Source organism: Janibacter sp. RAF52 (assembly GCF_052114035.1).
GTDB lineage: Bacteria > Actinomycetota > Actinomycetes > Actinomycetales > Dermatophilaceae > Janibacter > Janibacter hoylei.
On record NZ_JBFRDY010000004.1, the window covers coordinates 1 to 110305 of the forward strand.

A 110305-nucleotide genomic window follows, 5' to 3' on the forward strand; every position below is an offset into this window, starting at 1 on the left:
CCCTAGGTGTTGCGGGGCATGAGGTTGGTGACACCAGGTCGGGTGTAGGGCGGGCAGGTCCCTTGGCGACAAGATGAAGGTGTTCGAAGCCTCATGAGTCGGAAGGAACCTGCCCTATGTCCCACGCTAATGCCCCGTGGACTGCGTGTGGTCGCCGCCGTCAGGTCGAGCGGGTCCTGGGCCTGGTGGAAGGGACCGCGCCTCGTCCGATCGCGCATGTCGCGGCCGAGGCCGGGATCTCTCGTCAGTGCCTCTCGAAGTGGGTCGCCCGGTGGCGTGAACACGGCGAGGAAGGTCTTCACGACCGCTCCAGCCGGCCCCGCCGCTCACCGACCGCGACCAGCGAAGCCGTGGTGGAGCGGATCATCCAGCTACGACGTCGCAGGTGGTCCGCACGGCGTATCCACCTGTACCTGGCCCAGGAAGGCACACCCGTGGCGGTGTGCACCATCGCGCGGATCCTGCGCCGTGAGGGCCTCAACCGGCTGCGGCACCTGGACACCGACGGGCAACTGCTGCGCGAGCACCCACCGGGCAAGATCACCGCGAGCTACCCCGGCCACATGATCCACGTGGACGTGAAGAAGGTCGGACGTATCCCCGACGGCGGGGGCTGGCGAGTCCACGGACGCGGTTCCGATGCCGACAGGGCCCGCCACAAAGCCCCCAAGAACCGAGGCACACGAGTCGGGTACACGTTCCTGCACTCGGCCGTGGACGGACACACCCGCTTGGCCTACACCGAGGCACACGAGGACGAGAAAGCCAGCACCGCGATCGGGTTCCTCTTCCGCGCCCGCGTGTTCTTCCGCGCTCACGGCATCACCCGCTTCACCCGGATCGTCACAGACAACGGCCCCTGCTACACCGCCAAAGACTTCACCCGGTCAGTGCACTCCTTCGCGACCCGGCACAAGCGGATCCGGCCCTACACGCCCAAGCACAACGGCAAGGTCGAGCGCTACCAACAGACCATGGCACGCGAAGCCCTCTACGCCGCGCCCTACACCTCAGAACAAGAACGCCGCCAACACCTGCAAACCTGGCTGATCCACTACAACTACCATCGCCCCCACAGCGCCATCGGGGACCAGCCACCCGCAACCCGCGCCAAGACCCGCGTCACCAAGGTCATGCCCAGTTACACCTAGGGAAATCGAGCGGCCGCACCGCGCCCGCGTCGGCAAGCCGGACGAGGTCGGCGTGCGCCTCCTGCACGGCCGCCGGGTCGTGCTGCTGGTAGAGGCTCCAGTGCAGGCCGAGGATCGAGTAGTTCTTGACGAGCGCGTGGTTGAGGCGCGGCTCGGGCACCCTTCCGCTGGCGAAGCCGACGACGACGATCCGCCCCTCGAAGGCGATGCACTTGGTGCTCGCGGTGTACGACGGGCCGCCCACCGGGTCGTAGACGACGTCGGCGCCGTGGCCACCCGTCACCTGGGTGACCGTCTCGACGACGTCCTGCTCCCGTCGGTCGATGACGACGTCGCAGCCGAGCTCGCGGGCGATCGCCACCTTGTCAGCACCACCGACGACGCCGATGACGTGGGCGCCGGCCGCCTTGCCGAGCTGGACGGCGGCGGAGCCGACCCCACCGGAGGCAGCGTGGACGAGCAGGTGCTCGCCGGCCTGCAGCGCAGCCCGGCGGTGCAACGCGAACCAGCCGGTCTGGTAGCTGATCATCAGCGCCGCGGCCCCCGCGTCGTCGAGCCCCTCCGGCGCGATGAAGGTGCTCGCGCCGTCGAGGAGGCACTCCTGCGCGTAGCCGCCGTGGGGCAGGTCGGTGCCGCCGAGCACCCGGTCGCCGACGGCGACGTGGGTGACCCGCTCGCCGACCTCGACGACGTCACCGCAGACCTCGAGCCCCGGGACGAGGGGGGGCGACGGCTTGACCTGGTACTCGCCGCGGCACAGGAGGGTGTCGGCGAAGTTCACGCCCGTCGCCCGAACCCGCACGCGCACCTGGTCGGGGCCGGGGGTGGGGCGCTCGATGTCACCGAGGGTGAGGACGTCGGCGGCGTCGCCGAATGCGTGGACCTGCCAGGCGCGGATGCTCATGGGTCAGGAGGCTACCGACCTCACACATCTGCTCCCGCAGACGTCCATGGGACATGATCGACCTCATGGCGACACGGCACGCGGTCCTCGCGACGCAGCTGGGCGAGCTGACTGCCGTCGTCGACCGAGCCCACGCCACCGGGGAGGGGGCGGTGCTCGTCGGCCTGTACTTCCCCGGCCACTGGACCCTGCCCGAGGGCGCTGATCACGGACCCCGCGTCGACCCCGCCGCCGAGCCGGTCCTCGCGACGCTCGCCACCGAGCTCGAGGAGTACCTCGCGGGCAGGCGGAGAGACTTCACGACGTCCTACGAGCTGCGCGGGGGTGAGCACCACCAGCGGGTCTGGGCGCTGCTCGAGCGCATCCCCTACGGGCAGACCGTCACCTACGGCGACCTCGCCCGCGAGACCGGTGGTGCAGCCCAGGCCGTCGGCCGCGCCGTGGGGGCCAACCCGATCTCGCTCCTCGTGCCCTGCCACCGCGTCGTCGGGGCCGACGGCTCGATCACCGGCTACGCCGGCGGGCTCGACCGCAAGCGCACGCTGCTCGCCCTCGAAGAGCCCCCGGCCCGGGAGCGCGATGCGCTCTTCTGAGGGGCCCGCCCCCTTCGAGCAGGTCGTGCGGCAGCACGGGCCGCGGGTGCTGTCGGTCTGCCGCGGTCTCGTCGACGCCGCCGACGTGGACGATGCGTGGAGCGAGACCTTCGTCGCGGCGCTGCGGGCGTGGCCAGACCTGCCGACCGACCTCGACGTCGAGGCCTGGCTCGTCACCGTCGCGCGACGCAAGTGCATCGACGTCCACCGGGCGCGTGCTCGGCGGGCCACCGACCCCGTCGCGGAGCTGCCCGAGCTGGCCACCTCCGCCGCCGAGCAGGGCGACGAGGGCATCTGGCGGCACGTCGCCGCGCTGCCGGACAAGCAGCGCCACGTCATCACCTATCGCTACCTCGGCGGTCTGAGCTACGCGCAGATCGTCGACCTCGTCGGCGGGTCGCCCGCCGCCGCCCGTCGCGCCGCCAGCGACGGGCTGAAGACCCTGCGGGACAAGGAGATCCGATGACCGCCACCGACATCGACCGCCTGCACGCGCGGCTCGTCACCCGGGCGGCCGACGAGGGCCTGCTCGACGTCGCCTACCGCGTGCTCGACTCGCCCCTCGGTGCCCTGCTGGTCGCGGCGACACCCGAGGGCGTCGTGCGGGTCGGCTTCGAGATCGAGGGTCACGACGCCGTGCTGGCCGACCTCGCCGAGCGGGTCAGCCCCCGGGTGCTGCAGGCCCCGGCGCGCCTCGACGACGTCGCCCGCGGTCTCGACGGCTACTTCAGCGGTGGGCCGGCACCCGAGGTGCCGCTCGACCTGCGTCTGCTCCACGGCTACCGCCGGGAGGTCGTCACGGCGCTGCCGGGCATCCCCTTCGGCCGCACCGCCACCTACGCCGAGGTGGCCGCGATGACCGGCCGGCCCCGCGCGGTCCGGGCCGTCGGTAGCGCCTGCGCTCACAACCCCGTGCCCCTGCTCCTGCCCTGCCACCGGGTCGTGCGCAGCGACGGGAGCGAAGGGGGATACCGCGGCGGCCCCGAGGCGAAGCACGCGCTGCTCGAGCTCGAGGCAGCTCGATGAGCAGCACCCCACCGGCCGGGGCGACCCGCGCCGAGCGACTGGGACGCCTTCCCTTCACCCGCCAGCACCCGAGAGTGCTGCTCGGCTCGGGCGCCGCAACCTCAGGGCGTGGGGTGCGCTCTACGCGATCACGCCCGAGATGCACCCGGCAGCGCTGCGGGGCACCGGTGCCGGCGCCGCGGCCGGATTCGGGCGGATCGCGTCGATCGTCGCGCCGCTCACCGTCCCCTTCGTCCTCGAGCGCGGGGGAGCCTCGGGCGAGGCCGTCGTCTTCTCGCTCTTCACCGTCGCCTTCGTCGTGGCGGAAGCCGCGGCGTGGTCGCTCCCGGAGCCGCGGGGTGCTGCGCTGACCTCCTGCCGCGCCACACTTGAACTTGAGTTCACATTACGCCTAGGCTCGGGCCACCCAACTCGAAGGAGAGTTCGCCATGGTGGCCGTACCGACCGTGACCGGGAGTGTCGACTCCGCTGACCTGGGGCGGGTCCTCGCCCACGAGCACATCTTCGTCGTCGGCGAGGAGTACCGGCAGAACTACCAGTCCGACTGGGACGAGGAGACCAAGGTGGCCGAGGCCGTCGCGGACCTCGGCGAGCTGCCCGGCCTCGGCATCGACACGATCCTCGACCCGACGGTCATCGGTCTCGGCCGCTACCTGCCGCGGGTCCAGCGGGTGGCCGAGCAGGTCGACCTGAACATCGTCGTCGCGACGGGCGTGTACACGTACAACGAGATCCCCTTCCAGTTCCACCACACCGGCCCCGGCCTGCTCTTCGACGTCCCGGAGCCGCTCACCGAGCTCTTCGTCAAGGACCTCACCGAGGGGATCGCGGACACCGGGGTGCGCGCCGGCTTCCTCAAGTGCGCCATCGAGGAGCAGGGACTGACCCCGGGTGTCGAGCGGGTCATGCGGGCGGTGGCCCAGGCCCACGTGCGCACCGGCGCGCCCATCACCGTCCACACCAACCCGCACACGCAGTCCGGGCTCGTCGCCCAGCGCGTGCTCGCGGAGGAGGGCGCCGACCTGGGCAAGGTCGTCGTCGGCCACAGCGGCGACACGACCGACGTCGACTACCTCTGCCGGGTCGCCGACGCCGGCTCATACCTCGGCATGGACCGCTTCGGGCTCGACGTGCTCCTGCCCTTCGAGGACCGGGTCGCGACGGTGCTCGAGCTGCTACGTCGCGGCTACGCCGAGCGCATGGTGCTCGCCCACGACGCCTCGTGCTTCATCGACTGGTTCGACCCCGAGGCCAAGCGCCAGGTCGTCCCGCGGTGGAACTTCCGCCACATCAGCGAGGACGTCATCCCCGCACTACTCGAGGGCGGGGCGGGCCAGGGCGACATCGACACCATGCTCGTCGACAACCCCCGCCGCTACTTCGAGTGAGGCTCAGCCGACTTCGTCGACGAACTCGATGATCCGCCGGGTGAGGATGCGCGCCTCCTCCGGCTGGTACTCCGACGTCAGTGTCGGGTCGTTGAAGAGGTGTCCCTCGCCCTGGTACTCGACGTACGAGTACGCGCCGCCGGCCTGCTCGACGTCGTCCTGGAGCTGCTCGTCGACCATCGGGTCGAACTGCCGGTCCTCCTCGTGGAAGGGGTCGCCGGCGGTGACGTGGACCTGCCCCGGCACCCCGGGCGGCCACGTCGCCTCGAGGTGGCGCATGGGCATCCCGCCGCCGACCATGACGACGCCGCGGGCGTCGGCCGGGCGCTGGGCGGCGACCCACTGGGCCATGGCGGCGCCGTTGGAGAAGCCGACGGCGACGAAGGGGGCGACCCCCTCGGTGGCCCCGCGCGCGTAGGCCATCTGCGCGGGGAAGCCGATCTCCTGCGAGCGGGCTGCGGCGGTCGGGTAGTCGTCGAAGGTGACGCCCTCGAGGTGGTCGACGGTGGTCACGCTGTGGCCGGCGGTGGTGAGTGCCTCGGCGAGGTCGGTGATGCCCTGACGCACACCGAGGACCGACGGGAAGAGCAGTACCTGTGCCATGTCCTGACCGTAGACCCGTGCGCCGACAGCGTCGCGCGGGAGCAGCCCGACCTCGTCAGCGCGCGAAGACCGGCGGCCGCTTCTCGACGAAGGCTCGAGCCGCCTCGACGTGGTCGGCGGTCAGGCCGCACGCCTTGTGCCGCGGCACCTCGGCAGCCATCGACTCCGAGAGCGTCTGAGTCGGTGCCTCGAGGAGGTTGCGCTTGATGCTCGCGAGCGTGCCCGCCGAGCCGGCGGACAGCTGCTCGGCGAGCTCGCGGGTGCGCGCCGCGAGCTCCTCCTCCGGCACGATCCGGTTGAGCAGGCCGAGGTCGCGGCAGGCCTGCCCGTCGAGGCGCGGGTTCAAGAACATCAGCTCGCGGGCCACCGCTGGCCCGACGAGCCGCTCGAGCAGCCAGGCGACACCGAAGTCGCCGGACAGGGCGATGCTCGCGAAGGCCGTCGCGACGACGGTGCGGGGCGTGCCGATGCGCAGGTCGGCGGCGAGGGTCAGCCCGAGGCCGGCGCCGGCTGCCGCGCCCGGCAGGGCGGCGACGACCGGGACGCGCAGGGCGTGGAGGCGCCCCACGGTGCGCTCCTGGTGGCGCAGCTGCTCGGCGACCGCGGCCGGGTCGACCTCGCTGGCGCCGCCCCCTTCGCCGCCGTCCGCGTCGAACTGCTGCACGTCGCCGCCGGAGCAGAAGGCGCGTCCGGCACCGGTGAGGACGACGACCCGCACGGCCGGGTCGGTGTCGGCCCGCTCGAGGAGGTCGCCGAGACGCTCGATCATCTCCGGTGACATCGCATTGCGGCGGTCGGGCCGGTTGAGGGTGATCGTCAGGATGCCGTCGGTGAGGTCGTCGAGGACGTGGTCGGTGGTCATGCGTGCTCCTGGGTGTCGAGGATCGGGTTCGGACGAAGGGGGCGGGCGAAGGCGAGCGCGCCGATCGCCGGGAGGGCGGCGAGCAGGGCGAGGGCGCGTGGCCAGCCGAGGGCGTCGCCGAGGCCGCCGACGGCCGCCGCGCCGAGGCTGCCGCCGAGCAGGAAGCACAGCGTCAGCAGGCCGAGCGCGCCGCCGCGCGTCACCCGCGGGACGGAGTCGGCGACGAGCGTGGTCATCGCCGGCTGCCCGAGGCCGAAGGAGAGCATGAGCGCGAGCGTCGCGGCGACGACGAGCGCCGGCCGCCCGGCAGCGGTGCCCAGCGCGGCCAGCAGGACCGCGGCGGTGACGCCCGTCGTCGCGACGAGCTGGCTGCGCACGGCGCCGAGCCGGATGAGGAGCGGGCCGGTGATGCGCGGGGCGACGACGCCCAGGACCGCAGCCGGCACGAGGAGCAGGCCGACCTGCACGCCGGTCCACCCGCGCCCGGCGAAGCTCGTCGGCACCGCGACGAGCATCCCGAACCACGCGGACGACAGGCTGGCCGCGGTGAGCAGGGAGCGCACCGCGGCGTCGCTGCGCAGCAGCGCGGCCGGCACGATCCCGGTGGGGACCCGGCGGGATCGCAGCACGGCCGTCGGCGTCGCGAGCACGAGCAGCGCGAGGCCGACGAGCGCGACGGGCGGCCCGAGTGTCGCGGCCTGGAGCGAGAGCACGGCGCCGAGCGCGGCGAGCGCGACGAGGAGGGTCCCCACGGGGTCCAGGGTGGCGCCGGCCTGCCGGTCGGAGGGCAGTACCCGCCAGACGAAGGGGGCGAGGGCGAGGGTGGCGACGGGGATGGCCACGACCGGGCGCCAGCCGAAGGGGTCGACGAGCGCCGACCCGATGACCGGGCCGAGCGCGTTGACCGTGCCGCCGATGCCGGCATAGGTCGCGAGGGCACGCGCCCGGGCGTCGCCGGCGAAGAGGGCCTGGACCGCGGCGAGGGTGAGGGCCGGCGCCGCCGAGGCGCCCAGCCCCTGCAGCGTGCGCGTCACGACGAGGGCCGGCAGCGAGTCGACGAGTGCCCCGGCGCTGGCCGCCGTGACCATGATCGCGAGGCCGACGAGCAGGGGCAGGCGGATGCCGAGCAGGTCGCCCAGGCGCCCGCAGACCGCGCTGCCGACGGCGAGGGCGAGCGAGTAGCAGCTGACGACGAGGGCGGCGCGGCCGGTGCTGACCTCGAGGTCGTCGGCGAGCGTGGGCAGCGCGACCGCGACGGCGGCGCTCCCCAGGCCGGTGATGCCGAAGAGCACCGCGATCGCGGTCGCCGTGGCGCTGCGATACGGGGCGGTGGCGGTGGTGATCTCGGCTCCTCGTCAGGCTTGTATCTGAATCCGAGTTCAAGTATACCTGTGAGGGACATCGGTCGACCAGAGCCGATCGACCCGAGGAGCGCACGATGACGACGACGTCACCGACGGCCCAGTGCCGGCAGCCCGCTGCCGCGGCGCTGCTCGTCGACTTCGGGGGAGTGCTCACCGTCCCGCTCGAGCGCGCCTTCGGCGCCCTCTCCGTCGAGTCCGGCCTCGACCCGCGCACCGCCCTGCGCCTCCTCGCGACGCACGAGGGTGCCCGGACCGCGCTCGGCGAGCACGAGGTCGGGCGGCTGGACGACGAGGGCTTCGAGGACGCCTTCGCGGCAGCGATCGCCGAGGTCGGTGGCCGGGTCGAGGCTCGCGGACTGCTCGCCCGGCTCGCGCACCACCTCGACCTCGACGAGCCGATGGTCGACCTCGTCCGCGAGGTCCGCGCGGCCGGCGTGCCCGTCGCGCTCGTCTCCAACTCGCTGGGCCGCGACTGCTACGCACGGGTCGACCTCGACGAGCTCTTCGACGTCACCGTGATCTCCGGGCAGGTCGGCGTGCGCAAGCCCTCGCGACGCATCTACGCCATCGCCGCCGACCGCCTCGGCCTCGCGCCCGAGCAGTGCGTCATGGTCGACGACCTCGAGCACAACCTCGTCGGCGCGGCCCGTCTGGGCATCCGCGGCATCCACCACCGCACCGCCGCCGACACCGTCCGCGCCGTCCGCGAGGTGCTCGGCCTGCCGACGCCGACCCCGGCCTGATCTCCCTTCGACCACCACGACCCCGACCAAAGGACCCCACGATGCTCGACCTCAGCGAACGCGGCCAGGACTACCGCGACCGGATGCTCGCCTTCATGGACGAGCACGTCTACCCGGCCGAGAGCGTCTACCGCGAGCAGATGCGCGCCTCCGGCGACGCCAACCACCACCCGCAGGTCCTCGAGGACCTCAAGGCCGAGGCCCGTCGGCAGGGCCTGTGGAACCTCTTCCACCCGCACCCCGAGTGGGGGCCCGGTCTGACGAACCTCGAGTACGCCCACATCGCCGAGATCACCGGCCGCAGCATCGAGATCGCCCCCGAGGCCATCAACTGCAATGCGCCCGACACCGGCAACATGGAGGTGCTCACGCTCTTCGGCACCGACGAGCACAAGGAGCGCTACCTTGGGCCCCTGCTCGCGGGCGAGATGGCCTCCGCCTTTGCCATGACGGAGCCGGCCGTCGCCAGCTCGGACGCGACCAATGTCGAGACGTCGATGGTCCGCGACGGCGACGAGTACGTCATCAACGGCCGCAAGTGGTGGACCTCCAACGCCCTGCACCAGAACTGCAAGGTCCTCATCGTCATGGGCAAGACCGACCCGTCGGCCCCCACCCACCGCCAGCAGTCGATGATGGTCGTGCCGATCGACACCCCGGGGGTGCGCATCGAGCGCGGCCTGCCCGTCTTCGGCTACATGGACCGCGAGGGGCACGCCGAGGTGACCTTCACCGACGTGCGCGTGCCCCGCGAGGCCCTGCTCGCCGGTGAGGGCGACGGCTTCATGATCAGCCAGGCCCGCCTCGGGCCCGGCCGGATCCACCACTGCATGCGCGCCATCGGGGTCGCCGAGCGGGCCCTCGACCTGATGATCGACCGCGCCCAGTCGCGGGTGACCTTCGGCGAGCCGGTGGCCAACCGGGCCAATGTCATGGACTGGGTCGCCGAGTCGCGCATCGAGATCGAGATGGCCAGGCTGCTGACGCTCAAGGCCGCGCACCTGATGGACACGGTGGGCAACAAGGTGGCGCGCACCGAGATCGCCGCCATCAAGGTCGCCGCGCCCGCCGTCGCGCTCAAGGTGCTCGACCGGGCCATCCAGATCCACGGCGGTGGCGGCGTGAGCGACGACTTCCCGCTCGCCCAGTGGTACGCCCACATGCGTACCCTCCGCCTGGCCGACGGCCCGGACGAGGTGCACAAGATGACCATCGCACGACGGGAGTACCGTCGTCGCAGCCCCCAGTGGGGCAAGGACCAGGGCTGACGGTAAGGACGAAGCATGAGTGATCGCAGTGACGTGACGGAGGGGCTCGACACCGGGGCGACGACCCGGTGGCTGGCGGGTCTGGGCATCGGCATCGAGGAGCCGGTGGACTACGCCCGGGTCGGGCTCGGGCAGTCCAACCTCACCTACCTCGCCACGGACGCCCGTGGGGCCCGCGTCGTGCTGCGCCGGCCACCGCTCGGCGAGCTGCTCGCCTCGGCCCACGACGTGGCCCGCGAGCACCGGATCCTCTCCGCGCTCCAGGGCACGGACGTGCCGGTGCCCGTCGTGTACGGGCTGTGCGAGGACCCGGCCGTCACCGACGTGCCGCTCCTCGCGGTCTCCTTCGTCGAGGGAGCGGTCCTCGACGGGCGCGAGGACGCCGAGCGGCTCGGCCCGGACGCGCGCCACGCGACCGGCCTGGAGCTCGTGGACACCCTCGCCCGCATCCACGCCGTCGACCTCGAGGGCGTCGGCCTGGCGGACCTGGCCAGCCACAAGCCCTACGCGGCCCGCCAGCTGCGGCGCTGGGCCGGGCAGTGGGAGCTCTCCCGCACCCGCGACGTGCCCGAGCTCGAGCGGCTCTCCGAGCGACTCGTCGCCCTCGACCCGGGAGCCCACGAGGTCGTCCTCGTCCACGGCGACAGCCACCTGCGCAATGTCATCATCGACCCGCAGACCGCCCGGGTGCGCGCGATCCTCGACTGGGAGCTGTGCACGCTCGGCGACCCGCTCGCCGACCTCGGCACGCTGCTCGCCTACTGGCCCATGGCCGGCGACCCGCCGACGATGCGCTTCGACGCGTCGACGACCCCGGGCTTCGCCACCCGGGCCGAGCTCGTCGACCGCTACGCACGGGCCACCGGCCGTGACGTCTCCGCCGTGCCCTTCTGGCACGCACTCGGGCTGTGGAAGCTCGCGATCATCCTCGAGGGGGTGCGCCGCCGGCAGCAGGACGACCCGCGCAACCTCACGGCGCTCGGCGCGATCCCCGCCGAGGCGGTCGACCAGCTCGTCCACTTCGCGCACACCGTCCTGGACGGCTCGGCGGACTAGGGTGTCCGCCATGCCCAGCGAGCGCGACACCGCCACCCACGAGGTCCCCGACCTCGTCGACGTCGAGCGGCTGGGGACCCTGCCCCAGACCGCCCGGGGTAAGCGGACCCGTGATGCGCTCATCGCGGCCGCACGCACGGTCTTCGAGCGGGACGGCTACGTCGACTCGCGCCTCGTCGACATCGCCGCCGAGGCGAAGTGCTCGATCGGCAGCTTCTACACGTGGTTCGACAGCAAGGACGAGGTCCTTGCTGTCGTGCTGCACGAGGCGCAGAGCGACATGCTCCACCCGGGCACGGGGCGCATCGAGAGCACGGACGACCCGATTGCGATCATCGCCGCGAGCAACCGGGCCTACTTCGAGGCCTTCCGGCGCAATGCCAAGCTCAACGTCCTGCTCCAGCAGGTCGCTGCCGTCGATCCCCGTTTCCGCGAGCTGCGTCGGGCGCGCAGCGAGGCCTTCGTCGCCCGCAACTCGCGCGCCATCCGCGACCTGCAGGAGCGCGGCCTCGCCGACCGTGACGTCGACCCGGAGCTCGCGGCGATGGCCCTGTCGGGCATGGTGGCCCGCCTGGCCTACGACGTCTTCGTCATCGGTGGCCCCGAGACGGTCGACGACGTCGTCACGACCGCGACCCGGCTGTGGACCAATGCGCTCGGCCTGACCCAGCCGGTCCTGCGCGCCGACTGACGCGCAGGACCCGCCCGCCCTCATCGGGCGATGTTGACCCCGCCGTCGACGGTGAGCGTGCTGCCGACGACGTAGTCGCCGGCGTCGGAGGCCAGGTAGACCGCCGCGGCGGCCATGTCCTCGTCACGCCCGATCCGGCCCGAGGGGATCTGGGCGGCGGTCGCCTCCTCCTCGTCACGGGCCTCCTTGTTCATCGACGACGCGAAGGCGCCCGGCGCGATCGCCGAGACGATGATGCCCTCGGGTGCGAGCCGGACCGCCAGGCGCTTCGTCAGGTGCACGACCCCCGCCTTGCTCGCGTGGTAGCTGTAGGTCTCCAGCGGGTTGAGCGAGAGCCCGTCGATCGAGGCGATGTTGATGACCTTGGCCAGGTGACCGCTTCGCTCGCGGCCAGCGAGCAGCAGCGCCTTGGCCGCCTGGGTGAGGAAGAAGGGCGCCTTGACGTTGAGGTCCATGACCTTGTCCCAGCCGCTCTCGGGGAACTCCTCGAAGCCCGCTCCCCACGCCGCGCCGGCGTTGTTGACGAGGACGTCGAGGTGGTCCTCGTGCTCGCGGAAGGCGTCGAGCAGCGCAGCGATCCCGGCGGTCGTCGAGACGTCGCTGGGGAGGGCGACGCAGCGCCCTTCGCCGTACTGCTGCGACAGGTCGGCCGCGGTGGCCCGGCAGGCCTCCTCCTTGCGGGCGGTGATGTAGACCGTGGCGCCCTGCGCCAGCAGTCCCTCGGTGATCATCCGGCCGATGCCGCGGCTGCCGCCGGTGACGAGGGCGACGCGGCCCTCGAGGGAGAAGAGTGCGGTGAGGTCCATGTCAGTCCTGACGCTCGAAGGGGGGGTGTCCCCTCGACCGTAGCGTGACCTGAATCAGGGTTCAACAGTAGTTGAAGCCAGATTCACATTGTGACAGGCTGGCGCCGCACCGGCACGTCGACCACAGGAGCTCACATGTCCCGGACCTCGCAGGAGATCCGTCTCGCCGCCCGCCCACAGGGCCGCCCCGACGCGAGCACCTGGGAGCTCGCCACGACCGAGGTCGCCGAGCCGGGGCCGGGGGAGTTCCTCGTCCAGCTGCAGCAGATCTCGCTCGACCCGGCGATGCGCGGCTGGCTCAACGACGTGCGCTCCTACCTGCCGCCGGTGCAGATCGGCGCCGTCATGCGCGCCTTCGGCGCCGGCACCGTCGTCGCGTCCCAGCACGACGACTTCGCCGTCGGTGACGTCGTGAGCGGTACCTTCGGGGTGCGTGAGTACGCGATCTCGGACGGGAAGGGGGTCGCCCGCCTCGACCTCGACGTCGCCCCGATGAGCACCTGGCTCGGCGCGCTCGGGATGCCCGGCATGACCGCGTGGTTCGGGCTCGAGGACGTCGGCCGGGCCCAGCCCGGTGACACCGTCCTCGTCTCGGCAGCGGCCGGCGCCGTGGGATCCACCGTCGCCCAGCTGGCCAAGGCCAAGGGGTGCCGGGTCATCGGCGTCGCCGGCGGCCCGGACAAGGTCGCCTGGCTGCGCGACCTCGGTCTCGACGAAGTCATCGACCGGCGCGAGGGCGACCTGCTGCGCCAGGTGCGCCGGGCCGCTCCCGACGGTGTCGACGTCTACTTCGACAACGTCGGCGGCGAGCTGCTCGACGCCGCGCTGGCCAATCTCGCGCACGGCGCGCGCATCGCCGTCTGCGGCGCCATCTCGACCTACAACGACGAGACCCTCGCCGAGGGACCGCGGCGCTACATGGCCCTGCTGGTTTTCCGCGCGAGCATGCAGGGCTTCGTCGTCATGGACTACGAGGACCGCTACGGCGAGGCGATCGCCGGGATCAGCGAGCTCATCGGCGGCGGTCGCTTCGTGGCGACCGAGACGATCCTCGAGGGCGGCGTCCCCGCCTTCCCCGACGCACTCCTCGGCCTCTTCGACGGGGTCAACACCGGCAAGCTCCTCCTCGCGATCTGAAAGGGCCCCACATGCGCGCCATCCACATCTCCTCCCTCGACGGCCCCGAGGCCGTCGAGCTCGTCGACGTCCCTGCACCGGCGGACCCGCGCCAGGTGACGATCGAGGTCAAGGCCGCCGGCGTGGCCTTCCCCGAGCTGCTCCAGACCCGCGGGCTCTACCAGATGAAGCCGGACCTCCCCTTCGTCCCGGGGGCAGAGGTGGCCGGGGTCGTCACGGCCGCGCCCGAGGGCAGCGGCTTCGCCGCCGGTGACCGGGTCGCGGCCCTGACGATGCTCGGGGGCTTTGCCGAGGTCGCCCAGGCGAGCCCGGACCTGACCTTCCGCCTGCCCGACGAGGTCGGCTTCGAGGCGGGTGCCGCCTTCACCTTCAACTACGCGACCGTCTACTTCGCGCTGCTCGAGCGCGGTCACCTCGCCGAGGGCGAGACCGTCCTCGTGCACGGCGCCGCCGGTGGCATCGGCACCGCCGCGATCCAGATGGCCAAGGCCTTCGGTGCCGGCAGGGTCATCGGTGTCGTCTCCACCGAGGCGAAGGGGGAGATCGCCCGGGCCGCAGGTGCCGACGAGGTCGTCCTCGCCGACGGCTTCCTCGACGCCGTGGGCAAGGCGAGCGTCGACGTCGTCGTCGACCCCGTGGGTGGCGACCGCTTCACCGACTCGCTGCGTGCGCTGCGCGAGCACGGTCGCCTGCTCGTCATCGGCTTCACCGCCGGCGACATCCCGCAGGTCAAGGTCAACCGGCTGCTGCTCAACAACATCAGCGTCGTCGGGGTCGGCTGGGGCGCCTACGCGATGCCTCGCCCCGGGCACATCGGCACCGAGTGGGAGGCGATGCTCCCGCACCTGCGCAGCGGCGCCCTCGACCCGGTGCTCGGCACGACCTACCCGCTCGAGGAGGCGGCCGCGGCGATCGGCTCGCTCGAGACCCGGCAGGTCACCGGCAAGGTGCTGCTGCTCCCATGACGACCGCGGCGCCGCCCCCTTCGATCCAGGAGGTCCTCGCCCTCCCGGCGGTGATCGTCGAGACGGCCCCGCCGGAGTGGGAGGACGTCAACGGCCACGTCAACGTCGCCCGCTACTACGACCTGCACCTGCGCGGCGCCGAGGCGGCGCTCACGGCGCTCGGGGTCGACGACGCCTACCGGGCCGAGACCGGCTGGAGCATCTTCAGCGTCGAGCAGCACCTGCGCTTCCTCGGCGAGGTGCACGTCGGCCACGAGGTGAGCGTGCACCTGCGCTGGGTGGCGCGTGGCGACAAGGTCATGCACGCGATCTCCTTCGTCGTCGACCGCACGACCGGGCAGGTGGCCAATTCGCTCGAGGTCCTCGAGGCGCACGTCGACCTGACGACCCGCCGGGCGTGCACGTGGGCCCCCACGATCGCCGAGCGGATCGACGAGCTCGTGGCGGCCCACGCGGCACTGCCCTGGCCGGCCCCGACGTGCGGGGCCATCGGGGTCAGGCGCTGAAGCGGCCGATCGACTCCGCGACGAGGATCGGCTTGTCGATGCCCTCGGCCTCGACGGTGAGGGTCGTGACGACCTTGACCGCCCCCGGGCCGGTCTCCTCGACCGATGCCAGCTCGGCGACGAGGCGGATGCGCGAGTCCACCGGCAGCGGGTGGATGAAGCGCACCTTGTCGTAGCCGTAGTTGAGGCTGTGCGCGAAGCCGTCGAAGGCCATGAGCTCCTCCAGGAAGGCCGGCGTGCGCGAGAGGCTGTAGAGCCCGTGCGCGATCGTCGAGCCGAAGGGGGAGTCGGCCGCCCGCTGCGGGTCGACGTGGATCCACTGGTGGTCGCCGGTGAGGTCGGCGAAGGCGTCGATCTTCGCCTGGTCGACGACGTGCCAGTCGGTCGGCCCGAGCCGGGTGCCGACGAGGTCCTTGAGGTCCTGCACGGAGGTGGGGCGGTGCTGCGCGGTCTGGGTCACGGTGAGCTCCTTCGGTCACGATCTGGTCCCTCGAACCTAGTTGAACTTGAACCCGGCTTCAAGTAGCGTCGAGGTCATCAGGTAGTCGAGACCACAGGAGCTCTCACATGACCACAGACCAGCAGCGCGTCGCCGTCGTCACGGGCGCGGCCCGGGGCATCGGTGCGGGCGTCGCCCGCCGTCTGGCCGCCGACGGGATGGCCGTCGCCGTCCTCGACCTCGACGAGTCGGCCTGCGGGCCCCTCGTCGAGGAGATCACCGCCGCCGGGGGTCGTGCCCTGGCCGTCGGGGCCGACGTCTCCGACGAGGAGCAGGTGGCCGCCGCGGTGCAGCGCATCGTCGACGAACTGGGCCCGCCGACGGTCCTGGTCAACAACGCCGGCATCATCCGCGACAACCTGATCTTCAAGATGTCGGTCGCCGACTGGGACGCGGTCATGGCGGTGCACCTGCGCGGGGCCTTCCTCATGACGCGCGCCTGCCAGACCCACATGACGGCCGAGCGGTACGGCCGCATCGTCAACCTCTCCTCGACCTCCGCCCAGGGCAACCGCGGCCAGGTCAACTACTCGGCCGCCAAGGCCGGCATGCAGGGCTTCACCAAGACCCTGGCCATCGAGCTCGGCAGGTTCGGCGTGACGGCCAATGCCATCGCCCCGGGCTTCATCGAGACCGAGATGACCGCCGAGACGGCCGAGCGCATCGGGATCTCCTTCGAGGACCTCAAGGCGCAGGCGAGCGCTGCCGTACCCGTCGCCCGCACGGGCACCCCGGCCGACATCGCCCACGCGGTGTCCTTCTTCGCGAGCGAGGGGGCCGGCTTCACCACCGGTCAGGTCCTCTACGTCGCCGGCGGGCCGTGCGACTGATGGGCGCTCCGATGCAGGTCCAGGACAAGGTCGCGGTCGTCACCGGCGCCGCCGGCGGCATCGGTGCCGCCATCGCCCAGGCCCTCGTCGACGCGGGTGCGCACGTCATCGTCTCCGACCTCGACGAGGCGCGCGTGGTCGCGACGGCCGAGCGTCTCGACGCGGTCGCCGTCCCCGGCGACGCCTCGAGCGACGAGGTCATCGCCGCGATGATCGCCGCCGCCGAGCAGGCCCACGGCCCGGTCGACCTCTTCTTCGCCAATGCCGGCATCGGCGACGGCCTCGGCCTCTCGGCCAGCGACGCGCAGTGGCAGGCCGCGCTCGACATCAACCTCCTCGCGCACGTGCGCGCCGCCCGTCAGCTCGTGCCCGGCTGGGTGGAGCGCGGCACCGGCTACTTCGTCTCGACCGCCTCTGCCGCAGGGCTGCTCACGCAGATCGGCTCGGCGACCTACTCCGTCTCCAAGCACGGTGCCGTCGCCTTCGCCGAGTGGCTCGCCGTGACCTACGGCGACGACGGCGTCGGGGTCAGCTGCCTGTGCCCGATGGGTGTCGACACCGACATGCTGCGCAGCGGCATGACCTCCGGCGACGACGCAGGTGGCCGGGTCGCCGCGGCCGCGGTCACCGGCGCCGGCGAGGTGCTCACTCCGCGCGACGTTGCCGACCAGGTGCTCGCCGCCGTCGCCGAGGGCCGCTTCCTCATCACCCCGCACGAGGACGTGCGCGAGTTCCTCCGGCGCAAGGTCGACGACCACGACCGGTGGATCGGCGGCATGCAGCGCTACCAGCGCCACCTGAGGGAGAGCACGCGATGAGCGGCACCGCCGAGCTGATGTGGCGCTGGGCCGACACGACGCCGGACGCCCCCGCCCTGCGCGAGGGCGAGCGCTCGTGGACCTTCGCGCAGCTGCGCACCGGCATCCGCGGCGCGATGGAGGAGCTGACCCGTCGGGGCGTGCGCCCCGGTGACCGGGTCCTGCTCGTCGTCCCGACGAGTGCCGAGTTCGTCCTCACCTACCACGCCGTCCTCGCCCTCGGGGCGACCGCGGTGACGGTCAACCCGCTGTGCACCCAGCGCGAGCTGACCCACTTCGTCCAGGACGCCGGCTGCACCTTCGCGATCGGCTGGTACGAGGGGTCGCAGGCGCTCACCGCGACCGCGCAGGAGGGCGGTCTCGCGACCTGGGTCCTCGAGCCGGGGTGCGTCCCGCAGCCCGAGGGGTCGCCCGATCCGGCCTCCGTCGCCACCGACGACCCGGCCGTGCTGCTCTACACCTCGGGCACGACGGGCGCCCCCAAGGGCGCGATCCTCACGCACGGCAACCTGCTCGGCTGCGGTGCCTCGCTCGCCGAGGCGCTCGACCTCGGGCCGCGGGAGAGCATGGGCACGGCCCTGCCGCTCTTCCACGTCTTCGGCCAGTCGTCGGTGATGTTCACCGTCTACACCGCCGGTGGCTGCCTGTCGCTGCAGCGGCCCTTCGACCCGGCGGGCCTGCTGCGCATGGCCGCCGACGAGCAGCTCACCGCCGTCGCCGGGGTCCCGACGATGTGGAATGCGATGCTCCACGCGGACACCGACGTCGCCCCGCAGGACCTGACCTCCCTTCGCCTGGCGTGCTCGGGAGGCGCGGCGCTGCCGCTCGAGGTGGCCAAGGCCTTCCGCGAGCGCTTCGGCGCGGTCGTCCTCGACGGCTACGGCCTGAGTGAGACCGCGGGTGCCGCGACCTTCAACCGGGCCGACCTCCCGCGCAAGGAGATGAGCGTCGGCCGGGCCCTGCCCGGCGGTGCGCTCGCGATCTTCGACGAGGACCGCAACCAGCTGCCGCCCGGCGAGACCGGCGAGGTGGCCATCGCCGGCCCCTACGTCATGAGCGGCTACTGGCAGCGCCCCGACGCGACCGCCGCGGTCTTCGAGGGGGAGTGGTTCCTCACCGGCGACATCGGCCGGATGGACGAGGACGGCGACCTGTGGATCGTCGACCGCAAGAAGGACCTCGTGATCCGCGGCGGCTACAACGTCTACCCCCGCGAGGTCGAGGAGGTCCTCTACGGCCACCCCGACATCCGCGAGGCCGCCGTCATCGGCGTGCCCGACGAGCGGCTCGGCGAGGAGATCGCCGCCGTCGTCACCCCGCAGCCCGGTGCCCACATCGAGCCGGCCGCCCTGCGCTCCTGGCTCGAGGAGCGCCTGGCGGCGTACAAGGTCCCCCGGATCTACCAGCTCGTCGAGGAGCTGCCCAAGGGGGCCACGGGCAAGATCCTCAAGCGGGCCCTCGACCGACCGACCATCGCCACCTCCGGCGAGCGGCCCGCCCGGGCCGCCACACCCACCACCTGACGAAGGGAGCGACCCGTGGACTTCGCGCTGGACGCCCGTACCCTCGAGCTGCGCGAGCAGCTCACCGCCTTCATGGACGAGCACGTCTACCCCATCGAGGCGACCTACCAGGAGCAGCTCGACGCCGCGCCCGACGTGTGGGCGCCACCGCCGATCATCGAGCCGGCGAAGGAGGCCGCCCGCAGCCAGGGGCTGTGGAACCTCTTCCTCCCCGGTGAGGACGGCGCCGGCCTGACCAACCTCCAGTACGCGCCGCTGTGCGAGGTGCTCGGTCGCAGCCTGCACATCGCACCGGTGGCGACCAACTGCGCCGCACCGGACACCGGCAACATGGAGGTGCTGCACATGTTCGGCACCCCCGAGCAGCAGGAGCAGTGGCTCACCCCGCTGCTCGCCGGCGAGATCCGCTCGGCCTTCGCCATGACCGAGCCGCGCGTGGCCAGCTCGGACGCGACCAACATCGAGACCTCGATCGTGCGCGACGGTGACGAGTACGTCATCAACGGTCGCAAGTGGTACATCTCCGGCGCGATGAACCCCAATGCCAAGGTCTTCATCCTCATGGGCAAGACCGACCCGTCGGCGGACCGCCACCGGCAGCAGTCGATGATCCTCGTGCCGCGGGACACCCCCGGGGTCGAGGTGCGTCGCGGCATGAAGGTCCTCGGCTACGACGACCGCGACCACGGCGGTCACGCCGAGATCGACTTCACCGACGTGCGCGTCCCGGCGAGCAACCTCATCGGCGAGGAGGGCGCGGGCTTCGCCATCGCCCAGGCCCGCCTCGGCCCCGGCCGCATCCACCACTGCATGCGCCTCATCGGCATCGCCGAGCGCTCGCTCGAGCTGATGATCGACCGTGCCGCGAGCCGGGTCGCCTTCGGCAAGCCGCTGTCGGACCAGGGCGTCATCCGGGACTGGATCGCCGAGTCCCGGGTGCGCATCGAGCAGCTGCGCCTGCTGACCCTCAAGGCCGCCTGGCTCATGGACACCGTGGGCAACAAGGGGGCGCACACCGAGATCCAGGCGATCAAGATCGCCGCCCCGGCCACCGTGGAGTGGATCGTCGACAAGGCGGTGCAGGTGCACGGCGCCGGCGGCCTGAGCCAGGACTTCCCCGTCGCGGAGTGGTACGCGCAGGTGCGCACGCTGCGCTTCGCCGACGGCCCCGACGAGGTGCACAAGAACGCGCTGGCCCGTCACGAGATCCGCAGGAGGAGCGCCCGTGACTGACCTGCAGCGACGGGTCGAGGAGCTCCTGGCGAGCCACGACCCGCAGACGACGGCTCCCGCCGACTTCCTCGGTGCACAGTTCGACGCCGGCCTGGCGTGGGTCCACTTCCCGCAGGGGCGCGGTGGACTGGGCCTGGCGCGCGGCCGGCAGCTCGAGGTCGACGCCCTGCTCGACGCGGCCGGTGCGCCGCGCCCCGACGTCGGGCGCAACAGCATCGGCCTCGGCATGGCGGCCCCGACGATCCTCGCCTTCGGTACGCAGGAGCTGCAGGAGCGCTACCTGCGGCCCCTCTTCGCGTGCGAGGAGATCTGGTGCCAGCTCTTCAGCGAGCCGGGCGCCGGGTCCGACCTCGCCGGGGTCGCCACGCGCGCGGTGCCCGACGGTGACGAGTGGGTCGTCGACGGGCAGAAGGTGTGGACCTCCGGGGCCCACAACGCCGACTTCGCGATCCTGCTGGCCCGTACGGACACCTCGGTGCCCAAGCACGCCGGCATGACCTACTTCCTCGTCGACATGACCGACCCGGGCGTCGAGGTTCGCCCCCTGCGCCAGATCACCGGCGAGGCGGAGTTCAACGAGGTCTTCCTCTCCGGCGTGCGGGTGCCCGACACGCACCGCGTCGGCAAGGTCGGCGAGGGCTGGCGCGTCGCGACGACGACCCTCAACAACGAGCGGGTGGCCATCGGTGCCGGCAGCGAGCGCGAGGCCGGCCAGATCGGTCTGGTGACGCAGCGCTGGCGGGAGGACCCCGCGGTGCGCACCCCCGGTACCCACGCCGACCTCATGCGGTGGTGGGTCGAGACCGAGGTGACCCGGCTCGCGGGCGAGCGGCTGCGCCAGGGCCTGGAGGCCGGGCAGCCCGGGCCGGAGAGCTCGGCGATGAAGCTCGCCTTCGCCCACCAGGCGCAGCAGGTGAGCGCCTTCGCCCTCGAGCTCGCGCCCGAGGAGGGGCTCGAGTACCACGACTGGACCATGGTTCGCCCCGAGGGCGGCTCCTTCCTCGGCCACGGCCCCGGCTACCGCTACCTGCGCGCCAAGGGCAACTCGATCGAAGGGGGCACGAGCGAGATCATGCGCAATGTCATCGCCGAGCGGGTGCTCGGCCTGCCCCCGGACCACCGCCCTGACAAGGGCATCGCCTTCAAGGACGTGCCGCGATGACCGACCTGCTCTACACCGACGTCGAGGAGTCGCTGCGCGGCAGCGTCCGCTCGACCCTCCAGCGCTCCCTCGACGAGGGACTGCCGGCCCGCCTGGCCGACGAGCCGGACACCGACGTCAGCGCTCTGTGGCGCACCCTCGCCGAGCAGCTCGGCGTCGCCGGCCTGCTCGTGCCGGAGTCGCTCGGCGGGGTCGGCGCGAGCGCCCGCGAGGCCGCCGTCGTGCTCGAGGAGCTCGGCCGGGCGGTCGCGCCCACGCCCTTCCTCACGAGTGCCGTCGTCGCGACGACCACGCTGCTGTCGGCCGGCGACGAGACCCACCTGCCGCGGCTGGCCTCGGGCGAGGTCGTCGCGACCCTCGCCCTGCCGTGGACCGCGCGGCGCGGCGCGTGGTCGCCGGTCGACGGCGTCGTCGCCCCGGTCGCCGGAGCGCTGACCGCCGACCTCTTCCTCGTGCCCGTGACCGACGACGGGGGCGAGACCTCCCTTCGTGCCCTCGGCCGGGACGACGTCGAGCTCGAGCCGATCACCTCGCTCGACATGACCCGACCGCTCGCCCGGGTGACGGTCACGGGGCAGGGCAGCGAGATCGCCACCGGCGACGCGGCGCGTGCCGCGGTCGACGCGGGTCTGGCGGCCGGCGCCGCCCTGCTCGCCTCCGAGCAGCTCGGCCTGGCCCAGTGGTCCCTCGAGACGACGGTGGAGTACGCGAAGACCCGGGTGCAGTTCGCCCGGCCGATCGGCTCCTTCCAGGCGATCAAGCACCGCCTGGCCGACCTCTACCTGCTGCTCGTCGGCACGCAGGCCGCGGCGCGTCAGGCCGCCGGCGTGCTCGCCGACGACCCGCACGGCCCGGAGGCGCAGATCGCGACCGCGACGGCCGCGGCCTACTGCTCCGACGCCGCGGTCCGCGCGACCGAGGAGGCCCTGCAACTGCACGGCGGCATCGGCATGACGTGGGAGGCGCCCGTGCACACCCGGCTCAAGCGGGCTGCCGCCGACCGACTGGCCCTCGGGACCCCCGACCGACACCGCAGCGACCTCGCGGCCCTCGTGGACCTGCCGGTGAGCTGACCGACAGACTCGACCCACCCCCTTCGACCCGACCCACAGACCAGGAGTGACCATGCGCGAAGCCGTCATCGTCTCCACCGCCCGTACCCCGATCGGCCGTGCCTACCGCGGCGCCTTCAACGACACCCAGGCCCAGGAGCTCATCGGCCATGCCGTGCGGCACGCCGTCGAGCGCGCCGGCGTCGAGGGCGAGCAGATCGAGGACGTCGTCATCGGCGCCGCCCTCCAGCAGGGCTCGACCGCGATGAACATCGGTCGTCAGGCCGCCCTGCGGGCCGGCCTGCCCGTGAGCGTGGCCGGCATGTCCGTCGACCGGCAGTGCGCCAGTGGCCTCATGGCCATCGCGACCGCCGCCAAGCAGGTCATCCTCGACGGCCAACAGGTCGCCGTCGGCGGCGGTGTCGACTCGATCTCGCTCGTGCAGAACGAGCACATGAACACCTACCGCGCCCAGGACCCGTGGCTCGTCGAGCACGTGCCGGCGACGTACATGTCGATGCTCGAGACCGCCGAGGTCGTCGCCCGCCGCTACGGCATCAGCCGCGAGGCGCAGGACGAGTACGCCCTGGAGTCGCAGCGCCGCACCGCTGCGGCGCAGGAGGCCGGCGCCTTCGACGACGAGATCGTCCCGCTGCCCTCGACGATGCTCACCAAGGACAAGGCGACCGGCGAGGTCGGCTCGCAGCAGGTGACCCTGACCAAGGACGAGGGCAACCGCCCCGGCACCCAGCTCGCCGACCTGAGCAAGCTCAGCCCGGTCCTCGCGAAGGACGGCACCGAGGGCTTCTCCATCACCGCCGGCAATGCCTCGCAGCTGTCCGACGGCGCGTCCGCCGCGGTCGTCATGGAGGCCGAGGAGGCCTCCCGTCGCGGACTGACCCCGCTCGGCGCCTTCCGCGGGATGGCCGTCGCCGGCTGCGAGCCCGACGAGATGGGCATCGGCCCGGTCTTCGCCGTGCCGAAGCTGCTGAAGCAGCACGGCCTGACCGTCGACGACATCGGCCTGTGGGAGCTCAACGAGGCCTTCGCCGTCCAGGCGCTCTACTGCCGCGACACCCTCGGCATCGACCCCGAGAAGTACAACGTCAACGGCGGCGCGATCTCCATCGGCCACCCCTACGGCATGTCCGGCGCCCGCATGGCCGGCCACGTCCTCATCGAGGGCAAGCGGCGCGGAGCCCGCTACGGCGTCGTGACGATGTGCGTCGGGGGCGGCATGGGCGCGGCCGGCCTCTTCGAGATCTTCTGAGCCGAAGGGAGAGACCATGGGCGTCTTCGTCGCCAACCGCGGTGAGATCGCCGTCCGCATCGTGCGGGCGGCCCGGGAGGCCGGGCTGGAGGCGGTCGTCGCGGTGACGCGTGCCGAGGCCGACGGCCTCGCCGCGCGTCTGGCGAGCGGCGTCCACGTGCTCCCCGGCGAGGGCCCGGCGGCCTACCTCGACGCCGCGGCCCTCGTCGCCGGTGCTCGGGAGCACGGCTGCACCCTGCTCCACCCCGGCTACGGCTTCCTCAGCGAGTCACCGGAGCTGGCGCGGGCCTGCGCGGACGCCGACGTGACCTTCGTCGGCCCCGACGCCGGGCTGCTCGAGCTCTTCGGCGACAAGGGGCGGGCGCGTGCGGCCGCGCAGGAGGCCGGCGTGCCGGTCCTGCCGGCCACCGACGTCGGGGCGAGCGTCGCCGAGGTCGAGGACTTCGCGCGGGCGCAGCTGCCCGGCGGCGTGATGATCAAGGCCGCGGCCGGTGGCGGCGGCCGGGGCATGCGCGCGGTGCCGGCGGGTGAGCCGGTGGCCCCCGCCGTCGAGCGGGCGCGGTCGGAGGCCGAGCGCAGCTTCGGCTCCGGTGACCTCTTCGCCGAGCTCTACGTCGAGCGCGCGCGCCACGTCGAGGTGCAGGTCGCGGCCGACGGCGAAGGGGGAGTCACCCACCTCGGCGAGCGCGACTGCACCCTCCAGCGCCGCTTCCAGAAGGTCGTCGAGGTCGCGCCCGCACCGGACCTGCCCGACGACGTGCGCGCGGCCCTGCACGAGGCCGCCGTGCGGCTGCTCGTCGGTCGTGGGTACCGCGGGCTGGCGACCGTGGAGTTCCTCCTCGACGCCGACGACCCGACCCGCTGGTGGTTCATCGAGGTCAACCCGCGCCTGCAGGTCGAGCACCCCGTGACGGAGCTGGTCACGGGGGTCGACCTCGTCCTCACCCAGCTCGCGCTCGCCACCGGCCGCACCCTCGGCGACCTCGGCCTGGCCGACCCACCCGCCGTGCGAGGGTCTGCGGTCGAGCTGCGCGTCGCGGCCGAGCGGGTCGGCTCCGACGGCGCGCTCCTGCCCGCGCACGGGGTGGCGACCGGCCTGACCTGGCCGAGCGGCCCCGGGGTGCGGGTCGACACCCATCTCGTCGAGGGCTCCCGGGTCGACGGGGCCTTCGACTCCCTCGTCGCCAAGGTCGTCACCCACAGCCACGGCGGTCTCGCCGGCGCGCTCGACAAGGCGCGCCGGGCCGCGCTCGAGTGCTCGATCGACGGGGTCGAGACGACCCTGCCCCTGCTGCGCGAGCTGCTCGCCCACGACGACCTCGCACGCTGGCAGGTGACGACGGGGTGGATCGAGTCCTCAGGGGTGCTGGCGACGGTCGACGCCGGGGCGTCGGCGGACGAGGCGGCTCCGGGCGAGGTGCGCGCTGAGATGACCGGCACCGTGCTCGAGGTCCTCGTCGGGGCCGGTGACGAGGTCACCCTCGGCGCGCCCCTGCTCGTCGTCGAGGCGATGAAGATGGAGCACGTCGTCACCGCCCCGGTCTCCGGCACGGTGACGGAGGTGCGATCCCGGCCGGGGGCCACGACGGCTGCCGGGGACCTGCTCGTGCGGCTGCTCCCTTCGTCCGTGGGCCAGGAGGCCGCTGCCGTCGACGAGGGACCCGACCTCGACACGGAGCGGGCAGACCTGACCCGTCTGCGCGAGCGGCAGGCGCGGCGGCTGGACGCGGCCCGCCCCGAGGCGGTCGCCACACGGCACGCGCGGGGGCAGCGGACGGCGAGGGACAACCTCGCCGACCTGCTCGACGAGGGCAGCCTCGTCGAGTACGGCGGGCTGGCGGTCGCCGCCCAGCGGGCGCGCCGCACGGAGGAGGAGCTCATCGCGACCACGCCGGCCGACGGCATCGTCACCGGCATCGGGCGGGTGACGACGGCTCCCGGGACGAGTCCGCGGGTCGCGGTGCTCGCCTACGACTACACGGTCCTCGCCGGCACCCAGGGCTACCTCAACCACAAGAAGACCGACCGGATGCTCGAGATCGCCGAGCAGCAGCGGCTGCCCGTCGTCCTCTTCGCCGAAGGGGGTGGCGGTCGCCCCGGAGACACCGACACCACCGTCGCCAGCGGGCTCGACGTGCCGACCTTCGCGACGATGGGCCGGCTCAGCGGGCTCGTGCCGACCATCGGCATCGCCGCCGGGCGCTGTTTCGCCGGCAACGCCGCCCTGCTGGGCTGCTGCGACGTCATCATCGCCACCCGTGACTCGACGATCGGCATGGGCGGCCCCGCGATGATCGAAGGGGGCGGCCTCGGCGTCTTCGCCCCCGAGGAGGTCGGCCCGATCGAGGTCCAGGGCGGCAACGGTGTCGTCGACGTCGTCGTCGACGACGAGGCCGAGGCGGTCGCCGTGGCGCAGCGCTACCTCGGCTACTTCCAGGGTCGTCGCGAGGAGTGGAGCGCCCCCGACCAGCGCCACCTCCGTCACGTCGTGCCCGAGAGCAGGGTGCGGGCCTACGACGTGCGCCGGGCGATCGACACCCTCGCCGACGAGGGCTCGGTCCTCGAGCTGCGGGCGGGCTTCGCCCCGGGCGTCATCACCGCGCTCGTACGCATCGAGGGGCGCCCGATGGGTCTCGTCGCCAACAACCCGCGACACCTCGGCGGCGCCATCGACAGCCCCGCGGCCGACAAGCTCGCGCGCTTCCTCCAGCTCTGCGACGCGCACGGGCTTCCGGTCGTGTCGCTCTGCGACACCCCGGGATTCATGGTCGGCCCGGACCACGAGCGCACCGCGACGGTGCGGCACTTCGCGCGGCTCTTCGTCATCGGGGCGCACCTGCGGGTACCGGTCGTCACCGTCGTCCTGCGCAAGGCCTACGGCCTCGGTGCGCAGGCGATGGCGGCCGGCGGCTTCCACCGGCCGGCCGCGACGCTGGCCTGGCCGACCGGCGAGGTCGGCGGCATGGGCCTGGAAGGCGCCGTGCGGCTGGGCTTCCGTCGCGAGCTCGAGGCGGTCGCCGACCCCGCGGAGCGGGCCGAGCTCGAGGCGCAGCTGCTCGCGCAGATGTACGAGCGCGGGCGCGCGGTCAACGCCGCAGCCGTCGTCGAGCTCGACGACGTCATCGACCCGGTCGACACCCGGCAGTGGATCACCACGGCACTGGGCGAGGTCGACCACACCGACGTGCCACGGGGGTACGTCGACACCTGGTGAGCCAAGGAGAGTCCGATGGAGTACACGCAGCACCTCGCAGACGTCCGCGCGCGGCAGGAGCGGGTGCGGCCCGCCGACACGCCCCGCGAGGTCGCCCACCCCTTCGGGGAGCTGACCGTCCCGGAGTACGTCGACCGGTGGGCGGTCGAGCAGCCGGACCACCACGCCGTGGTCATGGGGGAGGAGGTGCTCACCTACGCCGACGTCGCCGCGCAGCACGCGCGCTGGGCCGGGTGGCTCCGGGCGAAGGGGGTGGCCCCCGGTGAGCGCGTCGGCGTGCACCTGGGCAACTCCACGCAGTTCGTCCTCGCCTTCCTCGGCACGTTGCGCGCCGGGTGCGTCCACGTGCCCGTCAACGCGATGTTCCAGCACGCCGAGCTCGTCCACGAGCTCGCCGACAGCGGGGCGAGCGTCGTCGTCACCCACGCGACGCTCGCCGAGCGACTCCTGCCGGCCGCGGCCGAGGCCGGGGTGGCCACGGTGGTCGTCGTGGGAGGTGAGGTCTCCTCCCTTCGGCAGGCTGGGGTCGAGGTCGTGGCCTGGGTCGACGCCCTCACGGCGGACCCGCTGCCCGAGCCGGCCCGCGACCTCGATGCGCTCGCCGCGCTCAACTACACCGGCGGCACCACCGGCCTGCCCAAGGGGTGCGAGCACTCCCAGCGGCACATGGTCTACACGGCGCTGAGCGGGGCGGGGGCCAATGGTCTGGGGCGTGAGGTGGTCTCGCTGTGCTTCGTCCCCGTCTTCTGGATCGCCGGTGAGGACCTGGGCATCCTCATCCCGCTCGTCATGGGTGGCACGAGCGTCCTGCTCTCGCGGTGGGACGCGGCGACGGTCGTCGACCTCGTGGAGCGCCACGGCGTGACGACGACCGCGGCGACGGTCGAGAGCTACCTGGCGATCCTCGACCTGCCCGACATCGCCGATCGTGACCTGTCGAGCTTCACCTCGCCGATGGCGATGTCCTTCATCCGCAAGCTCACGCCGGAGGTGCGCCGCCGGTGGGCGGAGGTCGTCGGTGGGCACTCGGTGCTGCGCGAGGGGTCCTACGGACTCACCGAGAGCCACACCATCGACGTCGTGCCGCACGGCTTCCAGGTCGACGACCACGACCTGACGACGACGCCCGTCTTCTGCGGGCTGCCCGTCCCCGGCACCGACGTCCTCGTCGTCGACCCCGTGACCGCCGAGCCGATGCCGCTCGGGGAGCCGGGCGAGATCATCCTGCGCAGCCCCTCGATCACGACCGGCTACTGGCGCAACCCCGAGGCGACGGCGCGACAGCTGCGCGACGGCTGGCTGCGCACGGGGGACACCGGCTACCTCGACGACGACGGCTGCCTGCACTACCTGGCCCGGGCCAAGGACATGATCAAGGTCAACGGCATGAGCGTCTTCCCGGCGGAGGTCGAGTCGCTCCTCGTGGACCACCCGGCCATCGACACCGTGGCCGTCGTCCCCGCGCCCGACCCGGAGAGCGGCCAGCGTCCCGTGGCCTTCGTGACGACGGTCGGTGAGGTGACCGGCGCCGACGTCGAGCAGTGGGCACGGGACCGGATGGCGGTCTACAAGGTGCCCTTCGTCGAGGTGCTGCCGGCCTTCCCGCTGACGGACACCGGCAAGATCCGCAAGGGCGAGCTGCTCGAGCGGGCCGGCGAGGTCGTCGCGGCCCGGGCCTGACCCCCTTCGTCCCGCGGGTGACCGCTCAACAACGTGACCCTTGACACAAATCTGAATCCGAGTTCAATATGAACTTGAATCATCCTTCAGATACAGGAGTTCACATGACATCACCGACAACGGCGTCGGACGCGGTGCACGCGCGAGCCACACGCAAGGCCTTCGTGCGGTTGGTCCCGCTGCTCATGGCGGCCTACTTCATGGCCTTCGTCGACCGGACCAACGTCGGGCTGGCGAAGTCCTCGCTCGAGGTGGACGCCGGCATCGACGCCGCGGCCTACGGGTTGGGGGCGGGGCTGTTCTTCCTCACCTACGCGGCCCTCGAGGTGCCGAGCAACCTCATCCTCCACAAGATCGGCGCGAAGGTCTGGATTGGGCGGATCGCTGTCACCTGGGGCCTGATCACCATGGCGATGATGTTCATCTCCAGCCCGACGATCTTCTACGTCCTGCGCCTGCTGCTCGGTGCGGCCGAGGCCGGTCTCTACCCGGGGATCATGTACCTCATCACGACGTGGTTCGCGCAGAAGGACCGCGCGACCGCCGTCGGGCTCATCCTCACCGCCTCGTCCGTCGCCTTCATCGTGGCCAACCCGATCGGCGGCGCCCTGATGAAGATGGACGGGGTCGGCGGCCTGCACGGGTGGCAGTGGCTCTTCGTCCTCGAGGGCATCCCGACGGTGCTCCTCGGCGTCATCATCTTCGTCGTCCTGCCCAACTCGCCGGCCGGGGCGAGCTGGCTGACGCGCGACGAGGCCGCCGAGCTGACCCGGCGCGCGGTCGGCGCGGAGGAGCCCGTCGGCAGCCCCGGCGCGATCGTTCGCCAGGCGATCTCCACGCCCTTCCTGCTGACCGTCGCGGCGATCTACTTCATGAACCAGATCGCGACCTACGGCGTGATCTTCTTCGTGCCCTCGATCGTCCAGGCCATGGACGTCACCGACACCTTCGTCATCGGGCTGATCTCCGGCGTCGTCGGCATCGGGGCGGTCATCGGCGTGCTCGTCGTGCCTCGCGTCCTGCGGCGCAACCCCGGCAGCGAGGTGCGGCTGATCGGCATCACGACCGTGGCGGCGATCGTCCTGGCGCTGTGCTTCGTCGCCGTCGAGCAGCCGGTGGCTCGGATGATCATCCTCAGCGCGACGATGCTCTTCATCGTCGGGGTCCAGCCGCTCTACTGGTCGGTGCTCATGGCCCGGCTCGGGGGAGTGGGTGCGGCCGCCGGTCTCGCCTTCGTCAACACCATCGGCCTCACCGGTGGCTTCGTCGGGCCCTACGCCTTCGGCCTCGCCGAGACGGCGACCGGGTCGCCGTCGTCCGGCCTGTGGGTGCTCATCGCCGCGACCTGCATCGGGCTGCTGTGCGTGCCGCTGCTCGGTCGCCTGCTGCGCCGGCACGACGCGGACAACCCCGTCGGCGACCCCGAGGACGACGTCGCCCCCGTGGCGGTCTGACCTCGCAGACGAGACGACCGGCCGTGACCCGAGGGTCGCGGCCGGTCGTCTCGTGCTGCCCGGCGTGCCGAGCGAAGGGAGGCTCAGCGGTAGTTGGTGAACTGCAGCGCGACGTCGAGGTCCTTGCCCTTGAGCAGCGCGATGACCTCCTGCAGCTCGTCACGGGACTTGCCGGTGACCCGCAGCTCGTCGCCCTGGATCTGGGGCTTGATCCCCTTCGGCCCCTCGTCGCGGATGATCTTGGAGATCTTCTTCGCGTTGTCCTGGTCGATGCCCTCCTTGGTGGGGCCGGACAGGACGTACTCCTTGCCGGAGGCCTGCGGCTCCTTGTCGCCGAAGTCGATGTTCTTCAGCGAGACGCCGCGCCGCACGAGCTTGGACTCGAAGACGTCGAGGACGGCGAGCACGCGGTCGGCGCTGTTGGCCTTGATGACCACGTTGTCGCCGCTCCACTCGATCGAGGCGCCGACGCCCTTGAAGTCGTAGCGCTGGGAGACCTCCTTGGCCGCCTGGTTGAGGGCGTTGTCGACCTCCTGGCGGTCGACCTTGCTGACGATGTCGAAGCTGCTCGTGGCCATGCTGGTGGTGACTCCTTCGCCGAGGGTGCGCCCGGATTGCGTTGATGGGCGGTCGGCTTGCTATCCTTCCAGACGCACACGGCAGGTTGTCCGAGCGGCCAATGGAAACGGACTGTAAATCCGTCGGGTTATCCCTACGAAGGTTCGAATCCTTCACCTGCCACCAGCAGTGGAGCGCGAGCCCCGCACCGATCTCGGTGCGGGGCTCGTGTCGTCCCCCGGTGGCACGATGGCCGGCATGGACGTGGTGGTGGGCGAGGACGGGCTGGCGCGGCCGGCGTGGGCGGACGGACACGGTGCCCACGGCGAGCTGCTGAGGCACTACTACGACACCGAGTGGGGCATGCCCGTGCGCGACGAGCGCGGCCTCTTCGAGCGGCTGAGCCTCGAGGCCTTCCAGTCGGGGTTGTCCTGGACGACGATCCTCGCCAAGCGCGAGGCCTTCCGGGCCGCCTTCGCCGGTTTCGACCCGGACGTCGTCGCCGAGTACCGCGACGCCGACGTCGAGCGCCTCATGGCCGACGCCGGGATCGTGCGCAACCGGGCCAAGATCGTGGCGACGATCCGCAACGCGGGGGCGACCCGCTCCCTTCGTGACGAAGGGGGGTTGCCCGCCCTCGTGTGGTCCTTCCGTCCCGACCGCACGCCCAGGCCACGGACGGCCGCCGAGGTCCCGACGGCGTCGGACGAGTCCCGGGCCCTGGCCAAGGCGCTCAAGCGGCGCGGCTTCGCCTTCGTCGGCCCCACGACGGCCTTCGCGCTCATGGAGGCGGTCGGCATCGTCGACACCCACCTGCTCGGCAGCCACCGCCGGGGGGCCTCCGGCCTGTGGCGACCGGACGGGACGCCGGTGCACGATGTCTGACGTGAGGGACCTCGACCGCACCCGCTACCCGCACTGGGCCACCGTGCCCACGCGGTGGAGCGACAACGACCAGTTCGGCCACGTCAACAACGCGGTGCACTACTTCGTCATGGACACGGTCATCAACGACTGGCTCCGGCAGCACGACTTCGACGTGGCGCGCGGTGACGGCACGATCAACCTCATCCCCGAGACGGGCTGCCGCTACCTCGCCGAGATCTCCTACCCCGACGTCTTCGAGGTGGGGCTGCGGGCGCTGGGCGTGGGGCGCACGAGCGTGCGCTGGGAGTGCGCCCTCGTGCGTGGTAGCGACGGGGTGCCCGTCGCCGTCGCGACCTCGGCGCACGTCTTCGTCGACGCGACCACCCGACGGCCCACGCCCGTCCCGGAGGCGCTCAGACCATCTCTGGAAGGACTGGTCGTCGAGGGTTAAGGGGGCGTTCACCCCGTGGTCGACGGTGTGGGGGGTGACCTCCCTAGGTTCCGGCCATGCACACCCCTGTGAAGCGCCCTCGTCGCGCTGCCCTCGCCCTGGCCCTCTCCGCGGCCCTCGTGACCCCCGTGGGGGTCGGCCTCGCCACGGCCGCCCCCGGTGACGACGTCACCCTCACCCCGCTCGGCACCTTTTCGACGGGGGCCTTCGACGAGGGCGCCTCGGAGATCGTCGCCCACGACCCGGCCACCCAGCGGGCCTTCGTCGTCAACGCCAAGGCGGGGACGGTCGACGTCCTCGACATCTCCGACCCGACGACGCCCACCGAGGTCGGCTCGCTCGACACCCCGGGGGCCAACTCGGTCGACGTCCACGACGGCCTGGTCGTCGTCGCCGAGCAGGCCGACGACAAGACCGACGCGGGCAGCGTCTCCTTCTTCGACGCAGAGACGCTCGAGGCCGAGCGCACCCTCACCGTGGGTGCGTTGCCGGACATGGTGACCTTCACCCCCGACGGGCAGCGGGTCCTCGTGGCCAACGAGGGCGAGCCCGAGGGCTACTGCGACGGCCAGGTCGACCCCGTCGGCAGCATCTCGGTCGTCGACCTCTCCGGGGGCGTCGCCGACGCGCGGGTGCGCACCGCCGGCTTCGACGCCTTCGACGGTCGCGCCGACGAGCTGCGCGCTGCAGGCGTGCGCCTCTTCGGGCCGGGGGCCACCGTCTCCCAGGACCTCGAGCCCGAGTACATCGCGACGAGCGCCGACGGGGCGACCGCGTGGGTGACCCTCCAGGAGGCCAATGCGGTGGCGATCGTCGACGTCGCCGGTGCGACCGTCCGCGAGATCGTGCCGCTCGGCCTCAAGGACCACTCCGTCGCGGGCCAGGGCATCGACGCCTCCGACAAGGACGACGAGATCGCCGTCGACACCCACCCGGTCAAGGGCATGTACATGCCCGACGGGGCGGTCGCCTACACCGCGCCGGCCGGTGGCGAGTACGTCGTCACGGCCAACGAGGGCGATGCCCGCGAGTACGACTGCTTCGCCGAGGAGGAGCGGGTCAAGGACCTCGACCTCGACCCGACGGCCTTCCCCGACGCCGAGGCGGTCCAGGCCGACGAGTCGCTCGGTCGACTCACGGTGACGACCACCTCGCCGCGCGGCGACGAGGGGTACACGGAGCTGCACTCCTTCGGCGGGCGCTCCGTGAGCATCCTCGGCGCCGACGGCTCGCAGGTCTGGGACAGCGGTGACGCGCTCGAGCAGCTCGTCGCCGAGCGCGACCCGGAGCACTTCAACTCGGGCCACGACGACAACGACTCCTTCGACAGCCGCAGCGATGCCAAGGGGCCGGAGCCGGAGGGCCTGGACATCGGCGCGATCGGTGGTAGCAGCTATGCCTTCGTCGGGCTCGAGCGCGACTCCGGCATCGCCGTCGTCGACGTCACCGACCCGACCGGCGCCGAGATCGTCGGGTATGCCAAGAACCGCGACTTCTCCGGTGACCCGGAGGCCGGCACGGCCGGCGACCTGGGTCCCGAGGGCGTGCACTTCATCCCCGCGGCGGACAGCCCGACGGGCGAGCCGCTGCTGCTCGTCGGCAACGAGGTCTCCGGCACGACGACGATCTGGCAGGTCGACGCCCCCGGTGCGCTGCCCGAGCCGACCCTGCCGACCGACCCCACCGAGCCGACGGACCCCACCCACGAGCCGACGGACGACGCGACGGACGACTCGACGGACGAGCCGACCTCGCGTCCGACCGACGACGGCGACGACACCGACGAGCCGGTGCGCGGCCCCGTCGTCGAGACCGACCTGCTCTGATCGGCATCGCTGATCGGGGGCCCGGTGACCTCGCCGGGTCCCCGATTTCATGACCACGGCACTTGCCGTGTAATCTCTCCCGAGGTTGTCCACCGGATCACTCCGATCCGGAGGGCCTGCCCCCTTAGCTCAGTCGGCAGAGCGTTTCCATGGTAAGGAAAAGGTCGTCGGTTCGATTCCGACAGGGGGCTCGGGTCCGACCAGCGCGCAGCGCGGGTCGACCGCCAAGGCGGGGTAGCTCAGCTGGTTAGAGCGCACGACTCATAATCGTGAGGTCGCGGGATCGAGTCCCGCTCCCGCTACGCAGCACCACGGGTGCCGGCGACCACCGATTTCCGGTGGGGACCGCCCGTGGACTATCCTTGTGCGTCGCCGTGCTGCACGCTGCAGCACCACACGCACCTCCCGCCCAGCGCAGACCGGCGCAGGCGAGTACCACCCGAAGTTGTCGAGAGCAGGTTCTTACCGTGGCATCCAAGAGCGCCGACGTCCGCCCCAAGATCACCCTGGCGTGCACGGAGTGCAAGGAGCGGAACTACATCACCAAGAAGAACCGCCGCAACAACCCCGACCGCATGGAGCTCATGAAGTTCTGCTCGCGGGACCGCCGACACACCCTGCACCGCGAGACCCGCTGACCGAGCGCAGCGCATCTGCGCCGAAGCGGCCGCCGAGCACCTGCTCGACGGCCGCTTCGTCGTGCCGGCGGCGTCGCTCCTAGACTGACCGCATGGCCGTGAACGAGGACTTCCAGGGGCGCACCTACGACCCGACGCCCCCCTTCAGCGTGGGCCGCGAGCACATCCGCGACTTCGCCGCGGCGGTCGGGGCGACCGACCCGGTGCACCACGACGTCGAGGCCGCCCGGGCCGCTGGCTACGCGGACCTCGTCGCGCCGCCGACCTTCGCCGTCATCCCGGGGCAGCGCACGGACGCGCAGTTCGTCACCGACCCCGAGGCGGGCGTCGACTACTCGCGCGTCGTCCACGGCGAGCAGCGCTTCACCCACCACCGCCCGATCGTCGCCGGCGACGAGCTGCGCGGCGTCCTGCACGTCGACGCGATCCGTGCCGCGGGCGGGCACCAGATGGTGACGATGCGCAGCGAGATCGTCGACGCCCAGGACCAGCCGGTCGCGACGAGCCTGTCGACGATCGTCATCCGAGGAGGAGAGTCAGCATGACCGTGCGCCGCTTCGTGGACGTCAGCGAAGGGGAGTCCCTCCCGCCCCGCACCATCCCCGTGACCCGGGCCCACCTCGTGCACTACGCCGGCGCCTCCGGTGACCGCAACGTCATCCACTGGGACGAGCGGACCGCGCAGGCGGTCGGGCTGCCCGACGTCATCGCCCACGGCATGTGGACGATGGGTGCGGCGGTCCAGGTCGTCACGGACTGGGTCGGGGACGCCGGGCGCATCGTCGACTACGGCACCCGCTTCACCAAGCCGGTCGTCGTCCCGCACGGCGCCGGGGCGGAGATCGCCGTCGCCGGCGTCGTGAAGTCCCTCGACGAGCAGACCCGTGAGGCGACCGTCGAGCTGACCGTCACCTGCGGCGACGAGAAGGTGCTCGGCCGCTGCCGCGCCGTGGCCCGGCTCGACTGATGGGCGCGACCGAGCACGGCGTCGAGCTGGCGCCGCTCACGACCATGCGCGTCGGCGGGCCGGCCGACACCCTCGTCACCGCCGAGACCCTCGACGAGGTCGTCGCCGCCGTCCGGGCCGCGGACGAGGCGGGCACGCCCCTGCTGCTCCTGTCCGGCGGCTCCAACCTCGTCATCGCCGATGACGGCTTCCGCGGCACCGTGGTCCGCATCGCGACGAAGGGGGTCCGCGTCGAGTCCACGCACGACGAGCACGTCGACGTCGTCGTCGCCGCGGGAGAGGTGTGGGACGACGTCGTCGCCCGCGCCGTCGCCGAGGGCTGGTCGGGCATCGAGGCGCTCTCCGGCATCCCCGGGCTGGCCGGGGCGACGCCGGTGCAAAATGTCGGCGCCTACGGCCAGGAGGTCGCGCAGACCATCACGCGCGTGCGCGTCTGGGACCGCGACGAGCGGCGCGAGCGCACCTTCACGGCGCAGGAGTGCGCCTTCACCTACCGCCACTCGGTCTTCAAGGAGACGGGCCGTCACGTCGTGCTCGAGGTGACCTTCCGCCTCGGCCGGGGTGGCCTGTCGGCGCCGGTGGCCTATGCCGACCTGGCACGCCAGCTCGGGGTCGAGCAGGAGGACCGGGTGCCGCTCGCCGCGGCCCGCGAGGCCGTCCTGGCCCAACGCGGCATCCGCGGCATGGTGCTCGACGCGGCGGACCACGACACGTGGAGCTGCGGCTCCTTCTTCACCAACCCGATCCTGCCTGCCGAGCGCTTCGACGAGCTCGTCGAGCGCGCCGCCCAGCGGCTGGGGCCGCAGGGACCGACCCCACCGGTCTTCCCCGCGGGGGAGGGGCTGGTCAAGACGAGCGCGGCCTGGCTCATCGACAAGGCGGGCTTCGGCAAGGGGCACGGGATGCCCGGGCCGGCCGCCCTGTCGACGAAGCACACCCTCGCCGTGACCAACCGCGGCACGGCGACGGCGGCCGACATCGCGGCGCTGGCCCGCGAGGTGCGCGACGGGGTGGAGTCCGCCTTCGGCGTGACGCTCGTCAACGAGCCGGTCTTCGTCGGCCACGAGCTGTAGCCCCGCTGCTCGAGCGGCGGGACGGGCGAGGGCCCACGGTCAGGTCGACCGTGGGCCCTCGTCGTGCATCGTGCGTGCGGTCAGCGGACCGCCCCGTAGGCGTCGACCAGACCGTCACCGAAGTAGGAGTTCTCCTCCGGCGTCCCGACGCACGCGGCGCCGCGCGTGGTGGTCGAGCACGGGGTGTCGGTGGCCTGGGCGCGCAGCTCGCGGATCATCTTCTCCGGGCCCCACGTCGGGTGCGCCGACTTCATGAGCGTCAGCACGCCGGCGACGTGCGGCGAGGCCATGGAGGTGCCGCTCTTCAGGCCCCAGCCGTTGCCGTTGACGATCGTCGACAGGATCGAGCTGCCGGGAGCGGCGACGTCGATCGAGCCGAGACCCCGGTTGGAAAAGGACGACAGCTTGCCCTGGCGGTCGACGGAGGAGACGGTGACGACACCGTCGAGCTCGGTCGGGATGTCCTTGCACGAGCTGTTGATCGTGCGCGCGACCGGGGTCTCCGCGTCGTTGGGGCTCGACGCATTGGTCGTCTTGTCCGACAGGTCGTAGGCGCTGTTGCCGGCGGCCGCCGCGTGGACGGTGCCCTGCTCCGTCGACCAGGTGACGGCGCGACGCACGGCCTCCATGGCCGGAGCCTGCTCCGGCTGGTCACCGCACCAGAACTCGAAAGGGTCGACGTAGTAGCTGTTGTTGGTCACGTCCATGCCCTTGAGGCCGGCCTCCATGAAGCCGCAGACCGCGTACTCGGGGTAGATGAACCCGTCGTCGTTGACCACCTTGACCGACGCCATCTTCGCGCCGGGCGCGATGCCGACGATGCCGACGCCGTTGCGCTCGGCGCCGATCGTGCCGGCGACGTGGGTGCCGTGGTCGCTCGTCGTCGGGGCCCACGCGGACTCGCCGGTCGCCGGGCGGCCGGCGTCGGTGCAGCCGACCGACTTGGCGCGGTCGATCTGGTTGACCAGGTCCGGGTGGTCGGGGTCGATGCCGGAGTCGAGGACGCCGACGGTGACGTCAGGAGAGCCGGTGGTGATCTGGTGCGCCTGCGGCACGTTGATCATCTGCATGTCCCACTGCTCGCCCTCGCGCGGGTCGGTGCTCGTGGCCGCGGTGCCCGCGGAGACGTCGCCCTGCTTGGTCCGGGCCTTCTTCAGCTGGCCCTTGCCAGGACCCCACGGGGCCTGGGCGCCGGCGGGCGTTCCCTCGCTCACGGCGACCGATCGGGTCGGCCCGACGGACTCGACGGAGTTGCGGGCGCGGTCGATGACGTCGGTGCGGAAGCTCGCCTTCGTCGAGTGCGCGATGACGACACCGATCTGCGGCCAGGACTGGACGACGACGCCGCCCGCGGCCTCGACGGCCCGCTCGACCTTGCGCGTCTGGCCGGGGTTGGCCACCTTGGCGTTGACGACGTAGCTGGAGATCTGGCCGTCAGGGGTCGAGATCGGGACCGGGGTCGAGGTGGGCTCGTCCTGGGTCGCTCCGGTGGCCGACTGGGCGCCGACGACGCCGAGCCCGATGATGGCGGCGGCAGCCGCCCACCGGGCGCTGTGCGGTCGCATGCGTGAAGACATGTGCAATTCCTCCCTGGGTGACCGCAGCCGGGGGTCGAGCCGCGGCACCGGCGATCTTGGCAGAAGATCGCGCTTCGCGCGCGTCGAACGCCGTAGGATCTGCGGTCACGCCGTCAGATCGGCGAAGGGGGTGGCCTCAGGCCGGCGTCGCGAGCCAGGCGTCGATGTCGCGCACCGCGGTCTCGACGACCTCGCGTGGCGCCCGGCTCGCCCGGAAGGAGCCGCGCGCCAGCTCGGCGAGCTGCGCGTCGTCGAGGCCGTGCACCGACCGGGCGGTCTCGTACTGGTCGAGCAGCCGCGAGTCGAAGAGCAGCGGGTCGTCAGCCCCCAGGGCGATCGTCGCGCCGGCCTCGACGAGAGGGCGCAGCGGCACCGCGGGTGCGTCGCGGTAGACACCGAGGGAGACGTTGGAGCCGGGGCAGACCTCGAGGGCGACCCCCGACTCGACGATCTCGGCGAGCAGCCGTGGGTCCTCCGTGCTGCGCACGCCGTGACCGAGCCGGTGCGGGTGCAGCGCCGTCAGCGTCTGCGCGATGGCCTCGGGTCCGAGCAGCTCACCGGAGTGCGGGACGAGTGCGAGGCCGGCGCGCTCGGCGATCCGGAAGGCGGGGGCGAAGTCGGGGGTGGCCCCCCTTCGCTCGTCGTTGGAGAGGCCGAAGCCGTGCACGCCCTCGACCCCGCGCCCGGCGAGACGCGCGGCGAGGCGGGCCAGGGTGCGGGCCTCGAGCGGGTGCCGGATGCGGCTGGCCGCCATGAGGACCCCGACGCGGGCCGAGCCGGTCTCGTCGGCCGTGGCGTTGATCGAGCGGGCCTCGTCGAGCACGATCTCCATCGCCGGCGTGATGCCGCCGACGGCGGCGGCGTAGGAGGTCGGGTCCACCTGGATCTCGAGCCACCGGGAGCCCTCGGCGCCGTCGTCCAGCGCTGCCTCCCGGACGATGCGGCGCATGTCGGCCTCGCCCCGCACGCAGTGCCGGGCCGCGTCGTAGAGGCGCTGGAAGCGGAACCACCCGCGCTCGTCCGCTGCGGACAGTTGTGGCGGGTACCCCTCACGCAGTGACTCGGGCAGCCGCAGGCCGTGGTCGAGGGCCAGGTCCCTGACCGTCTCCACCCGCATCGAGCCGGTGAAGTGCAGGTGCAGGTGCGCCTTCGGGAGCGTCCGCAGGTCCCGGGCCGGCGCGCTCAGGCGTCGTCCTCGCCGGAGCCGATGATGTGCACGGCGGCCTCCTCGGCGGAGGCGGCGCCACCGTCGACGCCGACGTCGCGGCCCCAGGCCTGGTCGTCGGTGTCGTCGTGGGCCCCCTCGTCGGGGCTGACGAGCCGCCCGGCGCGGGCGTCGCCGACCTCGCTGTCGCCGATCCAGTCGTCCTCGGCGGCGATGGCGTCCGGGTCGTCACCGCCGATGCGGTCGTCCCCGCGGCGGCCGGGCTCGTCGACCTCCCAGGTGGTGTCCGGCTCCTCCTGCTTGAGCCGCTGGTCGATGCTCTCGCCCTCGCGCTGCTCCGCCGCGGTGACGCCGTGGGCGTAGGAGCCCCGCGCCGAGTCGGGCGGGGAGTACCCCGCGTCGAGCGGGTCCTCGTCCGCGGTCCCGCTGCCCATGAGACTGTCGCCGGGTTGCAGCTGGTCCTCGTCGTCGAGGCTGTAGCTCGTCAGGTCGGTGTCGAGGTCTTCGCGCTCGGACATGGTCACTCCTTGGTGGTCGTGCCCAGCTGCTCCGCGGCCGCGATGAGGACGCACGTGGCGACCGTCTCCATGGCCTCGGTGAGCTCGGACATCGGCGGCATGGTGGGCGCCAGGCGGATGTTGGTGTCGTCCGGGTCCTGCCCGTGGGGGAAGGAGGCACCGGCGGGGGTCAGCGACAGGCCGGCCTCCTTGGCGAGGGCGACGACGCGGGAGGCCGTGCCGGGGAGCACGTCGAGGTTGACGAAGTAGCCGCCCGTCGGGCGGTTCCACGTCGCGACCCCGAGGCCGCCGAGGCGCTCGGTGAGCACCCGGTCGACCTCGGCGAACTTCGGGGCGATGATTTCGGCGTGCCGGCGCATGTGCGCCCGCACCCCGTCGGCGTCGCCGAAGAACTCGACGTGCCGCAGCTGGTTGACCTTGTCCGGGCCGATGGAGCCCTTGCCCAGGTGCTCGAGGTACCAGGCGACCTGCTCGGTCGACGAGGCGAGGAAGGCGACGCCCGCGCCCGCCCAGGTGATCTTCGAGGTCGAGGCGAACATGACGGTGCGGTGGGGGTGCCCGGCGCCGGAGCACAGCGTGATCATGTCGGCGCTCTTGGCCTCCTCCTCGGTGAGGTGGTGGAGGGCGTAGGCGTTGTCCCAGAAGATCTTGAAGTCCGGGGCGGCGGTCTCCATCGCCGCCAGCCGGCTGGCGACCTCGTGCGAGACGATCGCGCCGGTCGGGTTGGCATAGGTCGGCACGACCCACATGCCCTTGACCGACGGGTCGGAGCCGGCGATCCGCGCGACCTCCTCGACGTCGGGGCCGTCGTCGGTCATCGGCACGGTCACCATCTCGATGCCGAGGTCCTCGAGGAGGGCGAAGTGGCGGTCGTAGCCGGGGACGGGGCAGATGAAGGTGACCTTGTCCTCCTTCGCCCACGGGCGGGGGGAGTCGACGGCACCGAAGAGGAGGAGGTCGACGAGGACGTCGCGCATCATCGTCAGCGACGAGTTGCCGCCGGCCACGAGCTGCTCGGGCTCGACCCACAGCAGCTCGGCGAAGATCTCGCGCAGCTCGGTCAGGCCCGCGAGGCCGCCGTAGTTGCGCACGTCGGTGCCAGCGCGGTCCGTCGTCGCGGAGGGCAGCGAGAGCATGTCGTCGGCGAGGTCGAGCTGTGCGGAGCTCGGCTTGCCGCGCGTGACGTCGAGCTTGGTGCCCTTGGCGGCCTGGTCGGCGTGGGCGCGGCGCTGGGTCTCGGCGAGGGCGGTGAGCTCCTCGGGGGAGAGGTCGGACAGGGGGCGGCTGCTCTGCTCGGTCACGGGCGCCAGTCTTCCACCTCGCAGGCCGTGGGCGAAGGGTGGTCCGCACCTCCTCGCCCTCGGTTCGCGGTGCGTGCCCGACGTGACGTATGGTTGTCCCTTGGTTGACTTCGACCAGACTCTCCAGCGTGCCCGCACGCAGGGACGACGGGAGGAGCCGACCCGGGAGATCGGCCCCACCGCGGTCTCCCGAAGGGCAGTGGCTCAATTGGTAGAGCACCGGTCTCCAAAACCGGCGGTTGGGGGTTCGAGTCCCTCCTGCCCTGCGTTGCACGACACCCGTTGCGCAGCCAGGTGATCCCGGATGAGAAGAGACGACGTGAGCCAGCTCGGAGCGCAGCCGACCAAGGCGCGGCGCGGGCCGAAGGGCGGCAACCCGATCTCTCGCTTCTTCGGGTCGATCGGACTCTTCCTCGCCCAGGTGCTGGACGAGCTCCGCAAGGTCGTCCGGCCGACGCGGTCCGAGCTGATCAACTACACGCTCGTCGTGATCGTCTTCGTCGCCGTGATGATGCTCATCGTCTCCGGCCTGGACGCGGCGTTCACCAAGGCAGTGCTCTGGGTGTTCGGCGGCTGACGCCGCCCGCGAACCCGTCCGTCCCGGGCGCGCCCAGCGCCGCCGAAGTTGTCGAAGTGAAGGAATCAGGTCATGTCCGAGCAGACCCAGACCCCCGAGCCCCAGGACCCAGAGGGCACCTCGAGCGTCATCGCTGCCGAGCAGGCCGAGCACGCCGCCCAGCCGCCGGCTGACCTCCCTTCGGCCCAGGAGGTCGAGGACGCCCGCGCCGCGGACGAGGCCCTCGAGGAGGCCGCCGCCGACGAGTCCGACGAGGCGACCGAGGCCCCTGCCGAGGCAGATGCCGAGGTCGACACCGACGGTGACGTCCTGCCCGAGGACGCCGAGGACCCGGTCCAGGCCTTCAAGGACGACCTCGCCTCCAAGTTCGGCGACTGGTACGTCATCCACACCTACGCGGGCTACGAAAACCGCGTGAAGCACAACCTCGAGACCCGTGTCGCCAACCTCGACATGGAGGACTACATCTTCGAGGTGGCCGTGACGATCGACGAGGTCACCGAGATCAAGTCCGGTCAGAAGAAGGTCCGCAAGCAGCCGCGGATGCCCGGCTACGTCCTCGTCCGCATGGACCTGACGGACGAGTCCTGGGGCGCCGTGCGGCACACGCCCGGTGTCACCGGCTTCGTCGGCAACGCCCACGACCCGGTGCCGCTGAGCCTCGACGAGGTCTTCACGATGATCAAGCCGGCCGACCTCGACAAGCCGGCCGCCGCAGCCGCTCCCGGTGCCGCCGCCCAGACCGGCTCCGCGCCGGCCGCGACCGCCGTCGACGTCGACTTCGAGATCGGCGAGTCCGTCACGGTCATGGACGGCCCCTTCGAGACGATGCCCGCGACGATCTCCGAGATCCTCCCCGAGAGCCAGAAGCTCAAGGTCCTCGTCTCCATCTTCGGCCGGGAGACCCCGGTCGAGCTCGGCTTCCACCAGGTCGCCAAGATCTGATGGTCGGTGCCACCGATCGGTGGCACCTCATGCAACCGGGTCATCGCCCACGGCGTCGGCCCACAACACGGAAGTAGGAACACCGCATGCCTCCCAAGCAGAAGAAGGTCTCCGGCTACATCAAGCTGCAGATCCAGGCTGGCGCCGCGACCCCGGCCCCGCCCGTCGGCCCGGCCCTCGGTCAGCACGGCGTCAACATCATGGAGTTCGTCAAGGCGTACAACGACGCCACGGCGGACATGCGCGGCAACGTCGTGCCGGTCGAGATCACGGTCTACGAAGACCGCTCGTTCACCTTCATCACGAAGACCCCGCCGGCTGCCGAGCTCATCAAGAAGGCCGCGGGCGTCAAGAAGGCCTCCGGCGAGCCGCACAAGGTCAAGGTCGCCTCGCTGACCAAGGACCAGGTCCGCGAGATCGCCGAGACCAAGATGCCCGACCTCAACGCCAACGACATCGACGCCGCGATGAAGATCATCGCCGGCACCGCGCGTCAGATGGGCATCGAGACCCCGGGCGTCTGAGCCCGAAGGCTGATCCAGCCACCCCCGTGGGAGGGCCCGCGCTGGCCCGCACCACACCTCCACCACCACCAAGGAGCACTCATGAAGCGCAGCAAGAGCTACCGCGCCGCGGCCGAGAAGATCGACCGCGACCTCGCGTACGCCCCCCTCGAGGCGATCCGCCTCGCCAAGGACGGCGCGAAGAAGACCTACGACGAGACCGTCGAGGTCGCCTTCCGTCTCGGCATCGACCCGCGCAAGGCGGACCAGATGGTCCGCGGCACGGTCAACCTGCCGCACGGCACGGGCAAGACCGCCCGCGTCCTCGTCTTCGCCAACGGTGACAAGGCCGACGCCGCCCGCGAGGCCGGCGCCGACTTCGTCGGGTCCGACGACATGCTCGAGAAGGTCCAGGGCGGCTGGATGGACTTCGACGCCGTCGTCGCCACCCCGGACCTCATGGGCAAGGTCGGCCGTCTCGGCAAGGTCCTCGGTCCCCGCGGCCTCATGCCGAACCCGAAGACCGGCACCGTCACGATGGACACGGCCAAGGCCGTCTCGGACATCAAGGGCGGCAAGATCGAGTTCCGCAACGACAAGCACGCCAACCTGCACTTCATCATCGGCAAGGCGAGCTTCGGCGAGACCCAGCTCGTGGAGAACTACCAGGCCGCGCTCGAGGAGATCCTGCGCCTCAAGCCGTCCGCCTCCAAGGGCCGCTACATCACCAAGGCCGTGCTCAGCACGACCATGGGCCCGGGCATCGTCCTCGACAGCTCGCGGGTGAAGAACCTCCTCGAGGAGACCGCCCCGGTCGCCGCCGACGAGGTCCCCGCCGGCGAGTGACACCGCGCCGCACCTGACGAAGGGGGCGTCTCCCACGAGGGGGACGCCCCCTTCGTCATGCGATTTGGACCACCGGCCGGCCTGCCGTACGCTGGTCCACGACCATTGACCGCCGGTTGCCGTCCCTCTGGGGTGGCTGAAGGTTCCGCGAGAGCGGGCGACCCGCGCAGGCCGACACCGCAGCATCCACTCGTGGGTGCCCTGAGGAGTCCCGTGCCTGCGCCGGGGCTCCTTTTCTCGTCCCGGGCCCCGGTGGCACCACACGAGAAGGGAGGCCCGCATGGCGAACGCCGAGAAGGACGCCGTCATTGCCGACATGGCGGAGAAGTTCCGCACGTCGACCGCGGCCGTCATCACGGAGTACCGCGGTCTGACCGTGGCGCAGCTCGGTGAGCTGCGCGGCAAGCTCCGTGGCAACGCCACCTACTCCGTGGTGAAGAACACGCTGACCGAGCGCGCTGCCAAGGAGGCGGGCGTCGAGGCCGCCTTCGAGGGCCAGCTCGTCGGGCCGAACGCGATCGCCTTCGTCGAGGGCGACCCCGTCGAGGCCGCGAAGGGTCTGCGTGACTTCGCCAAGGACAACCCCCTCCTGGTGATCAAGGGTGGGCTCCTCGACGGGAACCCCCTCACCGCGGAGGACATCGAGAAGCTCGCGAAGCTGGAGTCGCGCGAGGTTCTCCTGGGCAAGCTTGCTGGCGCCATGAAGGCCCAGCTCACCCAGGCCGCGTACCTCTTCAACGCGCCGCTCGCGCAGACGGCTCGCGTCGTCGACGCGCTGCGGGCGAAGGTCGAGGAGCAGGGCCCGGTCACGACCGACGCCCCTGCTGCGGACACCACCGAGACCACCCCCGAGGGTGGCGACGAGGCCTGAGGCACCTGCCTCGAGCCAGCAGTACATCCCCGCCACTCACGGCACACACGTTTGATCAGAAAGGACGCCCATCATGGCGAAGCTCAGCACCGACGAGCTCCTTGAGGCCTTCAAGGAGATGACCCTCATCGAGCTCTCCGAGTTCGTGAAGCAGTTCGAGGAGACCTTCGAGGTCACCGCCGCGGCCCCGGTTGCCGTCGCGGGTGCCGCCCCGGCCGCCGGTGGCGACGCCGGTGGCGACGCCGCCGCCGAGCAGGACGAGTTCGACGTCATCCTCGCCGCGGCCGGCGACAAGAAGATCCAGGTCATCAAGGAGGTCCGCGCGCTCACGAGCCTCGGCCTCAAGGAGGCCAAGGACCTCGTCGACGGCGCCCCCAAGCCCGTCCTCGAGAAGGTCGACAAGGACGCCGCGGAGAAGGCCAAGGAGGCCCTCGAGGGCGCCGGCGCCACCGTCGAGCTCAAGTGATCTCGGCTCGTCACTGACGAGCACTGATCTGCCGAAGGGCGGGTCGCACCATCTGGTGCGGCCCGCCCTTCGTCTGTCTCGATGGGTCAGAGCAGCGGTCGCCAGGGGGAGAGGATGCCCTCGGTGACGCGGGCGATGAGGGGCCGTCGGGTCCACTCGTCGAGCGTCAGCTCGGTGCAGTTGCTGGAGTCGAGATCGAAGATCTCCTCCATCCGGCGGGCGACGTCGGAGTCGAGGATCTCCATGTTGACCTCGTAGTTGCCGGCCAGACTCAGCCGGTCGATGTTGGCGGTGCCGATGGTCGACCAGATGCCGTCGATGGTCGCGGTCTTGGCGTGGACCATGGCGTTTTCGAAGCGGAGCAGCCGCACCCCACCGCTCAGGAGGCGCTCGTAGGTCACCCGGCTGAGCCAGTCGGCGACGATGTGGTTGCTGAAGTGGGGGACGATGAGGCGCACGTCGACGCCTCGCTCGGCTGCCTGGACGAGGCTACGGACGAAGGCGTCGTCGGGGATGAGGTAGGCGGTCGTCAGCCAGACCCGGGTGTTGGCGCGGTCGATCGCCTCGAGGTACATGTTGCGGATCGGGTAGACCATGTCGGCCGGCAGGTTGCGGTGGACCCGCATCTCGCGGCTCCACGTGCGCCGCGCCGGCTGGGGGAGCGGTGGCGTGCCGCCGTAGTGGTTCCAGTAGTCGACGAAGGCGTTTTCGAGCTCGACGACCATGTCCCCGGCGAAGCGTGCGTGGGTGTCGCGCCAGCGGTTGGCGTAGTCCTGGCCGATGTTGTAGCCGCCGACGTAGGCGGCGGTGCTGTCGACGACGAGCAGCTTGCGGTGGTTGCGCCCCCAGTGGCTGGGGAAGAAGAACTTCGCGCCTCCGGTCACGAGCGGGTGGCGCTTGACGTGGATGCCCTCAGGCAGGCCGCGGTAGAACTCCTGCGGCACGACGAGGTTGGCGAAGGTGTCGAAGACGACGTAGACCTCGACGCCGCGCTCGTGGGCGTCGACGAGGGCTTGGCGGAAGCGCCGACCGACGGCATCGGACTTCCAGATGTAGGTCTCGAAGTAGATCCGCGAGGTCGCGGCCTCGATGTCGGCGAGCATGTCCTCGAAGAGGTGCTCGCCGAAGGTGTAGATCCGTACGTCGCCGCCGTCGACCGGCACCGGGGCGCCGGGGCGGTGCGGGAACTCCTGGTCCGGGCGGTCCTTGCGACGCAGCGAGTCGAAGACGAGCAGGCCGCCGACCGTGGCCAGCTGGGTCGCGAGCGCCGCTGCGGCGGAACGCCGCACGAGTCGGCGCACCTCGCTGCGCCGGCGGCGACGGCGGGCAGAGCGCAGATCCATGACCCCAGCCTAGGGGGAGGGCGAAGGGGGTCGGCCGGGGGCCGTCCGGGCCCGCGGGGCGGTGTCCGTCTGGCGACCCGCCGGGGACGCGCCTTGACGTGACCTCTTCGGTGATCCATCCTCATGGCGTCGAATGATCCGGCGCCGCCACCGATCTGGTGGGTGTGACGCCCTGACCACCGTCGAGCCGTCGGCTCGACCGGGTTGGACAGCCGTGTGTCCCTGCATTATGCTGTCGCTTTGCGCTGCCTTAGTCCTGTCGTGGCTCCGTCGGAACGCTCGAATTCCCTCCTCGCGGAGGTGTCGTGAGCGGGTCGTCTGGGTCCGATCGGGAGCCCTGTGGCGCCGCCCGACCCTCAAGGCCCGTGGAAGGATCCATCCTTGGCTGCCTCGCGCACCGCTTCCCCGATGTCCACCGCACGGACGGCTAGTGGCCGTCTGTCCTTCGCGAAGATCCGCGAGCCGCTGGAGGTCCCGGACCTCCTGGCCCTGCAGACCGAGAGCTTCGACTGGCTCCTCGGCAACGAGAAGTGGCAGGAGCGCGTCGCTGCCGCTCTGGACGCCGGTCGACGTGACGTCCCCGAGCACCCCGGTCTGGAGGAGATCTTCGAGGAGATCTCCCCGATCGAGGACTTCTCCGGCTCGATGAGCCTCTCCTTCCGCGAGAGCCGCTTCGAGGAGCCGAAGTACTCCGTCGACGAGTGCAAGGAGCGCGACCAGACCTACTCCGCGCCCCTCTTCGTCACCGCCGAGTTCATGAACGCCGAGACCGGCGAGATCAAGAGCCAGACGGTCTTCATGGGCGACTTCCCGCTCATGACCGAGCGCGGCACCTTCATCATCAACGGCACCGAGCGCGTCGTCGTCTCGCAGCTCGTGCGCAGCCCGGGCGTCTACTTCGAGCGCACCCCGGACAAGACGTCCGACAAGGACATCTACTCGACCAAGGTCATCCCGAGCCGCGGTGCCTGGCTCGAGTTCGAGATCGACAAGCGCGACCTCGTCGGTGTGCGTGTCGACCGCAAGCGCAAGCAGTCCGTCACGGTCCTGCTCAAGGCCCTCGGCATGACCTCCGCCGAGATCCTCGAGGAGTTCGGCGAGTACGAGTCGATGCGCGCCACCCTCGAGAAGGACACGGTCGAGGACCAGGACGCCGCGCTGCTCGACATCTACCGCAAGCTGCGCCCCGGCGAGCCGCCGACCCGTGAGGCCGCGCAGAACCTGCTCGACAACCTCTACTTCAACCCCAAGCGCTACGACCTGGCCAAGGTCGGTCGCTACAAGATCAACCGCAAGCTGGGCCTCGAGGCCGACCTCGACTCCTCGGTGCTCACGCTCGAGGACATCGTCGCGACCCTCAAGTACCTCGTCGCGCTGCACGCCGACCAGCCGACCCTCCCGGGGACGCGCGACGGCGAGCCCTTCGAGGTGCCGGTCGAGACCGACGACATCGACCACTTCGGCAACCGTCGTGTCCGCAGCGTCGGTGAGCTCATCCAGAACCAGGTGCGCACCGGTCTCTCCCGGATGGAGCGCGTCGTCCGCGAGCGGATGACGACCCAGGACGTCGAGGCCATCACGCCGCAGACCCTGATCAACATCCGGCCGGTCGTCGCCTCCATCAAGGAGTTCTTCGGCACCAGCCAGCTGTCGCAGTTCATGGACCAGAACAACCCGCTGTCGGGGCTGACGCACAAGCGTCGCCTCAACGCGCTGGGCCCGGGCGGTATCTCCCGTGACCGCGCGCAGATGGAGGTCCGTGACGTCCACCCGTCGCACTACGGCCGCATGTGCCCGATCGAGACCCCTGAGGGTCCCAACATCGGTCTCATCGGCTCGCTCGCGAGCTACGGGCGGATCAACCCCTTCGGCTTCATCGAGACGCCGTACCGCAAGGTCGTCGACGGTCGGGTCACCGACGAGATCGTCTACATTTCCGCGGACGAGGAGGACAAGGTCATCGTCGCCCAGGCGAACGCCGTCCTCGCCGACGACGGTACCTTCGCCGAGGAGCGGGTCCTCGCCCGCACCAAGGGTGGCGAGGTCGACCAGATCCCGGCCGAGGACGTCGACTACATGGACGTCTCGCCGCGCCAGATGGTCTCCGCCGCGACCGCGATGATCCCCTTCCTCGAGCACGACGACGCCAACCGTGCGCTCATGGGCGCCAACATGCAGCGCCAGGCCGTGCCGCTCGTCCAGGCCGAGGCCCCCTACGTCGGCACCGGCATGGAGCACCGCGCCGCCCTCGACTCGGGTGACGTGGTCCGCGCCGACAAGGCCGGCGTCGTCACCGAGGTCTCCGCTGACCTCGTCACCGTCCTGCAGGACGAGGGCGGCAGCAAGACCTACAAGATGATGAAGTTCTCCCGGTCCAACCAGGGCAACAGCTACAACCAGCGCGTCATGGTCTCCGAGGGTGACCGCGTCGAGGCCGGCCAGCTGATCGCCGACGGTCCCGCGACCGACGGTGGCGAGATGGCCCTCGGGCGCAACCTGCTCGTGGCCTTCATGCCGTGGGAGGGCTACAACTACGAGGACGCCATCATCCTCAGCCAGCGTCTGGTGCAGGACGACGTCCTCTCCTCGATCCACATCGAGGAGCACGAGGTCGACGCCCGCGACACCAAGCTCGGCCCGGAGGAGATCACCCGCGACATCCCCAACGTCTCCGAGGAGGTCCTCGCCGACCTCGACGAGCGCGGGATCATCCGCATCGGTGCCGAGGTCCGCGACGGCGACCTGCTCGTCGGCAAGGTCACGCCGAAGGGCGAGACCGAGCTGACCCCGGAGGAGCGCCTGCTGCGCGCCATCTTCGGCGAGAAGGCCCGCGAGGTCCGCGACACCTCCATGAAGGTCCCCCACGGCGAGACCGGCACGGTCATCGGCGTCAAGGTCTTCGACAAGGACGAGGGCGACGAGCTGCCCCCGGGCGTCAACCAGCTGGTGCGCGTCTACGTGGCCAACAAGCGCAAGATCACCGATGGTGACAAGCTCGCCGGCCGCCACGGCAACAAGGGCGTCATCTCCAAGATCCTCCCCGTGGAGGACATGCCCTTCCTCGAGGACGGCACGCCGGTCGACGTCGTGCTCAACCCGCTCGGTGTCCCCGGTCGAATGAACATCGGCCAGATCATGGAGCTGCACCTGGGCTGGGCTGCCAGCCGCGGCTGGAAGATCGAGGGCAACCCCGACTGGGCCGCGATGATCCCCGAGGACGCGCGCGAGGCCCCGGCAGACACCCGTGTCGCCAGCCCCGTCTTCGACGGTGCCGACGAGCACGAGATCGCCGGTCTGCTCGACTCGACGACGCCCACCCGCGACGGTGTGCGCCTCATCGACCAGAGCGGCAAGGCCAATCTCTTCGACGGCCGCACCGGTGACCCCTACCCGGCCCCGGTGTCCGTCGGCTACATGTACATCCTCAAGCTGCACCACCTCGTGGACGACAAGATCCACGCCCGCAGCACGGGGCCGTACTCGATGATCACCCAGCAGCCGCTCGGCGGTAAGGCCCAGTTCGGTGGCCAGCGCTTCGGCGAGATGGAGGTGTGGGCCCTCGAGGCCTACGGCGCCTCCTACGCGCTGCAGGAGCTGCTGACGATCAAGTCCGACGACGTGACCGGTCGCGTCAAGGTGTACGAGGCCATCGTCAAGGGCGACAACATCCCGGAGCCCGGGATCCCGGAGTCCTTCAAGGTGCTCATCAAGGAGATGCAGTCCCTCTGCCTCAACGTGGAGGTCCTCAACTCCGAGGGCGGCACCATCGAGATGCGCGACAACGAGGACGATGTCTTCCGCGCCGCGGAAGAGCTCGGCATCGACCTGTCCCGGCGCGAGCCGAGCAGCGTCGAGGAGGTCTAACCGCTCGGGGGCGCGGTCCTGACGGACCGCGCCCCGGCAGCGGCCCCTCCATCAGCCCACGCGGCGTCCGCGTCGCACGGGCCACAGAACTTATCGAGTCATCCTCGACAACGAGAGAAGGAAGCACGAAGTGCTGGACGTCAACTTCTTCGACGAGCTGCGCATCGGTCTGGCCACCGCGGAGGACATCCGCAACTGGAGCCACGGCGAGGTCAAGAAGCCCGAGACCATCAACTACCGCACCCTCAAGCCCGAGAAGGAGGGCCTCTTCTGCGAGCGCATCTTCGGCCCCACCCGGGACTGGGAGTGCTCCTGCGGCAAGTACAAGCGCGTGCGCTTCAAGGGCATCATCTGCGAGCGCTGCGGCGTCGAGGTGACCCGCGCCGGCGTGCGTCGTGAGCGCATGGGCCACATCGAGCTGGCCGCACCCGTCACCCACATCTGGTACTTCAAGGGCGTCCCCTCGCGCCTGGGGTACCTGCTCGACCTGGCGCCGAAGGACCTCGAGAAGGTCATCTACTTCGCCGCCTACATGATCACGAGCGTCGACGAGGACCAGCGGCACACCGACCTGCCCTCGCTCGAGGCGCAGATCGAGGCCGAGAAGAAGGAGCTCGAGAACCGCCGCGACGCGGACGTCGAGACCCGCGCGCAGAAGCTCGAGAAGGACATCGCCGAGCTCGAGGCCGAGGGCGCCAAGTCCGACGCCAAGCGCAAGGTCCGCGACTCCGCCGAGCGCGAGATGAACCAGATCCGCAAGCGGGCCGACCAGCAGGTCGAGCGCCTCGCCCAGGTCTGGGACCGCTTCAAGAACCTCAAGGTCCAGGACCTCGAGGGCGACGAGGTCCTCTACCGCGAGATGCGTGACCGCTTCGGTCTGTACTTCGAGGGCGGCATGGGTGCCGCGGCCATCCAGAAGCGTCTGGAGACCTTCGACCTCGAGGCCGAGGCCGACAAGCTGCGCGAGATCATCGCGACCGGCAAGGGGCAGAAGAAGACCCGCGCCCTCAAGCGCCTCAAGGTCGTCACCGCCTTCCTCACCACCGACAACAAGCCCGCGGGCATGGTCCTGGACGCCGTCCCGGTCATCCCGCCGGACCTGCGCCCGATGGTCCAGCTCGACGGTGGCCGCTTCGCGACCTCCGACCTCAACGACCTGTACCGCCGCGTCATCAACCGCAACAACCGCCTCAAGCGACTGCTCGACCTCGGCGCGCCCGAGATCATCGTCAACAACGAGAAGCGGATGCTGCAGGAGGCCGTCGACAACCTCTTCGACAACGGTCGTCGCGGTCGTGCGGTCACCGGCCCGGGCAACCGGCCGCTGAAGTCCCTGTCCGACATGCTCAAGGGCAAGCAGGGTCGTTTCCGCCAGAACCTCCTCGGCAAGCGTGTCGACTACTCCGGCCGTTCGGTCATCGTCGTCGGCCCGCAGCTGAAGCTGCACCAGTGCGGTCTGCCCAAGGCGATGGCGCTCGAGCTCTTCAAGCCCTTCGTCATGAAGCGGCTCGTCGACCTCGACCACGCGCAGAACATCAAGTCCGCCAAGCGGATGGTCGAGCGCCACCGGTCGGTCGTGTGGGACGTCCTCGAAGAGGTCATCACCGAGCACCCGGTGCTGCTCAACCGTGCGCCCACGCTGCACCGCCTCGGCATCCAGGCCTTCGAGCCGCAGCTGGTCGAGGGCAAGGCCATCCAGATCCACCCGCTCGTCTGCACCGCCTTCAACGCGGACTTCGACGGTGACCAGATGGCCGTCCACCTGCCGCTGAGCGCGGAGGCCCAGGCCGAGGCCCGGATCCTCATGCTCTCGAGCAACAACATCCTCAAGCCGGCTGACGGCCGCCCCGTCACGATGCCGACGCAGGACATGGTCATCGGCCTCTTCCACCTCACCTCCGAGGTGGCTCTCGAGACCGAGCAACGTCGTGCCTTCGCCTCGCCCGCCGAGGCGCGCATGGCCTTCGACGCCGGCGAGATCAAGATCGGCACGCCGGTCCGCATCCGCCTGACCGATGTCGCCGTGCCCGTCGGGCACGAGCTGCCCGAGGGTGCCGAGGTCGACGAGCAGGGTCGTGTGGCCACGTGGATCGCCGAGACCACCCTGGGTCGGGCCCTCTTCAACGAGACGCTGCCGGAGGACTACCCCTTCGTCAACGAGCCCGTGGACCGCAAGCGCCTGTCGACGATCGTCAACGACCTCGCCGAGCGCTACACCAAGGTGCAGGTCGCGGCCTCGCTCGACGCCCTCAAGGAGGCCGGCTACCACTGGGCCTCCCGCTCGGGCACGACCGTCGCGCTCTCCGACGTCGTCACCCCGCCCCGCAAGGCGGAGATCCTCGCGACCTACGAGGAGAAGGCGACGAAGGTCCAGAAGCAGTACGAGCGCGGTCTGATCACCGACGACGAGCGTCGTCAGGAGCAGATCGAGATCTGGACCCAGGCGACCAACGAGGTCTCCGCAGAGATGCAGGAGAACTTCCCGAAGGACAACCCCATCTTCCGGATGGTCAACTCGGGTGCTCGTGGTAACTGGTTCCAGCTGCGACAGATCGCCGGTATGCGTGGCCTCATGGCCAACCCGAAGGGCGAGATCATCCCGCGCCCGATCCGCACGAACTTCCGTGAGGGCCTCTCGGTCGTCGAGTTCTTCATCTCGACCCACGGTGCGCGCAAGGGTCTGGCCGACACCGCCCTTCGCACCGCCGACTCCGGCTACCTGACGCGTCGTCTCGTCGACGTCTCCCAGGACGTCATCGTCCGCGAGGACGACTGCGGGACCGAGCGCGGCCTGACGATGCCGATCGCGCAGTTCGACGAGCTCACCGGCACCCGCCGGATCCACGACGAGGTCGAGTTCACCGTCTACGGTCGCTGCCTCGCGGCGGCGGTCGAGCACGAGGGCTCCGTCCTCGCCGAGGCCGGCTCCGACCTCGGTGACGTCGTCATCGACCAGCTGTACAAGGCTGGCGTCGACGAGGTGAAGATCCGCTCGGTGCTCACCTGCGAGTCCAAGGTCGGTACGTGCGCCAAGTGCTACGGCCGCAGCCTGGCCACGGGTCAGCTCGTCGACATCGGCGAGGCCGTCGGCATCATCGCGGCCCAGTCGATCGGTGAGCCCGGTACCCAGCTGACGATGCGGACCTTCCACACCGGTGGTGTGGCCGGTGACGACATCACGCAGGGTCTGCCGCGAGTCGTCGAGCTCTTCGAGGCGCGCACCCCCAAGGGTGTCGCCCCGATCGCCGAGGCCGACGGCAAGATCACGATCGAGGAGACCGACAAGGGCCGGCGCATCCTGCTCGTCGCGGACCGCGACGGCGAGGAGCACGCCTACCCGGTGAGCAAGCGCTCGCGCCTGCTCGTCGAGGACGGCGAGCGCGTGGCCGTCGGTACCCAGCTCGTCCAGGGCGCCATCGACCCCAAGCAGGTCCTGCGCATCCTCGGTCCGCGTCACGCCCAGAAGCACCTCGTCGACGAGGTGCAGAAGGTCTACCGCCAGCAGGGCGTGTCGATCCACGACAAGCACATCGAGGTCATCGTCCGGCAGATGCTGCGCCGGATCACGATCCTCGAGTCGGGTGACGCCAACCTCCTGCCGGGCATGCTCGCCGAGCGCGCCCGCTTCGAGACCGAAAACCGTCGCGTCGTCGCCGAGGGTGGTCGCCCGGCCTCGGGCCGTCCCGAGCTCATGGGTATCACCAAGGCCTCGCTCGCGACCGACTCCTGGCTCTCCGCCGCCTCCTTCCAGGAGACGACCCGCGTCCTCACCGAGGCCGCGATGGAGGGCCGCTCGGACCCGCTGCTGGGTCTGAAGGAAAACGTCATCCTCGGCAAGCTCATCCCCGCCGGTACGGGTCTGCCCCGCTACCGCAACGTGGACGTCGAGCCCACCGAGGAGGCCAAGGCCGCGATGTACTCGCTGCCCAACTACGACGAGTACGCCTACCCGGTCTTCGGTCCCGGCTCGGGCGAGGCGATCCGCCTCGACGACCTCGATCTGGACGTCTGAGCAGACTCGCTCCTCCCGACGGGGGTGGTGCCGCGATCGCGGTGCCACCCCCGTCGTCGTTGCCCCGTGTGACAGGTGTGACGGATGAGGCGGATGTGGCGATCGGCCGGTGAAGATCGCCGGAAAATCAAGGGAAACACGCCGAAGGTCAGGTCGACGTCACCCGGGATTTCGTGGTTGATTGGTCCCTGTTCGATTCACGAACTTCAAGGATGGAGATCCCACATGAACAAGTCCGAGCTCGCCAGCGCCGTCGCCGAGAAGGCCGGCGTCACCAACGCTCAGGCGTCCGAGGTCATCACCGCCCTCCAGGCGGTCCTGTCCGAGTCCGTCGCCAAGGGCGAGAAGGTCACCGTCCCCGGCTTCTTCAGCCTCGAGCGCGTCGAGCGCAAGGAGCGCAAGGGCCGCAACCCGCAGTCGGGCGAGGAGATGGTCATCCCCGGTGGCTACGCCGCCAAGCTCTCCGCCGGCAGCGCCCTCAAGGCCGCGGCCAAGGGCTGATCGCCGCACCACACGAAGGGGGTCGGKCGCCGCGACGGCGACCGACCCCCTTCGTCGTGCCGTGATGGGGGAGGATGCAGCCATGACCGGAGAGCAGCGCGACCAGCCGATGTCGGTGCGGGCCACCGCGGCGCGGTGGGCGCTCGGCTCGTTGCTGGCCGTCGGTGCCCTCGTGCTCCTGCTCAAGCCGGGCGGGGTCACCAAACTCCTCGGCCTCGTGCTGGCGGTGGCGGCGGTCACGACCTTCACGCGGCGTTCGCGCTCCGACGCGACGATCGTGACGGTGCTGCTGCTCGTCGTGGCGGGTGCCTACCTGCTCGCCTTCCTCACCGGCAACAGCCACTGGATCACGGACAGGTACTGATGCGCGACGACCTCATCATCCGGCGGGAGACGCCGGCCGACACGGCGCCGACCGAGGCGCTGCACGACGCGGCCTTCGGCGTGCCCGAGGGGCGAAGGGAGTCGCTCGAGCGCGAGCTCCTGCGTGGCCTGCGGTCGGACGGCTCCGTCATCGACGGCCTGACCTTCGTCGCCGAGCTCGACGGCGAGGTCGTGGGGCACGTCGTGTGCAGTCGGGGGACGCTCGACGGGGCGCCGTCGGTCGGCCTCGGGCCGATCGCGGTGCGACCGCAGCTGCAGCGGCAGGGGATCGGTGCCGCGCTCGTCATGGCCGTCGTTGCGAGCGCCGAGCAGGCCGCCGAGCCGGCGATCGTGCTCCTCGGCGACCCGGCGTACTACGGCTTCTTCGGCTTCCGGCCGGCGGCGGGCCTCGGGATCGGCTCCCCTGGACCGTGGCCGGACGAGTACTTCCAGGCACTGACCCTGCGGGCGTGGCGGCCTGAGATGGCTGGGCCTTTTGCCTACGCCCCCGCTTTTGACCGACTCGCGTGACACCCCGCGCAAGGTCCCGCACGTATCGGATTTGTGACGGTATGGGCTCGCCGGTATCGTTGATCAGCGTGCGTGGCACGGCTGTGCCGTGACGCGCGTGGAGGAAGGTCGGAGACGACCTCCCTCGCCCCTCTCGCCGGGCACCTCGAGATGACCTTCCGGGGTCGTGACGGGGAGTGCAGGGGAGAGCACCACCAGCGACACACCCGAGTGCGGGGGTCGCGGGTGGCATCCAAGGAGTGCCGGTCGGGTTCGCCCGAGCGGTGCAGACAACATCACCGACGTACGGAGACACAGGTTGCCTACCATCAACCAGCTGGTGCGCAAGGGCCGGCAGGACAAGCCGTCCAAGGCCGCCACGCCCGCCCTCAAGGGCTCGCCGCAGCGCCGTGGCGTGTGCACGCGCGTGTACACGACCACCCCCAAGAAGCCGAACTCTGCCCTGCGTAAGGTCGCCCGCGTGCGCCTCACGAGTGGCATCGAGGTCACGGCCTACATCCCGGGTGTCGGTCACAACCTGCAGGAGCACTCCATCGTGCTCGTGCGTGGTGGCCGAGTGAAGGACCTCCCCGGTGTCCGTTACAAGATCGTCCGCGGGTCCCTCGACACCCAGGGTGTCAAGGGTCGTCAGCAGGCCCGCAGCCGTTACGGCGCCAAGAAGGAGAAGAAGTAATGCCTCGCAAGGGTCCCGCCCCGAAGCGCCCGCTCGTCGTCGACCCGGTCTACCAGTCCCCGCTGGTGACCCAGCTGGTCAACAAGATCCTTCTCGACGGCAAGAAGTCCATCGCCGAGTCCATCGTCTACGACGCCCTCGAGGGTGTCCGCGAGAAGACCGGCACGGACCCGGTCCAGACGCTCAAGCGCGCCCTGGACAACGTCCGCCCCTCCCTGGAGGTCAAGTCCCGCCGCGTCGGTGGCGCGACCTACCAGGTCCCGATCGAGGTCAAGCCCGGCCGTGCGACCACCCTGTCGCTGCGCTGGCTGGTCGGCTACTCGCGTCAGCGTCGTGAAAAGACGATGACCGAGCGCCTCATGAACGAGATCCTCGACGCGAGCAACGGCCTGGGTGCCGCGGTCAAGCGTCGCGAGGACACGCACAAGATGGCCGAGTCCAACAAGGCCTTCGCGCACTACCGCTGGTGACAGCAGGTCGGGGTCGGCCCCGCGCCGACCCCGACCACACCCGCCCGCCCGGGCAGACACGACCGCAACGAGCGAGATGAGATAACGAGTGGCACAGGACGTCCTGACGGACCTGACCAAGGTCCGAAACATCGGCATCATGGCGCACATCGACGCCGGCAAGACGACGACGACTGAGCGCATCCTTTTCTACACCGGCGTCAACCACAAGCTGGGCGAGACGCACGACGGTGCCTCCACCACCGACTGGATGGAGCAGGAGAAGGAGCGCGGCATCACGATCACGTCCGCCGCGGTCACCTCCTTCTGGGACGACACCCAGATCAACATCATCGACACCCCGGGTCACGTCGACTTCACGGTCGAGGTCGAGCGCTCGCTGCGCGTCCTCGACGGTGCGGTCGCGGTCTTCGACGGCAAGGAGGGCGTCGAGCCCCAGTCCGAGACCGTGTGGCGCCAGGCGGACAAGTACGACGTCCCCCGCATCGCCTTCGTCAACAAGATGGACAAGCTGGGCGCGGACTTCTACTTCACCGTCCAGACGATCAAGGACCGCCTCGGTGCGGAGCCGCTCGTCATGCAGCTGCCGATCGGTGCCGAGAACGACTTCGTCGGCGTCGTCGACCTCATCAAGATGAAGGCCCTCGTCTGGCCCGGCGACGCCAAGGGTGACGTCACCCTCGGTGCTTCGTACGAGACCCAGGAGATCCCCGCGGACCTCCAGGAGAAGGCCGAGGAGTACCGCAACCACCTCATCGAGCGCGTCGCCGAGTCCGACGACGAGCTCATGGAGAAGTACCTCGGTGGCGAGGAGCTCACCGACGAGGAGATCAAGGCGGGCGTCCGCAAGCTCACCGTCAACTCGGAGCTCTACCCGATCTTCTGCGGCTCGGCCTTCAAGAACCGTGGTGTCCAGCCGGTGCTCGACGCCGTCAAGGACTACCTGCCGAGCCCCCTCGACGTGGCTGCCATGGAGGGCCACGCCCCCGGCAACGAGGAGGAGGTCGTGCTCCGCAAGCCGAGCATCGACGAGCCCTTCTCGGCGCTCGCCTTCAAGATCGCCGCGCACCCCTTCTTCGGCACGCTGACCTTCATCCGCGTGTACTCGGGCAAGCTCACGCCGGGCACCCAGGTCATCAACTCGACCAAGGGCAAGAAGGAGCGCATCGGCAAGCTCTTCCAGATGCACGCCAACAAGGAGAACCCGGTCGAGGAGGCGATGGCGGGGCACATCTACGCCGTCATCGGTCTCAAGGAGACCACCACGGGTGACACCCTGAGCGACATCAACGACCAGGTCATCCTCGAGTCGATGTCCTTCCCGGCCCCGGTCATCCAGGTGGCCATCGAGCCGAAGACGAAGGGCGACCAGGAAAAGCTCGGCAGCGCGATCCAGCGTCTCGTCGCCGAGGACCCGACCTTCCAGGTCTCGCTCGACGAGGAGACCGGTCAGACGATCATCGCCGGCATGGGCGAGCTCCACCTCGACGTCTTCGTCGACCGGATGAAGCGTGAGTTCAAGGTCGAGGCCAACATCGGCAAGCCGCAGGTGGCCTACCGCGAGACGATCCGTCGTGCGGTCGAGAAGTACGACTACACGCACAAGAAGCAGACCGGTGGTTCGGGTCAGTTCGCGAAGGTGCAGATCACCTTCGAGCCCCTCGACTCCACGACCGAGGACGCGGACGGCGAGCTCTACGAGTTCAAGAACGCCGTCACCGGTGGTCGCATCCCGCGTGAGTACATCCCGAGCGTCGACGCCGGTATCCAGGACGCGATGCAGTACGGCGTGCTCGCCGGCTACCCGGTCGTCGGTGTCAAGGCCACCCTCATCGACGGTGCCTACCACGACGTCGACTCCTCGGAGATGGCCTTCAAGATCGCCGGCTCGATGGCCTTCAAGGAGGCCGCTCGCAAGGCCGACCCGGTGCTCATGGAGCCGATGATGAAGGTCGAGGTGCGTACCCCCGAGGACTACATGGGCGACGTCATCGGCGACATCAACTCGCGTCGTGGCCAGATCCAGTCCATGGAGGACGTCAGCGGGGCCAAGGTCGTCACCGGCCTCGTGCCGCTGTCGGAGATGTTCGGCTACGTCGGTGACCTGCGGTCCAAGACCCAGGGCCGGGCCAACTACTCCATGGAGTTCGACTCCTACGCGGAGGTCCCCAAGGCGGTCGCCGAGGAGATCATCAAGAAGACCCGAGGCGAGTGACCGGTAGCATTACCGGGATCCCGACACGGACCATCCACAACACACCCAAAAACGACGCCACCCTGCCGGGCAAAGGCGTAACCGAGAAGACGTCCTGAGGAGGACAACACAGTGGCGAAGGCAAAGTTCGAGCGGAGCAAGCCGCACGTCAACATCGGCACCATCGGTCACATCGACCATGGCAAGACGACGCTGACGGCCGCGATCTCCCGCGTGCTGCACGACCAGCTCCCCGACCTCAACGAGGCCTCGGCGTTCGACACGATCGACAAGGCTCCCGAGGAGAAGCAGCGCGGTATCACCATCTCGATCGCGCACATCGAGTACCAGACGGAGTCGCGTCACTACGCGCACGTCGACTGCCCGGGTCACGCTGACTACGTGAAGAACATGATCACCGGTGCGGCTCAGATGGACGGCGCGATCCTCGTGGTCGCCGCCACCGACGGCCCGATGCCGCAGACGAAGGAGCACGTCCTCCTGGCCCGCCAGGTCGGCGTCCCCTACATCGTCGTCGCGCTCAACAAGGCCGACATGGTCGACGACGAGGAGATCATGGAGCTCGTCGAGATGGAGGTCCGCGAGCTGCTGTCCTCCTACGAGTTCCCGGGCGACGACGTCCCGGTCGTCAAGGTCTCGGCGCTCAAGGCGCTTGAGGGCGACGCCAAGTGGGGCGAGTCGATCATGGAGCTCATGGGCGCCGTCGACTCCTACATCCCCGAGCCGGAGCGTGACCTCGACAAGCCGTTCATGATGCCCGTCGAGGACGTCTTCACGATCACCGGTCGTGGCACCGTCGTCACCGGTCGTATCGAGCGCGGCATCCTCAACGTCAACGAGGAGGTCGAGATCGTCGGTATCCGCGAGGAGAAGACCACGACCACCGTCACCGGCATCGAGATGTTCCGCAAGCTCCTGGACGAGGGTCGTGCGGGCGAGAACGTCGGTCTGCTCCTTCGTGGCACCAAGCGCGAGGACGTCGAGCGCGGGCAGGTCATCTGCAAGCCGGGCTCGATCACCCCGCACACCGAGTTCGAGGCGCAGGTCTACATCCTGTCCAAGGAGGAGGGTGGCCGTCACACGCCGTTCTACGACTCCTACCGTCCGCAGTTCTACTTCCGGACCACCGACGTCACCGGCGTCGTCTCGCTGCCCGAGGGCACCGAGATGGTCATGCCCGGCGACAACACCGACATGAAGGTCGAGCTCATCCAGCCGATCGCCATGGAGGAGGGCCTGAAGTTCAACATCCGCGAGGGTGGCCGCACCGTCGGCGCCGGTCGCGTCACCAAGATCATCAAGTGATCTTGGGCTGACCTCGAGTCAGCAGCCACGCAGGGCCCGTCTCCCCGTCAGGGGAGGCGGGCCCTGCGTCGTGCTGGGCGTGGTTGTTCCCCGAGTGGGTCCCACGTTCCGCGTGGGCGGCGCGCCAGCGCCGTCTCGGATTCGACTGTTCCCTGAGGAGGCGCGCCAGCGCCGTCTCGGATCCGACTGTTCCCTGAGGAGGCGCGCCAGCGCCGTCTCGGATCCGACTGTTCCCTGAGGAGGCGCGCCAGCGCCGTCTCGAATCCGACTGTTCCCTGAGGAGGCGCGCCAGCGCCGTCTCGAATCCGACTGTTCCCTGAGGAGGCGCGCCAGCGCCGTCTCGAAGGGTTACGGTCGGCCCGCCTCGATCCACACGTGCGCGGGCAGGGTCCACCCGTCGGCCTCGAGTGCCGCCCTCAGAGCGGCACGGTTGTTCGTGGGGAGGCCGGCGGCGCGGTAGCGGGCGCGTCCCCGCTCGAGGTGGCTGCGGATGGTGGAGGTGCGCAGGGCGAGGATGCGGCCGATGTGCGCGGGGGAGTGCCCGCGCGAGGCGACGTAGAGGGTGAGCACCTGCAGCTCGCGGTCGGTCAGGGTCGTGACCGGTGCCGCGGCGGGGTCGACCCGCGCGTGGTGGGGGACGTGCCCGCCGCAGACGTCGCGGATGGTCTCGGCGACCTCGACGAGTCCCACGGTCGGCTCGATCCAGGCGACCGCGCCCTCGGCGGCCACCCGTCGGGCGAAGGGGGTCTCGCGCTCCGGGCCGATGATGATGGCCCGCGAGCCGAGGCGGCGCAGGGCGCGCACCTTGAGCGGCAGGGGCACGTGGTCGTCGAGCAGGGCGTCCAGCACGACGAAGGGGCCCGTGAAGTCCCACTCCTCCTGGAAGTGCACCCACGAGTGGACAGCGGTCGTCACGCGCAGGGGCCGCTCTCCGCGGCGCAGCTCGTGACGCAGGGCCGTCGTGACGATGGGGGAGGTGTGGACCAGGTCCAGCCGGATCGAGGTGGGCATCGGGCACGATGGTGGCATGTCCGTGCCTCCCGTGGTCTCCGTGTGGTCGCCCTGGCGGTTGCACGCGGACTCCGTGGTCGTCGTGCTCGACGAGCACGGGATCCGAGCGCAGGTCGTCGACGACCCGGTGGCGGCGGCCGGTCTGCTCGTCGCGAGCGCGATGGCAGCCGATCAGGGGCAGATGATGCGCGAACGGGCGAGCGCGGGCCGGTCGACGATCGTCTGGGGAGGGACCCTTCCGCCGCCGCGGATCGCTGAGCTGCGTGATGCCGGGGCGCTGACCTACGTGTCGATGCTGCACGCACCCAGCGAGCTCGTCGCTGTCGTCTCGGAGGTGCTGTCCGGTGGAGACGTGCCGTGGACCGACGCGGCCGGGCCGCTCCCGACGTTGACGGAGCGCGAGCAGGGCGTGGCTCGTGCCTATCTCGTCGACCACGCCGACCGCACCCGTGCCCAGGTGGCGCAGATCCTGGGCATCAGTGACCGCACGCTCAAGGTGCACATCGCCAACATCAGGACCAAGGCCGGGCACCGGGGGACCCATACCCGGGAGGGGCTGCGGCGGGCGCTGACCGTTCGCGCGTGGTTGGACTAGTCCTTTTGAGGGCATTTGGTCGCAGGTGAGTCAGGTCTTCCTAGGATCGTGCGTGGCAGCTCGACAGGGGGCTGCCATGGGGAGGAACCCACTCACGTGTCGTGCCGTGCGACGTGCCCGGTGCGCCCTGCACGCGCCTGTCCGCAGAGAGACTGTCATGACTCAGCACATCACGACCACTGGCCCGTCCCGCCGCTCCATCGCGAAGGGCGCCGCCTGGGCCGTCCCGGCCGTCACCGTCGCAGCCGCTGCGCCATCGCTCGCCGCGTCGACGGTTGACTGCACCGACCCGGTCAACTGGCAGAACAACATCAGCCTGCAGGCTGGCTGCCTCATCTCCGTGGCTGGCGCGAATGTCGGGGCTGGCTGGACCGTGACCAACACCGCGACCGGCGCGAACGCCTGTGCCATCCCCGCGGGCGCAACCTTCACCGAGCGCATCTGGGTCCCCTCTTCGGGGGTAGCGTCGGATGTCACCCGGGCGGCAATCCTCAGCACCTTCAAGCTAACCCTGACGATCACCGGTCTCCCGACCGCGCTTTTCGACTCCTTCACGCAGTCCGGCTGGGACCCGACTTTGGGCTCCAGTGTGACGACGATCAACGGTACGCGCGCGCTCCAGGCCACCCGCACCCTGACGCTCAAGGCTCCCCTCGCGCCTGGCGCGTCGGTCACCTACGGGACCATCCTTAACCCCAACGTCTTGGACCTCAACCGCTACGACCTGACGTCCCCGGGTGGCGTCCAGACCACCGGTCTCACGGGCGCGATCCTGGGTGGCTGCAGCTGACCTGCGACGCCAACGCCGAAGGGCGGTCCCGATGTAGCCGGGACCGCCCTTCGTCGTTTTCGGGTTTCTGCCCTCAGATCTCCGAGATCGTCGTCCGCGCCAGCCGTCGCCCGGCCAGGGCGGCACCCGCGACGAGCACGACGAGCGCGGCCGGGGCGGCGAACCACGGCGACGGGTGGGCCTGGAGGCCGAGCCCCGCGTGGAGGATACTCCCGCCGAAGGCCCGCGCGGACAGGTATTCGGCCGGGTCGAGCACCGACGTGAGCAGGGCCTCCCAGACGAGCCAGTAGAGCAGGCACCCGGTGACGCTGCGCTTGACGAGCAGCGCGAGCAGGGCGAAGGCACCCGTGTAGGCGATGGCCGAGACCGTGCCGCCGAGGAGGGCGCTCCACCACAGGTCGCCGTCGACCCCGACCATGATGAGCGCGGCGAGAGCCATCGGCACCACGGCGAAGAGCACCGAGCTGGCGAGGATGACGAGCATCTTGCTCGCGACGATCACCCACCGCGGGATCGGCTTGCTCAGCAGGTAGATGATCGACCCGTCGTCGATCTCCGAGGTGATGAGCGTCGTCGTGCCGATGAGCGTGACGACGGGGACGACGACCCCGATGCCGAAGGTGCGCACGAGGTCGAGCGGCACGCCGGTCGGGTCGAGCGGGCCGGTCGGGGCGAGCCGGATGAGCAGTGCGAGCCCGAGCAGTGCGCCCGCCATCGCGACGAGGACGAGGACCCGCACGCGCCCCAGCAGGGAGCGCAGGGCCAGACGGATGATCGCGGGACTCATCGGCTCACCAGGTATCCGAAGATGCTCTCGAGCGACTCGTCGGTCGGCGTCAGCTCGAAGATGCGGATGTCGTGCTCCCGGGCCACCCGGGGAGCGGTGCGGGCGAAGCCGCCGAAGTCGTCGGCCTCGAGCTCGAGGTACCGGTCGCCGTGCAGCCGTACCCCGCGCACGCTCGAGCCGGCGAGCAGGGCGGCGGCGAGGGCCCGGTTGTCGCTGCTGCGGATGCGGTACTGGTTGGGCCGGTCGGTCATGAGCCGGCGGATCTCGGTGCGGTCGCCCGAGGCCGCGTGCCGCCCGGAGACGATGACCTCGATCTGCCCGGCGAGCGACTCGACCTCCTCGAGGATGTGCGAGCTGAAGACGATCGTGCGGCCCTGCGCTGCGTAGTCGGCGAGGAGGGTCGCCATCGAGTGACGCTGGATCGGGTCCATGCCGTTGAAGGGCTCGTCGAGCAGCAGCACCGGCGGGTCGTGGACGAGCGCCGAAGCCATCTTGACCCGCTGCCGCATGCCCTTGCTGAAGGTCGCGACCGGTCGGTCGGCCGCCCCCTCGAGGTCGACGAGCCGGATCGCGTGGTCGGTCGCGGCCCGCGCCGACGAAAGCTGGTGCAGGTCGGCGTTGAGCCGGACGAACTGGCGGGCGGTGAGGAAGTCGTAGACCGACTCCTGCACGGGCACCAGCCCGATCTGCCGGTACGTCCCCGTGTCCTGACGAAGGGGGTGACCGTCCAGTGTCGCGGTGCCCGCGGAGGGCGCGAGCAGCCCGGCCATGATCGACAGGATCGTCGACTTGCCGGCGCCGTTGGGCCCGAGCAGACCGGTGATGCCGGGACCGACGTCCATCGTCACGTCGTTGACGGCGACGACGTTGCCGAACCAGCGGCTCACGGACCCCAGGTGCAGCGTGCTCACAGCGAGGCCACCGATCGCATCCGGGCGACGAGCGCGGCGGTGGGCACGGCCGCCCACGCGACGCACACGAGGACCGCGAGGGGGACGTACCACCCTTCGGGCTGGGGGAGGGTCGCATTGGCCGGCGGATCGCCGAAGAGGCCGGAGACCAGCTCGGCGACCGCGGTGAAGGGGTGGGCCGAGGCGACGAGCTGGCCGATGCCGTCGCGCTGCAGCTCGAAGGTGATGGCCAGCGCCATCGTGATCATCGCGGAGGGGACCATGAGCACGACGATGATCGCGGCGAGCGCGAGACCGGACTTCGTCGCGAGGGTCGAGACGAGCGCCGAGACCGCGGCGAGCACGAGGGAGAGCACGGCGACGCCGACGAGGGCGGCGCCGAAGCGCTTCGCGTGAAGACCGGTGTCCACCCCCGTCGAGAGCGCGCAGGCGAACCACACGAGCATCGGCGTGATGATGACGAGGAAGATCGCCGTCGTCAGCGCCGCCAGGCGGGTGAGCACGAAGCGGGTCCGCGAGACCGGCCGGGCGAAGTACAGGACGATCGTGCGGTAGCGCAGGTCCCGGGCGAAGAGCACCGGCGCCTGGGTCGCGACGAAGATCGTGATGAGCAGCTGGGTCCAGTAGGGGTAGCCGAAGTAGTTGGACGGAGCCGTGCCCATGCCCGCCGGGGCCTGGGCCGCCTGGATGCTCAGCGCGCCGAGCACGACGGCGGGCAGCGCCATGAGGGCGATCGTCAACCACGGCATGATCTTGGCCTTGCCCGAGCGGCCGATGCCGAAGGCCTGCGCCACGGAGTTGCGGTAGAGCTCGAGGGTGATGGCGCCGTCGCCGAGACGGCCGCCGCGAAATCCGCGGTAGCCGAGGTCGTGGATGACGCTGCGCGGGGGAGAAGTCATGCGTGTGGTCCTCCGGGGTGGGCGGTGACGGCCGACGAAGGGGGAGCGTGGAAGACCTCGTCGAGGGTGTGGCGCCGCTCCTGCACGCGCACGAGCCCCAGGTCGAGGTCGACGGCCGCGTCGCGGACGGCGTCGAGGTCCTCGGGGCGCTCGATGCGTACCTCGACGTCGGGGCCGGCGGGCCAGGCGGTGACCCCCCGGTCGAGCAGCGCCTGCCCGAGGGCCCGGTCGCTGCCGGGCGGGCCGAGCACCTCGACGACGACAGTGCCCGTGCTCTGGGTGAGGTCCGAGGTGCGCGACGCGCGCAGCAGTCGGCCGCTGTCGAGCACGACGATGCTGTCGGCGGTGCGCTCGAGCTCGCCGAGCAGGTGGCTCGTCACGACGACGGAGATGCCGAAGTCGGCGTGGACCCGGGCGATGAGGTCGAGCATGTCGTCGCGGGCCCGGGGGTCGAGCCCGCTCGTCGGCTCGTCGAGGAAGACGAGCGCCGGGTCGTGGACGAGGGCCTGGGCGAGCTTGGCCCGTTGCTTCATGCCGGTGGAGTAGCCGCCCATGGCCCGATGGCGCTCCTCGTCGAGGCCGACGTGCCGCAGCACGTCGGAGGCTCGCTCGCGGCTAACCTGACGGGGCAACCCGGACATGAGCGCCATGTGGAGGACGAAGTCCGCGGCGCTGACGTCCGCGGGCAGGCAGTCGTGCTCGGGCATGTACCCGACGAGGGCGCGGACGTCCCTGCCGTCGGACCCGGGATCGCGGCCGAGGACCTCGACGGTGCCGGCGGTGGCCGGCAGCAGGCCGAGGAGGATCTTGATGAGCGTCGACTTGCCGGCGCCGTTGACGCCCACGACGCCGGTGATGCCGGGGTCGACCCGCAGGGTGAGCGCGTCGAGCGCGCTCACCGGGCCGTAGCGCTTGCTCAGGTGGTCGGTGACGACGACCGGCCGGTGCTCGGTCACGCTGCCCCTCCTCGTCGGTGGTCCCGGCTCCCCGTGTGCCGGACGCAGTCACACCCTAACCAGCCGGCGCGGACGCGCCGTGACCTGACGATCACGGCGCGGGGGACCCCCTTCGCCATAGGCTGGGGGAGCCCGCCCCACCCGACCACGGAGACGCGACGCCACATGGCCAACGACGAGAGCACCGCGACCGAGGACCTCGCCCCCGAGGAGGAGGGCCTCGACGAGGAGGTCAAGCCCTCCATCCGAGAGATGAAGAAGCGCGGCTGGACCATGGCCGTCAAGCGCGCGATCAAGGAGTTCAGCGCCGACGGGTGCACCGACCTCGCCGCCGCCCTCACCTACTTCTCCGTCCTGTCGATCTTCCCGGCGCTGCTGGCGCTCGTCTCGATCATCGGCCTCGTCGGCGACCCGCAGGAGACCAAGCAGACCCTGCTCGACGTCATCGGCCAGCTCGGCCAGGGCAGCGTCGTCGACACCCTCGAGGGGCCCATCGACCAGATGGTCAACAGCTCGGGTGCCGGCTTCGGCCTCGTCATCGGTATCGCCGGCGCGCTGTGGTCAGCCTCGGGGTACGTCGGCGCCTTCGGCCGGGCCCTCAACAAGATCTACGAGGTGCCGGAGGGGCGCGGCTTCATCAAGCTGCGCCCGATGCAGCTCGTCGTCACTGCGGTCCTGCTCGTCATGGCCGCAGCGATCATCCTGTCCGTCGCCGTGAGCGGTGAGCTGGCCCGCGCCATCGGCAACACCATCGGCCTCGGCGACGCCGCCGTCATGACGTGGAACATCGCCAAGTGGCCGGTCATCCTGCTCGTCGTCATCTTCATGGTCGGCCTGCTCTACTGGGCGACGCCCAACGTGCAGCAGCCGAAGTTCCGCTGGCTCACCCCCGGCGCCGCCGTCGCCATCGTCGTGGCGATCCTCGCCTCGGTGGCCTTCGGCTTCTACGTCTCCAACTTCGGCTCCTACAACAAGACCTACGGCTCCCTCGCCGGCGTCATCGTCTTCCTGCTCTGGCTGTGGATCCTCAACAACGTGCTGCTCCTCGGCGCCGAGCTGGACTCCGAGATCGAGCGATCCCGCCAGCTGCAGGCCGGCATGGCGGCCGAGGAGGACCTGCTGCTGCCCCTGCGGGACACGACGAAGTCCGATGCGGCGGAGGAGGCGCAGGTCGAGGTCGTCGAGGAGGCCCGCTCGTTGCGCATCCAGGGCCTGAAGGACCAGGGTCGATCCACGGCGGACCTCGCCGACCAGGACTAGTCAAGGACCGCCCCGCCCCGATTTGGACTGGGCCTGCAGCCTCTGGCACACTAGTCAGGTTGCTTGTTGAGCGGTGACGCCTCGATCGGCCTTTGCCACGATCGGGTGTGTTTCCGACACGCTGATGACAACGCATCGAACCGCTTCGGGCGGGGCGACACATCGGCAGCCACAGCACGATCCGGGTGATCCGGGTCGACGACCAGACCGACGACCTGCCCTTTGGCACGTCGTCGGGCTGCGGAGCGGGTGCGACACACCCGACCGCGTGGGTCGGAGGCCGGGCAGCCGACCAGAGACCAGGCAAGACGGCGAGAGAGAGACGGACACACAGATGGCGGGACAGAAGATCCGCATCCGGTTGAAGTCGTATGACCACGAGGTCATCGACAACTCGGCGCGAAAGATCGTCGACACCGTGACCCGTGCCGGCGCAACGGTGGTGGGCCCCGTCCCGCTGCCGACGGAGAAGAACGTGTTCTGCGTCATCCGTTCGCCGCACAAGTACAAGGACAGCCGCGAGCACTTCGAGATGCGCACCCACAAGCGCCTCATCGACATCATCGACCCGACGCCCAAGGCCGTCGACTCGCTGATGCGCCTCGACCTCCCGGCTGACGTCAACATCGAGATCAAGCTCTGATCCGGGAGAGACGAGAAATGACCACCACTGCCACCAAGACCGTCAAGGGCGTGCTCGGCGAGAAGCTCGGCATGACGCAGGTCTGGGACGAGGAGAACCGTCTCGTCCCGGTCACCGTCATCCAGGCCGGCCCGTGCGTCGTGACCCAGGTCCGCAACGTCGAGACCGACGGCTACGACGCCGTCCAGATCGCCTACGGCGCCATCGACCCCCGCAAGGTCAACCAGCCCAAGAGCGGCCACTTCGCCAAGGCCGGTGCCACCCCGCGTCGCCACCTCGTCGAGCTCCGCACCGCGGACGCCTCCGAGTACACCCTCGGCCAGGAGGTGACCGTCGAGCTGTTCGAGAACGGCCAGTCCATCGACGTCACCGGCACCACCAAGGGCAAGGGCTTCGCCGGTGTCATGAAGCGTCACGGCTTCGCCGGTGTCAGCGCCTCCCACGGTGCCCACCGCAACCACCGCAAGCCCGGCTCGATCGGTGGCTGCGCCACCCCGGGTCGTGTCTTCAAGGGCATGCGCATGGCCGGCCGCATGGGCGGCGTGCGCCAGACCACCCAGAACCTCACGATCCACGCCGTGGACGCCGAGAAGGGCCTGCTGCTCGTCAAGGGCGCCGTCCCCGGCCCCCGCGGCGGCGTCGTCCTCGTCCGCACCGCGGTGAAGGGAGCCTGACGTGCCGACCATCGACATCATCAGCCCGCAGGGTGCCGCCACCGGTACCGTCGAGCTGCCCGCCGAGATCTTCGACGTGGCGGTCAACGTCCCGCTGATCCACCAGGTCGTCGTCGCCCAGCTCGCCGCCGCGCGCCAGGGCACGCACGCGACCAAGACCCGCGCCGACGTGCGCGGTGGTGGCCGCAAGCCGTACCGCCAGAAGGGCACCGGCCGCGCCCGTCAGGGCTCGACCCGTGCGCCGCAGTTCGCCGGCGGTGGCACCGTCCACGGCCCGCAGCCGCGTGACTACGGTCAGCGCACCCCCAAGAAGATGAAGGCCGCCGCCCTGCGCGGTGCCCTCTCCGACCGGGCGCGTCACGGCCGCATCCACGTGCTCAGCGCGCTCGTCGAGGGCGACACCCCCTCGACGAAGTCCGTCGCCTCCGTCCTCGGTGGCCTGAGCGAGCGCAAGAACCTGCTCGTCGTCATCGAGCGCGGCAACGAGTCCGCGTGGAAGTCCGTGCGCAACCTCGCCGACGTCCACGTCCTCGCGGCCGACCAGCTCAACACGTACGACGTGCTGTGCGCCGACGACATCGTCTTCACCCAGGCGGCTCTCGAGGCCTTCCTCGCCGGCCCCGCGCCCAAGACTGCAGAGGAGGCGTCCAAGTGACTGAGTCCATCTCGAATGCGTCCCAGCTCAAGGACCCGCGCGACATCCTGATCCGTCCCGTCGTGTCGGAGAAGTCGTACGGCCTGCTCGACGAGGGGAAGTACACCTTCATCGTCGACCCGCGGGCCAACAAGACCGAGATCAAGATCGCCGTCGAGCAGATCTTCGACGTCAAGGTCGACTCCGTGCACACGATGAACCGTGTCGGCAAGGCCCGACGCACGCGGTTCGGCACCGGTAAGCGCAAGGACACGAAGCGCGCGATCGTCACCCTCCGCGAGGGCACGATCGACATCTTCGGCGGCCAGGGCTGACGGAGAGGACAAGGAAGAATCCATGGGAATCCGTAAGTACAAGCCGACCACCCCGGGTCGTCGCGGCAGCTCCGTCGCCGACTTCGTCGAGGTCACGCGCTCCACGCCCGAGAAGTCGCTGGTCCGCCCGCTGACCAAGTCCGGTGGCCGCAACTCCACCGGTCGCATCACCACCCGTCACATCGGTGGTGGCCACAAGCGCGCCTACCGCGTCATCGACTTCCGTCGCCACGACAAGGACGGCATCCCGGCGAAGGTCGCTCACATCGAGTACGACCCCAACCGCACCGCCCGCATCGCGCTGCTGCACTACGCCGACGGCGAGAAGCGCTACATCCTGGCGCCGAACAAGCTCGCGCAGGGCACCGTCATCGAAAACGGCCCGTCCGCCGACATCAAGGTGGGCAACAACCTGCCGCTGCGCAACATCCCGAACGGTACGACGATCCACGCGGTGGAGCTTCGTCCCGGCGGCGGCGCCAAGCTGGCCCGCTCCGCGGGTGCCAGCATCCAGCTGCTCGCCAAGGAGGGGCCGTACGCCACGCTGCGCATGCCCTCCGGTGAGGTCCGTCGCGTCGACGTGCGCTGCCGCGCCACCGTCGGTGAGGTCGGCAACGCCGAGCAGTCGAACATCAACTGGGGCAAGGCCGGCCGCATGCGGTGGAAGGGCAAGCGCCCGACCGTCCGTGGTGTCGTCATGAACCCGGTCGACCACCCGCACGGTGGTGGCGAGGGCCGGACCTCCGGTGGCCGTCACCCCGTCTCGCCCTGGGGCAAGCCCGAGGGCCGTACCCGGCGTCCCGGCAAGGCGAGCGACAAGCTCATCGTCCGTCGCCGCCGCACCGGCAAGAAGCGCTGATAGGAGCCTTTGGACATGCCTCGTAGTTTGAAGAAGGGCCCCTTCATCGACGACCACCTTCAGAAGAAGGTCGACGTCCAGAACGAAGCGGGCACCAAGAACGTCATCAAGACCTGGTCGCGCCGTTCGGTGATCTCGCCGGACATGCTCGGCCACACCTTCGCCGTGCACGACGGCCGCAAGCACGTCCCGGTGTTCGTCACCGAGGCGATGGTCGGCCACAAGCTCGGCGAGTTCGCACCGACCCGCACCTTCCGCGGTCACGTGAAGGACGACAAGAAGGGACGTCGTCGCTGATGCCTGCCACCGAGACCACCGAGCAGGAGGCGCTGTTCGCCCGCGCCTCCGCGCGCCACGTCCGCGTCACCCCGCAGAAGGCGCGTCGTGTCGTCGACATGATCCGCGGCAAGGACACGCAGACCGCGATCGCGACCCTGCAGTTCGCGCCCCAGGGTGCTGCCGAGCCGACCCTCAAGGTCCTCAACAGCGCCATCGCCAACCTGCGCGTCAAGGCCGACGAGGCTGGGGAGCCCTTCGACGAGCGCAACCTCGTCATCTCCTCCGCCTTCGTCGACGAGGGCCCGACGATGAAGCGTTTCCGTCCGCGGGCCCAGGGCCGCGCCGGCCGGATCAACAAGCGCACCAGCCACATCACCGTCCTCGTGACGAGCAAGCCTGAGAAGGCCGCGAAGGGAGGGACCCGCTGATGGGTCAGAAGATCAACCCGCACGGCTTCCGTCTGGGCATCACCACCGACCACAAGAGCCGCTGGTTCGCCGACTCCAACAAGGAGGGTCAGCGCTACCGCGACTACGTCAAGGAAGACGTCGCGATCCGCAAGCTCATGTCCACGGGCATGGAGCGCGCCGGCATCGCCCGCGTCGAGATCGAGCGCACCCGCGACCGCGTCCGTGTGGACATCCACACCGCGCGTCCGGGCATCGTCATCGGTCGCCGTGGCGCCGAGGCCGACCGCATCCGCGGTGAGCTCGAGAAGCTCACGGGCAAGCAGGTCCAGCTGAACATCCTCGAGGTCAAGAACCCCGAGGTGGAGGCCCAGCTCGTCGCCCAGGGCATCGCCGAGCAGCTCGCTGCTCGCGTCACCTTCCGTCGCGCCATGCGCAAGGGCATGCAGTCCTCCCTTCGCGCCGGCGCCAAGGGCATCCGGATCCAGTGCTCCGGCCGCCTCGGTGGTGCCGAGATGTCGCGCTCCGAGTTCTACCGCGAGGGTCGCGTGCCGCTGCACACCCTCCGCGCGAACATCGACTACGGCTTCTACGAGGCCCGCACGACCTTCGGTCGCATCGGCGTCAAGGTCTGGATCTACAAGGGCGACATGACCGAGAAGGAGTTCGCGGCCCAGCAGGCGACCGCTGCTCCGCGTGGTCGTGGCCCGCGTCGCGACCGCGACGACCGTCCCGCCCGCGCCCGTCGCGGCGACCGCAACGAGGGCCAGGCCCAGGCCGCCCCCGCTGAGGCTCCCGCCGCCGAGGCGCCGGCCAAGACCGAGGGAGAGTCCTGAGATGTTGATCCCCCGACGGGTCAAGCACCGCAAGCAGCACCACCCCAAGCGCTCCGGCATGGCGAAGGGCGGCACCACCGTCGCCTTCGGTGACTACGGCCTCCAGGCGCTCGCGCCGGCCTACGTGACCAACCGTCAGATCGAGGCCGCGCGTATCGCCATGACGCGCTACATGAAGCGTGGCGGCAAGGTCTGGATCAACATCTACCCGGACCGTCCGCTCACCAAGAAGCCGGCTGAGACCCGCATGGGTTCCGGTAAGGGCTCGCCCGAGTGGTGGGTCGCCAACGTCAAGCCCGGCCGGATCATGTTCGAGATCTCCGGCGTGGACGAGGAGACCGCTCGCGAGGCCATGCGCCTGGCGATGCACAAGCTGCCGATGAAGTGCCGCTTCGTCGTGCGTGAGGGTGGTGGCAACTGATGGCAGTCGGATCCAAGGACCTGACCCCGGTCGAGCTGCGTGAGCTGACCGACGACCGTCTGGTCGACGAGCTGCGCAAGGCCAAGGAGGAGCTGTTCAACCTCCGCTTCCAGTCGGCCACCGGCCAGCTCGAGAGCCACGGCCGCCTGCGTGCGGTCCGCAAGGACATCGCCCGGATCTACACCGAGATGCGCGAGCGCGAGCTCGGGATCGGTGAGTCCAAGTGAGCGAGAACGTGAAGGAAGAGACTGTGACCACCTCCGAGCGCAACGACCGCAAGACGCGCCGCGGCTACGTCGTCAGCGACAAGATGGACAAGACCGTCGTCGTCGAGGTCGAGGACCGCGTCAAGCACGCCCTCTACGGCAAGGTCATGCGCAAGACCTCCAAGGTCAAGGCGCACGACGAGGACAACAGCGCCGGTATCGGCGACCTGGTCCTCATCATGGAGACCCGTCCGCTGTCGTCCAGCAAGCGCTGGCGCATCGTCGAGATCCTCGAGAAGGCCAAGTAAGGCCACCCCGGTCGCGAAGGGGGCACCAGCCCCCTTCGCCCGGACGAAGACCACATCAGTTCGGCCAGGCTCGCCACGGCGAGAACCAGCACGACGACAGGAGTGAGAAGTGATCCAGCAGGAGTCGCGACTGCGCGTCGCCGACAACACCGGTGCCAAGGAGATCCTGTGCATCCGTGTGCTCGGTGGCTCCGGCCGCCGGTATGCCGGCATCGGCGACACCATCGTCGCCACCGTCAAGGACGCCATCCCGGGTGGCAACGTCAAGAAGGGCGATGTCGTCAAGGCCGTCATCGTCCGCACCACCAAGGAGCGTCGTCGTAACGACGGGTCCTACATCAAGTTCGACGAAAACGCCGCCGTCATCCTCAAGGCCGACGGCGAGCCGCGCGGGACGCGCATCTTCGGCCCGGTCGGTCGCGAGCTGCGCGACAAGAAGTTCATGAAGATCGTCTCGCTCGCACCGGAGGTGATCTGATCCATGGCAAAGCTCAAGATCAAGAAGGGCGACCTCGTCCAGGTCCTGTCCGGCAAGGACAAGGGCCTGCAGGGCAAGGTCATCTCGGTCAACACCGAGACGCAGCGCGTCGTGGTCGAGGGTGTCCAGCGGGTCACCCGCCACACCAAGGCCGGCTTCGGCGGTCAGGCCGGTGGCCTGGTCGTCTCCGAGGCGCCGATCCACGTGAGCAACGTGGCGATCGTCGACCCCGAGGACAACAAGCCGACCCGCATCAAGACCCGCGTCGAGACCGTCGAGCGCGACGGTCGCACCAAGGCGAGCCGCACCCGCGTCGCGGGTCGCTCGGGCAAGGACCTCTGAGATGACTGACACCATCGAGACCCCGGCCGTCGAGGCCCCGCGTCTGAAGGCCACCTACGCCGACAAGGTCGTCCCCGCGCTGCAGGAGCAGTTCGGGTACGGCAACGCGATGCAGGTTCCCCGCGTCGTCAAGGTCGTCGTCAACATGGGCGTCGGCGACGCCGCGAAGGACAGCAAGCTGATCGAGGGCGCGATCCGCGACCTGACCGCCATCACCGGTCAGAAGCCGCAGGTCACCAAGGCCCGCAAGTCCATCGCGCAGTTCAAGCTGCGCGAGGGCATGCCGATCGGTTGCCACGTCACCCTGCGCGGTGCGCGCATGTGGGAGTTCCTCGACCGCCTCACCGCGGTCGCGCTGCCCCGCATCCGTGACTTCCGTGGCCTGAGCCCGAAGCAGTTCGACGGCAACGGCAACTACACCTTCGGTCTGACCGAGCAGTCGATGTTCCACGAGATCGACCAGGACAAGATCGATCGCGTCCGCGGTATGGACATCACCGTGGTCACCACTGCGACGAACGACGACGAGGGCCGCGCGCTGCTCAAGCAGCTGGGCTTCCCCTTCAAGGAGAACTGACATGGCGAAGACCGCCCTGATCAACAAGGCGAACAAGAAGCCGAAGTTCAAGGTCCGCGGCTACACGCGGTGCCAGCGCTGCGGCCGGCCCCACTCGGTCTACCGCAAGTTCGGCCTGTGCCGTGTGTGCCTGCGTGAGATGGCGCACCGCGGCGAGCTCCCCGGCGTGACGAAGTCCAGCTGGTGACCCACCGGGGGTCCGGCCGCCGGCAGGACCCCGCTGCGACACCCGTCGCACCAACCCCACGAACCGTTCTACATCGAAGGTCGCTCCGCTCCAGGAGGGAAACCGCGATGAGAGAGGGCAGGCAGAGCCCATGACCATGACCGACCCGATTGCGGACATGCTGACCCGCGTCCGGAACGCCAACTCGGCGCACCACGACGAGGTCTCCATGCCGTACTCCAAGCTCAAGTCGCACATCGCGGAGATCCTCCAGGCGGAGGGTTTCATCGCGGGCTGGACCGTCGAGGAGGCGACCGTCGGCAAGACGCTGACGATCAACCTCAAGTACGGCCCCAACCGTGAGCGTTCCATCGCGGGCGTGCGCCGGGTGTCCAAGCCCGGTCTGCGCGTCTACGCGAAGTCCACCAACCTGCCGAAGGTGCTCGGCGGCCTGGGCGTGGCGATCATCTCCACGTCCTCCGGCCTCCTCACCGACAAGCAGGCCGCAACCAAGGGTGTGGGCGGGGAAGTCCTCGCCTACGTCTGGTAAGGGGAAGCAGACATGTCGCGAATCGGACGACTCCCGGTCGCCATCCCCAGCGGTGTCGACATCGCCATCGAGGGCCAGACCGTCAAGGTCAAGGGCCCCAAGGGCGAGCTGCAGATCAACGTGACCGAGCCGATCACGGTCTCCCAGACCGACAACGGCATCGAGGTCGCGCGCCCGGACGACGAGCGCGAGTCGCGCTCGCTGCACGGCCTGACCCGCAGCCTCATCAACAACATGGTCGTCGGTGTCACCGAGGGCTACGAGAAGAAGCTCGAGATCCACGGCACGGGTTACCGCGTGCAGAACAAGGGCGGTTCGCTCGAGTTCGCGCTCGGCTACAGCCACCCGATCACCGTCGAGGCCCCCGAGGGGATCAGCTTCAACGTCGAGAACCCCACGCGCTTCAGCGTCCAGGGCATCGACAAGCAGCTCGTCGGCGAGACGGCTGCCAACATCCGCAAGCTCCGCCGTCCCGACCCGTACAAGGGCAAGGGTGTCCGGTACGAGGGCGAGCACATCCGTCGCAAGGTCGGAAAGGCTGGTAAGTAAGCCATGGCCAAGATCATCAAGCGTGCCAAGGGCAAGAGCGCCGCGCGCGGCCGTCGCCACCTGCGCCTGCGCAAGAAGGTCAACGGGACCGCGCTGCGGCCCCGTCTGGTCGTCAGCCGCAGCAGCCGCCACGTCTTCGTCCAGGTCGTCGACGACACGGTCGGCAAGACCGTCGCGTCCGCGTCGACCATGGAGGCCGACGTGCGTGCCCTCGAGGGTGACAAGACCGACCGGGCCAAGAAGGTCGGTCAGCTCGTCGCCGAGCGTGCCAAGGCCACCGGCGTCGACGCGGTCGTCTTCGACCGCGGCGGCAACCGGTACCACGGCCGCGTCGCCGCCATCGCGGACGGCGCGCGCGAAGGGGGTCTGACGCTGTGATGCAGACCCTGAACGTCGAGAAGAGGAACATCTGATGCCCGGACCCCAGCGTCGAGGCGCCGGTGCCGCAGGCACCAACGAGCGCTCCAACAACGACCGTCGCGACAACCGCGGTGGTGGCCGTGACCGTCGTGACGGTGGCCGCGACCGCAACGAGAGCCAGTTCCTCGAGCGTGTCGTGACCATCAACCGTGTCGCCAAGGTCGTCAAGGGTGGTCGTCGCTTCAGCTTCACCGCCCTGGTCGTCGTCGGTGACGGTGACGGCACCGTCGGTGTCGGCTACGGCAAGGCCAAGGAGGTCCCGGCCGCGATCGCCAAGGGTGTCGAGGAGGCGAAGAAGAACTTCTTCACCGTCCCGCGCATCCAGGGCACGATCCCGCACCCCATCCAGGGTGAGGCCGCTGCCGGCGTCGTCATGCTCCGTCCGGCCTCCCCGGGTACCGGTGTCATCGCCGGTGGTCCGGTGCGCGCCGTCCTCGAGTGCGCCGGCATCCACGACGTGCTGTCCAAGAGCCTCGGCTCGGACAACGCGATCAACATCGTCCACGCGGCAGTCGAGGCCCTCAAGGGCCTCGAGCGTCCGGAGGCCGTCGCGGCTCGCCGCGGTCTGCCCCTGGACGAGGTCGCCCCGGCAGCCATGCTGCGCGCCCAGGCCGCTGGTCGCGCCGAGGCCGCCGAGAAGGCAAAGGCGGGTGCGTGATGGCTCGACTCAAGGTGACCCAGACCCGTTCCGAGATCGGTGGCAAGCAGAACCAGCGGGACACGCTGCGCAGCCTCGGTCTGAAGCGCATCGGCGACGTCGTCGTCAAGGAGGACCGCCCGGAGATCCGTGGCATGGTCCAGACGGTTCGCCACCTGGTGACCGTCGAGGAGGTTGACTGATCATGGCTGACTCCAAGGCCACCCCCAACGAGGAGCAGGGCTCGACCCACGCCCTCAAGGTGCACCACCTGCGTCCGGCCCCCGGCGCCAAGACCGCGAAGACCCGTGTGGGTCGCGGTGAGGGCTCCAAGGGCAAGACCGCCGGTCGCGGTACCAAGGGCACGAAGGCCCGGTACCAGGTGCCGGAGCGCTTCGAGGGCGGTCAGACGCCGCTGCACATGCGTCTGCCCAAGCTCCGCGGCTTCAAGAACCCCTTCAAGGTCGACTACCAGGTCGTCAACCTCGACCGCATCGCCTCCCTCTTCCCGGAGGGTGGCAGCATCGGGGTCGACGAGCTCGTGGCGAAGGGAGCCGTCCGCGACGGCCACCCCGTCAAGGTGCTTGGCTCCGGCGAGATCACGGTGAAGGTCGACCTCACGGTCGACGCCTTCTCCGCGAGCGCCAAGGAGAAGATCGAGGCGGCCGGCGGCAGCATCACCGCGCGCTGACCCCCTTCGGTCCTGCAGTCGAGGCCGTCCCGTCACCGGGGCGGCCTCGACGCGTCTGCGGGGCCGGACCCGCCCGCAGGTGGTCGCCTCGCGACCACCTGCACACGGCAGGTATCGTCTGACAGGTTGTGCCGCCGCCGGCGGTCACCGCCCGCAGCTCACATCTGCACCCACGGCACCGTCCTGGAGGAACCCACGTGCTCTCCGTCTTCACCCGGGCATTCAAGACGCCCGACCTGCGGCGCAAGCTGCTCTTCACGCTGGGCATCATCGTGCTCTTCCGCCTCGGTTCCCACGTGCCGACCCCGAACGTCAACTACACGGCGGTCCAGGACTGCATCGCCGGTGCACGCCAGGACGCGGGCAACAACTTCCTCGGGATGGCCAACCTCTTCAGCGGTGGCGCGCTCCTGCAGCTGTCGATCTTCGCGCTGGGGATCATGCCGTACATCACGGCGAGCATCATCGTGCAGCTGCTCACCGTCGTCATCCCCCGCTTCGAGGCGCTGAAGAAGGAGGGGCAGCAGGGCCAGGCGAAGATGACGCAGTACACCCGGTACCTGACCATCGCCCTCGCCGTGCTCCAGTCGGCCACCTTCATCACCTTCGCCCGCAACCCCGCGGCCCTCTTCAACAACGCCGAGTGCGGGCCGATCCTCTACCGCGACTCGATGTTTTCCATCGTCCTCATGGTCCTGACGATGACGGCCGGCACCGGCCTGATCATGTGGCTCGGTGAGCTCGTCACGGACAAGGGCGTCGGCAACGGCATGTCCCTGCTGATCTTCACCTCGATCACCGCGACCTTCCCCAGCTCGCTCTGGGCGATCCAGCAGCGCGACGGCCGCTGGGACCTCTTCTTCCTCGTCATCGCGATCGGCTTCGTCATCATCGCCGCCGTCGTCTTCGTCGAGCAGAGCCAGCGCCGGATCCCGGTGCAGTACGCCAAGAAGATGGTCGGGCGCCAGATGTACGGCGGCACGTCGACGTACATCCCGATCAAGGTCAACATGGCCAACGTCATCCCGATCATCTTCGCCAGCTCGATGCTCGCGCTGCCGCAGATGATCGCCCAGTTCCAGTCCGACCCGGCGGGCAACAACCCCGGGTGGGTCGACTGGATCAACACCTACCTCGTGCGTGGAGACCACCCCATCTACATGGCGGTCTTCACGGCGATGATCCTCTTCTTCACCTTCTTCTACGTCTCGATCACCTTCAACCCGACCGAGGTGGCCGACAACATGAAGAAGTACGGGGGATTCATCCCCGGTATCCGCGCCGGGCGACCCACGGCCGAGTACCTCCAGTACGTGCTCACCCGCATCACCGTGCCGGGAGCCATCTACCTCGCTCTGATCTCGTTGATCCCGCTCGTCGCCTTCGTGTGGATCGGGGCCAACCAGGACTTCCCCTTCGGCGGTGCGTCTATCCTCATCATGGTGGGCGTCGGTCTGGAGACGGTGAAGCAGATCGAGTCCCAGCTCCAGCAACGCCACTACGAAGGATTCCTCCGCTGATGCGTCTCATCATCTTGGGCCCCCCCGGGGCCGGCAAGGGCACCCAGGCCACCCAGATCGCCGAGCACTACGGCATCCCTGCCATCTCCACGGGTGACATCTTCCGGGCCAACATCAAGAACGAGACCGAGCTCGGTCTCCAGGTCAAGGAGATCCTCGCGTCCGGCGGCTACGTCTCCGACGACATCACCAATGCGATCGTCGAGGCGCGCCTGGCCGAGGACGACGCCGCAGGTGGCTTCCTCCTCGACGGCTACCCGCGCACGACCGCGCAGGTCACCGCCCTCGACGCGATGCTCGCCAAGGGCGACCACTCGGTCGACAAGGTGCTCGAGCTCGTCGTCGACGACGAGGTCGTCGTCCAGCGCCTGCTCAAGCGGGCCGAGCTCGAGGGCCGCGCCGACGACACCGAGGAGGTCATCCGTGAGCGGATGGCCCTCTACCACCGCGAGACCAAGCCGCTGTCCGACGCATACGCGGAGCGCGGTCTCCTCGTGACCGTCGACGGCGAGGGCGAGGTCGACGAGGTCGCCGAGCGGATCGTCGCCGCGCTCGGGGCCTGAGCACTTGGCCCTCTTCGGCCGCGAGCGGGTCCGCCCGCGCACCCCGGACCAGCTCCGGGCGATGCGCGTGGCGGGCCTTCTCGTTGCCCGGACCCTCGAGATGCTGCGCGCCGAGGCGCGCGCCGGTGTGACGACCGCGCACCTGGATGCCCTCGCGGAGGACTTCATCCGCAGCGGGGGCGGGGTCCCCAACTTCCAGCTCGTGCCGGGCTACTCGCACACGCTGTGCACCTCCGTCGGGGACGAGATCGTCCACGGCATCCCGGGGGAGCGCGTCCTGCGAGAGGGTGACCTGCTGAGCATCGACTGCGGCGCCGAGGTCGAGGGGTGGAACGGCGACAGCGCCATCACCATCGTCGTGGGCGGTGACGACGCCGGTGACCCCGCGGCGGCTCGGCTGTCCGAGGTGACCCGCCGCTCGCTGTGGGCCGGCATCGCGGCCTTCCGCCCCGGTGGCGACCTCAACGACATCGGCGGTGGCGTCGAGGACTCGATCCGCTCCGACGCCCGGGCCGACGGTGTCGACTACGGCATCGTCGAGGACTACACCGGCCACGGCATCGGTGAGCACATGCACCTGCCACCCAATGTCCCCAACTACCGCGTGCGCGGCCGCACGCCGCAGACCCCCGTCGGGTCCACCCTGGCCATCGAGCCGATGGTCACCCTGGGCGACCAGGCCAACCACGTCCTCGACGACGAGTGGACCGTCGTCACCGACGACGGCCAGCCGGCGGCCCACTGGGAGCACTCGGTCGCGCTCACCGAGCGCGGCATCTGGGTGCTCACCGCCCTCGACGGCGGCGAGGCCGAGCTGACGGCGCGGGGCGCCCCCTTCGGCCCGCTGGACTGAGCAGAGGTCCCTTCGAGACGGCCGCGGGCGGCCTCCTCAGGGATCGGGGGGATGGCCGCGGGCGGCCTCCAGCAATCGGGGGGATGGCCGCGGGCGGCCTCCAGGGATCGGGGGATGGCCGCGGGCGGCCTCCTCAGGGAGCGCGTGGATGTGGTCCACGCGACGCTGGACACGCCAGTCGAGACCGGCCTCGCGTCGGTAGGGTGCGAAGTCAGTCATGCCATCGGCCCGTGGGCCGGTGACCGGGTCGACGAGGAGAGTTGCACGGATGTCCCTTCCCCCAGCACACGACGACGTGATGGGGCTCGCCGCAGGCTTCCCGGCGACGAGTCCTGACGCGTGGGCCGAGCTCGCCGCCGGCGTCGTCAACAAGTCCCGCCCCGACGACCGCAAGGTGGACGCGGCCGGCGCCCGCGAGGCCCTGTCGAGCCACCTGCCCGGTGGCATCGACATCGACCCGATCTACTGGCCGCAGCCGGGGGAGACCCTCGGCCTGCCGGGCGCGATGCCCTTCACCCGTGGCCGTGCGCCGCGTGACCCCGACGTCCCCTGGGACGTGCGCCAGCTGCACGACGACCCCGATGCCGCGACCAGCCGGCGGGCCGTCCTCGACGACCTCGAGCGGGGGGTCACCTCCGTGTGGGTGCACGTCGGTGCCGACGGCGTCGCGGCCGACGACCTGGCCGAGGTGCTCGCGGACGTCCAGGTCGACCTGGCTCCCGTCGTCGTCAGCTCGGCCGACGACCAGGCCACCGCGGCCGCCGCCCTCGTCTCCGTCTGGGAGGCGAAGGGAGTCGACGCCGCCACCGTGCGTGGCAGCCTCGGCCACGACCCCATCGGCCAGGTCGCCGTGCGCGGTGGCACCCCCGACCTCGCGCCGCTGGCCGATGCCGTCGCGACCTGCCGCGACCGCTTCACGAGCGCGCGGGCCATCACCGTCGACTCCCGCGTGCACCACGACGCGGGCGCGAGCGACCAGGACGAGATCGCCCTCGCCCTGGCGACCGCCCTCGACTACGTGCGCCACCTGTCCGAGGCGGGCGTCGAGCCGGCCGAGGCCTTCCGCCGCATCGACTTCCGTGTCGCCGCGACCGCCGACCAGTTCACGACGATCGCCAAGCTGCGCGCGCTGCGCCGCACCTGGGCCCGCGTCGGTGAGGTGCTCGAGGTCCCCGAGGCCGACCGCGGCGCGTGGGTCCACGCCGTGACCTCGTGGCGGATGCAGACCCGCACCGACCCGTGGGTCAACCTGCTGCGCGACACCATCGCCTGCTTCGCGGCCGCTGCCGGTGGCGCGGACGCCGTCACCGTCCTGCCCTACGACCACGCGCTCGGCCTGCCGACCGCCTTCTCGCGGCGGGTCGCCCGCAACACGCAGTCGCTGCTGGCCTCCGAGTCCAATGTCGCGCGGGTCGCCGACCCGGCGGGCGGCTCCGCCTACGTCGAGTCGCTCACCGACTCGCTCGCCCGCGCGGCGTGGGCCTGGTTCGGCGAGCTCGACGCCGCCGGTGGCGCCGCCGCGGCACTCGCGTCGGGTGTGGTCGCCGAGCGTCTGGCTGCCACCCGCACCGAGCGCGATGCCGCCCTGGCGACCCGCGCCCTGCCCCTCACCGGCACCTCGACCTTCCCCCTCGCGGGGGAGACCCTGCTGACCCGCACGCCGCGCACCGAGCCGACCGGCGGCCTGCCGCGTCGCCGCGACAGCGAGGTCTTCGAGGACCTGCGCGAGCGCACCGCCGCCGGCGACGTCAGCGTGCCGGTCATCGCCCTCGGCCCGGCCAAGGAGCACACCGCCCGCCTGACCTTCGTCACCAACCTCCTCGGCGTCGCCGGCATCCGGCCCCACATCATCGAGGTCGCCGACGAGTCCACCGCACTCGACGCGGCGCAGGGGGCGCCCGTCGCCGTCGTCGCCAGCTCGGCGAAGGGCTACGCCGCCCACGCCGAGGCGAGCGTGGCCTCCCTTCGCTCGGCCGGGGTGGGGCGCGTCCTCGTCGCCGGCAGGGCCACCGAGGTCGGCGACACCACCGTCGACGGCGAGGTCCGCGACGGCATGGACGTCGTCGCCTTCCTCACCGACCTCCTCGACACCCTCGGCGCACCGCAGGCAGGAGCACAGGCATGAGCGCGCAGATCCCCACCTTCGACACCGTCGACCTCGGCGACGGGCGACCCTCCGACGACGCGGCCGCGCGCTGGCAGGAGGCGCTCGACGCGACCCCCGGCGCCCGCGACGGCTGGGAGACGCCGGAGAAGATCTCCGTCGCCCCCGTCTACACCGAGGCCGACACCGCCGACCTCGACTTCCTCGAGACGGCGCCCGGCGCGGCGCCCTTCCTCCGCGGGCCCTACCCGACGATGTACGTCAACCAGCCGTGGACGATCCGCCAGTACGCCGGCTTCTCGACGGCCGAGGAGTCCAACGCCTTCTACCGTCGCAACCTCGCGGCCGGGCAGAAGGGCCTGTCCGTCGCCTTCGACCTGGCGACCCACCGCGGCTACGACAGCGACCACCCGCGCGTCTCCGGTGACGTCGGCATGGCCGGCGTCGCGATCGACTCGATCTACGACATGCGCACGCTCTTCGACGGCATCCCGCTCGACCGGATGAGCGTCTCGATGACGATGAACGGCGCGGTCCTGCCGGTGCTCGCGCTCTACGTCGTCGCGGCCGAGGAGCAGGGGGTGAGCCCGGAGCAGCTGAGCGGCACCATCCAGAACGACATCCTCAAGGAGTTCATGGTCCGCAACACCTACATCTACCCGCCGGCGCCCTCGATGCGGATCATCTCCGACATCTTCGCCTACACCAGCCAGCGGATGCCGCGCTTCAACTCGATCTCGATCTCCGGCTACCACATGCAGGAGGCCGGGGCGACGCAGGACCTCGAGCTCGGCTACACCCTCGCCGACGGCATCGAGTACATCCGCGCCGGCAAGGCGGCGGGCATGGACGTCGACTCCTTCGCGCCGCGGCTGTCCTTCTTCTGGGCCATCGGCATGAACTTCTACATGGAGGTCGCCAAGCTGCGCGCCGCTCGCCTGCTGTGGGCTCGCCTGGTCAAGGAGAACTTCGCGCCGGACAATGCCAAGTCGCTCTCCCTGCGCACCCACTCGCAGACCTCCGGCTGGAGCCTCACCGCGCAGGACGTCTACAACAACGTCGTGCGCACGTGCATCGAGGCGATGGCCTCGACGCAGGGCCACACGCAGAGCCTGCACACCAATGCCCTCGACGAGGCGATCGCGCTGCCGACGGACTTCTCCGCCCGCATCGCCCGCAACACCCAGCTCGTGCTCCAGCAGGAGTCCGGCACGACGCGGGTCATCGACCCGTGGGGCGGCAGCGCCTACGTCGAGCGCCTGACCCACGACCTGGCGCAGCGGGCCTGGGCGCACATCGAGGAGGTCGAGGCCGCCGGCGGCATGGCCAAGGCCATCGAGGCCGGCATCCCCAAGATGCGCATCGAGGAGGCGGCCGCCCGCACCCAAGCCCGCATCGACTCCGGCCAGCAGCCGGTCATCGGCGTCAACACCTACCCAGTCACCGAGAGCACCGCCGACGAGGCCATCGAGATCCTCAAGGTCGACAACGCGGCGGTCCGCGCCTCCCAGATCGCCAAGCTCGAGCGCCTGCGCGCCGAGCGCGACGAGGACGCCACCCGGGCCGCGCTCGCGGCCCTCACCGAGGCGGCCCGTGCCGAGGGCGGCTCGATGGAGACCAACCTGCTCGCGCTCGCGATCGACGCGGCCCGGGCCAAGGCGACGGTCGGCGAGATCTCCTCCGCGCTGGAGGAGGTCTACGGCCGCTACACCGCGCAGATCCGTACGATCTCCGGTGTGTACCGGGACGAGGCAGGCAAGGGCGGAGCCGTGGACGAGGTCCTGGCCAAGGTCGAGGACTTCGAGCAGGCCGAAGGGCGCCGCCCCCGCATCCTCGTCGCCAAGATGGGCCAGGACGGTCACGACCGTGGCCAGAAGGTCATCGCGACCGCCTTCGCCGACCTCGGCTTCGACGTCGACGTGGGCCCGCTCTTCCAGACCCCCGGCGAGGTGGCCCGTCAGGCCGTCGAGGGCGACGTGCACGTCGTGGGGGTGTCGTCGCTGGCCGCGGGTCACCTGACCCTGGTGCCGGCGCTGCGTCAGGAGCTCGACGCCCTCGGGCGCGAGGACCTGATGATCGTCGTGGGCGGGGTCATCCCCGACCAGGACTTCGAGGAGCTCCGTGCGGCGGGTGCCGACGACATCTACCCGCCCGGCACCGTCATCGCCGAGGCAGCCGGCCGACTCGTCGACCGCCTGCGGGAGCAGGCCGCCGGCACCGATGCCTGAGTCGGTCGCCGACCTGGCCCGGGGCGTGCGTGAGCGCTCCCGGGCACACATCGCGCGGGCGATCACGCTCGTCGAGTCCTCCCGCCCGGACCACCGGGAGCGGGCACGCGAGCTGCTCGCGCTGCTCGCCCCCGACACCGGTCAGGGCATGCGCGTGGGCATCTCGGGCATCCCGGGGGCCGGGAAGTCGACCTTCATCGACGCGCTCGGGACCCGGCTCATCGAGCGGGGCCACCGGGTCGCGGTCGTGGCCGTCGACCCGAGCAGCGCCCGTACCGGAGGCTCGGTCCTCGGTGACCGCACGCGGATGGCGCAGCTGACGGCGAGCGAGGATGCCTTCGTGCGACCCTCGCCCTCGGGCGCCCACCTCGGTGGCGTCGCGCGGGCGACCCGCGAGGGGATGCTCGTGCTCGAGGCCGCGGGCTTCGACGTCGTGCTCGTCGAGACCGTCGGCGTCGGTCAGTCCGAGGTCGCCGTCGCCGAGATGGTCGACACCTTCCTGCTCCTGGCACTGGCCCGGGGCGGCGACCAGCTGCAGGGCATCAAGCGCGGCATCCTCGAGATGGCTGACGTCATCGCGGTCAACAAGGCCGACGGCGAGCACGCCGGCGACGCGCGGGTCGCGGCCCGCGAGCTCTCCGGCGCCATGCGCCTGATGAACTCCGACCCCGACGCCCGCCGCCCCCCGGTCCTCACCTGCAGCGCCCAGACCGGCGACGGCCTCGACGAGGTGTGGGAGGCCGTCCTCGAGCACCGCCGCTGGCTCGAGTCGCAGGGCTCGCTGCACGCGCGCCGGGCCGAGCAGCAGCGTGAGTGGATGTGGGCGATGGTCGACTCCGAGCTGCGCGACGCCGTGCGTCGCTCGCCGCGCGTGCGCGAGCTGCTCGCCGAGATCACCCCGGGCGTGCGCACCGGGTCGGTGAGCGCCGTCGACGGGGCCGCCCGGATCATCGCGGCCTTCGGCGCCGACCTGGCGCAGCGCCCGGGCGAGTAGCCTGGGCGGCGCCGGCCGGCGCCGCTGCCGTCAGGCGCGGGCCAGCCGGCGCAGTACGCCGACGAGGCCCCCAACGGCCAGGAGGCCGAGGCCGACGGGCGCCAGCGGTGCGGGGGTCTCGAGCGCGGCGCCGTCGGTCTGGACGACGGCAGGGACCTCGGGAGCGGTGGTCGGTGCCTCGGGGGCGACCCCGTCGGTGTCGCCGTCGGTGTCGGGCGCGGCCGGGCAGTCGCTCGGCAGCTCCAGGTAGCCGCCCCCGAGGCCCTCGTCGAGCAGGTCGTCGATGAACTCCGCGACCTCCACGAGGAGCTCGCGGTCCTCCTCGGTCGCGACGTAGTCCGGGTCGGCCGCCGCGAGCGGTGCGGCCCAGTCGCCCTCGCCCATCCAGTCCTCCTCGTCCCACGGCTCGTCCACCCAATCGGCCGCGTCGACGGCGAACCAGTCGAGCTCGGCGGCGTCGGTCGTGATCGTGGCGGAGGCCCCGGGGGGCAGCGGCAGCTCGGTGTAGTCGTCCTCGGTGTCGGCATCGGCCCACAGCACGACGGCCTCGGGGTTGCCCGCGGGGTTGGCGAAGGTCACCGAGCCACAGGTCGCGCTCGCCGTCACGGCCGCCGGGCCGTCGGTGCAGGGCGCCGACGACAGGCGGACGTCGAAGCTCGTGGTGGCGCCGTCGGCGAGCACGGCGTCGTCGACGGCCTCGGCGGTGATCGTCGCCGTGGTGTCGGGGGCGGTCCAGTCGGACTCGCCGAGGAGCAGGTCCTCGACCTCGGCCTCGGTGATCGCGTCCTCGGGCCAGAAGGCGACGCCGGCATAGCTGCCGGGAGTCAGCTCGAAGGTCGTGCCGGCGACCTCGGCGAGGTAGCGCACCCCGTCGACCTGCGGGATGACGACCCGGTCGCCGCCGACGCCGCACTCGTCGACGACGGTCGGGGCCAGCGGGGTGACCGGGGTGGGTGCGGCCAGGGCGGCGGGGGCGGTGGCCAGACCGACGACGGCGGTGAGGCACAGGGCCATGAGGGGACGACGCACGAGGGGCTCCGAGGGGTGACGTGGCGGGCTCTCGCGCGCCGGCTGAAGGTGGTGCCGGCGCGAGAGGGAGCGTCTGGGGGTCAGACCTCGGTGCCGGACGCTCGGATCATAGGGTCACCGCGCCGCGGTGACCAGAGCCGTCTCGTCGGCAGCCGGCCGAGGCTCCGGCCGGGGGTGCAGGGCGGGGCGACCCACCCCCTTCGGCGCGATGCCCGAGCGGCGGGCCAGCCACAGGAGGATCGCCGTCATGATCGCGGTCGCGAAGACGCTCAGGCCGGCGGTGCCCGCGGTGCTCGTCGTCTCCTCGGTGACGTAGGCGTCCTGGATGCCACCGAGCACCGTGAGCCCGATGATGATGACCATGTTGTTGACGACGTGCAGGACGATGGCGGCCTCGAGGCCACCGGTGCGCCAGGTGAGGTAGCAGCAGGCCGCGGCCATGCCGCCGAGGTCGAGCAGCACCCACGGGTCCATGGAGCCGTGGGCCAGCGCGAAGAGGGCGGTGGACAGCAGCGTGCCGACGACGAGGGCGACGGCGGGGTGGCGGATCCACGCACCGACCCCTTGGAGCAGGCCGCCGCGGAAGGCGACCTCCTCGCCGGCCGCCTGCAGCGGCGTCGTGAAGATCGCGATGAGCACCAACCAGCCCCAGTGCTCGGGGCGGGCCGTCGAGGCCTCGCCGGAGAGCAGCCACGCGGCGGCGAGGTAGCCGCCCCACACGAGCGTCGTCACGAGGGTGCAGCGCAGGGTCCAGCCCCAGCGCATCCGTCCGGTGATCGACCAGACCTTGCCCATCGGCCGCCAGTGGCCGACCCGGGTGGCGACGAGCGTCGCCGGGATGAGCGAGGCGAGGACGAGGTTGCCGAAGAGCGTCGCCACGGGGGAGGTCATGTCGATCTCCTCCGCCCCGTCCGGGGAGAGCATCGCGGGGTCGAGGACGGCCCAGGCGATGGTGAGGGTCATCGCGCAGACGACCCACGTCGCGATGCCGGCGAAGAGGGCGAGCAGCGGGCGCCACCAGCGGTAGCGGGCCGTGCGCATCTGGTGCAGGTAGCTGCGCGGCTCGTCGTCGGGGAAGGGCGCGAGCGAGGTCGACGTCGCCACGGGTATGCGGGAGGCGGCCCGGCGACGTGCCGCGTCGACGAGGCCGACGGCGACGGGGTGGACGCCGGCGTCCGTCGCGAGGGGGAGCAGCGACAGCACGGCGAAGGGGGAGCCCGTCGCCCGGATCGTCGCCGGCCCGTCGGCACCGGTCGGTGCGTCGCTCGCCCAGGTCGTGCCGGGGGCGTCGAGGTAGTCGGTGGCGGGGCGGGCGCCGCCGTCGTCCCCGCCGAGGGGGCCGGCCACGGGCAGGCCCAGGTGGAGGGCCCACGAGAGCGTCGTGTCGTGCACGGTCGGGGCCGCGCCGGGCGACGGGAGGACCCACACCCCGTCGAGGTCGGGGGTGAGCGCGGCACCGGTGGGCAGCGATACGACGAGGGCGTCGGGGGCGAGCGCGGCGAGCGCCCGGCGGGCGTGCCCGGCCGCTGGCAGGTCCGGGGGGCCGACGAGTGCGATCCTGGGGCCGGTCATGGCTCGACCCTACGTGGGGCCCGCGATTTCCCTCGGGGTGGGCCGATGCCGTAATCTTGACTGTCGGTCACGTGTGTCATGCCTGCTCGGTCTCCGAGGAGGTCAGGTCGCCGTGCCACCCACGGTCACTTCCACCCAGGGAGCGGCCACCAACGGATTGAGAGGGTATGGCCAAGAAGGACGGTGTCATCGAGGTCGAGGGCACGATCGTCGAAGCTCTCCCGAACGCGATGTTTCGGGTCGAGCTGACCAACGGTCACAAGGTTCTCGCCCACATCTCGGGCAAGATGCGGCAGCACTACATCCGGATCCTCCCCGAGGACAAGGTTGTCGTGGAGCTCAGCCCGTACGACCTGACCCGCGGCCGGATCGTCTTCCGTTACCGCTGATCGAGGCGGTCGCCGGCCCCCGGCGACCGACGAGTGAAGCACCACGAGCACGACCCGTCACCACATCCTGGGGCGGGACAGATCGAGAAAGATGCGAGACGGCAATGAAGGTTCAGCCGAGCGTCAAGAAGATCTGCGACAAGTGCAAGGTGATCCGCCGCAACGGTCGGGTCATGGTGATCTGCGACAACCTGCGCCACAAGCAGCGCCAGGGCTGATCGCGTCCACCAGGACCTCCGTACGGCGGGGACCTCGGCTTGTCGCCGGATCCTCGAGCAACGCCAACTGAAATGCACGCACCACCCGGCCCCTGCCCCCTTCGCGGAGCAGGACGTCACCCCCGGCTCGGAGGCCGGGGACCGAGCGGCCCACGGACATCCGTGGGACCCACCGCCGGACCGGTGGTGCACCAGACCTCCGAGTACTGCAAAGGAAGCCAGCACATGGCACGACTTGTTGGAGTCGACCTGCCGCGCGAGAAGCGCGCTGAGGTCGCCCTGACCTACATCTTCGGTGTGGGACGCACGACCGCACAGAAGGCCCTCGCCGCCACCGGCGTCGACCCGAGCACCCGCGTGAAGGACCTCGACGACGCCCAGCTCGTCGCCCTCCGCGACTACCTCGAGGCCAACGTCCAGCTCGAGGGTGACCTCCGCCGCGAGGTCGCCGCCGACATCCGCCGCAAGGTCGAGATCGGCACCTACGAGGGTCTGCGGCACCGCCGCGGTCTCCCGGTCCGCGGTCAGCGCACCAAGACCAACGCCCGGACCCGCAAGGGCCCGAAGCGCACCGTCGCAGGCAAGAAGAAGGCCTAAGACACCACCCCACCGCCGCGCCCTCCGGGCTGTCGACGGTGACCCACCGAAGAACTTCGTAGGAGAAACATGCCCCCCAAGACCCGCTCCGGCGCCAAGGTGCGCCGCAAGGTCAAGAAGAACGTTGCCGTGGGCCAGGCCCACATCAAGAGCACGTTCAACAACACGATCATCTCGATCACCGACCCCACTGGTGCCGTGATCTCCTGGGCCTCCGCCGGCCAGGTCGGCTTCAAGGGTTCGCGCAAGTCCACCCCGTACGCCGCCCAGATGGCTGCCGAGGCCGCCGCCCGTCGTGCCATGGAGCACGGCATGAAGAAGGTCGACGTCTTCGTCAAGGGCCCGGGCTCCGGTCGCGAGACCGCGATCCGCTCCCTGACCGCCGCCGGCCTCGAGGTCGGCGCGATCCAGGACGTCACGCCCAGCCCGCACAACGGTGTCCGCCCGCCCAAGCGCCGTCGCGTCTGAGCAGCAGAGATACGGGAGACAGATAAGACATGGCTCGTTACACCGGCCCCATCACCAAGAAGTCCCGCCGCCTCAAGCTCGACCTCGTCGGCGGCGACAAGAACTTCGAGCTCCGTCCCTTCCCGCCCGGCCAGCACGGCCGTCGCCGGATCCAGGAGAAGGAGTACCTCACCCAGCTGCAGGAGAAGCAGAAGGCTCGCTTCACCTACGGCGTCATGGAGAAGCAGTTCGTCCGGTACTACAAGGAGGCGGCCAACCGCCCCGGTCAGACCGGTCACAACCTGCTGATCATCCTCGAGTCGCGCCTCGACAACGTCATCTACCGCGCGGGCCTGGCCCGCACGCGTCGTCAGGCTCGTCAGCTCGTCACGCACGGTCACTTCGAGCTCAACGGCGTGCGCACCGACGTGCCCAGCGCCCGCGTCTCGCAGTACGACATCATCACCGTGCGCAAGCAGTCCGTCGAGGCCTTCCCGATCCAGCTCGCTCGCGAGACCTTCGGTGAGCGCCCCGTCCCGGCGTGGCTCCACGTCGTCCCGGGCAGCCTGAAGATCCTCGTGCACCAGCTGCCGACCCGCGAGCAGATCGACACGCCGCTCACCGAGCAGCTCATCGTCGAGCTCTACTCCAAGAACTGATCCAGTTCACCTGAGGGTGGCTCCCGCGGACCGATGCGGGAGCCACCGTCCGGATCACGACCGGACACCTTCACGAGGCGTCATATAGCGGTCGCCCGTGGGAAGGAACATCACCGTGCTCATCGCACAGCGCCCCACCCTCAGCGAAGAGGTCATCGCCGACAACCGCTCGCGGTTCGTCATCGAGCCCCTCGAGCCTGGCTTCGGCTACACCATCGGCAACTCCCTGCGTCGCACCCTGCTCTCGAGCATCCCGGGTGCCTCGCTCACCTCGATCCGGATCGACGGCGTGCTCCACGAGTTCTCCACGATCCCCGGGGTCAAGGAGGACGTCACCGAGATCATCCTCAACATCAAGTCCCTCGTCGTCTCCAGCGAGAACGACGAGCCGGTCGTGATGTACCTGCGCAAGTCGGGCGCCGGCGCGGTCACCGCCGCGGACATCAACCCCCCGGCCGGTGTCGAGGTCCACAACCCGGACCTGCACATCGCGACGCTCAACGACAAGGGCTCCATCGAGATGGAGCTGACGGTCGAGCGTGGCCGTGGCTACGTCTCCGCCCAGCAGAACAAGTCGGGCGACCAGGAGATCGGCCGGATCCCGGTCGACTCCATCTACTCGCCGGTCCTCGCCGTGACCTACAAGGTCGAGGCGACCCGTGTCGAGCAGCGCACCGACTTCGACCGCCTCGTCGTCGACGTCGAGACCAAGAACTCGATCACCCCGCGCGACGCGCTCGCCTCCGCCGGCAAGACGCTCGTCGAGCTCTTCGGCCTGGCCCGTGAGCTCAACGTCGAGGCCGAGGGCATCGACATGGGCCCGTCGCCGACCGACGCCGCCATCGCGGCCGACCTGGCGCTGCCCATCGAGGACCTCGACCTGACGGTCCGCAGCTACAACTGCCTCAAGCGCGAGGGCATCCACACCGTGGGTGAGCTCGTCGGTCGCAGCGAGGCCGACCTGCTCGACATCCGCAACTTCGGTGCGAAGTCGATCGACGAGGTCAAGGCGAAGCTGCACGAGATGGACCTGGCGCTCAAGGACAGCCCGCCCGGGTTCGACCCGACGTCCATCCCCGGCTACGGCGAGGACGACTACGACGAGTCCGGCGACGAGGACGCCTCGTTCGCCGAGGACGAGCAGCTCTGACCCACCGCCTCACGACCTGACCGCTGACGCGGTGAGGTCAGAACTTCCAAGGAGAACACCATGCCCACCCCCACCAAGGGCCCCCGTATCGGTGGCGGCCCGGCTCACGAGCGGCTCATCCTCGCGAACCTGGCCACCGCGCTCTTCGAGCACGACCAGATCACGACCACCCAGGCCAAGGCCAAGCGCCTGCGCCCCCTGGCCGAGCGTCTGATCACCTTCGCCAAGCGCGGTGACCTGCACGCCCGCCGCAAGGTCATGACCACGGTCACCGACAAGAGCGTCGTCCACCGTCTCTTCGTCGAGATCGCCCCCGACATGGCCGAGCGCCAGGGCGGCTACACGCGCATCACGAAGATCGCGCCGCGCAAGGGTGACAACGCCCCGATGTGCGTCATCGAGCTCGTGCGTGAGCCGGTCAACGCCACGCCGAAGCGCGCCGTCGTCGCCGAGGCCGAGGCCGCCACCCAGCGCTCCGCCAAGGACGAGGCTGCCGCCGAGGCCCCGGTCGAGGAGACCACCACCGACGAGACCGCGGCCCCCGCCGCGCTCGTCGACCTGCCCGAGGGCGCGGTCGCGCCCCTCGAGGACGGTGCCGCCCCGAGCGACGACTACACGGTCAAGGGCAACCTCGACTCGAAGAAGTACCACGTCGCCGGGTCGCAGTGGTACGACCAGACCGTCGCCGAGGTCTGGTTCAAGACCGCCGACGAGGCCAAGGCCGCGGGCTTCGAGCCCGCCGGTGGCGAGGCCAAGCAGCAGGAGTCCGACGAGGCCTGAGCCTGACGGCTGACTGCATGCGAAGGGAGCGCCGCTCACCCCACGGGGTGGGCGGCGCTCCCTTCGTCGTCCCTCGCCTACGCTGGCCCGCATGCGGCTGCGTCTCGACCTCGCCTACGACGGCACCGACTTCCACGGCTGGGCCGCGCAGCCCGGGCTGCGGACCGTCGAGGGCGAGCTGGCGCAGGGGGTGACGACGGTGCTGCGGCTGGCGGAGCCGGCGCGCCTCACCGTCGCGGGCCGCACCGACGCCGGGGTCCACGCCACCGGGCAGGTCGTGCACGTCGACGTCACGCCGGAGGAGCTGGAGCGCGCCAGGGGGCACTCGGACCGCCCGGCGGAGGAGGCGCTCGCGACGCGGCTGCGCGGGGTGCTGCCGCCGGACGTCGTGGTGCACCGGGTGACGCGGGCGCCGGAGGGCTTCGACGCGCGCTTCTCAGCGACGAGCCGGCGCTACCGCTACCTCGTCGGCGACGACCTGACCCGGGTGGACCCCCTGCGTCGTCGTGAGGTGGTCTCGCTGCGCACGCCGCTCGACGTGGCGGCCATGCACGCGGCGGCCCAACGGCTGCTCGGCCTGCGCGACTTCGCGGCCTTCTGCAAGCGGCGGGAGGGGGCGACGACCACGCGGACCCTGCTGCGCTACGACTGGACCCGTCGCGATGACGGGCTGCTCGAGGCGACGGTCGTCGCCGATGCCTTCTGCCACTCGATGGTCCGTGCGCTCATCGGGGCGCTCGTGCCGGTCGGGGTGGGGGCGCGTGACGCGGACTTCCCGGCGCAGGTCCTCACGGCAGGTGCCCGTGACCCGCGGGTCAAGGTCATGCCCGCCCATGGGCTGTGCCTCGTCGAGGTGGCCTACCCGGCCGACGACGCGCTCGCGACGCGGGCGCAGGAGGCGCGGGCCCGGCGGGACTAGCGCGAGCGGCGCGTCGCGGCGCTGGTCAGCGGCGCTCGGCCCCGCCCGGAGGCAGCGGCCACCAGCGCCAGCCGAGGGTGCCGACGACCTGGTCGAAGCGCACGAAGCGCGGCTCGCAGGTCGCGCCGGCCGGGCCGCGGCAGCCGGCGACGGAGTCGGAGCTGTTGGCCCGGTTGTCGCCGAGGACGAGGTAGGAGCCCTCGGGGACGGTGATCGGGTCGAAGCAGCGGGCCGTCGACTCCGTCGAGCAGTCACCGTCGGCCGGCATGGGCAGGTCGTGGCGGACCCAGGGCTCGTCGATCGGCTCGCCGTCGACGAGGACCCGCCCCTGCTCGTCGCAGCACTCGACGGTCTGCCCGGGCAGACCGATGACCCGCTTGACGGTGTGGGCGTGGTGGCTCGGCCCGGTGCCGAGCAGGTCACCGACGTGTCGGGCGGCGTCGCTCACCGGGTTGGGGTCGTCGATGCGCTCCTCGCCCCACGTGCGCCCGTGGCTGAAGACGACGACGTCGCCCCGCTGGAGCTGTGCCTCGTCGACCCCGACGACCTGGGCGAGCACCCGGTCGCCGGTCATGAGGGTCGGCTCCATCGAGGCCGACGGGATGACGAAGGGGCGCACGAGCGTGTGGGTGATCAGGGCCAGGACGGCGAAGGCGACGAGCACCCGCAGGACGATGCCGGGCAGCCAGTGGCGCTCGCGGCGCGCGTCGGAGGAGCTCACGGCACCACCCTAGGTGCGGCGGGGGAGCGGGGTGAGGGCCACCACCGCGGTGACGCGTCGGGCGCCGGGCGTCCCGGCGCCGCGGCGCCGGTAGCGGTCGAGCACGGCCCCGAGCTCGGTGCGCAGCGCGGCGAGCTGGGTCTCGTCGACGAGCACCTCGCGGTCGAGGAGGCCGCACTCCTCCTGCCAGACGAGGGGCCAGGAGACCTGGGCGTCGATCCACGTGTGCTGCCGCTGGGCGTGGTGGTCGACGAGGTCGTGGGCGAGCCACAGCGCATCCGCGAGGTCGTCGGCGTCGTCGATCGCGCTCACCGCGACGGTCTGGTCGGGGCCCTCGTCGGTCTCCTCCTCGGCGGCCGCCCACACCCGCGAGCGTCCGTCACCCAGACCGGTGTCGACGACGAGGCCGGCGTCGGCGAGCACCCGCGTGTGGTAGCTCGTCGCGCCGGTGTTGGTGCCGAGGGAGCGGGCCAGGTCCGCGGAGGTCGTGCCGCCGTGGAGGCGCAGGTGGGCGAGGATCCGGGAGCGAAGGGGGTGGGCCAGGAGCCGCCAGGTCGAAGGCTGGGGTGCGTCGGTCACCGATCCACGATTGCACAATAATTGTGCAATCGCCATGGCGCGGGTCGGTGTCCAGCCAGCCAAGGGCGTGAGATCCGCTCTACGACAAGGGTTTTGGCGGGTTTGCACCGATTTCGGCGGGGGTCCTGACGCCCGTAAAATGGTGTGCAGCGGCGCCGCGTCCCCCTCGAGGACGGCAGGCGCCTCCCCTTCGCTCCACCGCGACGGGGACGAACGAGCAGAAGGCATGAACATGCGTACGTACACCCCCAAGGGCGGTGACATCACCCGTCAGTGGCACATCATCGACGCCACGGACGTCGTGCTCGGCCGTCTCGCGAGCCAGGCCGCCGTCCTGCTGCGCGGCAAGCACAAGACGACCTTCGCCCCCCACGTCGACACGGGCGACTTCGTCATCATCATCAACGCCGACAAGATCGCGCTGACCGGCGCCAAGGCGGAGCAGAAGCGCGCCTACCGCCACTCCGGTCACCCGGGCGGTCTGTCGTCGATGAACTACACCGAGATGCTCGAGAAGCACCCCACCCGCGCGGTCGAGAAGGCCATCCAGGGCATGCTTCCCCGCAACACCCTCGGTCGCCAGCAGCTGGGCAAGCTCAAGGTCTACGCCGGTGCCGAGCACCCGCACGCCGCGCAGCAGCCCACCCCCTACACGATCTCGCAGGTCGCGCAGTAAGCGCGCCCCGATCAGGAACTAGAGGAATACCGTGGCTGACACCACCGACAACGCTGTGAACACCGAGGTGCTCGAGGGCGACGAGCCCGAGCTGAGCTCCTACACGTCCGAGTCCGAGGGCCCCGTCGCGGGCTCCGACGAGCCCGTGCGTCGCCCCTCCGCATCCGCTCCCGGCTCGGCCACCGGCCGCCGCAAGCAGGCCATCGCCCGCGTCCGGATCGTCCCGGGCACCGGCGAGTGGAAGGTCAACGGGCGTGCGCTCGAGGACTACTTCCCCAACAAGGTCCACCAGCAGATCGTCAACGAGCCGCTCGTCGCGCTCGAGCTCGACGGCGCCTACGACGTGCTCGTGCGCGTCCACGGCGGTGGCCCCTCCGGCCAGGCCGGTGCCGTCCGCCTCGGCGTCGCGCGCTCGCTCAACGGGGTCGACCCCGAGCTGAACCGCCCGACCCTGAAGAAGGCCGGCTACCTCACCCGGGACGCGCGCGTCCCGGAGCGCAAGAAGGCCGGTCTCAAGAAGGCCCGCAAGGCTCCGCAGTACAGCAAGCGCTGATCCAGCGCCCCGGTCCCTGAGGAGGTCGCTGCGCGACCGTCTCGAAGGGCTGCACGAAGGGCGCCGCTCACCTCACGGTGGGCGGCGCCCTTCGTCGTCGTGGTGCGGGGTCGTCGTCAGGTGCCGGCGGGTCGGCCGGCCCGCATCTCCGCGACGAGCGATCGGGTCACCTCGACGAGGTCGCCGTCGTGGGCGGCGGCGACCGCCTGCTGGCGCTGGTAGCTGGCGCCGAGGCGGATGATGTCCTCGACGGCGGCGAGCTCGTCGCTGCAGCCGAGCCGGCGGGCGATCGGTGCCAGCCGCTCGAGGAGGTCGTGGAGCTCGTCGGTGACGAGGCGCTCGCGGTTGCGGGCGTCGAGGATGATGATCGCGTCCATGCCGTAGCGGGCGGTGCGCCACTTGTTTTCCTGGACGTGCCAGGGCGGCAGGGTCGGGATCGTGCCGCCGTCGGTCAGGCGGTCGTCGAGGTGGACGAGCAGGCACTGGGTGAGCGCGGTGAGCGCCCCGATCTCGTGCAGGGTCGGGACCCCGTCGCAAACCCGCACCTCGAGCGTGCCGAGGTGCGGCGCGGGGCGCAGGTCCCAGCGCACCTCCTTGAGCTCGTCGATGACGCCGGTGACGAGCAGGTCGTCGACGTAGCGCTCGTACTCGGCCCACGTGTCGAACTGGAAGGGCAGGCCGGCCGTCGGCAGCTGCTGGAACATCTGGGCGCGGTTGCTCGCGTAGTCCGTCGGCACGCCGCCCCACCACGGCGACGACGCCGAGAGCGCCTGCAGGTGGGGTGCATAGGTGAGCATCCCGCCGAGCAGCGGCAGCGCCTTGTCACGGTGGGTGACGCCCACGTGGGTGTGCACGCCGTAGATGACCATCTGCCGCCCCCACCAGCGGGTGCGGTCGATGAGGGTGGCGTAGCGGTCGCCCTCGGTCACCTGCTGGGACTCCCAGCGGGCGAAGGGGTGGGTGCCGGCGCTCATGAGCTCGAGACCGAGGTCGTCGGTCAGGGTCCGCAGCCGGTCGAGGCTCGAGGAGAGGTCGGCGATGACCTCGGGGACGTCATGGCACTTGTCCGTGACGATCTCGACGGTGTTGGTCAGCAGCTCGCGGTGGATCTTGGGCGCGAGCACGTCGTCCGAGGTGAGGGGGCCGACGACGCTTTCCGCGAGGGGGACGAGGTCGAGCGTCTCGCGGTCGAGGAGTGCGATCTCCCACTCGACCCCCAGCGTGGGGCCCTCTGAGGGGGTGAAGTCGATCATGATGGCCTCTCGGACGCCCGGACCTGCGGTGTCCCAGCCTAACCAGCCGGTATCGTCACTGAGGCCCGTCCCGCGTGCGACATGCGGGCGGGGGTCCTCACGGAAGGTTGCATGATCCATGTCCCGACTCTTCGGCACCGACGGTGTCCGCGGCCTCGCCAACGGCGAGGTCATCACGGCCGACCTGGCCCTGCGCCTGGCCCAGGCGGCAGCCCGCGTCCTGCGGGACCCCGAGGGCACCGAAGGGCGGCGGCCCGTGGCGGTCGTGGGGCGCGACCCCCGCGCGTCGGGTGAGTTCCTGTCCGCGGCCGTCGTGGCTGGTCTCGCGAGCAGCGGCATCGACGTGCTCGACGCGGGCGTCGTGCCGACCCCGGCCGTCGCCTTCCTCACCGCCGAGGTCCACGCCGACTTCGGTGTGATGCTCTCCGCCTCGCACAACGCCATGCCGGACAACGGCATCAAGTTCTTCGCCTCCGGCGGGCACAAGCTGCCCGATGCCGTCGAGGACGCGATCGAGGCCGCCATGGAGGAGTCGCCGGCCCGCCCGACCGGTGTCGACGTCGGCCGCGTGACGCTCATGGACGACGGTGGCACCCGATACGTGCGCCACCTGCTCGACGCCGTGGAGCCCCAGCTCGAGGGTCTGACCGTCGTCATCGACGCGGCGCACGGCGCGGCGAGTGAGGTCTCGCCGGAGGTCTTCCGCCTCTCCGGCGCGACGGTGCACGTCATCGGTGCCCGGCCCGACGGGCTCAACATCAACGACGGGGTGGGCTCGACGCACCTCGGCCCCCTCCAGGAGGCGGTCCGTCAGCACGGTGCCGACCTCGGCATCGCCCACGACGGCGACGCCGACCGCTGCCTGGCGGTCGACGCCGAGGGCCGCGAGATCGACGGCGACCAGATCATGGCGATCCTCGCGGTGGCGCTCAAGGAGCACGGCCGCCTCGCCGACGACACTCTCGTCGCGACGGTCATGAGCAACCTCGGCCTCATCCGCGCGATGCAGGAGCACGGCATCTCGGTCGTGCAGGCCGGCGTCGGCGACCGCTACGTCCTCGAGGAGATGCGCAAGGGCGGCTACTCCCTCGGTGGCGAGCAGTCGGGTCACGTCATCCTCCAGGAGCACGCGACGACCGGCGACGGGGTGCTGACCGGCCTCATGCTCGCCGCCCGCGTCGCGGAGACGGGCAAGAGCATCGCCGAGCTCGGGTCGGTCATGGCCCGCATGCCCCAGGTGCTCATCAACGTCAGGGGCGTCGACAAGGACCGCGTCGACGGCGACGAAGGCGTCCAGGAGGCCGTCTCCGAGGTCTCCAGCGCACTCGGTGACGACGGTCGCGTGCTGCTGCGCAAGTCCGGCACCGAGCCGGTCGTGCGCGTCATGGTCGAGGCCGACACGCACGAGCGGGCCCAGGAGTCGGCCGAGCGCCTCTCCGTCGTCGTCCGGGAGCGCCTCTCCCTCTGACTCCGACCACTCCACCGGCCCCCGTGCGCATTTCCCTAGGGAAATGCGCACGGGGGTCCGTATTTCCCTAGGGAAATGCGCGGGAGAGGGGTGGCAGGTCAGACGGCGGGGGTGTCGAAGAAGCTGCGGCGCGTGGTCGCCCGACGGTCGTCACGGAGCACCCAGAAGTCGGCGAAGCCGACCTGCGCGGCGCTGCCGTCCTTGAGGGTGCCGGTGAATCGCCCGTGCACCGCGACGCGCTCGCCGTCGACGACGAGCTCGTCGAGCACGTGCCGCCCGTCGGCGATGACCCGCTCGCCGGAGTAGAAGGCACGCAGCGCCTCCGCCCCGACCATGGGCGCGTAGCCGGGGCGGTGGTAGACGGCGTCGTCGGCGAAGCACCCGACGACGCCCTCGACGTCACCGGCGTCGACGAGCTCGTAGTAGCGGCGGACCGCTGCCTCGGCGCTCATCGGGCCACCGTCCGCCCCAGCGCCGCGTCGGCGCGCCGCAGCGCGGCCTCGAGCGGCGTGATGCCCTCGGTGCCGGCGGTCTCGAGCAGCTCGCCGACGCGCGTGCCGATGCGGTCGACGGCCGCGAGCGTCTCGGCATCGCTCCACCCGGCGACACCGCCGTGCACCTGGATGACGCCGCCGGCATTGGCGACGAAGTCGGGCACGTAGGTGATGTCGGCCGCGCGCAGCGCCTCCGCGCAGTCGGGGGTGTCGAGCGTGTCGTTGGCGGCGCCGGCGATGATCCGCGCCCGGATGCGCGGGATCGCCTCGCGGGTCACGACCCGCGCGACCGCGCACGGCGCGAAGACGTCGGCCTCGGCGAAGGGAGCCGCCTGCGTCTCCACGGTCTGCCCACCCAGCTCGGTCGCGAGTGCCTGCGCCCGGGCGGTGTCGATGTCGGCGACGGTCACGCGGGCGCCGTCACGGTGGGCGAGGCGGGCGACCTCCTCCCCCACGCTGCCGACGCCCTGGACGACGACGTGCAGGCCGTCGAGGCCCCCTTCGCCGTGCTCGTGGACCGCGGCGGCGCGCATGGCGGCGTACACGCCACGGGCGGTGAAGGGGGAGGGGCTCACCTCGTCGCAGAAGGCCCGGGCGCCGCCGTCGTCGCGGATGGTCTGCATGTCCTCGAGGAGCGTGCCCATGTCGACGCCGGGGATGTACGTGCCCGCGGTGCGGGCGATCATCTCGCCGAAGCGGGCGAAGAGGGCGCGCCGCTCGGGGGAGCCGGGTGCCGGCACCGGGCCGTCGAGCACGACGACGGACTTGGCGCCGCCGTAGGGCAGCTCGGCCAGGGCGTGCTTGAGGGTCATCGCGGCGGCGAGACGCTGGGCCTCGCGCGCGGCGGCCTCGGTCGACGGGTAGGCGCGGTAGCGCACCCCGCCGAAGCCCGGGCCGAGGGTCGTGTCGTCGATCGCGATGACGGCACGCAGGCCGACGCGGTCGTCGCGGCAGGTGATCGTCTGCTCGCTCGCCCAGGGTTCGGCGATGGCGTCAGCGGTCGGGGAAGGGGGCGTGACGGTGGTCATCCGCCCATGGTGACAGGGGCCGTGTGACCCCTGTCACCCGGGGTTGGCGTCGGCTCAGAGGCGCTGGTCGATGAGCCCGGTGTCGACGTCGTAGATGAATCCGCCGACCTTGACGGTGTCCGAGATCAGCGGGTGCGATCGGACGGCGGCGACGTCCTGGCGGAGCGCGTCGAGCTGGTCGCGGACGACGTGGAAGCCCTGCCACGAGGCGTCCTGCCCGGCCGAGGCGCCGATGCGCTCGCGCAGCTCGACCTCGGTCGCGGAGGTCATGGCGCAGCGGGTGTGCGGGATGACGAGGACGCGGTTGACGTTGAGCAGGTGCACCCCGAGCACGAGCGCCTCGAGCGCGGCGGCGGTGACCCGGCCCCCCGGGTTGCGGAAGATCTTGGCGTCACCCGGCTGCAGCCCGAGCATGCCCAGCGGGTCGATGCGGCTGTCCATGCACGTGACGATGGCGACGCCCGCCTTCGCGATGCCGTCGAAGCCGCCGAGGGAGAAGTCGTCGGCGAAGGCGCGGTTGGCGGCCACGAGGTCCGCGAAGTCGTCGGCCGAGGGGGTCGGTGCACTCATGTTCGAGTCCTTTCGAAGGGGTCTTCGCACAGTAGCCCCGTGGCGGCCCGCCGGATGCGGGCGGTCCACGAGCCGTGCGTCACGGAAGCATCCCGATGACAACTCGTGGGGGCGAGAGCGTGGTGCGGGCCACACAACCGGTGTAGACAGTCCATGGGAGACGACGTCGACGACCCTCTGCGCCTCGTCGTCTCCTCGCGACGAAAGGAACGACGTGGACGGACGACGACGTCAGATCGCCTGGGTGGCGGCCGTGACGATGACGGCCAGCCTCGGTCTGGCGGCCTGCGGTGACGACGGTGCGTCAGGCGGGGCGACCCACCTGACCTGGTACATCAACCCCGACGGTGGTGGCTCCGACCCGGCCGGTGGCGGGCAGGCCCAGCTGGCCAAGGAGTGCTCCGACGCCTCCGGTGGCGCCTACACGATCGGCATCCAGCTGCTGCCCAACAGCGCGAGCGACCAGCGCCAGCAGCTGCTGCGACGCCTGGCCTCGCAGGACAAGGGCGTCGACATCATGTCGATCGACCCGGTCTTCGTCGCGGAGTTCGCCGAGGCCGGCTTCCTCGCCCCGGTGCCGCAGGACCGCAAGGCCACCTTCACCGGGGACGTCGTCGACCCGGCCGTCACCAACGCGACGTGGAAGGACGAGCTGTACGCCGCTCCCTTCTGGGCCAACACCCAGCTGCTCTGGTACCGCAAGTCCGTCGCGGAGAAGGCCGGCCTCGACATGAGCAAGCCGGTCTCGTGGGACCAGGTCATCGCCGCCGCCAAGAAGACCGACACCGACATCGGCGTGCAGGCCTCCCGCTACGAGGGCTACATGGTGTGGATCAACGCCCTCGTCGAAGGGGGCGGCGACCACATCGTCGAAAATCCCGGCGCCGACGGCGACCAGCTCGCCTTCGGTCTGGAGTCGGAAGGCGGCAAGAAGGCCGCCGAGATCATCCAGAAGGTCAGCTCGGAGGGGGTCGGCGGGCCCGCGATGGGCTCGACCGACGAGACGACCACGCTCGACATGTTCCAGAACGAGAACGCCGGCTTCATGGTCAACTGGCCCTACGTCTACGCCGCGCTCGAGGGCGCGGAGGTCGACTGGATGGACGACCTCGCGTGGGCGCGCTACCCGCAGACCGTCGAGGGCACCGAGTCCAAGCCGCCGCTCGGGGGCATCGAGATGGGCGTCGCCTCCTCGTCGACGAAGCAGGACCAGGCCTGGGAGGCCGTCGAGTGCCTCACCTCGCAGGAGAGCCAGAAGTCGTACATGCTCGGCACCGGCAACCCGGCCGCCCGCAAGGCGGTCTACGACGACGCCGAGGTCAAGGAGGCCTTCCCGATGGCCGGCCTGATCCGCGCCTCGCTCGACTCGAGCGGGCCGCGCCCGCTCACCCAGTACTACGGCGACGTCTCCAGCGGCATCCAGCGTGAGTACAGCCCGCCCGGCGCGGTCGACCCGTCGTCGACGCCCCAGCAGACGACGAGCCTGCTCCAGGACGTGCTGAAGGGAGATGCACTGCTGTGAGTGCCGCTCCCCGTCTCTCCGACCGTGCGAAGGCCGAGCAACGCCTCGGCTGGAAGCTGGCGATGCCCGCCTTCGTCGTCATGCTGCTCGTCACCGCCTACCCGATCCTCCAGGCGATCTGGAACAGCTTCTTCGCCTACCGGCTCACCGACCCCGACAACCGGGAGTTCGTCGGGCTCAACAACTACGTCGTCTCCTTCAGCGACTCGGTCTTCTGGAGCGCGATGCTCGCGACGGTGATCATCACCGTCATCACCGTCGTCATCGAGCTGGTCCTCGGCTTCGTCATCGCCCTGGTCATGCACCGGATCGTCCTGCCCCGGCGGACGCTGCGCACCGTGGTGCTCATCCCGTACTCGATCATCACGGTCGTCTCCGGCTTCACCTGGCTCTTCATGTACCAGACCGACACCGGCTTCGTGAACCGCTGGACGAGCTGGGTGCCGGGGGTCAGCGACAACTACGACTGGTTCGGCAGCTTCTGGCCCTCGATCTTCGTCATCTGCCTCTCGGAGATCTGGAAGACGACGCCCTTCATGTCGCTGCTCCTGCTCGCCGGCCTCGCCCAGGTGGACACCTCGATGGAGGAGGCGGCCAAGGTCGACGGGGCCTCGTGGATGCAGGCGCTCACCAAGGTCATCCTGCCCAACATGAAGCCGGCGATCATGGTCGCGGTGCTCTTCCGCACCCTCGACGCCTTCCGCATCTTCGACAACATCTTCATCATGACCGGGGGCGCCAACGGGACCAACTCCCTCTCCGGTCTCATCTACCGCCAGACGATCGACCGCACCGAGATCGGTCTCGGGTCGGCGCTGTCGGTGATCCTCTTCCTCTGCGTGCTGCTCATCGCGGCGGTCTTCGTCCGAGGATTCAAGGTCGACCTCACCCAGGGGAGGAGCTGAGATGGCGAAGGAAGCGAAGGTCAAGGAGCCCGTCAAGGGCACCGGCCTGTGGACCGCGCTCGCGGTGCCCATCATGATCTGGACCGTCCTGCCGCTGCTGTGGATGCTCTCGCTCTCGCTCAAGAGCGCCGACACCCTGGCCAACCCGGACGCGGCCCACCTCGGCAACTTCTGGCCGAAGGACCCGACGCTCGACAACTACCGGCTGATCTTCACCGGCGGCGCGAGCGACCTCTTCATGCCGGCCCTGCGCAACTCGCTCATCGTCTGCCTGCTCGCGACGGTCATCTCCGTCGTCCTCGCGATGTTCTGCGCGTACGCGATCTCCCGGCTGGAGTTCAAGGGCAAGAAGATGATCCTCACGACGGCGCTCGCCGTGAGCTTCTTCCCGGTCGTCGCCATGGTCACGCCGCTCTTCGACGTGTGGAGCCGCGTCGGTCTCTTCGACACGATCCCCGGCCTGATCATCCCGTACCTCGCGCTCACTCTGCCGCTGTCGATCTGGACGATGTCGGCCTTCTTCCAGCAGATCCCGTGGGAGATGGAGCAGGCGGCGCAGGTCGACGGGGCGAGCAGCTGGCAGGCCTTCCGCAAGGTGATCATCCCGCTGGCCACGCCGGGCGTCTTCACGACGGCGATCATCACCTTCTTCACCGCGTGGAACGACTTCGTCTTCGCGATCTCCCTGACCTCCGACCAGGCCCGCACCGTGCCGGCGGCGCTCGCCTTCTTCACCGGAGCCAGCCAGTTCGAGCAGCCGACGGGCGCCATCATGGCGGCCTCGGTCGTCGTGACCATCCCCGTCGTCATCCTCGTGCTGATCTTCCAGCGCCGGATCGTCGCCGGCCTGACCTCGGGCGCCGTCAAGGGCTGACCCCCGCCTTCACAACACTGGAGAACCCCCATGGCTGAGATCACCCTCAACAACATCGTCAAGCAGTACGGCGACGGCTTCCCCGCGGTCAACGACGTGAGCCTGGACATCAAGGACGGCGAGTTCATGATCTTCGTCGGTCCCTCCGGCTGCGGGAAGTCGACGCTGCTGCGCATGGTCGTCGGGCTCGAGGACATCACGAGCGGCGAGCTGCTCATCGACGGCACGCGGGTCAACGACCTGTCGCCGAAGGACCGCAACCTGTCGATGGTCTTCCAGAACTACGCCCTCTACCCGCACCTGACGGTCTTCGAGAACATCGCCTTCCCCCTTCGCCTGGCCAAGGGCAAGCACAGCGAGGAGGAGATCGATGCCAAGGTGCGCGCCGCGAGCTCCATGCTCGAGCTCGACGAGCACCTCGAGCGCAAGCCGGCCAACCTCTCGGGTGGGCAGCGGCAGCGGGTGGCGATGGGCCGGGCGATCGTGCGCGACGCCGACGCCTTCCTCTTCGACGAGCCGCTGTCCAACCTCGACGCCAAGCTGCGTGGCCAGATGCGCACGGAGATCGCCCGCATGCAGCGGCGCATGGGCACGACGACGATCTACGTCACCCACGACCAGACCGAGGCCCTCACCCTCGGCGACCGCGTGTCCGTGCTCAAGAAGGGGGTGCTGCAGCAGTGCGCCAGCCCCCGCGAGCTCTACGACCAGCCGGTCAACCTCTTCGTCGCCGGCTTCATCGGGACGCCGCCGATGAACTTCCTGCCGGCGGAGGTGAAGGGGGACGAGCTCGAGCTGCCCTTCTGCACCGTGCCGCTGCCGCAGGCGGTGCGCGAGCGGGCCGGCGGCAAGGAGCTGCTCATCGTCGGCATCCGCCCGGAGCACATCAAGGACGCCGACCTCGGCGACGTCCCGAGCGGCGGGGTGCGCTTCGCCGCACCCGTCGACCAGACGGAGTGGCTGGGCAACGAGCAGTACGCCTACGTGCCCTTCACGGTGGAGGGCGACGTCAAGCACAAGCTCGACGAGCTCGACAAGGAGCTCGACGGCGAGGGCATGCGCACGCAGATGGTCATCAACCTCGACCCGCGCTCGCGGGTGCGTGAGGGCGACGACGGCAACTTCGTCTTCGACCCGACCCTCATGCACGTCTTCGACCCGGAGTCGGGCGACTGTCTGACCCGTGACGACGCGAAGGCGGCGGAGATCGCCCGCCAGTCCGAGGAGGACCGGCAGCGGGCCCTGGAGCGGGCGCGTGCCCGCGAGGCCGCGACCGCCGGCTGATCAGCCCTCGAGGTCGACGCGGCTCGGTGCCCAGGCGCCGGGCCGCGTCACCGTGAGCGCGGAGGCGGCGATGCCGCGCTCGATCGCGCCGGTGATGACCCGACCGCGCGCCTTGTGCAGCCGGGCCTTGGCGTCGGCGCCGCCGAGCAGGCCGGCGTCGGCGAGCCCCGAGAGCAGCCCGGCCATGAAGGAGTCGCCGGCCCCGACGGTGTCGACGACGTCGACCCGGCGTCCGCGCGCGGTGATGCGGCGGCCCGAAGGGAGGATCGCCAGCGCCCCGGCCGGGCCCAGCGTGCAGACGGCGAGGGCCGGCCCGAGGTCGCACCACGAGCGCAGGAGGTCGGCGATGTCGGTCGGGTCGAGCGGGCGGTCGAGGAGCCACTCGAGGTCGGCGTCGCTCGCCTTGACCACGTCGCTGACGGCCACGCGACGCTCGACCTCCTCGAGGACGCGCTCGCGGTCGGGCATGAGGGCCGGGCGGATGTTGGGGTCGTAGGAGATCGTGTGCCCGCGCGTGGCGGTGCTCATCGCCGACAGGACGTCGACGCCGCCGGGCCGGAGCAGGGCGCCGATGGACCCGGTGTGCAGGTGGCCCGGTACATCAGGTGGCTCGGTCACCCGCCAGGTGATGTCGAAGTCGTAGGTGGCCGTGCCCGCGGCGTCGAGAGTGGCGGTCGCGGTCGAGGTGTCGGCGGCGCTGTCGCTGCCCTGGGTCAGCCGCACCCCTGCCTCGGCGAGGTGCTCACCGATCATGGCGCCTCGGGCATCACGGCCGAAGTAGGTCGCGAGGCTCACGGGGTGGCCCAGGCGGGCCAGCCCCACGGCGACGTTGAGGGGGCTGCCTCCGACGTGCTCCTGCGTGTGCCCGTCCGACCCGACGACGACGTCGACGAGCGACTCGCCGATGACGAGGGTGGAGCAGGGCGCGGGCGCACGCCGCAGGCTGGGCACGGGTCAGCCGAGGCCGGGGGAGAGCCGCTCGACCTTGGTGAGGTTGTGGTGGGCCTCGACGACGCGGATCGTGCCGGACTTGCTGCGCATGACGAGCGACTCGGTCGTCGCGCCGCCCGCGCGGTAGCGGACACCGCGCAGCAGCTCGCCGTCGGTGATGCCGGTGGCGACGAAGAAGCAGTTGTCCGTCGCCACGAGGTCGTCGGTGGTGAGGACCCGGTCGAGGTCGTGACTGGCGTCGATGGCCTGCTGGCGCTCCTCGTCGTCGCGCGGCCACAGGCGGCCCTGGATGACACCGCCGAGGCACTTGATGGCGCAGGCGGTGATGATGCCCTCCGGCGTGCCGCCGACCCCGAGGAGCAGGTCGATGCCGGTGCCGGGGCGGGCGGCCATGATGGCGCCGGCGACGTCACCGTCGGAGATGAAGCGGATGCGGGCGCCGGCGGCACGCACCTGCTCGGCGAGGTCGTTGTGCCGCGGCCGGTCGAGCATGATGACGGTGACGTCCTCGGGCTGCTCGCCCTTCGCCTTGGCGATGCGCTTGATGTTTTCGGCGACGGGCAGCCGGATGTCGACGACGTCCGCCGCCTCGGGTCCGGTGACGAGCTTGTCCATGTAGAAGACGGCACTGGGGTCGTACATCGACCCGCGGTCGGCGACAGCGAGGACGGAGACGGCGTTGGTCATCCCCTTCGCCGTGAGGGTGGTGCCGTCGATGGGGTCGACCGCGACGTCGCAGGAGGGGCCGGTGCCGTCGCCCACCTCCTCGCCGTTGTAGAGCATCGGCGCCTCGTCCTTCTCGCCCTCGCCGATGATGACGGTGCCCCGCATCTGCACGCTGGAGATCATCGAGCGCATCGCGTCGACGGCCGCGCCGTCGGCGGTGTTCTTGTCACCACGCCCGACCCACCGACCACCGGCGAGGGCGGCAGCCTCGGTGACCCGGACCAGCTCCATCGCCAGGTTGCGGTCGGGGTGCATGACCCCGGCGCTCGATGCGGACGTCTGGGACTGGCTCATGTGTCTCCTCTGCGGGTGGTGCTCGTCGCGCCAGAGCCTATCCGGAGCACGCTGCCACGCGTGCGACCATGTCATCCATGAGTTCCGCCCCCGGCGACCCCGCCGAGACCGCCCCACGCACCACCCCGGACCGCGAGCCGACCCCGGCCGAGCTCGCGGCCCAGCAGGGCGTCCCCGCGCGCGGGGCGAGCCACTACGCCAAGGGGTCGGCGGCCAACATGGCCCGCTCGATGGCCGTCATCGTGGCGATCACCCTCGCCCTGTTCTTCATGACGGGGCGGCCCAACAGCACGACGCCGCAGTCGGTGGACGTGCCCGGCTCGGCCCAGTACCGCGCCCAGCAGGCCGGCCAGCCCTTCGCCTACCCCCGCGACCTGCCGGAAGGCTGGGTCGCCACGAGCGTGCGCTACGTCCGCTCGAAGGGGGACGTCATGGTCTGGAATGCCGGCTACACCACCCCGGACGGCGAGTACGTCTCGGTCCAGCAGGCGCTCGATCCCGGCGAAGGCTGGGTCGACACCCAGACCAACAACGGCGCGCCCGTGGGGACCTTCGAGACCCGCGACGGTCGCACCTGGGCCAAGCGGGACCGTGAGGGCAAGGTCCAGCGCAGCCTCGTCAACGTCCCGGAGGACACGACCGAGCTCACCACGCTCGTCACGGGCACCGGTTCGTGGGAGCAGCTCGAGGACTTCGCCGACCGGCTGGCCCCGGTCAAGGTGACGACGGCCGGCAGCAGCAGCGCCTCACCCTCCTCGTGATTCTCGGGTGACCCGATAAACCCCGGCTTCGCAAGAGTCCCCAACTCTTGCGAAGCCGGGGTTTCTCATGCTCAGCGGCTCATGGCAGCCGTGACGAGGGGGAACAGGCCCGGGTGGGCCAGGCGAAGGGAGCCGAGCGTGCCGGGGTCGACCCAGGCGAGGTCGTCGTGCTCGTCGGGAGCGAGGTTGGTCGGGGTGCCCCGCCAGGCGTCGACGACGAAGGGGTGCAGCTCGAGGTCGTCGGCCCAGGCGGTCACGGGTGGGGCGAGTCGCCGCCACCGGATCACCGTCACGCCGAGCTCTTCCTGGCACTCCCGCACCAGGGCCTGCTTCGGCAACTCGCCGGCCTCGATGTGGCCGCCCACGCCGTCCCAGCAGTCGGGGTAGTGCCGACGAAGGGGGTGTCGGTGCGCCAGCCGGACCCGCCCGCCGGTGACGAGCAGCCCCATGGCGACCCGGTGGAGCGGCTCGCTCACTCCTTGGACGTGCCCTCGGCCCCCAGGCTCGCCTCGGCCTTGTCGAGCCAGGCCTCGCAGTGGGCGGCGAGGGCCTCGCCGCGCTGCCACAGCCGCATCGACTCCTCGAGGCCGGCCTGGCCCCCTTCGAGCCGGGCGACGAGCTCGATGAGCTCCTGGCGGGCCTCCTCGTAGGCGAGGTCGGCGACGTCGGTCTGCTCCTGGTCGGGCTGCGGGTCGGTGGCCATGGCGACCACTCTAGGTGCGGGCGGTGTCACGCGTCGGTGACCCGCACAGCGAAGTCGCCGTCGGCGACCGTCACCCGCAGCAGGTCGTCGACGGCGAGCGCCTCGCGGGAGGCGACGACCTCCCCTTCGGGCCGCTGGACGATCGCGTAGCCGCGCTCGAGCGTGGAGGCAGGGGAGAGCACCCGCGCCTGGGTCCGCAGGTGACCGATGCGGTCGCGCTCGCGGTGCAGCCGCGACTCGACCCGGCCGTGCGCCCGGCGACGAAGGGAGGTGACCACCTCGCGCTGCGCCCGGACGAAGGCGGTGCGGTCGGTGAGCACGGGCCGGCTCGTCAGCTGCACGAGGCCGCGGCGCTCGCGATCGACCATGCCGGCCAGGGCAGCCCGGGCGCGCCCGCGGGCCTCGACGACACCGGCCCGCTCCTGGGCGGCGTCGGGGCAGACGAGCTTGGCGGCATCGGTCGGCGTGGAGGCCCGCACGTCCGCGACGAGGTCGAGGATCGGGGTGTCGACGTCGTGCCCGATGGCGCTGACGACGGGGGTGCGGGCCTCGGCGACGGCGCGGACCATCGTCTCGTTGCTGAAGGGCAGCAGGTCCTCGACCGACCCACCGCCGCGCGTGACGATGATGACGTCGACGTCGTCGATGGCGTCGAGCTCGGCGACGGCCGCGCTGACCTCGGTCACGGCCGTCGGCCCCTGCACGGCGACCTGCCGGATCTCGAAGGGCAGGCCCGGCCACCTGCGGTGGGCGTTTTCGACGACATCGCGCTCGGCGGCGCTCGCCCGTCCGCAGACGAGGCCGACCCGGCGGGGGAGGAAGGGCAGCGGCCGCTTGCGAGAGGCCTCGAAGAGTCCCTCGGCGCGCAGGTGCTGCTTGAGGTACTCGATGCGGGCAAGCAGCTCGCCGACGCCGACCGGCCGGATCTGGCGCACGTCCATCGACAGCGAGCCGCGCTGAGTCCAGTAGCTCGGCTTGGCCTGGACGACGACCCGCGCACCTTCGCCGAGCGGCGCCGGCATGGCGTCGAGCGCGGTGACCCGCACCATGCACGACAGCGACATGTCGACGTCGGGGTCGCGCAGCGTCAGCCACGCGGTGCGTGCGCCGGGTCGTCGGGTCAGCTGGACGACCTGCCCTTCGACCCAGGTGACGGACATGCGGTCGACGTACTCGGCGATCTTCATGCTCAGCAGCCGCACCGGCCACGGCTGCTCGGCCGTGGTGTCGGCGGCCTTGTCGGGCAGGGGGCTGCTCACCGCGGTCCCTCCTGGGGTGCCCCGGGGCCGGGCGCCGGGACGAGCGCCGTGCCGTAGGCGAGCATCTCGAGCGTCGCCGTGGGCTGCTTGTTGCCGCCCGATGACATCTCCATCTGGCTGCTCTCGAAGCGGATGTTGACGACACCCGTCGCGCCGAGGCCGGCCGCCTGCTCGAGCATCCGGACCGTCGCCAGGCGACGGGCCAGATCGGCCTGCA

Annotated in this window: 121 protein-coding genes, 4 tRNA genes and 1 pseudogene (1 of these 126 cut by a window edge); 95 read left to right on the forward strand and 31 right to left on the reverse strand. The window is 70.7% G+C overall.

Annotation, left to right across the window (positions count from 1 at the left end; translation table 11 throughout):
* The first annotated feature begins 116 nt into the window (after positions 1-116).
* On the forward strand, positions 117-1151 hold the full coding sequence (locus AB4Y78_RS06640; RefSeq protein WP_259921758.1) for an IS481 family transposase: 1035 nt from the start codon (positions 117-119) through the stop codon (positions 1149-1151).
* Here AB4Y78_RS06640 and AB4Y78_RS06645 read toward each other — a convergent pair.
* Complete coding sequence (locus AB4Y78_RS06645) at positions 1132-2055, reverse strand: NADPH:quinone oxidoreductase family protein (protein WP_441736982.1); 924 nt, start codon at positions 2053-2055, stop codon at positions 1132-1134. The two genes, AB4Y78_RS06640 and AB4Y78_RS06645, sit on opposite strands and share 20 nt — an antisense overlap.
* A gap of 65 nt (positions 2056-2120) precedes the next feature.
* On the opposite strand from AB4Y78_RS06645, the gene AB4Y78_RS06650 reads away from it, so the two are divergent.
* The 5 genes from AB4Y78_RS06650 (at position 2121) to AB4Y78_RS06670 (ending at position 5062) form a co-directional block, all read left to right on the forward strand.
* Entirely contained in the window at positions 2121-2648 is a 528-nt protein-coding gene (locus tag AB4Y78_RS06650; protein WP_441714969.1) for a methylated-DNA--[protein]-cysteine S-methyltransferase, read from the forward strand.
* Positions 2635-3114 (forward strand): RNA polymerase sigma factor, encoded by a 480-nt coding sequence (locus tag AB4Y78_RS06655; protein ID WP_441714970.1) that lies wholly within the window; start codon positions 2635-2637, stop codon positions 3112-3114. Before AB4Y78_RS06650 ends, AB4Y78_RS06655 begins: the two co-directional genes overlap by 14 nt.
* The gene (locus AB4Y78_RS06660) at positions 3111-3674 is read left to right on the forward strand and encodes a methylated-DNA--[protein]-cysteine S-methyltransferase (protein ID WP_265232049.1); all 564 of its coding nucleotides are present in this window, start codon (positions 3111-3113) and stop codon (positions 3672-3674) included. The genes AB4Y78_RS06655 and AB4Y78_RS06660 overlap by 4 nt, the downstream gene beginning before the upstream one ends.
* 139 nt (positions 3675-3813) lie before the next feature.
* A complete protein-coding gene (locus AB4Y78_RS06665; protein WP_306513663.1) occupies positions 3814-4146 on the forward strand; it encodes a hypothetical protein in 333 nt (110 codons plus the stop codon).
* Positions 4103-5062, forward strand: coding sequence for a phosphotriesterase family protein (locus AB4Y78_RS06670; RefSeq protein ID WP_265230901.1), 960 nt, complete (start codon positions 4103-4105; stop codon positions 5060-5062). The genes AB4Y78_RS06665 and AB4Y78_RS06670 overlap by 44 nt, the downstream gene beginning before the upstream one ends.
* Before the next feature lie 3 nt (positions 5063-5065).
* On the opposite strand, the gene AB4Y78_RS06675 is transcribed toward AB4Y78_RS06670, so the two are convergent.
* The 3 genes from AB4Y78_RS06675 to AB4Y78_RS06685 are packed head-to-tail and all read right to left on the reverse strand — an operon-like array spanning position 5066 to position 7819.
* Positions 5066-5665, reverse strand: a complete 600-nt coding sequence (locus AB4Y78_RS06675) for a dienelactone hydrolase family protein (RefSeq protein WP_441714973.1) — start codon at positions 5663-5665, stop codon at positions 5066-5068.
* A gap of 55 nt (positions 5666-5720) precedes the next feature.
* Positions 5721-6527, reverse strand: a complete 807-nt coding sequence (locus tag AB4Y78_RS06680; RefSeq protein ID WP_265230905.1) for an enoyl-CoA hydratase-related protein — start codon at positions 6525-6527, stop codon at positions 5721-5723.
* Positions 6524-7819 carry an MFS transporter gene (locus AB4Y78_RS06685; protein WP_265230907.1) on the reverse strand — a complete coding sequence of 432 codons (1296 nt, stop codon included), beginning with the start codon at positions 7817-7819 and terminating at the stop codon, positions 6524-6526. Before AB4Y78_RS06685 ends, AB4Y78_RS06680 begins: the two co-directional genes overlap by 4 nt.
* Positions 7820-7965: 146 nt before the next feature.
* On the opposite strand from AB4Y78_RS06685, the gene AB4Y78_RS06690 reads away from it, so the two are divergent.
* Genes AB4Y78_RS06690 through AB4Y78_RS06705 form a run of 4 tightly spaced genes read left to right on the forward strand, consistent with a single transcriptional unit; the run spans position 7966 to position 11649 of the window.
* Entirely contained in the window at positions 7966-8634 is a 669-nt protein-coding gene (locus AB4Y78_RS06690) for an HAD family hydrolase (protein ID WP_306513655.1), read from the forward strand.
* A gap of 41 nt (positions 8635-8675) precedes the next feature.
* Positions 8676-9902: an acyl-CoA dehydrogenase family protein gene (locus AB4Y78_RS06695; RefSeq protein ID WP_306513653.1), complete on the forward strand. Its 1227-nt coding sequence runs from the start codon at positions 8676-8678 to the stop codon at positions 9900-9902.
* Positions 9903-9917: 15 nt separating this feature from the next.
* Positions 9918-10958 (forward strand): phosphotransferase family protein, encoded by a 1041-nt coding sequence (locus AB4Y78_RS06700; protein WP_259910384.1) that lies wholly within the window; start codon positions 9918-9920, stop codon positions 10956-10958.
* 10 nt (positions 10959-10968) lie between these two features.
* The gene (locus AB4Y78_RS06705; RefSeq protein ID WP_265230912.1) at positions 10969-11649 is read left to right on the forward strand and encodes a TetR/AcrR family transcriptional regulator; all 681 of its coding nucleotides are present in this window, start codon (positions 10969-10971) and stop codon (positions 11647-11649) included.
* A 20-nt stretch (positions 11650-11669) separates the two neighbouring features.
* On the opposite strand, the gene AB4Y78_RS06710 is transcribed toward AB4Y78_RS06705, so the two are convergent.
* Entirely contained in the window at positions 11670-12455 is a 786-nt protein-coding gene (locus tag AB4Y78_RS06710; RefSeq protein ID WP_265230916.1) for an SDR family oxidoreductase, read from the reverse strand.
* Between the two features lie 135 nt (positions 12456-12590).
* On the opposite strand from AB4Y78_RS06710, the gene AB4Y78_RS06715 reads away from it, so the two are divergent.
* Genes AB4Y78_RS06715 through AB4Y78_RS06725 form a run of 3 tightly spaced genes read left to right on the forward strand, consistent with a single transcriptional unit; the run spans position 12591 to position 15063 of the window.
* A complete protein-coding gene (locus AB4Y78_RS06715) occupies positions 12591-13592 on the forward strand; it encodes an NADP-dependent oxidoreductase (RefSeq protein ID WP_265230918.1) in 1002 nt (333 codons plus the stop codon).
* Between the two features lie 11 nt (positions 13593-13603).
* Complete coding sequence (locus AB4Y78_RS06720) at positions 13604-14557, forward strand: NADPH:quinone oxidoreductase family protein (RefSeq protein WP_265230920.1); 954 nt, start codon at positions 13604-13606, stop codon at positions 14555-14557.
* Positions 14554-15063 (forward strand): thioesterase family protein, encoded by a 510-nt coding sequence (locus AB4Y78_RS06725; RefSeq protein ID WP_259910377.1) that lies wholly within the window; start codon positions 14554-14556, stop codon positions 15061-15063. Before AB4Y78_RS06720 ends, AB4Y78_RS06725 begins: the two co-directional genes overlap by 4 nt.
* Here the strand turns inward: AB4Y78_RS06725 and AB4Y78_RS06730 are convergent.
* On the reverse strand, positions 15053-15523 hold the full coding sequence (locus AB4Y78_RS06730) for a MaoC family dehydratase (protein WP_259910375.1): 471 nt from the start codon (positions 15521-15523) through the stop codon (positions 15053-15055). The genes AB4Y78_RS06725 and AB4Y78_RS06730 overlap by 11 nt on opposite strands.
* A gap of 107 nt (positions 15524-15630) precedes the next feature.
* Here AB4Y78_RS06730 and AB4Y78_RS06735 point away from each other — a divergent pair, with 107 nt between their 5' ends.
* The 10 genes from AB4Y78_RS06735 to AB4Y78_RS06780 all read left to right on the forward strand — a co-directional run bounded on the left by AB4Y78_RS06735 (position 15631) and on the right by AB4Y78_RS06780 (position 29798).
* The gene (locus tag AB4Y78_RS06735; protein ID WP_259910373.1) at positions 15631-16392 is read left to right on the forward strand and encodes an SDR family oxidoreductase; all 762 of its coding nucleotides are present in this window, start codon (positions 15631-15633) and stop codon (positions 16390-16392) included.
* Positions 16392-17210 carry an SDR family oxidoreductase gene (locus tag AB4Y78_RS06740; RefSeq protein ID WP_265230925.1) on the forward strand — a complete coding sequence of 273 codons (819 nt, stop codon included), beginning with the start codon at positions 16392-16394 and terminating at the stop codon, positions 17208-17210. Before AB4Y78_RS06735 ends, AB4Y78_RS06740 begins: the two co-directional genes overlap by 1 nt.
* On the forward strand, positions 17207-18733 hold the full coding sequence (locus AB4Y78_RS06745) for a class I adenylate-forming enzyme family protein (protein WP_259910368.1): 1527 nt from the start codon (positions 17207-17209) through the stop codon (positions 18731-18733). Before AB4Y78_RS06740 ends, AB4Y78_RS06745 begins: the two co-directional genes overlap by 4 nt.
* A gap of 15 nt (positions 18734-18748) precedes the next feature.
* A complete protein-coding gene (locus AB4Y78_RS06750) occupies positions 18749-19966 on the forward strand; it encodes an acyl-CoA dehydrogenase family protein (RefSeq protein WP_259910366.1) in 1218 nt (405 codons plus the stop codon).
* On the forward strand, positions 19959-21128 hold the full coding sequence (locus AB4Y78_RS06755; RefSeq protein WP_007928693.1) for an acyl-CoA dehydrogenase family protein: 1170 nt from the start codon (positions 19959-19961) through the stop codon (positions 21126-21128). Before AB4Y78_RS06750 ends, AB4Y78_RS06755 begins: the two co-directional genes overlap by 8 nt.
* On the forward strand, positions 21125-22201 hold the full coding sequence (locus AB4Y78_RS06760; protein WP_007928695.1) for an acyl-CoA dehydrogenase family protein: 1077 nt from the start codon (positions 21125-21127) through the stop codon (positions 22199-22201). The genes AB4Y78_RS06755 and AB4Y78_RS06760 overlap by 4 nt, the downstream gene beginning before the upstream one ends.
* Positions 22202-22253: 52 nt before the next feature.
* Positions 22254-23450: an acetyl-CoA C-acyltransferase gene (locus tag AB4Y78_RS06765; RefSeq protein ID WP_259910361.1), complete on the forward strand. Its 1197-nt coding sequence runs from the start codon at positions 22254-22256 to the stop codon at positions 23448-23450.
* 16 nt (positions 23451-23466) lie between these two features.
* On the forward strand, positions 23467-26664 hold the full coding sequence (locus tag AB4Y78_RS06770; RefSeq protein ID WP_441714981.1) for a carboxyl transferase domain-containing protein: 3198 nt from the start codon (positions 23467-23469) through the stop codon (positions 26662-26664).
* Between the two features lie 15 nt (positions 26665-26679).
* Positions 26680-28344 (forward strand): AMP-binding protein, encoded by a 1665-nt coding sequence (locus AB4Y78_RS06775; protein WP_441714983.1) that lies wholly within the window; start codon positions 26680-26682, stop codon positions 28342-28344.
* A 104-nt stretch (positions 28345-28448) separates the two neighbouring features.
* Positions 28449-29798, forward strand: coding sequence for an MFS transporter (locus AB4Y78_RS06780; RefSeq protein ID WP_441714985.1), 1350 nt, complete (start codon positions 28449-28451; stop codon positions 29796-29798).
* Between the two features lie 83 nt (positions 29799-29881).
* Here the strand turns inward: AB4Y78_RS06780 and AB4Y78_RS06785 are convergent, their stop codons facing one another.
* Positions 29882-30376 carry a YajQ family cyclic di-GMP-binding protein gene (locus tag AB4Y78_RS06785; RefSeq protein WP_007928706.1) on the reverse strand — a complete coding sequence of 165 codons (495 nt, stop codon included), beginning with the start codon at positions 30374-30376 and terminating at the stop codon, positions 29882-29884.
* Between the two features lie 80 nt (positions 30377-30456).
* Between AB4Y78_RS06785 and AB4Y78_RS06790 the strand changes: the two genes are divergently transcribed.
* From AB4Y78_RS06790 to AB4Y78_RS06835, 10 genes are all read left to right on the forward strand, one after another.
* Positions 30457-30542 (forward strand) — tRNA-Tyr (locus AB4Y78_RS06790).
* Positions 30543-30614: 72 nt separating this feature from the next.
* Positions 30615-31241, forward strand: a complete 627-nt coding sequence (locus AB4Y78_RS06795; RefSeq protein ID WP_441714987.1) for a DNA-3-methyladenine glycosylase I — start codon at positions 30615-30617, stop codon at positions 31239-31241.
* Between the two features lies 1 nt (position 31242).
* Positions 31243-31674, forward strand: coding sequence for an acyl-CoA thioesterase (locus tag AB4Y78_RS06800; RefSeq protein ID WP_259911613.1), 432 nt, complete (start codon positions 31243-31245; stop codon positions 31672-31674).
* A gap of 56 nt (positions 31675-31730) precedes the next feature.
* Positions 31731-33500, forward strand: coding sequence for a choice-of-anchor I family protein (locus AB4Y78_RS06805; protein ID WP_259911614.1), 1770 nt, complete (start codon positions 31731-31733; stop codon positions 33498-33500).
* Between the two features lie 118 nt (positions 33501-33618).
* Positions 33619-33691 (forward strand) — tRNA-Thr (locus AB4Y78_RS06810).
* A gap of 37 nt (positions 33692-33728) precedes the next feature.
* A tRNA-Met gene (locus AB4Y78_RS06815) sits at positions 33729-33802 on the forward strand.
* A 165-nt stretch (positions 33803-33967) separates the two neighbouring features.
* On the forward strand, positions 33968-34138 hold the full coding sequence (gene rpmG / locus AB4Y78_RS06820; protein ID WP_007928715.1) for a 50S ribosomal protein L33: 171 nt from the start codon (positions 33968-33970) through the stop codon (positions 34136-34138).
* A gap of 92 nt (positions 34139-34230) precedes the next feature.
* A complete protein-coding gene (locus AB4Y78_RS06825) occupies positions 34231-34683 on the forward strand; it encodes an FAS1-like dehydratase domain-containing protein (protein WP_441714989.1) in 453 nt (150 codons plus the stop codon).
* Positions 34680-35105 (forward strand): MaoC/PaaZ C-terminal domain-containing protein, encoded by a 426-nt coding sequence (locus AB4Y78_RS06830; RefSeq protein ID WP_387354852.1) that lies wholly within the window; start codon positions 34680-34682, stop codon positions 35103-35105. The genes AB4Y78_RS06825 and AB4Y78_RS06830 overlap by 4 nt, the downstream gene beginning before the upstream one ends.
* Positions 35105-36178 carry a UDP-N-acetylmuramate dehydrogenase gene (locus AB4Y78_RS06835; RefSeq protein ID WP_441736986.1) on the forward strand — a complete coding sequence of 358 codons (1074 nt, stop codon included), beginning with the start codon at positions 35105-35107 and terminating at the stop codon, positions 36176-36178. Before AB4Y78_RS06830 ends, AB4Y78_RS06835 begins: the two co-directional genes overlap by 1 nt.
* An 80-nt stretch (positions 36179-36258) precedes the next feature.
* On the opposite strand, the gene AB4Y78_RS06840 is transcribed toward AB4Y78_RS06835, so the two are convergent.
* The 4 genes from AB4Y78_RS06840 to AB4Y78_RS06855 all read right to left on the reverse strand — a co-directional run bounded on the left by AB4Y78_RS06840 (position 36259) and on the right by AB4Y78_RS06855 (position 40739).
* A complete protein-coding gene (locus AB4Y78_RS06840) occupies positions 36259-37755 on the reverse strand; it encodes a S8 family peptidase (protein WP_306513193.1) in 1497 nt (498 codons plus the stop codon).
* A gap of 136 nt (positions 37756-37891) precedes the next feature.
* On the reverse strand, positions 37892-38920 hold the full coding sequence (locus AB4Y78_RS06845) for an adenosine deaminase (RefSeq protein ID WP_259911637.1): 1029 nt from the start codon (positions 38918-38920) through the stop codon (positions 37892-37894).
* A gap of 17 nt (positions 38921-38937) precedes the next feature.
* The gene (locus AB4Y78_RS06850; protein ID WP_040881484.1) at positions 38938-39438 is read right to left on the reverse strand and encodes a DUF5709 domain-containing protein; all 501 of its coding nucleotides are present in this window, start codon (positions 39436-39438) and stop codon (positions 38938-38940) included.
* Positions 39439-39440: 2 nt separating this feature from the next.
* Positions 39441-40739: an aminotransferase gene (locus tag AB4Y78_RS06855; RefSeq protein ID WP_259911626.1), complete on the reverse strand. Its 1299-nt coding sequence runs from the start codon at positions 40737-40739 to the stop codon at positions 39441-39443.
* A gap of 193 nt (positions 40740-40932) precedes the next feature.
* Between AB4Y78_RS06855 and AB4Y78_RS06860 the strand changes: the two genes are divergently transcribed.
* The 7 genes from AB4Y78_RS06860 (at position 40933) to rplL (ending at position 44947) form a co-directional block, all read left to right on the forward strand.
* Positions 40933-41005, forward strand: a tRNA-Trp gene (locus AB4Y78_RS06860).
* A 38-nt stretch (positions 41006-41043) separates the two neighbouring features.
* On the forward strand, positions 41044-41316 hold the full coding sequence (gene secE, locus AB4Y78_RS06865) for a preprotein translocase subunit SecE (RefSeq protein WP_040881485.1): 273 nt from the start codon (positions 41044-41046) through the stop codon (positions 41314-41316).
* A 72-nt stretch (positions 41317-41388) separates the two neighbouring features.
* On the forward strand, positions 41389-42261 hold the full coding sequence (gene nusG / locus AB4Y78_RS06870; protein ID WP_128277232.1) for a transcription termination/antitermination protein NusG: 873 nt from the start codon (positions 41389-41391) through the stop codon (positions 42259-42261).
* Positions 42262-42347: 86 nt separating this feature from the next.
* Positions 42348-42785: a 50S ribosomal protein L11 gene (gene rplK / locus AB4Y78_RS06875; protein ID WP_007928727.1), complete on the forward strand. Its 438-nt coding sequence runs from the start codon at positions 42348-42350 to the stop codon at positions 42783-42785.
* Positions 42786-42866: 81 nt separating this feature from the next.
* On the forward strand, positions 42867-43610 hold the full coding sequence (gene rplA, locus AB4Y78_RS06880; RefSeq protein ID WP_007928729.1) for a 50S ribosomal protein L1: 744 nt from the start codon (positions 42867-42869) through the stop codon (positions 43608-43610).
* Positions 43611-43890: 280 nt separating this feature from the next.
* On the forward strand, positions 43891-44481 hold the full coding sequence (gene rplJ, locus AB4Y78_RS06885; protein WP_007929166.1) for a 50S ribosomal protein L10: 591 nt from the start codon (positions 43891-43893) through the stop codon (positions 44479-44481).
* Between the two features lie 73 nt (positions 44482-44554).
* A complete protein-coding gene (gene rplL, locus AB4Y78_RS06890; protein WP_007929164.1) occupies positions 44555-44947 on the forward strand; it encodes a 50S ribosomal protein L7/L12 in 393 nt (130 codons plus the stop codon).
* An 86-nt stretch (positions 44948-45033) separates the two neighbouring features.
* Here rplL and AB4Y78_RS06895 read toward each other — a convergent pair whose 3' ends face one another.
* Complete coding sequence (locus AB4Y78_RS06895; protein WP_441714995.1) at positions 45034-46290, reverse strand: phospholipase D-like domain-containing protein; 1257 nt, start codon at positions 46288-46290, stop codon at positions 45034-45036.
* Positions 46291-46671: 381 nt separating this feature from the next.
* Between AB4Y78_RS06895 and rpoB the strand changes: the two genes are divergently transcribed.
* From rpoB to tuf, 9 genes are all read left to right on the forward strand, one after another.
* Entirely contained in the window at positions 46672-50154 is a 3483-nt protein-coding gene (rpoB, locus tag AB4Y78_RS06900; RefSeq protein ID WP_441714997.1) for a DNA-directed RNA polymerase subunit beta, read from the forward strand.
* A gap of 130 nt (positions 50155-50284) precedes the next feature.
* A complete protein-coding gene (locus AB4Y78_RS06905) occupies positions 50285-54166 on the forward strand; it encodes a DNA-directed RNA polymerase subunit beta' (protein ID WP_441714999.1) in 3882 nt (1293 codons plus the stop codon).
* Positions 54167-54391: 225 nt separating this feature from the next.
* The gene (locus AB4Y78_RS06910; protein ID WP_128277410.1) at positions 54392-54667 is read left to right on the forward strand and encodes an HU family DNA-binding protein; all 276 of its coding nucleotides are present in this window, start codon (positions 54392-54394) and stop codon (positions 54665-54667) included.
* Between the two features lie 82 nt (positions 54668-54749).
* A complete protein-coding gene (locus AB4Y78_RS06915) occupies positions 54750-55031 on the forward strand; it encodes a hypothetical protein (RefSeq protein ID WP_282072991.1) in 282 nt (93 codons plus the stop codon).
* The gene (locus AB4Y78_RS06920) at positions 55031-55561 is read left to right on the forward strand and encodes a GNAT family N-acetyltransferase (RefSeq protein WP_441715003.1); all 531 of its coding nucleotides are present in this window, start codon (positions 55031-55033) and stop codon (positions 55559-55561) included. The genes AB4Y78_RS06915 and AB4Y78_RS06920 overlap by 1 nt, the downstream gene beginning before the upstream one ends.
* Positions 55562-55859: 298 nt before the next feature.
* Positions 55860-56234: a 30S ribosomal protein S12 gene (rpsL, locus tag AB4Y78_RS06925; RefSeq protein ID WP_007930014.1), complete on the forward strand. Its 375-nt coding sequence runs from the start codon at positions 55860-55862 to the stop codon at positions 56232-56234.
* Positions 56234-56704 (forward strand): 30S ribosomal protein S7, encoded by a 471-nt coding sequence (gene rpsG / locus AB4Y78_RS06930; protein WP_007930016.1) that lies wholly within the window; start codon positions 56234-56236, stop codon positions 56702-56704. Before rpsL ends, rpsG begins: the two co-directional genes overlap by 1 nt.
* Positions 56705-56792: 88 nt before the next feature.
* Positions 56793-58919 (forward strand): elongation factor G, encoded by a 2127-nt coding sequence (gene fusA / locus AB4Y78_RS06935; RefSeq protein ID WP_441715005.1) that lies wholly within the window; start codon positions 56793-56795, stop codon positions 58917-58919.
* A gap of 111 nt (positions 58920-59030) precedes the next feature.
* The gene (tuf, locus tag AB4Y78_RS06940; protein WP_007930020.1) at positions 59031-60224 is read left to right on the forward strand and encodes an elongation factor Tu; all 1194 of its coding nucleotides are present in this window, start codon (positions 59031-59033) and stop codon (positions 60222-60224) included.
* A 348-nt stretch (positions 60225-60572) separates the two neighbouring features.
* On the opposite strand, the gene AB4Y78_RS06945 is transcribed toward tuf, so the two are convergent.
* The gene (locus AB4Y78_RS06945; RefSeq protein ID WP_441715007.1) at positions 60573-61235 is read right to left on the reverse strand and encodes a hypothetical protein; all 663 of its coding nucleotides are present in this window, start codon (positions 61233-61235) and stop codon (positions 60573-60575) included.
* Positions 61236-61251: 16 nt separating this feature from the next.
* On the opposite strand from AB4Y78_RS06945, the gene AB4Y78_RS06950 reads away from it, so the two are divergent.
* Positions 61252-61830, forward strand: coding sequence for a LuxR C-terminal-related transcriptional regulator (locus AB4Y78_RS06950; protein WP_441715008.1), 579 nt, complete (start codon positions 61252-61254; stop codon positions 61828-61830).
* A 157-nt stretch (positions 61831-61987) separates the two neighbouring features.
* Positions 61988-62620 carry a hypothetical protein gene (locus tag AB4Y78_RS06955; RefSeq protein ID WP_441715010.1) on the forward strand — a complete coding sequence of 211 codons (633 nt, stop codon included), beginning with the start codon at positions 61988-61990 and terminating at the stop codon, positions 62618-62620.
* A gap of 73 nt (positions 62621-62693) precedes the next feature.
* Here AB4Y78_RS06955 and AB4Y78_RS06960 read toward each other — a convergent pair whose 3' ends face one another.
* The 4 genes from AB4Y78_RS06960 to AB4Y78_RS06975 are packed head-to-tail and all read right to left on the reverse strand — an operon-like array spanning position 62694 to position 66173.
* Positions 62694-63407 carry an ABC transporter permease gene (locus tag AB4Y78_RS06960; RefSeq protein ID WP_441715012.1) on the reverse strand — a complete coding sequence of 238 codons (714 nt, stop codon included), beginning with the start codon at positions 63405-63407 and terminating at the stop codon, positions 62694-62696.
* On the reverse strand, positions 63404-64318 hold the full coding sequence (locus AB4Y78_RS06965; RefSeq protein WP_441715014.1) for an ABC transporter ATP-binding protein: 915 nt from the start codon (positions 64316-64318) through the stop codon (positions 63404-63406). The genes AB4Y78_RS06960 and AB4Y78_RS06965 overlap by 4 nt, the downstream gene beginning before the upstream one ends.
* Entirely contained in the window at positions 64315-65217 is a 903-nt protein-coding gene (locus AB4Y78_RS06970) for an ABC transporter permease (RefSeq protein ID WP_441715015.1), read from the reverse strand. The genes AB4Y78_RS06965 and AB4Y78_RS06970 overlap by 4 nt, the downstream gene beginning before the upstream one ends.
* Positions 65214-66173, reverse strand: coding sequence for an ABC transporter ATP-binding protein (locus AB4Y78_RS06975; RefSeq protein WP_441736990.1), 960 nt, complete (start codon positions 66171-66173; stop codon positions 65214-65216). The genes AB4Y78_RS06970 and AB4Y78_RS06975 overlap by 4 nt, the downstream gene beginning before the upstream one ends.
* 165 nt (positions 66174-66338) lie before the next feature.
* Here AB4Y78_RS06975 and AB4Y78_RS06980 point away from each other — a divergent pair, with 165 nt between their 5' ends.
* The 28 genes and pseudogenes from AB4Y78_RS06980 (at position 66339) to meaB (ending at position 85707) form a co-directional block, all read left to right on the forward strand.
* Positions 66339-67433 (forward strand): YihY/virulence factor BrkB family protein, encoded by a 1095-nt coding sequence (locus AB4Y78_RS06980; RefSeq protein WP_128277405.1) that lies wholly within the window; start codon positions 66339-66341, stop codon positions 67431-67433.
* A 334-nt stretch (positions 67434-67767) separates the two neighbouring features.
* A complete protein-coding gene (rpsJ, locus tag AB4Y78_RS06985; protein WP_007924661.1) occupies positions 67768-68076 on the forward strand; it encodes a 30S ribosomal protein S10 in 309 nt (102 codons plus the stop codon).
* Between the two features lie 17 nt (positions 68077-68093).
* Positions 68094-68750: a 50S ribosomal protein L3 gene (gene rplC / locus AB4Y78_RS06990; protein ID WP_265230985.1), complete on the forward strand. Its 657-nt coding sequence runs from the start codon at positions 68094-68096 to the stop codon at positions 68748-68750.
* A gap of 1 nt (position 68751) precedes the next feature.
* Positions 68752-69405, forward strand: coding sequence for a 50S ribosomal protein L4 (rplD, locus tag AB4Y78_RS06995; protein WP_007924665.1), 654 nt, complete (start codon positions 68752-68754; stop codon positions 69403-69405).
* Positions 69402-69719, forward strand: coding sequence for a 50S ribosomal protein L23 (rplW, locus tag AB4Y78_RS07000; RefSeq protein ID WP_007924667.1), 318 nt, complete (start codon positions 69402-69404; stop codon positions 69717-69719). The genes rplD and rplW overlap by 4 nt, the downstream gene beginning before the upstream one ends.
* 22 nt (positions 69720-69741) lie before the next feature.
* The gene (gene rplB, locus AB4Y78_RS07005; protein WP_007924676.1) at positions 69742-70578 is read left to right on the forward strand and encodes a 50S ribosomal protein L2; all 837 of its coding nucleotides are present in this window, start codon (positions 69742-69744) and stop codon (positions 70576-70578) included.
* A 15-nt stretch (positions 70579-70593) separates the two neighbouring features.
* Positions 70594-70875, forward strand: coding sequence for a 30S ribosomal protein S19 (rpsS, locus tag AB4Y78_RS07010; RefSeq protein WP_007924678.1), 282 nt, complete (start codon positions 70594-70596; stop codon positions 70873-70875).
* A 32-nt stretch (positions 70876-70907) separates the two neighbouring features.
* Positions 70908-71285 carry a 50S ribosomal protein L22 gene (gene rplV, locus AB4Y78_RS07015; protein ID WP_420319494.1) on the forward strand — a complete coding sequence of 126 codons (378 nt, stop codon included), beginning with the start codon at positions 70908-70910 and terminating at the stop codon, positions 71283-71285.
* On the forward strand, positions 71285-72100 hold the full coding sequence (gene rpsC / locus AB4Y78_RS07020) for a 30S ribosomal protein S3 (RefSeq protein ID WP_128277403.1): 816 nt from the start codon (positions 71285-71287) through the stop codon (positions 72098-72100). The genes rplV and rpsC overlap by 1 nt, the downstream gene beginning before the upstream one ends.
* A gap of 1 nt (position 72101) precedes the next feature.
* A complete protein-coding gene (gene rplP / locus AB4Y78_RS07025; RefSeq protein WP_007924683.1) occupies positions 72102-72521 on the forward strand; it encodes a 50S ribosomal protein L16 in 420 nt (139 codons plus the stop codon).
* Positions 72521-72733, forward strand: a pseudogene (gene rpmC / locus AB4Y78_RS07030) (50S ribosomal protein L29); the annotation flags it as partial. The gene rplP and the pseudogene rpmC, both read left to right, overlap by 1 nt.
* Positions 72734-72744: 11 nt before the next feature.
* Positions 72745-73035 carry a 30S ribosomal protein S17 gene (rpsQ, locus tag AB4Y78_RS07035; RefSeq protein WP_321160659.1) on the forward strand — a complete coding sequence of 97 codons (291 nt, stop codon included), beginning with the start codon at positions 72745-72747 and terminating at the stop codon, positions 73033-73035.
* A 109-nt stretch (positions 73036-73144) separates the two neighbouring features.
* Positions 73145-73513: a 50S ribosomal protein L14 gene (gene rplN, locus AB4Y78_RS07040; RefSeq protein WP_007924689.1), complete on the forward strand. Its 369-nt coding sequence runs from the start codon at positions 73145-73147 to the stop codon at positions 73511-73513.
* A gap of 3 nt (positions 73514-73516) precedes the next feature.
* On the forward strand, positions 73517-73855 hold the full coding sequence (rplX, locus tag AB4Y78_RS07045; RefSeq protein WP_007924691.1) for a 50S ribosomal protein L24: 339 nt from the start codon (positions 73517-73519) through the stop codon (positions 73853-73855).
* 1 nt (position 73856) lies between these two features.
* Positions 73857-74432 carry a 50S ribosomal protein L5 gene (rplE, locus tag AB4Y78_RS07050; protein WP_259911019.1) on the forward strand — a complete coding sequence of 192 codons (576 nt, stop codon included), beginning with the start codon at positions 73857-73859 and terminating at the stop codon, positions 74430-74432.
* A gap of 1 nt (position 74433) precedes the next feature.
* Positions 74434-74619 carry a type Z 30S ribosomal protein S14 gene (locus AB4Y78_RS07055; protein WP_007924699.1) on the forward strand — a complete coding sequence of 62 codons (186 nt, stop codon included), beginning with the start codon at positions 74434-74436 and terminating at the stop codon, positions 74617-74619.
* Between the two features lie 130 nt (positions 74620-74749).
* Positions 74750-75148, forward strand: a complete 399-nt coding sequence (gene rpsH / locus AB4Y78_RS07060; protein ID WP_007924701.1) for a 30S ribosomal protein S8 — start codon at positions 74750-74752, stop codon at positions 75146-75148.
* Positions 75149-75160: 12 nt separating this feature from the next.
* On the forward strand, positions 75161-75697 hold the full coding sequence (gene rplF / locus AB4Y78_RS07065) for a 50S ribosomal protein L6 (protein ID WP_007924703.1): 537 nt from the start codon (positions 75161-75163) through the stop codon (positions 75695-75697).
* A 3-nt stretch (positions 75698-75700) separates the two neighbouring features.
* Positions 75701-76075 (forward strand): 50S ribosomal protein L18, encoded by a 375-nt coding sequence (rplR, locus tag AB4Y78_RS07070; protein ID WP_007924705.1) that lies wholly within the window; start codon positions 75701-75703, stop codon positions 76073-76075.
* Positions 76076-76109: 34 nt separating this feature from the next.
* The gene (gene rpsE / locus AB4Y78_RS07075) at positions 76110-76775 is read left to right on the forward strand and encodes a 30S ribosomal protein S5 (protein WP_441715022.1); all 666 of its coding nucleotides are present in this window, start codon (positions 76110-76112) and stop codon (positions 76773-76775) included.
* The gene (rpmD, locus tag AB4Y78_RS07080) at positions 76775-76957 is read left to right on the forward strand and encodes a 50S ribosomal protein L30 (RefSeq protein WP_007924709.1); all 183 of its coding nucleotides are present in this window, start codon (positions 76775-76777) and stop codon (positions 76955-76957) included. Before rpsE ends, rpmD begins: the two co-directional genes overlap by 1 nt.
* Before the next feature lie 2 nt (positions 76958-76959).
* Positions 76960-77445 carry a 50S ribosomal protein L15 gene (gene rplO / locus AB4Y78_RS07085; RefSeq protein WP_007924711.1) on the forward strand — a complete coding sequence of 162 codons (486 nt, stop codon included), beginning with the start codon at positions 76960-76962 and terminating at the stop codon, positions 77443-77445.
* A gap of 197 nt (positions 77446-77642) precedes the next feature.
* A complete protein-coding gene (gene secY, locus AB4Y78_RS07090; protein WP_007924727.1) occupies positions 77643-78965 on the forward strand; it encodes a preprotein translocase subunit SecY in 1323 nt (440 codons plus the stop codon).
* Positions 78965-79528, forward strand: a complete 564-nt coding sequence (locus AB4Y78_RS07095) for an adenylate kinase (protein WP_387354884.1) — start codon at positions 78965-78967, stop codon at positions 79526-79528. The genes secY and AB4Y78_RS07095 overlap by 1 nt, the downstream gene beginning before the upstream one ends.
* Positions 79529-79532: 4 nt before the next feature.
* On the forward strand, positions 79533-80381 hold the full coding sequence (gene map / locus AB4Y78_RS07100; protein ID WP_387354886.1) for a type I methionyl aminopeptidase: 849 nt from the start codon (positions 79533-79535) through the stop codon (positions 80379-80381).
* A gap of 268 nt (positions 80382-80649) precedes the next feature.
* Positions 80650-82506 carry a methylmalonyl-CoA mutase subunit beta gene (locus tag AB4Y78_RS07105; RefSeq protein WP_040880591.1) on the forward strand — a complete coding sequence of 619 codons (1857 nt, stop codon included), beginning with the start codon at positions 80650-80652 and terminating at the stop codon, positions 82504-82506.
* On the forward strand, positions 82503-84713 hold the full coding sequence (gene scpA / locus AB4Y78_RS07110; protein WP_259911032.1) for a methylmalonyl-CoA mutase: 2211 nt from the start codon (positions 82503-82505) through the stop codon (positions 84711-84713). Before AB4Y78_RS07105 ends, scpA begins: the two co-directional genes overlap by 4 nt.
* Positions 84706-85707, forward strand: a complete 1002-nt coding sequence (gene meaB, locus AB4Y78_RS07115) for a methylmalonyl Co-A mutase-associated GTPase MeaB (RefSeq protein WP_007924749.1) — start codon at positions 84706-84708, stop codon at positions 85705-85707. Before scpA ends, meaB begins: the two co-directional genes overlap by 8 nt.
* Before the next feature lie 30 nt (positions 85708-85737).
* On the opposite strand, the gene AB4Y78_RS07120 is transcribed toward meaB, so the two are convergent.
* Both AB4Y78_RS07120 and AB4Y78_RS07125 read right to left on the reverse strand, forming a co-directional pair.
* A complete protein-coding gene (locus tag AB4Y78_RS07120) occupies positions 85738-86736 on the reverse strand; it encodes a hypothetical protein (RefSeq protein ID WP_441736993.1) in 999 nt (332 codons plus the stop codon).
* 114 nt (positions 86737-86850) lie between these two features.
* A complete protein-coding gene (locus tag AB4Y78_RS07125; protein ID WP_441713571.1) occupies positions 86851-88308 on the reverse strand; it encodes a CPBP family intramembrane glutamic endopeptidase in 1458 nt (485 codons plus the stop codon).
* Between the two features lie 167 nt (positions 88309-88475).
* Between AB4Y78_RS07125 and infA the strand changes: the two genes are divergently transcribed.
* From infA to truA, 8 genes are all read left to right on the forward strand, one after another.
* Positions 88476-88697 (forward strand): translation initiation factor IF-1, encoded by a 222-nt coding sequence (infA, locus tag AB4Y78_RS07130; protein ID WP_007928045.1) that lies wholly within the window; start codon positions 88476-88478, stop codon positions 88695-88697.
* 104 nt (positions 88698-88801) lie between these two features.
* On the forward strand, positions 88802-88915 hold the full coding sequence (gene rpmJ, locus AB4Y78_RS07135) for a 50S ribosomal protein L36 (protein WP_007928044.1): 114 nt from the start codon (positions 88802-88804) through the stop codon (positions 88913-88915).
* A 225-nt stretch (positions 88916-89140) separates the two neighbouring features.
* Complete coding sequence (gene rpsM, locus AB4Y78_RS07140; RefSeq protein ID WP_007928043.1) at positions 89141-89512, forward strand: 30S ribosomal protein S13; 372 nt, start codon at positions 89141-89143, stop codon at positions 89510-89512.
* A gap of 69 nt (positions 89513-89581) precedes the next feature.
* Positions 89582-89980, forward strand: coding sequence for a 30S ribosomal protein S11 (gene rpsK, locus AB4Y78_RS07145; protein ID WP_007928041.1), 399 nt, complete (start codon positions 89582-89584; stop codon positions 89978-89980).
* Positions 89981-90009: 29 nt separating this feature from the next.
* Positions 90010-90618 carry a 30S ribosomal protein S4 gene (gene rpsD / locus AB4Y78_RS07150; RefSeq protein WP_007928038.1) on the forward strand — a complete coding sequence of 203 codons (609 nt, stop codon included), beginning with the start codon at positions 90010-90012 and terminating at the stop codon, positions 90616-90618.
* A gap of 115 nt (positions 90619-90733) precedes the next feature.
* The gene (locus tag AB4Y78_RS07155) at positions 90734-91768 is read left to right on the forward strand and encodes a DNA-directed RNA polymerase subunit alpha (RefSeq protein ID WP_007928037.1); all 1035 of its coding nucleotides are present in this window, start codon (positions 90734-90736) and stop codon (positions 91766-91768) included.
* A 60-nt stretch (positions 91769-91828) separates the two neighbouring features.
* Complete coding sequence (gene rplQ / locus AB4Y78_RS07160) at positions 91829-92548, forward strand: 50S ribosomal protein L17, sunset domain variant (RefSeq protein WP_441713574.1); 720 nt, start codon at positions 91829-91831, stop codon at positions 92546-92548.
* A 91-nt stretch (positions 92549-92639) separates the two neighbouring features.
* Positions 92640-93467 (forward strand): tRNA pseudouridine(38-40) synthase TruA, encoded by an 828-nt coding sequence (gene truA / locus AB4Y78_RS07165; protein ID WP_441736996.1) that lies wholly within the window; start codon positions 92640-92642, stop codon positions 93465-93467.
* 25 nt (positions 93468-93492) lie between these two features.
* Here truA and lepB read toward each other — a convergent pair whose 3' ends face one another.
* A complete protein-coding gene (gene lepB / locus AB4Y78_RS07170; RefSeq protein WP_306514685.1) occupies positions 93493-94188 on the reverse strand; it encodes a signal peptidase I in 696 nt (231 codons plus the stop codon).
* 9 nt (positions 94189-94197) lie between these two features.
* The gene (locus AB4Y78_RS07175; protein WP_441713576.1) at positions 94198-94767 is read right to left on the reverse strand and encodes an ArsR/SmtB family transcription factor; all 570 of its coding nucleotides are present in this window, start codon (positions 94765-94767) and stop codon (positions 94198-94200) included.
* Between the two features lie 232 nt (positions 94768-94999).
* On the opposite strand from AB4Y78_RS07175, the gene rplM reads away from it, so the two are divergent.
* Positions 95000-95443, forward strand: a complete 444-nt coding sequence (gene rplM / locus AB4Y78_RS07180) for a 50S ribosomal protein L13 (RefSeq protein WP_007928029.1) — start codon at positions 95000-95002, stop codon at positions 95441-95443.
* 31 nt (positions 95444-95474) lie between these two features.
* Positions 95475-95996: a 30S ribosomal protein S9 gene (gene rpsI / locus AB4Y78_RS07185; protein ID WP_007928027.1), complete on the forward strand. Its 522-nt coding sequence runs from the start codon at positions 95475-95477 to the stop codon at positions 95994-95996.
* 116 nt (positions 95997-96112) lie between these two features.
* On the opposite strand, the gene AB4Y78_RS07190 is transcribed toward rpsI, so the two are convergent.
* Positions 96113-97252 (reverse strand): glutamate--cysteine ligase, encoded by a 1140-nt coding sequence (locus tag AB4Y78_RS07190; RefSeq protein ID WP_441713691.1) that lies wholly within the window; start codon positions 97250-97252, stop codon positions 96113-96115.
* 115 nt (positions 97253-97367) lie between these two features.
* Here AB4Y78_RS07190 and glmM point away from each other — a divergent pair, with 115 nt between their 5' ends.
* Positions 97368-98717 carry a phosphoglucosamine mutase gene (gene glmM / locus AB4Y78_RS07195; RefSeq protein WP_441713577.1) on the forward strand — a complete coding sequence of 450 codons (1350 nt, stop codon included), beginning with the start codon at positions 97368-97370 and terminating at the stop codon, positions 98715-98717.
* Positions 98718-98815: 98 nt separating this feature from the next.
* Here the strand turns inward: glmM and AB4Y78_RS07200 are convergent, their stop codons facing one another.
* Genes AB4Y78_RS07200 through AB4Y78_RS07210 form a run of 3 tightly spaced genes read right to left on the reverse strand, consistent with a single transcriptional unit; the run spans position 98816 to position 100809 of the window.
* A complete protein-coding gene (locus AB4Y78_RS07200; protein ID WP_441713578.1) occupies positions 98816-99169 on the reverse strand; it encodes a nuclear transport factor 2 family protein in 354 nt (117 codons plus the stop codon).
* Positions 99166-100239: a Glu/Leu/Phe/Val dehydrogenase dimerization domain-containing protein gene (locus tag AB4Y78_RS07205; protein WP_441713579.1), complete on the reverse strand. Its 1074-nt coding sequence runs from the start codon at positions 100237-100239 to the stop codon at positions 99166-99168. The genes AB4Y78_RS07200 and AB4Y78_RS07205 overlap by 4 nt, the downstream gene beginning before the upstream one ends.
* Positions 100240-100293: 54 nt before the next feature.
* Positions 100294-100809: a beta-class carbonic anhydrase gene (locus tag AB4Y78_RS07210; protein ID WP_441713580.1), complete on the reverse strand. Its 516-nt coding sequence runs from the start codon at positions 100807-100809 to the stop codon at positions 100294-100296.
* A gap of 214 nt (positions 100810-101023) precedes the next feature.
* Here AB4Y78_RS07210 and AB4Y78_RS07215 point away from each other — a divergent pair, with 214 nt between their 5' ends.
* The 4 genes from AB4Y78_RS07215 to AB4Y78_RS07230 are packed head-to-tail and all read left to right on the forward strand — an operon-like array spanning position 101024 to position 105394.
* Positions 101024-102331 (forward strand): extracellular solute-binding protein, encoded by a 1308-nt coding sequence (locus AB4Y78_RS07215; RefSeq protein WP_441713581.1) that lies wholly within the window; start codon positions 101024-101026, stop codon positions 102329-102331.
* Complete coding sequence (locus AB4Y78_RS07220) at positions 102328-103236, forward strand: carbohydrate ABC transporter permease (RefSeq protein WP_441713582.1); 909 nt, start codon at positions 102328-102330, stop codon at positions 103234-103236. The genes AB4Y78_RS07215 and AB4Y78_RS07220 overlap by 4 nt, the downstream gene beginning before the upstream one ends.
* Position 103237: 1 nt before the next feature.
* Positions 103238-104110 carry a carbohydrate ABC transporter permease gene (locus AB4Y78_RS07225; RefSeq protein WP_441713583.1) on the forward strand — a complete coding sequence of 291 codons (873 nt, stop codon included), beginning with the start codon at positions 103238-103240 and terminating at the stop codon, positions 104108-104110.
* Positions 104111-104140: 30 nt separating this feature from the next.
* Complete coding sequence (locus tag AB4Y78_RS07230; RefSeq protein ID WP_007928013.1) at positions 104141-105394, forward strand: ABC transporter ATP-binding protein; 1254 nt, start codon at positions 104141-104143, stop codon at positions 105392-105394.
* Here AB4Y78_RS07230 and AB4Y78_RS07235 read toward each other — a convergent pair whose 3' ends face one another.
* Together AB4Y78_RS07235 and glpX are read right to left on the reverse strand one after the other, a co-directional pair.
* The gene (locus AB4Y78_RS07235; RefSeq protein ID WP_441713586.1) at positions 105395-106345 is read right to left on the reverse strand and encodes a PfkB family carbohydrate kinase; all 951 of its coding nucleotides are present in this window, start codon (positions 106343-106345) and stop codon (positions 105395-105397) included. It lies immediately after the preceding gene.
* Positions 106346-106348: 3 nt separating this feature from the next.
* Positions 106349-107365, reverse strand: coding sequence for a class II fructose-bisphosphatase (glpX, locus tag AB4Y78_RS07240; protein WP_441713587.1), 1017 nt, complete (start codon positions 107363-107365; stop codon positions 106349-106351).
* 77 nt (positions 107366-107442) lie between these two features.
* Here glpX and AB4Y78_RS07245 point away from each other — a divergent pair, with 77 nt between their 5' ends.
* Positions 107443-108126 (forward strand): DUF4245 domain-containing protein, encoded by a 684-nt coding sequence (locus AB4Y78_RS07245; RefSeq protein ID WP_441713589.1) that lies wholly within the window; start codon positions 107443-107445, stop codon positions 108124-108126.
* A gap of 71 nt (positions 108127-108197) precedes the next feature.
* On the opposite strand, the gene AB4Y78_RS07250 is transcribed toward AB4Y78_RS07245, so the two are convergent.
* The 4 genes in view from AB4Y78_RS07250 to AB4Y78_RS07265 are tightly spaced (at most 26 nt apart) and all read right to left on the reverse strand, a layout consistent with a single transcriptional unit that may run on beyond the window.
* Positions 108198-108602 (reverse strand): NUDIX domain-containing protein, encoded by a 405-nt coding sequence (locus AB4Y78_RS07250; RefSeq protein WP_441713590.1) that lies wholly within the window; start codon positions 108600-108602, stop codon positions 108198-108200.
* Positions 108599-108829, reverse strand: a complete 231-nt coding sequence (locus AB4Y78_RS07255) for an exodeoxyribonuclease VII small subunit (RefSeq protein ID WP_441713592.1) — start codon at positions 108827-108829, stop codon at positions 108599-108601. Before AB4Y78_RS07255 ends, AB4Y78_RS07250 begins: the two co-directional genes overlap by 4 nt.
* A 26-nt stretch (positions 108830-108855) precedes the next feature.
* Positions 108856-110088, reverse strand: a complete 1233-nt coding sequence (gene xseA, locus AB4Y78_RS07260) for an exodeoxyribonuclease VII large subunit (protein WP_441713593.1) — start codon at positions 110086-110088, stop codon at positions 108856-108858.
* Positions 110085-110305 carry the 3' end of a YbjQ family protein gene (locus AB4Y78_RS07265; RefSeq protein WP_441713595.1) on the reverse strand. The gene runs 307 nt beyond the window's last position, so only the last 221 of its 528 coding nucleotides appear in the window; its start codon lies off the right edge, out of view; the stop codon is at positions 110085-110087. The genes xseA and AB4Y78_RS07265 overlap by 4 nt, the downstream gene beginning before the upstream one ends.

Bases quoted from the DNA above. Each gene is read 5' to 3' on its own strand.
- AB4Y78_RS06640 (WP_259921758.1), top strand. From the start codon at position 117: ATGTCCCACGCTAATGCCCCGTGGACTGCGTGTGGTCGCCGCCGTCAG.
- AB4Y78_RS06645 (WP_441736982.1), bottom strand. From the start codon at position 2,055: ATGAGCATCCGCGCCTGGCAGGTCCACGCATTCGGCGACGCCGCCGAC.
- AB4Y78_RS06650 (WP_441714969.1), top strand. From the start codon at position 2,121: ATGGCGACACGGCACGCGGTCCTCGCGACGCAGCTGGGCGAGCTGACT.
- AB4Y78_RS06655 (WP_441714970.1), top strand. From the start codon at position 2,635: ATGCGCTCTTCTGAGGGGCCCGCCCCCTTCGAGCAGGTCGTGCGGCAG.
- AB4Y78_RS06660 (WP_265232049.1), top strand. From the start codon at position 3,111: ATGACCGCCACCGACATCGACCGCCTGCACGCGCGGCTCGTCACCCGG.
- AB4Y78_RS06665 (WP_306513663.1), top strand. From the start codon at position 3,814: ATGCACCCGGCAGCGCTGCGGGGCACCGGTGCCGGCGCCGCGGCCGGA.
- AB4Y78_RS06670 (WP_265230901.1), top strand. From the start codon at position 4,103: ATGGTGGCCGTACCGACCGTGACCGGGAGTGTCGACTCCGCTGACCTG.
- AB4Y78_RS06675 (WP_441714973.1), bottom strand. From the start codon at position 5,665: ATGGCACAGGTACTGCTCTTCCCGTCGGTCCTCGGTGTGCGTCAGGGC.
- AB4Y78_RS06680 (WP_265230905.1), bottom strand. From the start codon at position 6,527: ATGACCACCGACCACGTCCTCGACGACCTCACCGACGGCATCCTGACG.
- AB4Y78_RS06690 (WP_306513655.1), top strand. From the start codon at position 7,966: ATGACGACGACGTCACCGACGGCCCAGTGCCGGCAGCCCGCTGCCGCG.
- AB4Y78_RS06695 (WP_306513653.1), top strand. From the start codon at position 8,676: ATGCTCGACCTCAGCGAACGCGGCCAGGACTACCGCGACCGGATGCTC.
- AB4Y78_RS06700 (WP_259910384.1), top strand. From the start codon at position 9,918: ATGAGTGATCGCAGTGACGTGACGGAGGGGCTCGACACCGGGGCGACG.
- AB4Y78_RS06705 (WP_265230912.1), top strand. From the start codon at position 10,969: ATGCCCAGCGAGCGCGACACCGCCACCCACGAGGTCCCCGACCTCGTC.
- AB4Y78_RS06710 (WP_265230916.1), bottom strand. From the start codon at position 12,455: ATGGACCTCACCGCACTCTTCTCCCTCGAGGGCCGCGTCGCCCTCGTC.
- AB4Y78_RS06715 (WP_265230918.1), top strand. From the start codon at position 12,591: ATGTCCCGGACCTCGCAGGAGATCCGTCTCGCCGCCCGCCCACAGGGC.
- AB4Y78_RS06720 (WP_265230920.1), top strand. From the start codon at position 13,604: ATGCGCGCCATCCACATCTCCTCCCTCGACGGCCCCGAGGCCGTCGAG.
- AB4Y78_RS06725 (WP_259910377.1), top strand. From the start codon at position 14,554: ATGACGACCGCGGCGCCGCCCCCTTCGATCCAGGAGGTCCTCGCCCTC.
- AB4Y78_RS06735 (WP_259910373.1), top strand. From the start codon at position 15,631: ATGACCACAGACCAGCAGCGCGTCGCCGTCGTCACGGGCGCGGCCCGG.
- AB4Y78_RS06740 (WP_265230925.1), top strand. From the start codon at position 16,392: ATGGGCGCTCCGATGCAGGTCCAGGACAAGGTCGCGGTCGTCACCGGC.
- AB4Y78_RS06745 (WP_259910368.1), top strand. From the start codon at position 17,207: ATGAGCGGCACCGCCGAGCTGATGTGGCGCTGGGCCGACACGACGCCG.
- AB4Y78_RS06760 (WP_007928695.1), top strand. From the start codon at position 21,125: ATGACCGACCTGCTCTACACCGACGTCGAGGAGTCGCTGCGCGGCAGC.
- AB4Y78_RS06765 (WP_259910361.1), top strand. From the start codon at position 22,254: ATGCGCGAAGCCGTCATCGTCTCCACCGCCCGTACCCCGATCGGCCGT.
- AB4Y78_RS06770 (WP_441714981.1), top strand. From the start codon at position 23,467: ATGGGCGTCTTCGTCGCCAACCGCGGTGAGATCGCCGTCCGCATCGTG.
- AB4Y78_RS06775 (WP_441714983.1), top strand. From the start codon at position 26,680: ATGGAGTACACGCAGCACCTCGCAGACGTCCGCGCGCGGCAGGAGCGG.
- AB4Y78_RS06780 (WP_441714985.1), top strand. From the start codon at position 28,449: ATGACATCACCGACAACGGCGTCGGACGCGGTGCACGCGCGAGCCACA.
- AB4Y78_RS06785 (WP_007928706.1), bottom strand. From the start codon at position 30,376: ATGGCCACGAGCAGCTTCGACATCGTCAGCAAGGTCGACCGCCAGGAG.
- AB4Y78_RS06795 (WP_441714987.1), top strand. From the start codon at position 30,615: ATGGACGTGGTGGTGGGCGAGGACGGGCTGGCGCGGCCGGCGTGGGCG.
- AB4Y78_RS06805 (WP_259911614.1), top strand. From the start codon at position 31,731: ATGCACACCCCTGTGAAGCGCCCTCGTCGCGCTGCCCTCGCCCTGGCC.
- AB4Y78_RS06825 (WP_441714989.1), top strand. From the start codon at position 34,231: ATGGCCGTGAACGAGGACTTCCAGGGGCGCACCTACGACCCGACGCCC.
- AB4Y78_RS06830 (WP_387354852.1), top strand. From the start codon at position 34,680: ATGACCGTGCGCCGCTTCGTGGACGTCAGCGAAGGGGAGTCCCTCCCG.
- AB4Y78_RS06835 (WP_441736986.1), top strand. From the start codon at position 35,105: ATGGGCGCGACCGAGCACGGCGTCGAGCTGGCGCCGCTCACGACCATG.
- AB4Y78_RS06840 (WP_306513193.1), bottom strand. From the start codon at position 37,755: ATGTCTTCACGCATGCGACCGCACAGCGCCCGGTGGGCGGCTGCCGCC.
- AB4Y78_RS06850 (WP_040881484.1), bottom strand. From the start codon at position 39,438: ATGTCCGAGCGCGAAGACCTCGACACCGACCTGACGAGCTACAGCCTC.
- secE (WP_040881485.1), top strand. From the start codon at position 41,044: ATGAGAAGAGACGACGTGAGCCAGCTCGGAGCGCAGCCGACCAAGGCG.
- nusG (WP_128277232.1), top strand. From the start codon at position 41,389: ATGTCCGAGCAGACCCAGACCCCCGAGCCCCAGGACCCAGAGGGCACC.
- rplK (WP_007928727.1), top strand. From the start codon at position 42,348: ATGCCTCCCAAGCAGAAGAAGGTCTCCGGCTACATCAAGCTGCAGATC.
- rplA (WP_007928729.1), top strand. From the start codon at position 42,867: ATGAAGCGCAGCAAGAGCTACCGCGCCGCGGCCGAGAAGATCGACCGC.
- rplJ (WP_007929166.1), top strand. From the start codon at position 43,891: ATGGCGAACGCCGAGAAGGACGCCGTCATTGCCGACATGGCGGAGAAG.
- rplL (WP_007929164.1), top strand. From the start codon at position 44,555: ATGGCGAAGCTCAGCACCGACGAGCTCCTTGAGGCCTTCAAGGAGATG.
- AB4Y78_RS06895 (WP_441714995.1), bottom strand. From the start codon at position 46,290: ATGGATCTGCGCTCTGCCCGCCGTCGCCGCCGGCGCAGCGAGGTGCGC.
- AB4Y78_RS06910 (WP_128277410.1), top strand. From the start codon at position 54,392: ATGAACAAGTCCGAGCTCGCCAGCGCCGTCGCCGAGAAGGCCGGCGTC.
- AB4Y78_RS06915 (WP_282072991.1), top strand. From the start codon at position 54,750: ATGACCGGAGAGCAGCGCGACCAGCCGATGTCGGTGCGGGCCACCGCG.
- AB4Y78_RS06920 (WP_441715003.1), top strand. From the start codon at position 55,031: ATGCGCGACGACCTCATCATCCGGCGGGAGACGCCGGCCGACACGGCG.
- rpsG (WP_007930016.1), top strand. From the start codon at position 56,234: ATGCCTCGCAAGGGTCCCGCCCCGAAGCGCCCGCTCGTCGTCGACCCG.
- AB4Y78_RS06945 (WP_441715007.1), bottom strand. From the start codon at position 61,235: ATGCCCACCTCGATCCGGCTGGACCTGGTCCACACCTCCCCCATCGTC.
- AB4Y78_RS06950 (WP_441715008.1), top strand. From the start codon at position 61,252: ATGTCCGTGCCTCCCGTGGTCTCCGTGTGGTCGCCCTGGCGGTTGCAC.
- AB4Y78_RS06955 (WP_441715010.1), top strand. From the start codon at position 61,988: ATGACTCAGCACATCACGACCACTGGCCCGTCCCGCCGCTCCATCGCG.
- AB4Y78_RS06960 (WP_441715012.1), bottom strand. From the start codon at position 63,407: ATGAGTCCCGCGATCATCCGTCTGGCCCTGCGCTCCCTGCTGGGGCGC.
- AB4Y78_RS06970 (WP_441715015.1), bottom strand. From the start codon at position 65,217: ATGACTTCTCCCCCGCGCAGCGTCATCCACGACCTCGGCTACCGCGGA.
- AB4Y78_RS06980 (WP_128277405.1), top strand. From the start codon at position 66,339: ATGGCCAACGACGAGAGCACCGCGACCGAGGACCTCGCCCCCGAGGAG.
- rpsJ (WP_007924661.1), top strand. From the start codon at position 67,768: ATGGCGGGACAGAAGATCCGCATCCGGTTGAAGTCGTATGACCACGAG.
- rplC (WP_265230985.1), top strand. From the start codon at position 68,094: ATGACCACCACTGCCACCAAGACCGTCAAGGGCGTGCTCGGCGAGAAG.
- rplB (WP_007924676.1), top strand. From the start codon at position 69,742: ATGGGAATCCGTAAGTACAAGCCGACCACCCCGGGTCGTCGCGGCAGC.
- rpsS (WP_007924678.1), top strand. From the start codon at position 70,594: ATGCCTCGTAGTTTGAAGAAGGGCCCCTTCATCGACGACCACCTTCAG.
- rpsC (WP_128277403.1), top strand. From the start codon at position 71,285: ATGGGTCAGAAGATCAACCCGCACGGCTTCCGTCTGGGCATCACCACC.
- rplP (WP_007924683.1), top strand. From the start codon at position 72,102: ATGTTGATCCCCCGACGGGTCAAGCACCGCAAGCAGCACCACCCCAAG.
- rplX (WP_007924691.1), top strand. From the start codon at position 73,517: ATGGCAAAGCTCAAGATCAAGAAGGGCGACCTCGTCCAGGTCCTGTCC.
- rplE (WP_259911019.1), top strand. From the start codon at position 73,857: ATGACTGACACCATCGAGACCCCGGCCGTCGAGGCCCCGCGTCTGAAG.
- AB4Y78_RS07055 (WP_007924699.1), top strand. From the start codon at position 74,434: ATGGCGAAGACCGCCCTGATCAACAAGGCGAACAAGAAGCCGAAGTTC.
- rpsH (WP_007924701.1), top strand. From the start codon at position 74,750: ATGACCATGACCGACCCGATTGCGGACATGCTGACCCGCGTCCGGAAC.
- rplF (WP_007924703.1), top strand. From the start codon at position 75,161: ATGTCGCGAATCGGACGACTCCCGGTCGCCATCCCCAGCGGTGTCGAC.
- rplR (WP_007924705.1), top strand. From the start codon at position 75,701: ATGGCCAAGATCATCAAGCGTGCCAAGGGCAAGAGCGCCGCGCGCGGC.
- rpsE (WP_441715022.1), top strand. From the start codon at position 76,110: ATGCCCGGACCCCAGCGTCGAGGCGCCGGTGCCGCAGGCACCAACGAG.
- rpmD (WP_007924709.1), top strand. From the start codon at position 76,775: ATGGCTCGACTCAAGGTGACCCAGACCCGTTCCGAGATCGGTGGCAAG.
- rplO (WP_007924711.1), top strand. From the start codon at position 76,960: ATGGCTGACTCCAAGGCCACCCCCAACGAGGAGCAGGGCTCGACCCAC.
- AB4Y78_RS07095 (WP_387354884.1), top strand. From the start codon at position 78,965: ATGCGTCTCATCATCTTGGGCCCCCCCGGGGCCGGCAAGGGCACCCAG.
- AB4Y78_RS07105 (WP_040880591.1), top strand. From the start codon at position 80,650: ATGTCCCTTCCCCCAGCACACGACGACGTGATGGGGCTCGCCGCAGGC.
- scpA (WP_259911032.1), top strand. From the start codon at position 82,503: ATGAGCGCGCAGATCCCCACCTTCGACACCGTCGACCTCGGCGACGGG.
- meaB (WP_007924749.1), top strand. From the start codon at position 84,706: ATGCCTGAGTCGGTCGCCGACCTGGCCCGGGGCGTGCGTGAGCGCTCC.
- AB4Y78_RS07125 (WP_441713571.1), bottom strand. From the start codon at position 88,308: ATGACCGGCCCCAGGATCGCACTCGTCGGCCCCCCGGACCTGCCAGCG.
- infA (WP_007928045.1), top strand. From the start codon at position 88,476: ATGGCCAAGAAGGACGGTGTCATCGAGGTCGAGGGCACGATCGTCGAA.
- rpmJ (WP_007928044.1), top strand. From the start codon at position 88,802: ATGAAGGTTCAGCCGAGCGTCAAGAAGATCTGCGACAAGTGCAAGGTG.
- rpsM (WP_007928043.1), top strand. From the start codon at position 89,141: ATGGCACGACTTGTTGGAGTCGACCTGCCGCGCGAGAAGCGCGCTGAG.
- rpsK (WP_007928041.1), top strand. From the start codon at position 89,582: ATGCCCCCCAAGACCCGCTCCGGCGCCAAGGTGCGCCGCAAGGTCAAG.
- rpsD (WP_007928038.1), top strand. From the start codon at position 90,010: ATGGCTCGTTACACCGGCCCCATCACCAAGAAGTCCCGCCGCCTCAAG.
- rplQ (WP_441713574.1), top strand. From the start codon at position 91,829: ATGCCCACCCCCACCAAGGGCCCCCGTATCGGTGGCGGCCCGGCTCAC.
- truA (WP_441736996.1), top strand. From the start codon at position 92,640: ATGCGGCTGCGTCTCGACCTCGCCTACGACGGCACCGACTTCCACGGC.
- rplM (WP_007928029.1), top strand. From the start codon at position 95,000: ATGCGTACGTACACCCCCAAGGGCGGTGACATCACCCGTCAGTGGCAC.
- glmM (WP_441713577.1), top strand. From the start codon at position 97,368: ATGTCCCGACTCTTCGGCACCGACGGTGTCCGCGGCCTCGCCAACGGC.
- AB4Y78_RS07200 (WP_441713578.1), bottom strand. From the start codon at position 99,169: ATGAGCGCCGAGGCAGCGGTCCGCCGCTACTACGAGCTCGTCGACGCC.
- AB4Y78_RS07205 (WP_441713579.1), bottom strand. From the start codon at position 100,239: ATGACCACCGTCACGCCCCCTTCCCCGACCGCTGACGCCATCGCCGAA.
- AB4Y78_RS07210 (WP_441713580.1), bottom strand. From the start codon at position 100,809: ATGAGTGCACCGACCCCCTCGGCCGACGACTTCGCGGACCTCGTGGCC.
- AB4Y78_RS07225 (WP_441713583.1), top strand. From the start codon at position 103,238: ATGGCGAAGGAAGCGAAGGTCAAGGAGCCCGTCAAGGGCACCGGCCTG.
- AB4Y78_RS07230 (WP_007928013.1), top strand. From the start codon at position 104,141: ATGGCTGAGATCACCCTCAACAACATCGTCAAGCAGTACGGCGACGGC.
- glpX (WP_441713587.1), bottom strand. From the start codon at position 107,365: ATGAGCCAGTCCCAGACGTCCGCATCGAGCGCCGGGGTCATGCACCCC.
- AB4Y78_RS07245 (WP_441713589.1), top strand. From the start codon at position 107,443: ATGAGTTCCGCCCCCGGCGACCCCGCCGAGACCGCCCCACGCACCACC.
- AB4Y78_RS07255 (WP_441713592.1), bottom strand. From the start codon at position 108,829: ATGGCCACCGACCCGCAGCCCGACCAGGAGCAGACCGACGTCGCCGAC.